Origin of the sequence: Tautonia sociabilis, from assembly GCF_003977685.1 — a bacterium.
Lineage (GTDB): Bacteria > Planctomycetota > Planctomycetia > Isosphaerales > Isosphaeraceae > Tautonia > Tautonia sociabilis.
The window spans coordinates 1-115,343 of record NZ_RYZH01000004.1; the positions used below are offsets into that span (position 1 = coordinate 1).

General features: G+C 71.2%; 82 protein-coding genes, 1 tRNA gene and 1 pseudogene (1 of these 84 running past the window's edge). 40 read left to right on the top strand and 44 right to left on the bottom strand.

The genetic code is table 11. The annotated features are described in order from the left end of the window. Window positions 1–409: 409 nt before the first annotated feature. Complete coding sequence (locus TsocGM_RS03015; RefSeq protein WP_158633346.1) at window positions 410–694, bottom strand: hypothetical protein; 285 nt, start codon at window positions 692–694, stop codon at window positions 410–412. A 420-nt stretch (window positions 695–1,114) separates the two neighbouring features. Between TsocGM_RS03015 and TsocGM_RS03020 the strand changes: the two genes are divergently transcribed. Beyond that, on the top strand, window positions 1,115–1,930 hold the full coding sequence (locus TsocGM_RS03020) for a class I SAM-dependent methyltransferase (RefSeq protein ID WP_126723841.1): 816 nt from the start codon (window positions 1,115–1,117) through the stop codon (window positions 1,928–1,930). A 159-nt stretch (window positions 1,931–2,089) separates the two neighbouring features. Here TsocGM_RS03020 and TsocGM_RS03025 read toward each other — a convergent pair whose 3' ends face one another. The 5 genes from TsocGM_RS03025 to TsocGM_RS26760 form a co-directional block, all read right to left on the bottom strand. Beyond that, complete coding sequence (locus TsocGM_RS03025) at window positions 2,090–4,219, bottom strand: cation:proton antiporter (protein ID WP_158633347.1); 2,130 nt, start codon at window positions 4,217–4,219, stop codon at window positions 2,090–2,092. Between the two features lie 318 nt (window positions 4,220–4,537). After that, complete coding sequence (locus TsocGM_RS03030; protein WP_199756693.1) at window positions 4,538–5,986, bottom strand: DUF1501 domain-containing protein; 1,449 nt, start codon at window positions 5,984–5,986, stop codon at window positions 4,538–4,540. A 61-nt stretch (window positions 5,987–6,047) separates the two neighbouring features. Continuing rightward, window positions 6,048–8,270 (bottom strand): PSD1 and planctomycete cytochrome C domain-containing protein, encoded by a 2,223-nt coding sequence (locus tag TsocGM_RS03035; RefSeq protein WP_126723843.1) that lies wholly within the window; start codon window positions 8,268–8,270, stop codon window positions 6,048–6,050. 223 nt (window positions 8,271–8,493) lie between these two features. Then, entirely contained in the window at window positions 8,494–9,522 is a 1,029-nt protein-coding gene (locus TsocGM_RS03040) for a PP2C family protein-serine/threonine phosphatase (protein WP_233578216.1), read from the bottom strand. Then, on the bottom strand, window positions 9,519–9,782 hold the full coding sequence (locus tag TsocGM_RS26760) for a hypothetical protein (RefSeq protein ID WP_233578217.1): 264 nt from the start codon (window positions 9,780–9,782) through the stop codon (window positions 9,519–9,521). The genes TsocGM_RS03040 and TsocGM_RS26760 overlap by 4 nt, the downstream gene beginning before the upstream one ends. Window positions 9,783–9,917: 135 nt before the next feature. Between TsocGM_RS26760 and TsocGM_RS03045 the strand changes: the two genes are divergently transcribed. The 5 genes from TsocGM_RS03045 to TsocGM_RS03065 all read left to right on the top strand — a co-directional run bounded on the left by TsocGM_RS03045 (window position 9,918) and on the right by TsocGM_RS03065 (window position 19,337). Continuing rightward, window positions 9,918–12,893, top strand: coding sequence for an FG-GAP-like repeat-containing protein (locus TsocGM_RS03045; RefSeq protein ID WP_126723844.1), 2,976 nt, complete (start codon window positions 9,918–9,920; stop codon window positions 12,891–12,893). A gap of 503 nt (window positions 12,894–13,396) precedes the next feature. Further along, on the top strand, window positions 13,397–13,591 hold the full coding sequence (locus tag TsocGM_RS03050; protein WP_126723845.1) for a hypothetical protein: 195 nt from the start codon (window positions 13,397–13,399) through the stop codon (window positions 13,589–13,591). 98 nt (window positions 13,592–13,689) lie between these two features. Then, window positions 13,690–14,805 (top strand): DUF1559 domain-containing protein, encoded by a 1,116-nt coding sequence (locus TsocGM_RS03055; RefSeq protein WP_126723846.1) that lies wholly within the window; start codon window positions 13,690–13,692, stop codon window positions 14,803–14,805. Window positions 14,806–14,913: 108 nt separating this feature from the next. After that, complete coding sequence (locus TsocGM_RS03060; protein ID WP_126723847.1) at window positions 14,914–17,856, top strand: FG-GAP-like repeat-containing protein; 2,943 nt, start codon at window positions 14,914–14,916, stop codon at window positions 17,854–17,856. A 251-nt stretch (window positions 17,857–18,107) separates the two neighbouring features. Then, window positions 18,108–19,337: a heparan-alpha-glucosaminide N-acetyltransferase domain-containing protein gene (locus TsocGM_RS03065; RefSeq protein WP_126723848.1), complete on the top strand. Its 1,230-nt coding sequence runs from the start codon at window positions 18,108–18,110 to the stop codon at window positions 19,335–19,337. Between the two features lie 108 nt (window positions 19,338–19,445). Here TsocGM_RS03065 and TsocGM_RS03070 read toward each other — a convergent pair whose 3' ends face one another. The 5 genes from TsocGM_RS03070 to TsocGM_RS03090 all read right to left on the bottom strand — a co-directional run bounded on the left by TsocGM_RS03070 (window position 19,446) and on the right by TsocGM_RS03090 (window position 25,624). After that, a complete protein-coding gene (locus TsocGM_RS03070) occupies window positions 19,446–21,401 on the bottom strand; it encodes a solute symporter family protein (protein ID WP_126723849.1) in 1,956 nt (651 codons plus the stop codon). Further along, the gene (locus tag TsocGM_RS03075) at window positions 21,398–21,694 is read right to left on the bottom strand and encodes a DUF485 domain-containing protein (RefSeq protein ID WP_126723850.1); all 297 of its coding nucleotides are present in this window, start codon (window positions 21,692–21,694) and stop codon (window positions 21,398–21,400) included. The genes TsocGM_RS03070 and TsocGM_RS03075 overlap by 4 nt, the downstream gene beginning before the upstream one ends. A gap of 199 nt (window positions 21,695–21,893) precedes the next feature. After that, entirely contained in the window at window positions 21,894–23,444 is a 1,551-nt protein-coding gene (locus TsocGM_RS03080; protein WP_233578218.1) for a hypothetical protein, read from the bottom strand. Window positions 23,445–23,525: 81 nt separating this feature from the next. Next, a complete protein-coding gene (locus tag TsocGM_RS03085; protein ID WP_126723851.1) occupies window positions 23,526–24,554 on the bottom strand; it encodes a glycosyltransferase family 2 protein in 1,029 nt (342 codons plus the stop codon). Next, complete coding sequence (locus tag TsocGM_RS03090; RefSeq protein WP_158633348.1) at window positions 24,551–25,624, bottom strand: lysylphosphatidylglycerol synthase domain-containing protein; 1,074 nt, start codon at window positions 25,622–25,624, stop codon at window positions 24,551–24,553. The genes TsocGM_RS03085 and TsocGM_RS03090 overlap by 4 nt, the downstream gene beginning before the upstream one ends. A 547-nt stretch (window positions 25,625–26,171) precedes the next feature. On the opposite strand from TsocGM_RS03090, the gene csrA reads away from it, so the two are divergent. From csrA to rpsU, 3 genes are all read left to right on the top strand, one after another. Further along, on the top strand, window positions 26,172–26,381 hold the full coding sequence (gene csrA, locus TsocGM_RS03095; protein WP_126723853.1) for a carbon storage regulator CsrA: 210 nt from the start codon (window positions 26,172–26,174) through the stop codon (window positions 26,379–26,381). Window positions 26,382–26,669: 288 nt separating this feature from the next. Further along, window positions 26,670–27,890 carry an aldo/keto reductase gene (locus TsocGM_RS03100; RefSeq protein ID WP_126723854.1) on the top strand — a complete coding sequence of 407 codons (1,221 nt, stop codon included), beginning with the start codon at window positions 26,670–26,672 and terminating at the stop codon, window positions 27,888–27,890. A 327-nt stretch (window positions 27,891–28,217) separates the two neighbouring features. Then, on the top strand, window positions 28,218–28,406 hold the full coding sequence (gene rpsU, locus TsocGM_RS03105; RefSeq protein ID WP_126723855.1) for a 30S ribosomal protein S21: 189 nt from the start codon (window positions 28,218–28,220) through the stop codon (window positions 28,404–28,406). A 325-nt stretch (window positions 28,407–28,731) separates the two neighbouring features. On the opposite strand, the gene purB is transcribed toward rpsU, so the two are convergent. Further along, window positions 28,732–30,159, bottom strand: a complete 1,428-nt coding sequence (gene purB, locus TsocGM_RS03110) for an adenylosuccinate lyase (protein ID WP_233578225.1) — start codon at window positions 30,157–30,159, stop codon at window positions 28,732–28,734. Between the two features lie 394 nt (window positions 30,160–30,553). Here purB and TsocGM_RS03115 point away from each other — a divergent pair, with 394 nt between their 5' ends. Genes TsocGM_RS03115 through TsocGM_RS03125 form a run of 3 tightly spaced genes read left to right on the top strand, consistent with a single transcriptional unit; the run spans window position 30,554 to window position 33,233 of the window. After that, complete coding sequence (locus TsocGM_RS03115; RefSeq protein ID WP_158633349.1) at window positions 30,554–31,078, top strand: DUF1573 domain-containing protein; 525 nt, start codon at window positions 30,554–30,556, stop codon at window positions 31,076–31,078. Further along, the gene (locus TsocGM_RS03120) at window positions 31,075–32,157 is read left to right on the top strand and encodes a hypothetical protein (protein WP_126723858.1); all 1,083 of its coding nucleotides are present in this window, start codon (window positions 31,075–31,077) and stop codon (window positions 32,155–32,157) included. Before TsocGM_RS03115 ends, TsocGM_RS03120 begins: the two co-directional genes overlap by 4 nt. A gap of 50 nt (window positions 32,158–32,207) precedes the next feature. Next, window positions 32,208–33,233 (top strand): DUF1559 domain-containing protein, encoded by a 1,026-nt coding sequence (locus TsocGM_RS03125; RefSeq protein WP_158633362.1) that lies wholly within the window; start codon window positions 32,208–32,210, stop codon window positions 33,231–33,233. Between the two features lie 14 nt (window positions 33,234–33,247). Here the strand turns inward: TsocGM_RS03125 and TsocGM_RS03130 are convergent, their stop codons facing one another. Then, the gene (locus TsocGM_RS03130) at window positions 33,248–34,483 is read right to left on the bottom strand and encodes a Glu/Leu/Phe/Val family dehydrogenase (RefSeq protein ID WP_126723860.1); all 1,236 of its coding nucleotides are present in this window, start codon (window positions 34,481–34,483) and stop codon (window positions 33,248–33,250) included. A gap of 523 nt (window positions 34,484–35,006) precedes the next feature. Between TsocGM_RS03130 and TsocGM_RS03135 the strand changes: the two genes are divergently transcribed. The 3 genes from TsocGM_RS03135 (at window position 35,007) to TsocGM_RS03145 (ending at window position 40,460) form a co-directional block, all read left to right on the top strand. Next, on the top strand, window positions 35,007–35,579 hold the full coding sequence (locus TsocGM_RS03135; RefSeq protein WP_158633350.1) for a MarR family winged helix-turn-helix transcriptional regulator: 573 nt from the start codon (window positions 35,007–35,009) through the stop codon (window positions 35,577–35,579). Then, entirely contained in the window at window positions 35,576–36,913 is a 1,338-nt protein-coding gene (locus tag TsocGM_RS03140) for an efflux RND transporter periplasmic adaptor subunit (protein WP_126723862.1), read from the top strand. The genes TsocGM_RS03135 and TsocGM_RS03140 overlap by 4 nt, the downstream gene beginning before the upstream one ends. A 76-nt stretch (window positions 36,914–36,989) precedes the next feature. Next, window positions 36,990–40,460, top strand: coding sequence for an efflux RND transporter permease subunit (locus tag TsocGM_RS03145; protein WP_126723863.1), 3,471 nt, complete (start codon window positions 36,990–36,992; stop codon window positions 40,458–40,460). Between the two features lie 87 nt (window positions 40,461–40,547). On the opposite strand, the gene TsocGM_RS03150 is transcribed toward TsocGM_RS03145, so the two are convergent. The 5 genes from TsocGM_RS03150 to TsocGM_RS03170 all read right to left on the bottom strand — a co-directional run bounded on the left by TsocGM_RS03150 (window position 40,548) and on the right by TsocGM_RS03170 (window position 47,798). Then, window positions 40,548–41,360, bottom strand: coding sequence for a rhomboid family intramembrane serine protease (locus tag TsocGM_RS03150; RefSeq protein ID WP_126723864.1), 813 nt, complete (start codon window positions 41,358–41,360; stop codon window positions 40,548–40,550). Window positions 41,361–41,559: 199 nt separating this feature from the next. Next, on the bottom strand, window positions 41,560–42,942 hold the full coding sequence (locus TsocGM_RS03155; protein ID WP_126723865.1) for a DUF1501 domain-containing protein: 1,383 nt from the start codon (window positions 42,940–42,942) through the stop codon (window positions 41,560–41,562). Window positions 42,943–43,233: 291 nt separating this feature from the next. Then, a complete protein-coding gene (locus TsocGM_RS03160) occupies window positions 43,234–46,242 on the bottom strand; it encodes an FG-GAP-like repeat-containing protein (RefSeq protein ID WP_126723866.1) in 3,009 nt (1,002 codons plus the stop codon). 94 nt (window positions 46,243–46,336) lie between these two features. Then, a complete protein-coding gene (locus TsocGM_RS03165) occupies window positions 46,337–47,428 on the bottom strand; it encodes a DUF1559 domain-containing protein (protein WP_126723867.1) in 1,092 nt (363 codons plus the stop codon). Between the two features lie 172 nt (window positions 47,429–47,600). Next, on the bottom strand, window positions 47,601–47,798 hold the full coding sequence (locus TsocGM_RS03170) for a hypothetical protein (RefSeq protein WP_126723868.1): 198 nt from the start codon (window positions 47,796–47,798) through the stop codon (window positions 47,601–47,603). Window positions 47,799–48,450: 652 nt separating this feature from the next. Here TsocGM_RS03170 and TsocGM_RS03175 point away from each other — a divergent pair. From TsocGM_RS03175 to TsocGM_RS03190, 4 genes are all read left to right on the top strand, one after another. After that, on the top strand, window positions 48,451–49,182 hold the full coding sequence (locus TsocGM_RS03175; RefSeq protein ID WP_126723869.1) for a hypothetical protein: 732 nt from the start codon (window positions 48,451–48,453) through the stop codon (window positions 49,180–49,182). 155 nt (window positions 49,183–49,337) lie between these two features. Further along, window positions 49,338–50,051, top strand: a complete 714-nt coding sequence (locus TsocGM_RS03180; RefSeq protein ID WP_126723870.1) for a C39 family peptidase — start codon at window positions 49,338–49,340, stop codon at window positions 50,049–50,051. Window positions 50,052–50,086: 35 nt separating this feature from the next. Then, the gene (locus TsocGM_RS03185) at window positions 50,087–51,571 is read left to right on the top strand and encodes a RimK family protein (protein ID WP_126723871.1); all 1,485 of its coding nucleotides are present in this window, start codon (window positions 50,087–50,089) and stop codon (window positions 51,569–51,571) included. Next, entirely contained in the window at window positions 51,568–52,806 is a 1,239-nt protein-coding gene (locus tag TsocGM_RS03190; protein ID WP_126723872.1) for a carboxylate-amine ligase, read from the top strand. The genes TsocGM_RS03185 and TsocGM_RS03190 overlap by 4 nt, the downstream gene beginning before the upstream one ends. Before the next feature lie 27 nt (window positions 52,807–52,833). Here TsocGM_RS03190 and TsocGM_RS03195 read toward each other — a convergent pair whose 3' ends face one another. Together TsocGM_RS03195 and dusB are read right to left on the bottom strand one after the other, a co-directional pair. Beyond that, window positions 52,834–53,997, bottom strand: coding sequence for an exo-alpha-sialidase (locus tag TsocGM_RS03195; RefSeq protein WP_158633351.1), 1,164 nt, complete (start codon window positions 53,995–53,997; stop codon window positions 52,834–52,836). A gap of 145 nt (window positions 53,998–54,142) precedes the next feature. Beyond that, complete coding sequence (dusB, locus tag TsocGM_RS03200; RefSeq protein WP_233578227.1) at window positions 54,143–55,282, bottom strand: tRNA dihydrouridine synthase DusB; 1,140 nt, start codon at window positions 55,280–55,282, stop codon at window positions 54,143–54,145. Between the two features lie 233 nt (window positions 55,283–55,515). Between dusB and TsocGM_RS03205 the strand changes: the two genes are divergently transcribed. Beyond that, window positions 55,516–56,718, top strand: coding sequence for a class I SAM-dependent methyltransferase (locus TsocGM_RS03205; RefSeq protein ID WP_233578229.1), 1,203 nt, complete (start codon window positions 55,516–55,518; stop codon window positions 56,716–56,718). Window positions 56,719–56,908: 190 nt separating this feature from the next. Beyond that, a complete protein-coding gene (locus TsocGM_RS03210) occupies window positions 56,909–57,814 on the top strand; it encodes a DUF6263 family protein (RefSeq protein ID WP_126723875.1) in 906 nt (301 codons plus the stop codon). A 98-nt stretch (window positions 57,815–57,912) separates the two neighbouring features. On the opposite strand, the gene TsocGM_RS03215 is transcribed toward TsocGM_RS03210, so the two are convergent. From TsocGM_RS03215 to TsocGM_RS03225, 3 genes are read right to left on the bottom strand one after another with little or no spacing between them, the layout of a single operon-like run. Then, window positions 57,913–59,829, bottom strand: a complete 1,917-nt coding sequence (locus TsocGM_RS03215) for a DNA gyrase/topoisomerase IV subunit B (RefSeq protein ID WP_126723876.1) — start codon at window positions 59,827–59,829, stop codon at window positions 57,913–57,915. Window positions 59,830–59,874: 45 nt separating this feature from the next. Beyond that, entirely contained in the window at window positions 59,875–60,153 is a 279-nt protein-coding gene (locus TsocGM_RS03220; protein WP_126723877.1) for a hypothetical protein, read from the bottom strand. 25 nt (window positions 60,154–60,178) lie between these two features. Continuing rightward, the gene (locus tag TsocGM_RS03225) at window positions 60,179–62,653 is read right to left on the bottom strand and encodes a DNA gyrase/topoisomerase IV subunit A (RefSeq protein ID WP_126723878.1); all 2,475 of its coding nucleotides are present in this window, start codon (window positions 62,651–62,653) and stop codon (window positions 60,179–60,181) included. Between the two features lie 682 nt (window positions 62,654–63,335). On the opposite strand from TsocGM_RS03225, the gene TsocGM_RS03230 reads away from it, so the two are divergent. The 4 genes from TsocGM_RS03230 to TsocGM_RS03245 all read left to right on the top strand — a co-directional run bounded on the left by TsocGM_RS03230 (window position 63,336) and on the right by TsocGM_RS03245 (window position 67,930). Continuing rightward, complete coding sequence (locus TsocGM_RS03230; RefSeq protein WP_126723879.1) at window positions 63,336–63,776, top strand: ribosome-binding factor A; 441 nt, start codon at window positions 63,336–63,338, stop codon at window positions 63,774–63,776. 368 nt (window positions 63,777–64,144) lie between these two features. Next, window positions 64,145–64,843: a hypothetical protein gene (locus TsocGM_RS03235; protein WP_126723880.1), complete on the top strand. Its 699-nt coding sequence runs from the start codon at window positions 64,145–64,147 to the stop codon at window positions 64,841–64,843. A gap of 745 nt (window positions 64,844–65,588) precedes the next feature. Further along, entirely contained in the window at window positions 65,589–66,248 is a 660-nt protein-coding gene (locus TsocGM_RS03240; protein WP_126723881.1) for a hypothetical protein, read from the top strand. 221 nt (window positions 66,249–66,469) lie between these two features. Further along, on the top strand, window positions 66,470–67,930 hold the full coding sequence (locus TsocGM_RS03245) for a sulfatase family protein (RefSeq protein WP_199756694.1): 1,461 nt from the start codon (window positions 66,470–66,472) through the stop codon (window positions 67,928–67,930). A gap of 238 nt (window positions 67,931–68,168) precedes the next feature. Here the strand turns inward: TsocGM_RS03245 and TsocGM_RS03250 are convergent. The 3 genes from TsocGM_RS03250 to TsocGM_RS03260 form a co-directional block, all read right to left on the bottom strand. Beyond that, window positions 68,169–68,242, bottom strand: a tRNA-Ile gene (locus TsocGM_RS03250). 541 nt (window positions 68,243–68,783) lie between these two features. Beyond that, window positions 68,784–69,905, bottom strand: a complete 1,122-nt coding sequence (locus TsocGM_RS03255; protein ID WP_126723882.1) for an MlaD family protein — start codon at window positions 69,903–69,905, stop codon at window positions 68,784–68,786. A 284-nt stretch (window positions 69,906–70,189) separates the two neighbouring features. After that, window positions 70,190–71,557 carry a Gfo/Idh/MocA family protein gene (locus TsocGM_RS03260; RefSeq protein WP_126723883.1) on the bottom strand — a complete coding sequence of 456 codons (1,368 nt, stop codon included), beginning with the start codon at window positions 71,555–71,557 and terminating at the stop codon, window positions 70,190–70,192. 409 nt (window positions 71,558–71,966) lie between these two features. Here TsocGM_RS03260 and TsocGM_RS27505 point away from each other — a divergent pair, with 409 nt between their 5' ends. The 3 genes from TsocGM_RS27505 to TsocGM_RS03275 all read left to right on the top strand — a co-directional run bounded on the left by TsocGM_RS27505 (window position 71,967) and on the right by TsocGM_RS03275 (window position 77,205). After that, a complete protein-coding gene (locus TsocGM_RS27505; RefSeq protein ID WP_126723884.1) occupies window positions 71,967–73,883 on the top strand; it encodes an RNA polymerase sigma factor in 1,917 nt (638 codons plus the stop codon). A 460-nt stretch (window positions 73,884–74,343) separates the two neighbouring features. Next, window positions 74,344–75,615 (top strand): PQQ-dependent sugar dehydrogenase, encoded by a 1,272-nt coding sequence (locus tag TsocGM_RS03270; protein WP_126723885.1) that lies wholly within the window; start codon window positions 74,344–74,346, stop codon window positions 75,613–75,615. Between the two features lie 213 nt (window positions 75,616–75,828). Beyond that, window positions 75,829–77,205: a S41 family peptidase gene (locus TsocGM_RS03275; RefSeq protein WP_126723886.1), complete on the top strand. Its 1,377-nt coding sequence runs from the start codon at window positions 75,829–75,831 to the stop codon at window positions 77,203–77,205. Window positions 77,206–77,312: 107 nt separating this feature from the next. Here the strand turns inward: TsocGM_RS03275 and TsocGM_RS03280 are convergent, their stop codons facing one another. Then, window positions 77,313–80,486, bottom strand: coding sequence for a cellulose binding domain-containing protein (locus tag TsocGM_RS03280; protein ID WP_158633352.1), 3,174 nt, complete (start codon window positions 80,484–80,486; stop codon window positions 77,313–77,315). A gap of 941 nt (window positions 80,487–81,427) precedes the next feature. On the opposite strand from TsocGM_RS03280, the pseudogene TsocGM_RS26775 reads away from it, so the two are divergent. After that, window positions 81,428–81,967 (top strand): annotated as a pseudogene (locus TsocGM_RS26775) (DUF433 domain-containing protein); the annotation flags it as partial. Window positions 81,968–82,108: 141 nt separating this feature from the next. Here the strand turns inward: TsocGM_RS26775 and TsocGM_RS03290 are convergent. Both TsocGM_RS03290 and TsocGM_RS03295 read right to left on the bottom strand, forming a co-directional pair. After that, window positions 82,109–83,284 carry a pyridoxal phosphate-dependent aminotransferase gene (locus tag TsocGM_RS03290; protein WP_126723889.1) on the bottom strand — a complete coding sequence of 392 codons (1,176 nt, stop codon included), beginning with the start codon at window positions 83,282–83,284 and terminating at the stop codon, window positions 82,109–82,111. A gap of 231 nt (window positions 83,285–83,515) precedes the next feature. Next, the gene (locus TsocGM_RS03295; protein WP_126723890.1) at window positions 83,516–84,316 is read right to left on the bottom strand and encodes a hypothetical protein; all 801 of its coding nucleotides are present in this window, start codon (window positions 84,314–84,316) and stop codon (window positions 83,516–83,518) included. Window positions 84,317–84,972: 656 nt separating this feature from the next. Between TsocGM_RS03295 and TsocGM_RS03300 the strand changes: the two genes are divergently transcribed. The 4 genes from TsocGM_RS03300 to TsocGM_RS03315 all read left to right on the top strand — a co-directional run bounded on the left by TsocGM_RS03300 (window position 84,973) and on the right by TsocGM_RS03315 (window position 88,916). Next, window positions 84,973–85,902, top strand: coding sequence for a phosphatase domain-containing protein (locus TsocGM_RS03300; RefSeq protein WP_126723891.1), 930 nt, complete (start codon window positions 84,973–84,975; stop codon window positions 85,900–85,902). A gap of 95 nt (window positions 85,903–85,997) precedes the next feature. Further along, a complete protein-coding gene (queG, locus tag TsocGM_RS03305) occupies window positions 85,998–87,080 on the top strand; it encodes a tRNA epoxyqueuosine(34) reductase QueG (RefSeq protein ID WP_126723892.1) in 1,083 nt (360 codons plus the stop codon). 185 nt (window positions 87,081–87,265) lie between these two features. Continuing rightward, window positions 87,266–87,556 carry a YbeD family protein gene (locus tag TsocGM_RS03310; RefSeq protein WP_126723893.1) on the top strand — a complete coding sequence of 97 codons (291 nt, stop codon included), beginning with the start codon at window positions 87,266–87,268 and terminating at the stop codon, window positions 87,554–87,556. Window positions 87,557–87,761: 205 nt separating this feature from the next. After that, window positions 87,762–88,916, top strand: coding sequence for an arsenate reductase/protein-tyrosine-phosphatase family protein (locus TsocGM_RS03315; protein ID WP_126723894.1), 1,155 nt, complete (start codon window positions 87,762–87,764; stop codon window positions 88,914–88,916). Between the two features lie 18 nt (window positions 88,917–88,934). Here TsocGM_RS03315 and miaA read toward each other — a convergent pair whose 3' ends face one another. After that, a complete protein-coding gene (gene miaA, locus TsocGM_RS03320) occupies window positions 88,935–89,963 on the bottom strand; it encodes a tRNA (adenosine(37)-N6)-dimethylallyltransferase MiaA (protein WP_233578231.1) in 1,029 nt (342 codons plus the stop codon). A gap of 193 nt (window positions 89,964–90,156) precedes the next feature. Here miaA and TsocGM_RS03325 point away from each other — a divergent pair, with 193 nt between their 5' ends. From TsocGM_RS03325 to TsocGM_RS03340, 4 genes are all read left to right on the top strand, one after another. Further along, window positions 90,157–91,617 carry a PQQ-dependent sugar dehydrogenase gene (locus TsocGM_RS03325; RefSeq protein ID WP_126723895.1) on the top strand — a complete coding sequence of 487 codons (1,461 nt, stop codon included), beginning with the start codon at window positions 90,157–90,159 and terminating at the stop codon, window positions 91,615–91,617. After that, window positions 91,617–92,531 carry a c-type cytochrome gene (locus tag TsocGM_RS03330; protein ID WP_126723896.1) on the top strand — a complete coding sequence of 305 codons (915 nt, stop codon included), beginning with the start codon at window positions 91,617–91,619 and terminating at the stop codon, window positions 92,529–92,531. The genes TsocGM_RS03325 and TsocGM_RS03330 overlap by 1 nt, the downstream gene beginning before the upstream one ends. Before the next feature lie 507 nt (window positions 92,532–93,038). Then, window positions 93,039–94,997 (top strand): 2-oxoacid:acceptor oxidoreductase subunit alpha, encoded by a 1,959-nt coding sequence (locus TsocGM_RS03335; RefSeq protein ID WP_126723897.1) that lies wholly within the window; start codon window positions 93,039–93,041, stop codon window positions 94,995–94,997. 141 nt (window positions 94,998–95,138) lie between these two features. Then, complete coding sequence (locus tag TsocGM_RS03340; RefSeq protein ID WP_126723898.1) at window positions 95,139–96,194, top strand: 2-oxoacid:ferredoxin oxidoreductase subunit beta; 1,056 nt, start codon at window positions 95,139–95,141, stop codon at window positions 96,192–96,194. Window positions 96,195–96,568: 374 nt separating this feature from the next. On the opposite strand, the gene arsS is transcribed toward TsocGM_RS03340, so the two are convergent. The 4 genes from arsS to TsocGM_RS03360 all read right to left on the bottom strand — a co-directional run bounded on the left by arsS (window position 96,569) and on the right by TsocGM_RS03360 (window position 101,787). After that, complete coding sequence (gene arsS / locus TsocGM_RS03345) at window positions 96,569–97,609, bottom strand: arsenosugar biosynthesis radical SAM (seleno)protein ArsS (RefSeq protein ID WP_126723899.1); 1,041 nt, start codon at window positions 97,607–97,609, stop codon at window positions 96,569–96,571. Between the two features lie 128 nt (window positions 97,610–97,737). Continuing rightward, window positions 97,738–98,070 carry an arsenosugar biosynthesis-associated peroxidase-like protein gene (locus tag TsocGM_RS03350; RefSeq protein WP_126723900.1) on the bottom strand — a complete coding sequence of 111 codons (333 nt, stop codon included), beginning with the start codon at window positions 98,068–98,070 and terminating at the stop codon, window positions 97,738–97,740. A gap of 35 nt (window positions 98,071–98,105) precedes the next feature. Further along, the gene (locus TsocGM_RS25735; RefSeq protein WP_158633354.1) at window positions 98,106–100,361 is read right to left on the bottom strand and encodes a spermidine synthase; all 2,256 of its coding nucleotides are present in this window, start codon (window positions 100,359–100,361) and stop codon (window positions 98,106–98,108) included. A gap of 43 nt (window positions 100,362–100,404) precedes the next feature. Continuing rightward, entirely contained in the window at window positions 100,405–101,787 is a 1,383-nt protein-coding gene (locus TsocGM_RS03360) for a hemolysin family protein (RefSeq protein ID WP_126723901.1), read from the bottom strand. Window positions 101,788–102,243: 456 nt separating this feature from the next. Between TsocGM_RS03360 and TsocGM_RS03365 the strand changes: the two genes are divergently transcribed. After that, window positions 102,244–102,939, top strand: coding sequence for a DUF1559 domain-containing protein (locus TsocGM_RS03365; RefSeq protein WP_158633355.1), 696 nt, complete (start codon window positions 102,244–102,246; stop codon window positions 102,937–102,939). 36 nt (window positions 102,940–102,975) lie between these two features. On the opposite strand, the gene TsocGM_RS03370 is transcribed toward TsocGM_RS03365, so the two are convergent. From TsocGM_RS03370 to TsocGM_RS03415, 10 genes are all read right to left on the bottom strand, one after another. Beyond that, window positions 102,976–103,785 (bottom strand): sugar isomerase domain-containing protein, encoded by an 810-nt coding sequence (locus TsocGM_RS03370; RefSeq protein ID WP_126723903.1) that lies wholly within the window; start codon window positions 103,783–103,785, stop codon window positions 102,976–102,978. 4 nt (window positions 103,786–103,789) lie between these two features. Then, entirely contained in the window at window positions 103,790–104,620 is an 831-nt protein-coding gene (locus tag TsocGM_RS03375) for an SDR family NAD(P)-dependent oxidoreductase (protein WP_233578233.1), read from the bottom strand. A gap of 138 nt (window positions 104,621–104,758) precedes the next feature. Continuing rightward, window positions 104,759–106,174, bottom strand: coding sequence for a diadenylate cyclase (locus tag TsocGM_RS03380; protein ID WP_126723905.1), 1,416 nt, complete (start codon window positions 106,172–106,174; stop codon window positions 104,759–104,761). A 358-nt stretch (window positions 106,175–106,532) separates the two neighbouring features. Beyond that, a complete protein-coding gene (locus tag TsocGM_RS03385; RefSeq protein WP_126723906.1) occupies window positions 106,533–107,315 on the bottom strand; it encodes a response regulator in 783 nt (260 codons plus the stop codon). A gap of 91 nt (window positions 107,316–107,406) precedes the next feature. Beyond that, window positions 107,407–108,624 (bottom strand): hybrid sensor histidine kinase/response regulator, encoded by a 1,218-nt coding sequence (locus TsocGM_RS03390; protein ID WP_126723907.1) that lies wholly within the window; start codon window positions 108,622–108,624, stop codon window positions 107,407–107,409. A gap of 86 nt (window positions 108,625–108,710) precedes the next feature. Beyond that, entirely contained in the window at window positions 108,711–109,250 is a 540-nt protein-coding gene (locus TsocGM_RS03395) for a response regulator (RefSeq protein WP_126723908.1), read from the bottom strand. Window positions 109,251–109,352: 102 nt separating this feature from the next. After that, window positions 109,353–110,189 carry a prolipoprotein diacylglyceryl transferase gene (lgt, locus tag TsocGM_RS03400; RefSeq protein WP_126723909.1) on the bottom strand — a complete coding sequence of 279 codons (837 nt, stop codon included), beginning with the start codon at window positions 110,187–110,189 and terminating at the stop codon, window positions 109,353–109,355. A 229-nt stretch (window positions 110,190–110,418) separates the two neighbouring features. After that, window positions 110,419–110,811: an aspartate 1-decarboxylase gene (panD, locus tag TsocGM_RS03405; RefSeq protein ID WP_126723910.1), complete on the bottom strand. Its 393-nt coding sequence runs from the start codon at window positions 110,809–110,811 to the stop codon at window positions 110,419–110,421. Window positions 110,812–110,832: 21 nt separating this feature from the next. Then, window positions 110,833–111,699 (bottom strand): pantoate--beta-alanine ligase, encoded by an 867-nt coding sequence (panC, locus tag TsocGM_RS03410; protein ID WP_126723911.1) that lies wholly within the window; start codon window positions 111,697–111,699, stop codon window positions 110,833–110,835. A gap of 93 nt (window positions 111,700–111,792) precedes the next feature. Continuing rightward, window positions 111,793–112,143, bottom strand: coding sequence for a (2Fe-2S) ferredoxin domain-containing protein (locus tag TsocGM_RS03415; RefSeq protein WP_126723912.1), 351 nt, complete (start codon window positions 112,141–112,143; stop codon window positions 111,793–111,795). Window positions 112,144–112,337: 194 nt separating this feature from the next. Here TsocGM_RS03415 and TsocGM_RS27510 point away from each other — a divergent pair, with 194 nt between their 5' ends. Both TsocGM_RS27510 and TsocGM_RS03425 read left to right on the top strand, forming a co-directional pair. Beyond that, complete coding sequence (locus TsocGM_RS27510) at window positions 112,338–114,710, top strand: PAS domain S-box protein (RefSeq protein WP_126723913.1); 2,373 nt, start codon at window positions 112,338–112,340, stop codon at window positions 114,708–114,710. Between the two features lie 373 nt (window positions 114,711–115,083). Continuing rightward, window positions 115,084–115,343, top strand: partial view of a PEP-CTERM sorting domain-containing protein gene (locus TsocGM_RS03425; RefSeq protein WP_126723914.1) — the 5' end (the start) only. 649 nt of this gene lie beyond the right edge of the window; only the first 260 of its 909 coding nucleotides appear in the window; the start codon lies at window positions 115,084–115,086; the stop codon falls past the right edge of the window.

The following is a 115,343-nucleotide window of genomic DNA, read 5'->3' on the forward strand; positions in this document are numbered from 1 at the left end:
GGCGTGGTCTGGGACGGGCAGGCCGACCGACGCCGACGGCGAGGGGGAGGTGCCGGGGCCCCGAGCCCACCGAACCTGCACCGGCAGCTTGACAGTCCCCCTCTCATAGATGGGTTCGCTCCGCGCGAAGACGCGCCGTCGTTCGGGGCCGGACCGGCGTGGGATGTTGTGTGTGTGGGTGCGTGATTCAATTCTTCCGGGGCGGTGAGCAACTCGGGGCCGGGCGGGCTGCTGTCGAGATCATCGGGAGACGAGGACTCGGCAGTCATTGGGAACGGGGGGCGGCGGTCGCCTTTTCTCCGCATCGTCCGTCGCCGGGGGAGGCGAGGACCCAAAACCAACGGGCCGGGCTCCGGGGGGAGCTCGGCCCGAGGGGAGTGATCGGATTGGTGGGGGTGGGGCGATCGGATTAGTGGTCGGTCTCTTGCTCGATGACGTCGCCGGCCTCGGCGGCGACCTGGCCGGCCTGCTCGATGGTCTCGCCCTGCTCCTCTCGGATCTCGCCGGCCTCGTCGGCGGTGATCACGCCGTCTTCCTGGGCCTCGATGGCGGTCTGAGCGGTTTCGTCGCGCTCTTCCTGGAGCTCTTCCTGGGCGTTTTCTAGCTGCTGCTGCTCGGAGCAGCCGGCGGCGAACAGGGCGAGGCCGAAGAGGGCGGCGAGGGTGGTGAGCCACTTCATGGGATGCGTCTCCATTGAGTTCGGTGACTCGGATCGGGGAATCCGATGCTCCTCCGGATCGGGCGTGCAGGACGACCGACTCGGCGGGGCGAAAGCCCCAGGCAATTGAAGCAAGTCGCGTGCCAGGCGGCATCACCAGGGGGGCGGTACCGGTTCGGTGTTCGGACGTCGGGGCGAGGGGGGTGGTGCCATTGCGCTGGCCTCGAGGAGGACGGTTGAAACAGGGATGGAACGGCACGTTGTTCGAGCACAAGAGATGAGAGAACCGGGAATGAGGCGGTCGCGAGCGATCGGAGAACGGGGAGTGTTCGGGCCCTCGAGCTCGGAGAACAGCGGTTGTCCTTGACGGAATGGTCGGGGGGTGAACATGATCGGGCGACGGGCCCGCCGGCTGGGCGGGAGGGAGGCCGGGGCGGGGGCGGTCGGGAGGTGGTCATGGACGACGCCGGGGTGTTCGAGCGGCCGAGGGTGGTGGAGGAGGTGGCTGACTGCCACTTCTACCACGTGATGGACCTGCCCGGGATCGGCACCGTGGGGGGGGAGTGGGACCTCCGAGGCCGGGAATCGGCGTACCTGGGCGGCGAGCCGCTGGCGGGGCGCCGGGTGCTGGAGCTGGGCACGGCCAGCGGAGCGCTCTGCCGGTACATGGACGGCCAGGGGGCCGAGGTCGTCGGCTTCGACTTGGGCCCCGAGCAGCGCTGGGACATCGTGCCCTTCGCCCGGTTCGACCTGGAGGCGATGGCCGAGGGGAGCCGGGAGCACATCCGACGCCTGAACAACGCCTGGTGGCTGGTCCACCGCCGCTGCGGGCTGCGGGCGAAGCTGGTGCTGGGCAGCGTCCACCGCATCCCCGACGCCATCGGGCCGGTGGACGTGAGCACCGCCTGCGCCATCCTGCTGCACCTGCGCGACCCGTTCGGCGCCCTGGCCAACGCCGCGAGGCTGACCCGAGAGACGATGATCGTCACCGAGGTCCACCCCGAGCAGCCCGAGGGCTCGGGCCTGGGGACGACCGTGCCGGCCTCGGCCAGGTCGCCGCACCCGGGGGCGATCTACCTGATGCCCAACCCGGCCTGCGACGACACCGCCGGCGCCTTCGCCTGGTGGAGCCTGCCCCCCGAGGCGATCGGCCAGTTTCTCGGCGTGCTCGGGTTCGAGGACCAGACGCTCACCGATCACCTCCAGCTCTTCCAGGGCAAGCCGACCCGGCTGTACACGATCGTCGCCCGGCGGACGGTGCCCATGCGGTGATCGCTCCCGACCCGATTGGCTCCCGAGCCGAGACGGCTCGGGGCGATCGGGAAGCCGCAAGGAGCGTCAACCTTCCGGGAGGAGGATGGTCCCCTCTCCGGGGGGCGTCACGACCTCAAGCCTCCCCAGCCCCCATCAGGAGCGGAGGTCCCATCGGGATCAGTTGCCGGCCTCTTGGCCCCTGGCGCCCTCGTTCGAGGCCGCCTCGCGGCGCCAGGAGGGGGGGGCGAGGCCGATGATGGCGCGGGGAGTCCGGGCGTCGGCCAAAGAGGCGGCGGTGACGGGGACGACGTCGCCGTCATCCTCGACGAGCAGCAGGGGGACGGCCTCGGGGCCGTACCTGGCTCGGAAGGCGGCCAAGGGGTCGTGGGGGGGGACGTCCTCGGTGTCGGGGTCGCCCTCCCGATCGGCGGCGCGCTGCTGGTCGGCCTCCGCTTCGGTGCCCGAGGAGGGGGGGGTGGGCGAGGCGATTGAGGAGGCCTTGGCATCGGCAACCGAAGCGGCGACGGGTTGAGCGCTGGGATCGGCCTGGGCGTCGGTGTCGGAGTCCGGGGCGAGGCAGAGGCGTTCGACGGTGGCGCCGGCGTAGAGCAGGGATTCGAGGTGCTTGTAGGTCATGCCGGGGCCGAAGAGGACTCGGCCGTGAAGTTCGAGGGCGACGGAGCGGCCGGCCTCGGGGGAGCCGGCGGCGTCGAGCTGGGTGGAGAGGGAGGAGGAGACGTCGGGCTCGGGGCCGGTGTCCGGGTTGCTGGGGGAGCGGGCGGAGCCGTGGGGCTCGGGGGTGAGCTGGTAGACGCGGTCCCGGCCGAAGAGGCCGGCGAAGTGGAGGGCGGCGAGGCTGTTGACCTCCTCATTCGGGGTCAGGGCGAGCAGGCGGCCGATGCGGCCGGGGTCGATCCGCTCGTGGAGGAACGGGGAGAGGATGCTGCCGTGCAGGGTGGGGATGCCGTCGTGGTCGGCTGAGTCGAGGCGGTCGGTGCGGGTGTCGACCAGCAGGACGGGGATCTGCTCCTCCCGGAGGGCCCGGGCGATGGCCAGTCCGATCGGGTTGGCCCCGGCGATCAGGTAGCCGAGCCGGCCGCCGGTCAGCCCGAGGCGGCGGGCGACCGGGCCGGAGGCCAGGCCGTAGACGATCACCGTGCCGATGATGGCCGTGAAGGCGGCCGGCACGAGCAGGTCGGCCCCGGCCATCTCCTCCTCTCGGAGCCGCAGCGCGAAGACCGAGGCGACGGCGGCGGCGACGATCCCTCGGGGGGCCATGCTCATCAGGAACAGCCGCTCGGGCCAGCCCAGGCCCGAGCCGATCGTCGAGGCCAGCACGGCCATCGGGCGCGCCAGCAGGATCAATGCCAGGGTGAACAGCACGCTGCCCGGCCCGGCCGCGGCGATCTGCTCGGGAGACAGCCGGGCGGCCAGAACCACGAACAGGACGGAGACGAGCAGGACCGTCAGGCTCTCCTTGAACTCGGCGATGTGCCGAATCGACACCGAGCGCTGGTTGGCCAGGATCAGCCCCATGACGGTGACGGTGAGCAGCCCCGACTCCTCCCGGAGCAGGTTCGACGCGACGAAGGAGGCGACCACGACCATCAGGGCGACGGGATTGTGCAAGTAATCAGGCACCCAGAACCGGCCGAGGACCCAGATCAGCCCCCTCGCCCCGGCCAGGCCGATCGCCGAGCCGATGACGGCGGTGGACAGCGCCCCCCAGGCCAGGACCGAGAGCCCCACCCCCGGGCCCCCCGCCGAACTGATCACCTCGAAAACGAGCACGGCGAGCACGGCGCCGATCGGGTCGATGACGATCCCTTCCCACATCAGGATCGGCCCGATGCCTCCCGAAGGCCGAACGTGGCGCAGCAGCGGGCCGATCACGGTCGGACCGGTGACCACGAGCATGGCGCCCAGCAGGATGGCGAGCGGCCAGGAGAGGCCGAGCAGCAGCCGAGCCGAAACCGCTCCGATGGCCCAGGTGAGGGCGGCGCCGATGGTGACCAGCGAGCCAATGACCCGGCCCGAGGCGCGGAGGTCGGCCAGGCGGAGGCTGAGGCCCCCCTCGAAGAGGATGACGGCGACCGACAGCGAGATGACCGGGCCGAGCGTCTCGCCGAGCAAGGCGTTGGGGTCGATCAGCCGGCCGATCCCGAGCCGCTCGGCCCCTGGGCCGGCGTCCAGGCCGGCCAGCAGGAGGAGCAGGATCGCCGGCAGGTTCAGCCGCCAGGCGAGCCACTGGGCTCCGATGCCCAGCACGATCACCGCCCCGAGCTGCACCAGGGCCTCGTTGTGCATCCGCGCCTCCGCGATCATCGCCTGCGTGCCGGTCGGCTGGTCCGCCCCGGGCGGCCGTCGTCGGGGAGCCAGGGGGCGGGGACGACTCGCGATCGGTGTGCCAGCCCGGCGCGAGGAGGAGGATCTTACTCGGGCCCGAGGGAGAACGGAAGGCGAGGGGGGCTCGCGAGGGGACGCGAGGGAAGGATAGACCGACGGGGGGCCTCGCCCGGCCGAGACGAACCGGGAGCAACGACCGGGAGGAACCGGCCCCAGTCCCCCTCCTCGGCGAGTCGGCCCGGGGGGGGGAGCGGGGGCCCAGCCTCCCCGGCCTTCTTCTCAGGCGATGATGTCTCGGACGACCGTGCCGTGCACGTCGGTTAGGCGGAAGTCTCGGCCGGAGTAGCGGTAGGTGAGGCGTTCGTGGTCGATGCCGAGGAGGTGGAGGATGGTGGCGTGGAGGTCGTGGACGTGGACTCGGCCGTCGACGGCGATCATGCCGAAGTCGTCGGTGGCGCCGTGGGTGTAGCCTCCCTTGACGCCGCCGCCGGCGAGGACCATGGAGAAGCCGGTGGCGTGGTGGTCTCGGCCGGGGTCCCCCTTCTTGGCGGGCTCGGAGTACGGGGTGCGGCCGAACTCGCCTCCCCAGATGACCAGGGTGTCTTCGAGGAGGCCGCGGGCCTTCAGGTCGCCGAGCAGGGCGGCGGTGGCGCGGTCGGCGTCGGCGCAGAGGCGGCGGTGGCCGGCGTCGTTGGCCGAGTGGGTGTCCCAGGGCTGCTTTTTGCGGCCGTCGACGTAGTAGACCTGGACGATGCGGACGTCGCGCTCGACCAGGCGGCGGGCGAGCAGGCAGCTCTGGCCGAAGGTGGTGCGGCCGTAGGCGTCGCGGAGGGAATCGGGCTCGTGCTTCAGGTCGAAGGCCTCGCCGGCCTCGGTCTGCATCTGGAAGGCCAGTTCGAGGGAGGAGATCTGGGCGTCGAGCGCGGCCTCGTGGGGGCGGTCGGAGCGGTGCAGGTCGTTGATCCGCTGGATGAGGTCAAGCTGCCGGCGCTGCTGGGAGCGGTCGAGCCGGGGGTGCTTGAGGTGGGCGATCATGGCGTGCACGTCGAGGTCGCTGGTGTTGACCGACATGCCTTGATGTTCACCCGGCAGGAAGGCGCTCGACCAGAGCTGAGGCCCGACCACCGGCAGGCCGGGGCAGAGGACGACGAAGGGGGGCAGGTTGGCGTTCTCGGAGCCGAGGCCGTAGGAGAGCCAGGAGCCGAGGCTGGGGCGGATCGGCTGCTGGTTGCCGGAGTGCATCATCAGCAATCCGGGCTCGTGGTTGGGCGTGTCGGTGTGCATGCCGCGGAGGACGCAGAGGTCGTCCGCGAAGTGGGAGAGGTGGGGGAACAGCTCGCTCATGACCAGGCCGCTCTCGCCGTGGGGGCGGAAGCGGAAGGGGGAGGGCATGAAGGTGCCCCCCTTCTTGGAGCGGAGCGTCTTGAACTCGGTTTCCGAAGGCTCCTGGCCGGCGTACTTGGCCAGGGCGGGCTTGGGGTCGAAGGTGTCGACGTGCGAAGGCGCGCCGTTCATGAACAGGAAGATGACGCGCTTCGCCTTCGCCGGGTGGTGCAGGCCGTCGAGCCCGCTCACTCGGCCGAGGGGGGCGGCCGAGGCGGCGGGGGAGAGCAGGCCGGCGGCCTCGCAGGCGCCGGCCAGGCCGAGCATGCCGAAGCCGGCGCCGGCGCGGCGGAGCATCTGGCGGCGGCTGATCGGCGACGGGGCGTCGGGGCGGTCGGGGCTCATGGCGGGGCTCCTCGGTTCGACTCGACGGCGGGGAGGAGGGGGGGGCAATCAGAACAAGTGATTAGTCGATCATCAAGAATTCGTTCGAGGCGATGAGTGCCTGGGCGTAGGCGGCCCAGCGGGACGGGTCGGGGGAGGGGCCGAGGTAGTCGAGGGCGATCGCCTCCTCGGTGGCCGCGGGGGGGCGGGCGAAGAGGAGGCGGTAGGCCAGCGCGATGCGGGCGGCCGGGTCGTCGCCGGCCTCTTGGGAAAGGCGCTCGGCGAGCCGCTCGGCGTGTCGGGTGACGAAGGGGCTGTTCAGGACGAAGAGCTTCTGGAGCGGCGTGGTGGTGCGGGATCGGCCGTCGCTGTGGGCGTTGGGGTCGGGGAAGTCGAACCGGGCGAGCATGGGGTGCAGCTCCAGGCGGCTGACCTCGCTGTAGACGGTGCGGCGGCCGGCGTCGGGGTCGCTGGGGTTGATGGAGGGGCCGCCGACGGCCGGCTCCAGCGCGCCGGAGGCGGTGAGGATGGCGTCCCGCCACGACTCGACCGGCAGGCGCTTGCGGTTCATGCGGCCGAGCAGGAGGTTCTCGGGATCGGCGGCGCGGTGGGCGTCGGTGATGTCGCAGGACTGGCGGTAGGTGTTCGAGGTGACCAGCTCTCGGACGAGCCACTTGAGGGACCAGCCCCCCTCGGAGACGAATCGGGAGGCCAGGTCGTCGAGCAGCTCGGGGTGGGTCGGCGGGGCGCCCAGCGCGCCGAAGTTGCTGGGAGTGGCGACGATCCCCCGGCCGAAGAGCTGGGCCCAGACTCGGTTGATGAAGACTCGGGCCGTGAGCGGGTTGGAGGGGTCAACAATCGCCTCGGCCAGCTCGAGCCGGCCGCTGGAGGAGGAGCCTCCCAGGGGGGCGGGGGCGTCGGCCTCTTCGGAGAGGACCGAGAGGAAGTGCCGGGGGACGAGGGGGCCCTTCTGCTCGACGTTGCCTCGGATGAGGACGTTCAGGTCCCGGGGCTCGTCGTCCTTGATGATGTGCAGGGCGTCCTCGGGCTTCTTGGCCTCGCCGTCCTCGCTGGTTTCCGCCTCGTCGGAGAGCGGCAGGTTGTACATGACGGTGGAGGCGAAGACGCCGGCGAGGGCGTAGTAGTCGGCGGTGGGGATGGGGTCGTACTTGTGGTCGTGGCAGCGGGCGCAGGCGACGGTCAGGCCGAGCAGTCCCCGGGAGACGACGTCGACGCGGTCCTCCCACTCGTCGGCCATCACCTCGGGAGCGCCGCGGCGATAGTACTTCGGTCCCAGCCCGATGAAGCCGAGGGCGGCCAGACCCTGCTCGTCGTCGGGGTCGATCAGGTCGGCGGCGAGCTGCTTGCGGACGAAGGCGTCGTAGGGGAGGTCGTCGTTGAGGGCGGCGATCACCCAGTCGCGATACGTGTAGGCGTTGGGATAGCAGAGCGAGGTGTCGTTGCCGACGATGTGGGCCTGGTCCTCGGCGAACCGCATCAGGTCGAGCCAGGGGCGGGCCCAGCGCTCGCCGAAGTGGGGGGAGGCCAGCAGGCGGTCGACGTACCGCTCGACCGCCTCGGGGTCGTCGTCGATGACGAACGCGTCGACCTCGGCCGGGTCGGGGGGCAGGCCGGTCAGGTCGAAGGCGAGCCGGCGGGCCAGGGAGCGGCGGTCGGCCTCGGGGTTGGGGGAGAGCCCGGCCTCGTCGAGCCGGGAGAGGATGAAGGCGTCGATCGGAGAGCGGACCCAGGAGGGGTCGGAAACCTCGGGAGGCTCCTGGCGGGAGGGGGTGGTGTAGGCCCAGGAGGAGCGGGCGGCCTGCCCGTCGATGCCCGGATCGGGGAGGGGGGAGGCGTCGGCGGAGGGCTCGGCGGGCTCATCCCCGCGAGGGTCGGGAGCGCCGAGGGCGACCCAGCGCTCGAAGGCGGCGATCGTCTCGGGGGGGAGCTTGCCGTTGGGGGGCATCTGGACGAAGGAGTCGTAGCGGATCGCCTCGATGAGCAGGCTCAGCTCCGGGTCGCCGGGCTCGATGGCCGGCCCGCCGTCTCCCCCTTCGAGCAGGGCGGCTCGCGTGTCAAGCGCCAGGCCCCCCTTGGCCTCCCCCTGCTCGGCCGAGTGGCACGAGTAGCAGCGGTCGATCAGCACGGGGCGGATCTTCGACTCGAACAGGGCGATCCCCTCGGCGGAGGCGTCGTCCTCGGCGGCGGTCGCGGTCGCGGTCGCGGTCGAGGCCATCGCCAGCGCGGCGGTCAGGGCCAGCGCCCACCGGGACGGTCGGCGGGCCTCGGTGGGGTCGATCCTCATCGGGCGGGCCTCCCCTCGGTCGTCGGTCGTCGTGCGTCGGTCGTCGAACGGACTGGCCTGCCGGGCCGGTCGGGGAGGCTCGGCGGGCCGACGATGACCGTTCGAGTTTATCGGATGTTCAACAGCGCGTCGAGAGGCGCACCCGGGGCGATCGGGGCGCCTGCCGGGACCGGGGCGCGTGCGCCGGACCCCCGGAGCGAGGGGGGGATCGGGACGGGGGGGATCAGTTCACCTTGGCGACGAGCAGGGTGCGGTCGTCCTCGGCGGGGTGGCCGGCGGTGAAGCGGTCCAGAGCGCGGAGGACGGCCGCGATCAGCTCGTCGGCGTCCTGGCGGCAGGTGGAGAGGGAGCGGTCCAGACGCTCCAGGCCGAACGGGCGGCCGTCGGGGTCGGTGGCGTCGGTGATGCCGTCGGTGTAGAGGACAAGCTGGTCGCCGGGCACCAGCGTGAGTTCCCCTTGCTCGTAGGAGATGCCGGGGAAGACCCCCAGCGGCAGGCCGCCAACGGCCTCCAGGCCGCCCACCGTGCCGTCGGCGCAGCGCTTCAGCCGGGGGGGGTTGTGACCGGCGTTGGCGTAGATCAGGGTGCGACGGCTCGGGTCGAAGATGGCGTAAAAGGCGGTGACGAACGAGCCGCCGTCGGCGGTGTAGAGCGCCGCCAGGCGGTCGTTGACGTGCTCCAGCAGCTTCGCGGGAGGCTCGGGATCGCCGGGGTGGCCGTGGGCGATGGCATGGGTGATGGCCATCATCACGGCGGCGGGGGTGCCGTGGCCGCTGACGTCGGCGATGAGCAGGCCCCACTTGCCGTTGGGAAGCTCGAAGAAGTCATAATAATCGCCGCCGGCCCACTGGGAGGTCTGGTAGTGGGCGGCGACGCTGAGACGGGGGATGGCGGGGAGGATCTTGGGCAGAAGCGAGCGCTGGATCTCGGCGACGCGGCGCAGCTCGCGGTCGACGACGGTGTAGGCGCGTTCCAGTTCCTGGCGGAGCACGAGGTTGGCGGTGGCTCGGCCGAAGAGGTTGCTCATCCAGACGCGCTCGGGCAGCGTCTCGACGTCGAAGGCGTCGGGCTCGGCGTTCAGGGCGACGACGAGGTTCAGCGCCTGGCCTTGGTCGTAGTTGGGCAGGGCCATGAGCGACCGCATCCCCTCCAGGTAGGGGGCGGCCGGGTCGTCGGGGTCGACGCGGAGGTCGTTGAGAATCCTCGGCTCGTCGGCGTAGATGAGGTCGGCCAGCAGCCCGCCCTCGATCACGGGGAGGCGTTGGGGCTGCGTCCAGGGGTTGATCGGCTGGAGAACCGGGTGATGCGGACTCGGGGGAACTCCAGTCCTCGACGGCTGAGCGAGAGGCGGCGGTCGGTGTGCAGCAGGTTGCCGAGCCACTGGCCGTAGGAGCGGACCATCGCCTCCGGGTCGCTCTGCAGGCTCATCTCGCGCATCATGGAGACGACCACCTCGAGTCGACGGGGCCAGTCTCCGGCGTTGGTGTCGAACAGGGCTTGGGTGCGCAGCATGAGCGGGCCAGGCCTCCCGAGGATCGAGCCCCGGCCGGAACCGTAGCCGGGCGGCTCGCCGCTATTGTAGGGGGGCGGCGGTCCAGGTCGAGGGGCCGGGGCCGACCGGGAGCCAGCGGGACGGAGCACGAGATCATGCGAGGACAGCGGTGGCGTTTGGGGATCGCGGTCGTCGCGGCGGTCGCGATCCCCCTCGGGGCGGGGATCGCCCTGGTGGCGGTCGGCCCGGCCCGGCTGGTCGACCGGATCGGGGCGGGGCGTCCCGCGTCTTCGTCTGCCGGCGGGCCGTCCTGGGAGCAGATCGTCGCCGCCACCCGGGCCGGGCAGTGGCCCCGGGTCGAGCGGATGTTGCGCGAGTGGCTCGACCGCCGGGAGGACGACGGCCGGGCCCGGCTGATGCTCGCCCAGTTGCTGGCCTCCAGCGCCCGGGAGGCCGAGGCGGCCCGGGTGCTGGCCGCCGTGCCCGAGGACGACCCGGCTTACGTCGAGGCGCGCTCGCAGCTCGGCGAACTGGCCCTTCGCCTGGGAGACGCCCCCCGAGCGGAGGTCGCCTTCCGCCAGGCCGCCGCCGCCGACCCGAAGGCCGTCACCCCCCGGGGCCGCCTGATCTACCTGCTCAGCCTCCAGCTCCGCACCGGAGAGGCCCTCGACCTGCTCCGGCAGATCCACGAGGCCACCGGGGACCCCCGGGTCCTGGTTGATCTGGTGCTGGAGGAGGCCAAGGCCGAGGTTGACGTCCGGGGCATCCCCCCCGAGATCGACCGGTTCCTGGCCAGATCTCCCTCCGATCCGTTCCTTCGCCGCGCCGCCGGCCTGGCCAGGCACTGGCGGGGAGAGCCGTCGGAGGCCTTGCCGCACCTGGAGGCCGCCGCCGCCGCCCTGGCCGACGACCCCCTGGGCCGCCTCGCGCTGGCCGAGTGCCGCGCCCTGCTCGGTCTGCCGGTCGAGATCCCCGAGATCCTCGGCCCCGTCCCCGACGCCCCGGCCGACGCCTCCCGGTGGTGGACCGCCCGGGGCCAGCTCGAGCGGGACGCCGGACGGCTCAACGACGCGATCGCCAGCTACCGACGAGCCGTGGGGCTCAACCCTGAGTCTGCCGAGGCCCGCCACCGCCTCTCCCAGGCCCTCAGGGCCGCCGGCCAGGAGGCCGAGGCCGCCGAGCAGGCCGAGCAGGCCGATCGGCTCCGGACCCGGTGGGTCAACCTCCGCCGGACCTTCACCGACCTCAGGAGTTCCGGCTACGTCGCCGACGCCTCCCTGTTCGCCCGGCTGGGGGACCAGTGCCGGGACGCCTCCCTGATCGCCGAGGCCCGCTCCTGGTACGAGCACGCCCTGGCCCTCGACCCCGGCCTCGCCGCCGCCCGATCGGGGATGGCCTCGCTGGACGGTCGAGACGACCCGTTCCCCGTCGCCCGATCCCGCCCCCGCCTCGTGTCCTCGACCCCAACGGCAACGGCAACGGCAACGGCAACGGCCAGCCCCCCGGACGCCGCCGGGGAGCCGATCGGGGCCGTCCGCTTCGAGGACGTCGCCTCCTCCTCCGGCCTCTGCTTCTCCTACGACCACGGCCCGGCAGACGCCCTTTACCTCGCCGACACGATGGGAGGAGGCGTCGGCCTGATCGACTTCGACGGCGACGGCTTGCTGGACGTCTACTTCGTCAACGGCTGCCCGATGCCCTCCGATCGGGCCGCCCCCCCCCGCCCGAACCGGCTCTTCCGCAACCTCGGCTCCTGGCGGTTCGAGGACGTGACCGAGGCCGCTGGCGTCGCCGGCCTGGGCTACGGCATGGGTTGCGCCGTCGGCGATTACGACGGCGACGGCGACGACGACCTGTTCGTCACCGGCCTGAACCGGACCATCCTGTACCGGAACGAGGGGGACGGCCGCTTCACCGACGTGACCGAGGCCGCCGGCGTTTTTTCCGACCGCTGGACCACCGCCGCCGGCTTCGGCGACCTGGACGGGGACGGGGATCTTGACCTGTTCGTCGTCTCCTACGTCGAGGACGACTCGAACGAGCCCCGGCCCTGCCGGGATCACGCCGGCCAGCCGATCCACTGCTCCCCCGCCCAGTACCCCGCGCAGCAGGATCTCCTTTTCCGGAACGAGGGGGACGGCACCTTCACCGACGTCTCGGCCGAGGCCGGGATCGAGGCGCCTCAGGGCCGGGGGCTCGGCCTGGCGATCGCGGATCTTGACGAAGACGGCCGGCTCGATCTGTACGTCGCCAACGACGCCAGCCCCGACTTCTTCTTCCGGAACCTCGGCGGCCTCCGGTTCCGGGAGGAGGGGGCGGTCGCCGGCCTGGCGCTCGACGGCTCGGGCCACGCGACCGCGAGCATGGGGGTCGTGGCCGACGACCTCGACGGCGACGGCCGGATCGACCTGTTCCACACCAACTTCCTGAACGAGGCGAACACGCTGCACCGGAACCTCGGCGGCGGGCAGTTCGCCGACGCGACCCTCTCGGCCGGGCTGGCCGGCCCGAGCCTGGCGGTCACCGGCTTCGGCGCCTCGGCGATCGACGCCGACACCGACGGGGTGCTCGACCTGTTCGTGGCCAACGGCCACGTCGACGACCAGCCGTGGGTCAACAGCCCGATGGCCCAACGCCCGCAGTTCTTCCTTGGCCGAGGGGGGGGCCGGTTCGCCCTGCTGGACGCCGAGACCTTCCCTTATCTGGCCGAGCCCGTCGTCGGCCGAGGCGTGGCCAGCGGGGATCTGGACAACGACGGCCGGGTCGATCTGGTGGTCGTTCACCGGGGGGCCCCGGCCGCGGTGTTGCGAAATGTCACCGAGGGGGGGCGCCGGTTCGGGGTCCGGCTGGTCGGCACCGACTCCGGTCCCCTGCCCGTGGGGGCCCGGGTGACGGTCGAGGCCGGCGGCCGCCGCCAGGCCCGGTGGATGACCGCCGGCACCAGCTACCTCGCCTCCGGCGACCCCCGGCTCTGGTTCGGGCTGGGAGCGGCCGAGGCGGTCGACCGACTGACCATTGGCTGGCCCTCCGGCCTGGAGCAAGCATTCGACTCGCTGCCGGCGGATCACCTGGTCGTCCTGGTCGAAGGCCAGTCTCCCCAATGCACTCGGCTGCTCGATCCGACCCGTTGAGCCCTCACCCGAGGGCTCCGGCCCCCCCCGAGCCGCTGGCCCAATCCCCCGAAGTCCGAGAACTTTCATCGAGCGGTGACTTGAACCGGGCAGACGTCCATGATATCTAGAGGGCGGATCATCGGAATGGCGATGTTGAACTGATTGGTCGATCCCGCGGGATGCGATCAGCAACGTGCCAATCTCTGCGGTGGGAGTCCGAGGCCTGCACCTCGCCTCGTTGCCGCGACGATGATCCAGCCAGCCTCTCGATCTCGGTCGTCTTCTCTCGAACTCTGGCCATTCGAGCCGGAGCCGTCGTTCGGAACAACAGGTTCGAGTTCGATTGGATCGAGATGCCCTCGTCGGGGATGATGCTCGGTCGGGTGGCCGATCGGCTGGCGATGTCCCGCCAGCAGATTCGGGGTCCCGATGAGACCCCCGGTCGAACGTTCCGTTTCCGGCACGCGAAGCGGCGGCCGGCACCTTCACGTTGTCCCTGGAGCTTCGGAGCCTGTTTGCCCATGCATGGCCTCCGTTCGCAGATTGCCAAGACCCTGCTCGCCTTTCCGACCGTCTTGGTCGCCCTGCCCGGATGTGGGGGAGGCGCCGGGGAGCCCGGCTTCAACCAGGAGTTCGAGCCCCCGGCGGCTGCTCCTCCCGCGGTGGAGAATCCGGCCGACACGGGGGAGGACCTGAGCCCCCGAGAACGGCGCTGACCGATCGGGTTTTGCCGCCTTCATCCCAGTCCATGCCTGTCATTAGGGGCCGTCGGTCGGATGGGCCTCTTCCTCTTGAACCCGGAGAATAACAACCGATGACCCGAGCATGCCCCGTTGCCGCCCGTCGCGGCTTCACCCTCATCGAGTTGCTGGTGGTGATCGCCATCATCGGCGTCCTGATCGCCCTGCTCTTGCCCGCCGTGCAGAGCGCTCGAGAGGCCGCCCGTCGCGCTCAGTGCACCAATAACCTGAAGCAGCTGGCGCTGGCCTTGCAGAATTATCACGACGTCAACGGCAGCTTCCCCATGGGAGACGCCTACCAGCGCCGAGGCAACAATCCCGGCGGCTGGGTGCGCCAGAACTTCGGGCCGTGGGTGGCCATGACCCAGTTCTACGAACAGGGGAATATTTTCAACTCGCTGAATACGGACGTGATGATCTATTACGCCCAGAATAGCACCACCAACGGCTTCGCCGTGAGCATCCTGTGGTGCCCCAGCGATAGCGAGGTGATCAACCAGCGCTATCCGGGCAATCCCGGAGATGGCTGGGACGATAGCCCGATCCCGATGACCTACAGCAGCTACGCGGGCAACTCGGGCGTGCTCTACTATCACGCGGCCCGGGGCGAGGTGCCGCAGTCGTTGGTGGGGCAGAATCAGGGGGTCTTCATGCATGTCGGTCGGCCCCCGTCGATGACCGGCGGCTCGGGGGCGTGCACGACCTGCGCCAGCGGCAAGGTTGTGTCGATTTCCAGCATCCGGGACGGCACGAGCAACACCATCATCGCCGGCGACAAGGCGTACGGCCGCGTGGCCGCCGAGCTGGGGGATCCCTACGGACCGAATTGGTGGACCTCGGGCCTGATTGGCGACACGACCTACTCGGCGCTGTTCCCCCCGAACTTCTTCAAGTCGGTCGCTGCCGGAGCGGCGCTGCCCTGCTACTTCCCCGAGCAATGCGGCGACTCGCGCAACTTCATCCAGACGGCCAACAGCTTCCATCCCGGCGGCTGCAACTTCGCCTTCTGTGACGGCTCGGTCCGGTTCATCAAGAACACCGTCAATTCCTGGAACCCCTTCTTGGTGCAGTACAACGGCCGAGGCGTGGCCTACAGCGGCGTTGGTGGCAATCCGCTGCCGGTCTACGGCGTCTACCAGGCGCTGCACACGATCAAGGGCGGCGAGGTCATCAGCGCCGACCAGTATTGATCGCGTGACCCCGAGCCCGTGATTCCCCGTCCGGCCGGAGGTCCCCATCCCGGGGGCCCCCGGCCGGCGTCCGTCTCGCGAGCGGGACGACCGGACCGAGGACCGATCATGCGACCGCGAGGGAGCCGCTTCGCCGCCGCCGCCGCCGTCGCCGCCGTGCTGGCCGTGGGACTGGGAGTCGCCTCCTGGTTGGTGTGGTCGGCGCGGGAGGCCTGGTTCGAGGGCGGGCTCGAGGAGGCTCGGGCCGCGATGCTCGACGGCCGGCACGCCACGGCGCGGCGGAGGCTGGTGGCATTGGTGGAGCGGCGGCCCCGGCACCCCGAGGCCTTGTACCTGCTGGGCCTCTCGGAACAGGCGATGGGGCATCCCGAGGCGGCCGAGGAGGCCTGGGGACGCATCCCCGAGGCGGCCCCCGAGCGCGGTCTGGCCCTGCTGCACTGGGCCGACATCGAGCAATACCGGGGCCGGCTCGCCGACGCCGAGGACCGCCTCCGGGCCGCGCTGGAGATCCCCGGAGCCCACCGGCCGATGGCCCGGTGGGCCCTGGTGCGATTGATCCGGCCCCAGGGGAGGTTCGATGAGGCCGGCCGGATCTTCCGGGAGGGCCTCGTCGAGCATCCCGAGCCGGTCGAGGCGCTGCGGGTCCTCTACCAGCTTGAGACCGACGCCTTCCCCATCGACCTCGTCCGCCGGGACTACGAGCTGGCCCACCGGCTGGCCCCCGAGGACGACCGGGTCTGGCTCGGCCTGGCCCACCTGGCGGCCCGATCGGGACACTTCGACGAGGCGGAGAAGTGGCTCGACCGCTGCCGCTCGAGGCGGCCCGACGACCCGGTCGTCTGGCGGGCGAGGCTCGACTGGGCGCTGGCCGCCCACCGCCCCGAGGCCGCCGCCGAGGCGATCGCCCACCTGCCCGCCCGGGCCGGGCCGGAGGGGGAGGCGGAGGAATTGACGCTGCGGGCCTGGTTCGCCCGGCTCGAGGGGGACCGCCCGGCCGAGCGCCGGGCGCTGGAGGCGGTGGACCGGCTCGACCCGAGCCGGCCGGAGGTGATCGATCGCCTGGCCGCCCTGGCCGCCGAGGAGGGCCGGGCCGAGGCCGCCGCCGGCTACCGGGCCGTCCGAGAGCGGCTGGAGCGGGACCGGGAGCGGTACGTCGCCCTGCTGCGGGCCGAGGACCCGGCCTCCCGCTTCCGGGAACTCTCCCAGGCCGCCGCCGCCCTGGGCCGACGCTTCGACGCCGCCGCCTGGCTGGCCCTGGCGGACGGGAGCGTCGCGGAGGAGGAACTGCCCGAGCGGCCGGCCCCCAGCGGCCAGACGCTGGCCGATCGGCTCGCCGGGGTGGTCGCTCGGGCCTCGGCCCCGGCGGCCTCCTCGTCGGGGGAACCCTCGCTGATCATCCCGAGGTTCGAGGACGCCGCCGAGGCGGCCGGGCTGGACTTCGTCCACGACCGAGGCCACCAGGCCGACCGCCTCGTCCTGCCCGAGACGGGGGCCGGCGGCGTGGCCTTGCTGGACTTCGACGGCGACGGTTTCCTGGATCTCTACGCCGTCCAGGCCGGCTCCTTCCCTCCTCCTCCCGACTCGGGCAACGGCGATCGGCTCTACCGGAACCGGGGGGACGGAACCTTCGAGGACGTGTCGGAGTCGTCGGGGATCGCCTCGTTCCCGGGAGGGTACGGACACGGGGTCGCCGTCGGCGACATCGACAACGACGGGCATCCCGACCTGCTCGTCACCCGATGGCGCTCGTATGCCCTCTACCGGAACCTCGGCGACGGCACCTTCGCCGACGCCACCGAGGCGAGCGGACTGGCAGGCGACCGCGACTGGCCGACCTCGGCGGCGTTCGCCGACCTGGACAACGACGGCGACCTCGACCTGTACGTCTGCCACTACCTGAGCTGGGACGAGTTCGGCGACCGCTCCTGCGTCTCCCCCGACGACCCGACGGTCTACTCCTGCAATCCCCGGGACTTCCCGGCGGAGCCGGACCGGGTCTATCGCAACGACGGCGGCCGGTTCGTCGACGTGACCGAATCGGCCGGGATCGTCGACCGAGACGGCCGAGGTCTCGGCGTGGTGGCCGCCGACGTGAACGAGGACGGGTTGATCGACCTGTTCGTCGCCAACGACATGACGGCCGACTACCTGTTCCTGAACCGAGGCGGGTTCCAGTTCGAGGAGCTGGGCGCGGCCTCCGGCGTGTCGGCCAACGCCCACGGCAACTACCAGGCGGGCATGGGCACCGCCTGCGGCGACCTGGACGGCGACGGCCGGCTCGACCTGCTGGTGACCAACTACTACGACGAGTCGACCACGTTCTTCCGCAACCTCGGCGGCGGGATCTTCGCCGACCAGTCGGCGGCGATCAACCTGGAGGCCCCGAGCCGGCACCTGCTCGGCTTCGGCCTGGTGCTGCTGGACGCCAACCTCGACGGCCGGCTCGACGTGCTGACCGCCAACGGCCACGTGCACGACGGTCGGCCGCGTTACCCGTATCGGATGCCGGCGCAGTTGCTCCTGGGAGGGCCGGGGGGCCGGCTGGTCGACCCCGGCTCGGAGGCGGGCTCGCCGTTCGAGACGAGGCACCTGGGCCGGGGACTGGCCAGCGGCGACCTGGACAACGACGGCCGGCCGGATGCCGTGCTCCAGGCCCAGGACGAGCCCCTTGTCTTCCTGCACAACCGCACCGAGGGGGCCGGCCGGTTCCTGATGCTCCGGCTGGAGGGGACGGAGTCGAACCGGGACGGCGTGGGAGCGGTCGTCACCGTCCGGGCCGGGGGAAGGGCGTGGGTGGCCGCCCGGGTCGGCGGCGGCAGCTTCCAGTCGGCCAGCGACCCCCGGCTGCACTTCGGCCTGGGGGCCGTCGAGCGGGTGGACGCGATCGAGGTGCGCTGGCCTTCCGGTCGGGTGGACCGCTTCGGCCCCGAGCCGGCCGACGCCGCGTTGCTGATCCGGGAAGGGGCCGCGGCTCCCCGGCCGCTGGCGGGCGCTGCGAGGCCCTCGGGGCCCGAGGCGGCCGCGGGGGAGAGGGGGGAGGATGGCGGCTGATCGATGGCCGAGGCCGGCGGGCGGATCGGCGGCGTCGAGGGCGTTGCGGCCGGAGAGCCGCCGGCGCCTCCACTCACGCGACGGACCCCGTCCGCTCCTGCGTCTCGGTCGCCGATCGCCCTTCATCCCCCAGGCGATCTTATCCTGAAGCAATCGAATTCAAGTTGTTGTTCTCATGTGATCCGACGTCGGTCCCGAAAGGCGGCCGACAGGTTCCATTCCCCGAGAGACCCCGACGGAGAGACCCCGCGATGAGTTCGATGGCAGGGACCGGCCGGATTGCCTCGATGGACCAGTTCCGGGGCTACACGGTCGCCGGGATGTTCGTGGTCAACTTCCTCGGCGGGATCGCCGCGGTGCACTCGGTGCTGAAGCACAACGACACGTACTTCAGCTATGCCGATTCGATCATGCCGAGCTTCCTGTTCGCCTGTGGGTTCTCGTACCGGCTGAGCCTGCTGAGGAGGATCGAGCAAATGGGCTCGGCCGCGGCGTACCGGCGGGTGGCGTGGCGGAGTCTGGGGCTGATCCTCGTCTCGCTGGTCGTCTTCGGCGTGGGAGGGGGGTTCGACTCGTGGTCGGAGATGACCCCCCGGGGGGTGCTGCGGTTCTTGGCCGAGCTGCTGAAGGCCGACCTGTGGGAAGTGCTGGCGATCATCGGGGTTTGCCAGGTCCTGATCATGCCGGTGGTGGCGCGGTCGGCCGGGGTGAGGTTCGGGACGATGGTGGGGCTGTCGGCCGCTCACCTGGGGCTTTCGTATCTGTTCAACTATGACTTCGTTCAGGGCCAGCCGAACTGGATGGACGAGGTCTGGGGCACGACCGGCCGTCGGGCGTGGGACGGCGGGTTCTTCGGGCTGCTGCACTGGTCGGTGCCGATGCTGGCCGGCACGCTCGCCTTCGACGTGATGACGGCCGCCGGCCGCTCCCGGGGCGGCGGCGCCGCCCGCCTGGTGGCCTGGGGGGCGCTGGCGATGGTGCTGGCGTATGGCCTGTCTTGCCTGAGCACCCTGTACGGCCCGGAAGACCGCCGGACGGACGAGCGGGGAAACCCGGTCGACATCGCGACCTCGCCGGTCGTGCCGCCGCTGGGACGCCTCTCGGGGAGGGAGCCGGCCGAATTGCTGGCGACGCCGCCGCTGGTCGAGCCGGAGGTGATCGCCCGCAATTACTGGATGATGGACAAGCGGGTCGTCACCGCTCCGTTCATCTGGTTCGCCACCGGATTCGCGATGGCGCTGTACGGGCTGTTCGTCGTCGCCTGCGACCTGATCGGCCTGTCGGTCGGACTGTTCCGCCTGCTGGGCATGAACCCGCTGGCGGCGTACGTCATCCACCACGCGGTCGAGCAGACGGTCCGCTCGGTCGTGCCCAGGGACGCTCCGCTCTGGTGGGCGCTGACCGGCCTGCTGCTGTTCTTCGCGATCACGGTGCTGTTCGTCCGGTTCCTGGACCGGCAGAAGATCTACCTGAGGCTGTGACGGCGGGCCAGGGCCGGGGCTGGGCTCGGGGAGGGTCGTCCCCAGGCCGTCCGGCCCCGGCCATTGGCGATCGACCGTCCGGGCCGGGCCGGGTCGGGTCGGGTCGGATCAGCCGGCGTTCGCGTTCGGTTGCTGGTCGGCCTTCGGCTGCGTGAGCAGCGAGACGACGACGAGGACGAGGAACCCGAGGGGGATCGTCACCAGGCCGGGCTGGCTGAAGGGGATGACGGAGTCCTCGGCGGGGAGGCGGTAAACATCCTTGTAGGCCTGGGCGCTGAGGAGGATCCAGCCGAGCGAGGTGAGCATGCCGACGACGATGGCGGCGGCGATGCCCCGCTTGGTCGTCTTCGGCCAGAACAGGAGCATCACCAGCGAGGGCAGGTTGGCCGAGGCGGCGACGTTGAACGCCCAGCCGACCAGGAAGCTGACATTCAGCTTCTCGAAGGCGATCCCCAAACCCATCGCCGCGATGCCGACCAGCACGGCGGCGATCTTGGCGGCGCGGACCTTGGCGGCGTCGGTCATCCGCAGCAGCAGGACGTTCTCCATCAGGTCGTGCGCCACGGCGCCGCTGGCAGCGAGGATCAGGCCGCTGACCGTGCCCAGCACGGTGGTGAAGGCGACGGCCGAGATGATGGCGAAGGGCAGCTCGCCGAAGCTTCGGGCCAGCAGCGGGGCGGCCATGTTGGAGTTGGTCGGGTCCAGCACCCCTCCGGTCATCGCGCCGAGGCCGAGATAGAGCGTCAGCACGTAGAAGGCGCCGATCGAGGCGATGCCGACCACGGTGCTCCGCCGGGCGGCCTTCTGGTCCTCGACGGTGTAATAACGGATCAGGATATGGGGAAGCGAGGCGGTGCCGCAGAAGAGGGCGAGCATCAGCGAGAGGAAGTCGAGCTTGTCGACGAGGCGATCGCCCCGGATCCCCGAGAAGGTGGGGCTGCCGCCGGGAACGAGGAGCTGGCCGCCGGAGGTCGGGACGGGGTAATAGACGGTGGTTCGCGTGCCGTCGTCCTCCGAGATCACCCGGTTCTTCCAGACGACCACCGTGCTGTCTTGCAGGGTGGTCAAAAACGAGATCGGCCCGAGCGGGCCGGTGCGGTCGACTCCTCCGGGCAGCGACGCGATCGAGCCGACGGCGAGCAGGTCCCCCTGGCCCTCGCCGGTGCCCTGGGGGATGCCGTTGGCGAGCGTGGTGCCGTCCGGCAGGACGGTGAGCGTCTGGGCCTTCGCGACCAGGCCGGCCTGGGAGTCGGCCTGATCGGCCGGGTCGTCGAGACGATACCAGGTGGATCGGACTCCGGTCTGGCGATCCTCGACGCGGAGGAACCGCTCCCCTTCCCAGGGGCCGTCCTCGGGAAGGATCCGGAGGCCGGGGTCGGCCCGGAGGTCGTCCTCTCGGGCGGTCTCGAACGGCTGGACCGGGATCTCGGGCCGGGAGGGCTCGGTCGAGAGGCCGCGGCGGAGGATCCCGAGGGTCAGCGCCGCGCAGAAGAGGACGAGCAACGCCCCCTTGATGAACTGCACATACGTCGTGGACACCATGCCCGCCGTGACGACGATCAGCACCACCACCGCGCCGACGGCTAGCACCCCCTGCGCGTGAGACAGCCCCAGCAGGGGACGCACCAGTGTGCCGGCGCCGACCATCTGGGGGATCAGGTAGAAGACGCTGACGACCAGGGTGCTCAGCGCCGCGGCCAGGGTGATTCCCCGGGATCGGTATCGGGCGTTCAGGGCGTCGGCGAAGGTGAAGCGGCCGAGGCGCTTCAGCGGCTCGGCGATGACGAACAGGGCGACGATCCAGCCGGCGAGGTAGCCGATGGAGTAGAGAAAGCCGTCGTATCCAGAGAAGGCGATCATTCCGCAGATGCCCAGGAACGACGCGGCCGAGAGGTAGTCTCCCGCGAAGGCGACCCCGTTGACGAACCAGTGGATCTGCCCGTGCGCCGCGAAGTAGCCGCCGGACGACTTCGCCCGGCGGCCGAGCAAGACGCTCAGGCCCAGCACGACCGCCACGAAGGCGGCGAAGATGACCACGGCGACGGCCGACGGCTCGTAGATCATTGCGAGCCCCCCCCCTCGGCCCGGCGACGGTCGGCGATCCGCTTGCAGATCCCCACGTACACCAGCGCCAGCACCACCGCCGCCGCGATCAGCCCCAGCCCGGTCGCCAGCGCCAGGTTCAGCCCTCCGATCGGCCGGGAGGCCATCAGCCCGGGGGCGAAGGCGTTCACCAGCACGAACGCGCCGTACAGGGCCAGGTAGACCGCGAACAGCCGGAGCCCGACCTTCGCGTAGGCCGAGGTCAGCTCGGGGTGCTCGTCGTCAATCGGGGGGTGGTCGTCGATCGGGGGCACGGCGCACCGGGGAGCACGAGGAGAGGGGGAGGGTCGGCCGTCGACCCTCGGATCGGCGTAGGGTCGCCGAACCGGCAGGCGATGGCAAGGACCCGGTGCGGCAGCCTTGCGGGAGGCCGGCCGCCTTCCCTGGCCGTCGTCCTCCCTCCCGCCTCCCGCCTCCGGTGTCCGGTGTCCGGTGTCCGGTGTCGGTCCTCGGCTAGCGTTTCACGTCGAGCACGTCGAGGTGCTCCATCGCGTCGACGATCCAGGGATGGCTCCACGGCTGGTGCAGGCCGTAGCCGGTGTTGAAGACAGCGAAGCCGAAGGCGGCGAGCATCAGCCAGCGGGCCAGGGGGCGATGCTGGCCGGCTTCCAGCCCGAGGGGCAGCAGGATCAGCCAGAAGGGAAAGAGCCAGAAGAGCCAGCGGGCCCCCTGGGTCGAGCCTCCGTAGTTGTGGGTCTGCCAGGTGTAGAAGGCGATGATGCCGACGGTGAGCACCAGCGTCAGCCAGGAGAAGGGGCGCAGGCGGCGATCGAGCCCGACCATGCTCCGCAGCATCGCCCAGAAGGAGAAGAGGACGACGGGAGTCAGCGAGAGGATCCCGTGGTGGCCGACCGTCAGGTGCAGCAGGTACTGCCACCAGGGCTCGGGGTTCAGGTCGTACCAGTCCATGCCCAGCGGGCTGAGCCAGTAGCTGCCCGGGTAGCGATACGGGGAGTCGGGCCCCTCTTCCGAGAAGGCGGCGTAGACGGGGGCCCACTCGCCGATGGCCAGGTAGGTGGTGAGGAAATGCGCGGCGATCGGCACCAGGGCCGCCGGCACGAAGACCGTCAGCGTCTTCCCCGGCGCCTTGACCAGCAGCAGCAGGAACAGCAAGACGCCGAAGGCGGCCGACGGAAGCTCGTTGCAGGCGCAGAAGGCGCCGAAGGCCCCGGCGGCGGCGAAATCGCCCCAGTGGCGTCGGCCGTCGTCCCAGATCCGGAGGAAGGCATACAGGGCGAAGAACGCGCTCCAGGCGGCGATGGTGTGGTTGTTCAGTGTGGTGGTGAAGATGATCAGGTTCGTCCCCAGGCCGGCGACGGCCAGGGAGAGGAACCAGGCCCAGTCGTTGCCGGCATAGCGGTCGAGCAGCCGGGCGTAGAGCACCAGGGCGACCAGCAGCGGCAGGACGTTCAACAGCACGACCACCGGGTTGAAGTAGAGCACCTGCACCGGCCACTCGGCCGGCTCCTCGGGAGTGACGTCGATGACGCGGTAGCCGCGCTGCTCGTCGACTTCGAGGATCTTGCCCGGGTCGTCGGGGGGGGCGTCGTCGAGGCTCTGGACCTCCTTGCGGAGCGATCGCTCCTGCTCGACCTTGGCGTCGAGCGGCACGCCGGTGATCGTCCGGATCGGGTAGAGCAGGCCGGCGATGAGGGTGGGCAGCAGGGGGGGCTTGCTGGAGTAGAAGTGCTTGCCGGGCGCTTCCCCCTCAGCAGGGAAGGGGTCGTCGAGCAGGACCTTGTCCTGGGTGCCGAGCTGCCAGGGGCACTCGTCGATGGCGTAGGTGCCGCGCTCCAGCAGCGACCAGACGGTGCACCAGCGCGAGATGTCGTTGGCGCTAATCATCGCCTTCTGCTTGAGCGTCGCCCCCAGGGCCAGCGCCACCGAGGCCACGATGAGGATCTGCCCAACGGCCCGGCGGGAGGGGCTTCTCGGGGGGAGGGAGCCCCGGCCAGGGGATTCGGGCTCCATGACGATCGTCTCGGGGATCTCGGAGTACGCCATCGGGCCGGTGTCCTCTCGGGTCGGATCGGGTGGGGGCGATCGCTCGGCGGGCAGGGGAGGGCAAGCGGGCCCGGAGGGGCCTCAGTCCCCCTCGACCGCCGACGCCGGGGCCGGGCGGCTCGAAGGGTCGTCTCGGCCGTCGATCGTGTCGGACCGGGGGCCGAGCCGCTCGGCGATGGAGTAGGTGTCCTCGGCCCGGAGGTTGTACGAGGTGATCATCTCGGCCAGGACCCCCAGGCTGAGCAACTGCGTGCCCACGACGAGCAGGGCGGTCGAGTAGATCAGCAGCGGCCGGGTGCCGATCGGGTGGTCGACCCCCCGGACCCAGTGGTCGACGACCCAGAGGGCGGCCAGGTAGGCCATCCCCGCTCCTCCGATCAGCAGCAAGACCAGGCCGACGCCGCCGAGCACGTGCTGCGGCCGCTGGCCGAACCGGGTGAGGAAGCGAACGGTCAGCAGGTCGAGGAACCCCTTGAGAAACCGGGAGAACCCGTACTTCGACCGGCCAAACTTGCGGGAGCGGTGCCGCACCTCGATCTCCCCGACCCGGAAGCCCCGGGCGTGGGCCAGCACGGGGACGAAGCGGTGCAGCTCTCCGTAGACGAAGACCTCGCGGAGCACCTCGGCGCGGTAGCACTTGAAGCCGCAGTTGTGGTCGTGCAGGTGGGTGCCGGTCAGGACGCTGACCATCCGGTTGAAGACCCGGCTGGGCAGGACCTTGTGCCGGGGGTCGTGCCGGGTGCGCTTCCAGCCGCTGACGACGTCGAGGCCGTCCCCCTCCTCGAGCTTGTCGAGGAAGCGGGGGACCTCGGCGGGGTCGTCCTGGAGGTCGGCGTCGAGGGTGAAGACGACCGCGCCGGTCGCGTTCGAGAAGCCGGCGGTCAGGGCGGCGGCCTTGCCAAAGTTCCGCCGGAATCGGATCGCCCGCACGCGGGGGTCGCCCGCGGCCAGGTCCCGGAGCACCGACCACGAGCCGTCCCGGCTGCCGTCGTCGACGAAGATGAACTCGGCGTCGCCCAGGCGGTGCGACTCGACGACCCGGGCCAGCTCGCCGAGCAGGGCGGCCAGGCTGTCGCGCTCGTTGTAGACCGGGATGACGAAGCTGATCATGTCAACGGTTCATCGGGCCGGGACGGGGAAGGGGACGGTGAGCAGGCCGACGCCGCCGCCGGCACCGGCTCGACGAGGGGACGGCCCGAGGGCCGGCAAGGGCGGGGGCGGAGCAGGGCCAGCACTCCCGAGGCGAGCAGCTCGGCCACCACCCAGACCAGCCGGAGCACCAGCGCGGCCACGATCGCCGGCTCGGCCCCGATCGTCGGCCCCAGCGCGGCGGTGAGCACCGCCTCCCGGATGACCAGCCCGCCGGGGAAGATCGCCACGAGGAAGCCGGCCACGGTCGCCAGCGCCACCGCCGCCACCGCCGGCGGCCAGCCCGAGGGGGGCATCCCGCCGGGGTCGATGGCCCGGATCGTCGCCACCAGGCTCATCCCCATCAGGGTCCAGCCCAGCAGCGACCAGCCCATCCCCTCGGCCAGCAACCGCGCCGAGAACCTCGGCAACGCCGACCGCCCGACTCCAGGGAAGGGGACACTGGCGGCCATCGCCAGCTTCGGGAAGATCCGGGCCTCGGCCAGCACCAGCAACGGGACGCCAAGACCCAGCGACAGCCACGCCAGCGGCGCCTCGATCGACCTCCCCCCGCCGACCGGAACCGTGATCGGAGGCCCCGGCCAGCTCAGGAAGACGATCCCGGCGATCAGGCCGCCGGAGGCCATCATCACCAGCGTCTCGTACAACGTGGCGAAGGCCGCCGTCGCCGCCCGGGCGCCGTAAGGGAGCACCAGGCCGACCCGAAGCACCACCACCATCGCCTTGCCCGGCACATACTTCCCCAGATGCCCGATCAGGTACGCCCGCAGCGCCGGCCCGAGCGGGACCGGGGCGTCGCTCCGGGCCAGGATCCGGGTGAAGAAGACCCCGAAGCAAGAGAGCCCCACAAGATAGAGTGCCGCCGAGGCCGACAGCCACCAGCCGCTGGGCCGGAGCGTCTCGCCATAGGCACGCAGGTCGTCCCAGGCCCGGACCAGGGCCCGGGCGACCATCCAGACGATCAGGGCGCCGAGGATGACCTTCGCCGCCCGGACGACCGGCCTCTTCCAGCGCGTCCACCGCTTCGCCACGACGAACCCCCGGCCTGCTGGGCTGACTGCGAACCGATCCCCGGATCGGGACCGCCATTGTGCCCGATCCGCCCGCCCGGCGGAATATCGCCCCGCAGGCCTCCCCTCGGTTCCCAAACCGCCCGGCCCGGGAAGCGCCGTGACCTTCCGCTCCGGAAATCGCCCCCTCGTCCCGCCCCGATCCGCCTTGACTCCCTCCGGATGTCGGGCGGTGCGAACCTCGCTTCTCATCCCGCGACGCCGCCATGGCAGTTTTGAGAATCGGTGGGAACAATTGGGAACCGCAGGGGAGCCCTTCTGTACAAAATTCACCCTCCGGACACGCTCCGGGAGAAACCGGAAAAAAGATTAAAGTTGCCGGAGGGACGGGGTTAGGGAATGGGGTGTGTGTCCCCGTGTCGGCTGTGGCATGCCCGCTGCGTTAGAGTATTTCAGACGCCGAGGCGATGGCCGAGCAACGGAACCGGCCGCCCGGCGAACCAGGGATTGACGCCTCGGGGCATCGCGACCGACGGCCCACCACCAACGAGATTCAGGGAGGGTTCCCATGCTGGTCCTGAGCCGCAAGCTGAACGAGAAGATTGTCATCGACGGTGGGATCGTGGTCACGGTGGTCAAGATCGACCGCAATCAGGTCCGCCTGGGGATCGAGGCCCCCGGGGACGTGTCGGTTTACCGCGAGGAGCTGCTCAGCGGCCAGCGGTCGTACCGAGAGATCGACGTCCCCATCGGTGCCTCCGCCGCGACCGACGCCTGAGCCGGCCCGACGAGACGACGACGATCGCCCCCTCCCTCCTGCTGAACCGGCCGGCTGGCCGGCTGCCGGCGCCGTCGGGGGCGGCCCGAGGCGCGGGGGAGCGGATCGAGCGATCGGCGGGATCGCGATCCGCCCCGGAATTGGCTCGACTCCCAGCCCCCGGGGACGTAGGTTGATCCGACGGAGACGACGCAATCAGATCGGGCCCGATCCGCCCGAACCCGCCGCCCCCCCAGGAGGCCCCCCGCCATGTCGGCACCCGAATGATCGCGAAGCGGCCGCAACGGCCTGGAGCTCAACCTCGATCGCCGCTCGTTCCTCCAGGCCGGCGCCGCCGCCGCGATCGCCGCCTCCGCCACCGGATCAGCCGTCGCCGCTGCGCCGTCGCCCCAGGCCGCCGACGCCCTGCCGAAGCGCACGCTGGGCAAGACCGGCGTCGAGCTGACGATCCTCGATGCGGGCACCTGGCGCGCCCCCGGCCTCGATCGCCTGCTTCGCCTGCTCTACGCGCAGGGCGTCCGCGTGATCGACACCGCCAAGTCCTACGGCTCGGAGCCCGCCATCGGCCGATGGCTCCAGCAGATGCCCGAGGTGCGCAAGGAAATCTTCCTCGTCACCAAGGACCACCCCCGAGAACCCCGCGACCTGCTCCGCTCCGTCGACGAACGCCTGGCCGACCTGAAGACCGACTACCTCGACCTGTACTTCATCCACGGCCTGGGCGGCAACGAGGTCGACTGGCCCAAGAGCAAGGAATTCAAGGAAACGGCCGAGGCCCTGAAGAAGTCGGGCAAGGTGAAGTTCGTCGGCTTCTCCACCCACGACGCCACAAGAGCCCAGCAGATCAGGAACGCCGCCGAGGGCGGCTTCGTCGACGCCATCATGCTCCAGTTCACCCCCTGGCTGGAGAAGGACGACCCCCTCAATCGCGCCCTCGACGCCTGCTATGAAAAAGGGATCGGCCTGATCTCCATGAAGCAGGTCGCCGGCACCTTCGGCGGCTACGTCGAGGGCGAAGACCCGCTGGCCGAGGCGAAGCGGCGCGTGCCAATGCTCGCCGAGAAGGGGTTCAGCCCCTATCAGGGCTTGCTCCAGGCGATCTGGTCCGACGAGCGGATCACCACTACCTGCGTCTCCATGCGCAACACCGACCAGATCCGAGAGAACGTCGCCGCCGCCCTCGACTTCGGCAAGACCGGCCCCCTGACCCTCTCCCAGATCCACCAGCTCCGCGACTCCTGCCGAAGCCTCGGCATGACCCTCTGCGCCGACTGCGACGGCCGCTGCGGCCGGGCCGCCGGCACCGCCGCGCCGCTGGGCGACCTGACCCGATACCTCACCTACCACGAGCACCACGGCTACAAGGCGGAGGCCCGCCGCCTCTACGCCGAGCTCACCGACGCCCAGCGCGACTGGCGCGGCGCCGACCTCGACGCCGCCCGCCGCGCCTGCCCCAACGGCCTGAACTTCACCAAATTGCTCCCGAAGGTCGACGAGCTGCTTGCCTGAGCCACCTCCCTTCGCTAAAATCTCGGCATTGCCCGACCCGCAATGTTGGCCGGGCCGTCGCCGCGTCCTTCCGGAGACGCGGCCCGGCCCGGCCGTTTTTTTTTTCGAGGCCGCGGAGATCGCTCGCCAGGAACGCTTCGACGCTTCGGAGCCCTTGGCACCTCCCCGAGCCGCGTGGTACACTCCTGGTTTGCCGGCGCTGCCGAGGGCTCCGGCGTCGTCCCCGCCTTCCGGGCGAGCGGGGCCGGCCGAGATCCGCGACGCTGTTGATCCGGACCAATCGCCCGATCCCGAGCATCGAGCATTCGCGATGAGGAGGCCTCGACCGTGGTGAAGTTACGGGTCCGTGCCGGCGAATCGATCCAGGACGCGGTGCGCCGCTTCCGGAAGCTTTGCGAGCGGAGTGGTCTGCGCAAGGAGATGCGCCGCAAGGCGTACTACGAGAAGCCCAGCGAGCGCCGCCGCCGCGAGCAGCTCAAGCGCCTGCGCAAGGCCCGTCAGGCCTCCCGGGTCTGAGCCTCGGACACCACCGAGCGTCGAAGAGGCGGGCGATCGGCGGTGGAGCCCGGTGGACGGGCGTTTTTCTTGATCACGGCCGACCGCCCGGCGGGAGGCCGGGGTTCGGGTGCCTCGGGGTCCGGCCGCGGATCCCGAGCGGTCGTTGGCCCGGCCCCGGGTGGACGACGACCCGAGGGGCGAGCTGCCTCACCGACGGTCCCAGCCGCCGCGGTCGGCTTCCGGTCGGATCCAGGTCATCGGTGGGCGGCCGGGTCCGCCGAGCCTTCTCGGGGGGTCGACCCGGCCGTTCTGGGCCCCTGGTTTGTCATCCAGGGGGGCCCGATCAGACGTGCACCTCCTGCCGCTGCCCTCTCAGGTTCGGGTAGCGGCGGCGGACGGGCTCGACCTCGGTGTCGAGGAAGGCGTCGACCTGCTGCGGGCAGCGGCCGATGAAGCGGCGGGGGTCGAGCGTGGCGTCGAGGTCGACGGCGGCGAAGGCCGGGTCGGCCTGGAGGCGGTCGATCAGGTCGTTGCGGTCGGCGCCTTGCTTGACGGCGTCGGCGGCGGCGAGGGAATGCACCCGGATCCGTTCGTGAAGGTCCTGGCGGTCGCCGCCGGCCCGGACGCCGGCCATGAGGATGGCCTCGGTGGCCATGAACGGCAGCTCCCGCTCGACATGAGCCGCCACCACCGCCGGGCGGACGACCAGGCCGGGCACGACGTTCAAATAGAGCGTCAGCAGGGCGTCGGCGGCGAGGAACGACTGCGGGAGCGTCATCCGGCGGACGGCGCTGTCGTCCAGCGTGCGTTCGAGCCACTGGGTGGCGGCGGTCTGGCTCGCGGCGGCGTGCTGGGCCATCAGGAAGCGGGCGATCGAGCACAGGCGCTCGGCCCGCATGGGGTTGCGCTTGTAGGCCATCGCCGACGAGCCGATCTGGTCGGCCTCGAACGGCTCCTCCAGCTCGCGTTCGTGGGCCAGCAGGCGCAGGTCGCTGCCGAAGCGGTGGGCGCTCTCGGCCAGGCCCACTAGCGCGGAGAGGACCAGGGAATCGACCTTGCGCGGGTAGGTCTGGCCGGTGACGGGGAAGACCCGATCGAACCCGAAGGCGGCGGCCACGCGGCGGTCCAGTTCCTCGACCTTGGCGTGATCGCCGTCGAAGAGGTCGAGGAAGCTGGCCTGGGTGCCGGTCGTCCCCTTGACGCCGAGGAAGCGGAGCTCGGCGATCCGCCGCTCGATCTCGTCGAGGTCCAGCAGCAGGTCCTGGCACCAGAGGGTCGCCCGCTTGCCGATGGTGACCAGCTGCGCCGGTTGGAAGTGGGTGTAGCCCAGGCAGGGCTCTCCCTTCCAGCGCTCGGCGAAGACGGCGAGGGCATCGATGGCGCCGACGAGCTGGTCCCGGACCCGGCCGAGGGCCTCTCGCAGCAAGATCAGGTCGGTGTTGTCGGTGACGTAGCAGCTCGTGGCGCCCAGGTGGATGATGGCCCGAGCCTCGGGGGCGGCGTCGCCGAAGGTGTGGACGTGGGCCATCACGTCGTGCCGGAGCTTCTTCTCATAGGCCCGAGCGGCCTCGAAGTCGATGGCGTCGACCTTCGCCTCCATCGCGGCGATCTGGGCGTCGGAGATCTCCAGCCCCAGCTCCTTCTCCGCCCTGGCCAGCGCGACCCAGAGCCGCCTCCAGGTGGAGAACTTGCGGTTCGAGGACCAAAGTTCGGCCATCGCCCGGGAGGCGTATCGGGAGATGAGGGGGTTTTCGTACGTGTCGTGATTCATCATGGGGCGATCCGGTCGGCGATCGGCTCGATGGATTCGAATCCTGGAAGCCTCGGGGCTCCCGATTTGGATGTCGGGGGACGAGCGATGATAGCGTCCGAGGGCCCTCGCCCGCGAGCCCGCGCGCCTCGGCGGATTTTGCTTGACGGACATTTTGTCAAGTCGCTATGTTGCGAATCGACGGTGGAATGTGACGGGGGTTGGCTGATGGCAACCTCACCCCGAGATGCTGGCGCGTTCGACTTGGAGCGAACATGGAACGGCGTCATCGATTGCTCTGTGTGTCGATCGTTGTGGTCGTATCCGGGTGCGCGGATCCGAATTTCGGGGGGGGGGGGGAGAGACGCCTGGCGGATCCCATGACGCTGGGCCATTGTTCTCCGATGTCAACCGTGTGGTCGAGCACACGTTCGTTGTGAAGAACACCACCGGCGCGCCGGTCAAGGTGCGACGGTTACGGACGACCTGCACGTGCACGACAGCGACTCTGAGTGATTACGAACTCGCCCCGGGCGAGCATACGGAACTTCGCTTGGTGGCCGACGTCCCACGTGTTAACCGGGACAACCTCATCGGCTGCACCGTGGAAACCGACAGCGCCGCGCACCCGCTTTGGGAATCCGTGTTGCGGTTCCGGTCGTATGGGCGGATTGGCGTCGAGCGGACGACCTTGAACCTCGGCACGATCGAGGCCCGGGCAACCCCCGGTGACGGCGCCGAGGGTGTCGCTTGGGCGGAGGCGTTTGCCCCCGGCGATGAGGCCCCGCCTCGTCTCCGGCTCGCGCCCCTCAACGGGCCGGTCCGGGCCCGCCTCGAAGGCCCGATCGAACAGAATCGAATCGAGGCCGGGGCGGTGCAACGGGTCCGCGATCGGCGTCACGTCACCCAAGAGCCCGATGATCGGAGCGTCCACTTATGAACGCCTTCCTGCTCGCGGTGGTGGCAATCGCGGCCCAACACGGAGAGACGGACACGCACAGGGAGTTCCTCGAAGCGATCAGGATCGCTTATGAGAGCAACCTGGCGAAGATGCCGTTCGCGACCATCGAGATGATTCACGTTGACGGCTCTGCCGAGACCCTGGAGGACGCGCGGGCCGGGAGGATCGATGACCCGATCGAGGCGAAATGCACCTATCGATTCCACGGCGATGACCGCCTCTATCTCAGGACGTTCGACCTTGCGGACATGGACCGGACCTCGGTCGAACTCCCCGCGAACCGGACCGCGATCCGGGTCAGCTCCTCCCGAGCCTTGACGGATGGCGAGCGGACGATTGTCGAGTATACGAGCGGCAGCACGTCGAGCGGGGTGGGAATGCACAATGGCGTCGGCCCGTTTCGCGAGGCGTCCGACATCCCGCTCGACTTGGGCCTGCCCGAGGAATTGCGCGGGGGTCTCGGCCTGTCGCTCCGCCGAGTGCTCGACGACGACGGGACCAAGTACTGGATCAACGAGGTCGTCGAGGACGACGGTCAGGGGATCGCCCGGATCGAGATCGGCTTCCCGGAGGGGACGGTGACCTACTGGGTCGACCTCGAGCGGGGCTGCATTCCGATCCGATCCCTGAGCGACGCGAAGGGTTCCCGGGTCGAGGACTCGTTTGAAGACATCCGGCTGGTTGATGGCGTTGCCTACTACCCGTTCGTCTCGACCACTCACTTCTCGGGCAAGGTTCAACAGAACCGAGTGACGGCGATGGACCTGACGACTCCACCCCCGCCCGACTCGTTTCAGCTCGAATTTCCTCGGGAGCGTTCGATCATCAACGGCGATACGGACGTCACGTATCCCGCTCGGAAGGTCTGGCGGCTGGCGTCTCTGCCCTCGGCCGACTCGCCGGCCGTCACCCGATTTCCCTCCGCTTCCTCGGCGGCGCCGCCACCCCAAGCCGGGGAACGCGAACCGGGGCCGTCGTCGAAGGTGCTGCTGGCGGCCGCGGCGGCTGTTCTGCTCGCCGTGGCGACGGGTCTGGCCTGGCTCCGGCGTCGGGGATGAGCCGGGGCGTGACGACTCGTTCGCGACTCGAGGCGAAGAGGGCGGGGATCATGCGAGGACGACGCGGCGTGACGCTGATCGAACTGCTGGTTGTCATGGCGGTCATCGGCATCCTGATCGGCCTGTTGCTGCCGGCGGTGCAATCGGCCCGGGAGGCGGCCAGGAGGGCCCAGTGCGCGAACAACCTCAAGCAGATCGGCCTGGCGTTGCACGCCTACGAGGCCGCGAGCGGCCGGTTCCCGGCGACGCATCACGACGAAGTTCCCGAGGGGCAACACCGTCCCGGGTTCATCCACCAGTTCAGCCCGCTGGCCATGATCTTGCCCCACCTGGACCAGGTGGCCCTGTACGACTTGGTGAATCTCTCGCTGGCGCCGGCCTTCCCGCTCGGGTTGTCGGCGAACGCGACGGCGATGCTGACCTCGGTGGGGACGTTCCTCTGCCCCTCGGACGGTGAATCCCCGGTCCAGGGGTACGGCCGGAACAGCTATCGAATGAACCAGGGGCACCAGGCCGCGCCCCGGATCGAGCCGGCGGATGGATCGACCCCAAGGCCGCTCACCCCGCCCTTCATGGCCTTCGTTGCCCGGAGCGCGGCCGGGTTCCGTGACGGCCTGTCGCACACCGTGGGGGCCTCCGAGCGGCTCCAGGGGGATTGGACGCGCGGCCCGTTCCGGCGCGGCGGGGACTATCCCCTGGGTCGGGACCTGAACACCGTGTCCTATCCCTCGATCGACGCGGTGGCCGCCGCCTGCGAGGCGCTGGACCGTGGTCGGGTGCCGGTCGAGTCGCGAGGCGGCGAGAGCTGGCTGATCTCCGGCTTCCACTTCACCACGTTCAACGTCTGCTCGGGGCCCAACGGCGGCCGGGATTGCTCGTTCCGGGAAGATACGACCCAATTCACCCAGCGGGCTCTGCTCCAATTCGGCTGCTTCAGTGCCTCCAGCGCCCACCCGGGCGGTGTGCACGCGATGCTGATGGACGGTCGCGTCCGGTTCGTCACGGATTCGATCGCGCTGGAGACCTGGCGGTCGCTGGCGACGATCGACGGGGGCGAGGTCGTGGACCTGGAGTGACGGACCCAACCGGTTCAGATTCCCGCCAGCACCTTGGCGCGGCCGACGCGCTGGAGGCCCAGGACGAAGGCGGCCGTGCGCAGGGGGATGCCCTGGCGGCGGGCGAGGTCGAACACGGCGGCGGTGCTCTCGACGTGGCGGCGGTCCTGCTCGGCGCGGACCTGCTCGATGGTCCAGCGGAAGTGCTGGAGGTTCTGGACCCACTCGAAGTAGCTGACGACCACGCCGCCGGCGTTGGCGAGGATGTCGGGGATGACCGGGATCTCCCGGCGCTGGAAGACCTCGTCGGCCTCGGGCCAGGTGGGGCTGTTGGCGGCCTCGACGATCGCTCGGGCGCGGACCTCCTCGGCCAGGCTGGCGTCGAAGACGCCGCCGAGGGCCGCGGGGATGAGCAGGTCGCACTCGGTCGTCAGCAGGCGTTCGTTCGTGCCGGCCTCGCCGTCGGGGAAGCCGACGACCTTGCGGTGGGCGGCGGCGTGCCGCTGCAGGGCCGGGATGTCCAGCCCCTCGGGGTTGAAGACGGCGCCGTAGGCGTCGGAGACGGCGATGACCTTCGCCCCCAGGTCGTGCAGCTCCCTGGCGGTGAAGCTGCCGACGTTGCCGAAGCCCTGCACGGCGACGGTCACGCCCGCGACCGGCCGGTCATACGCCAGCCGAAGGAACTCCCGGACGACGATGGCGACGCCGTGGCCGGTGGCGCTCTCCCGGCCGAGCGAGCCGTGCAGCTCGACCGGCTTGCCCGTGACCACGGCCGGGTGGTGGCCGTGGAACTTGGAGTACTCGTTCATGATCCAGGCCATCACCTGGGCGTCGGTGCCGACGTCCGGGGCCGGGATGTCCTTGTCGGGGCCGATGAAGTCGTGGATCTGCTGGACGAAGCGTCGGGTGATGCGCTCGACCTCGGCCCGGGACAGCGCGTTGGGGTCGCAGTTGACGCCCCCCTTGCCGCCGCCGAAGGGGAGGTCGACGATGGCGGTCTTCCAGGTCATCAGGCTGGCCAGCGACCTCGCCTCGTCCTCGTCGACGCTGGGGTGGTAGCGCAGGCCTCCCTTGAAGGGCCCCCGGGCGTTGTCGTGCTGGACGCGGTAGCCGATGAAGTTGCCGATCTGGCCGGAGTCCATCTCGATGGCGACCTCGACGCGAAGCTCGCGCTCGGGCGTCTCCAGCAGCACGCGCATGTTGTCCGACAGGCCGAGGATCGCCGCCGCCTGCCGGAAGTAGTGGTTCGTGGCCTCGAAGAAGGCGAGCATCGGCGGGGGGACCCGATCGGGAAGGGGGATGGACGGCCTCGCCGCTCGATCGTACCGACGGGCCCGGGGGCCTGACAAGAAACGCCGCGTCCGGGGCACGCTCGCCGGGCGCATCCGGGCATCGGCACAGTGGTTGCGGCGATCCCGGCGGCGAGGCGGCCAAGCCCCTCGGCGTCCGGAAGAGGAGCTTCCCCCGGCGGTCGCGATCCGGACCGAAGCGACGCGACGCGACGCGACGCCGATCGCCCGGGAGTCGTCGAGGAACCGAGGCCTGCCTCCGAACCCCCGGGCGCCGACCCTCGCCGGGCTCCCTCCGGATCGAGCCGATCGGCTCTCCCCCGGCCCGGTTGCTCCTGGACTGGGCTCGGGGGGCGTGTATAACAGAAGTTGACGAGATCGTTAGCCCGCTAACCTTCCCGCCGACGCTCATACCAAGGAGAGAGGCCCCGGTCGCCCGGTCCATCCCGGCCCGGCGACCCCGATTCCGCCTCGTCCCGCGGGGCGACCAATCAGGGGGGCGCGCGTGCTCCATTACGATTTCGAACAGAGCTTGATCTATCGGGTCTGCTCGGCGTCTCAGGCGCTGGAGAAGGCGCTGAACGACGAGCTGGCGCCGCTGGGGATCACGCACCGGCAGTGGCAGGTGCTCGGCTGGCTGGCGCTGGAGGGGAGGCTGTCGCAGTCGGAGCTGGCCGACCGGATGCGGATCGAGCCGCCGACGCTGGCCGGCATCGTCGACCGCATGGAGCGGGACGGCTGGCTGGAGCGGTCCCCCTGCCCGGGGGACCGGCGGCGGAAGCTGCTCTCGCCGACCGAGCGGGTGGCGCCGGTCTGGGAGGCGATCGCCTCGGCGGCCCGCCGCGTCCGGGCCCGAGCCTCCCAGGGGTTCAGCGAGGCGGAGCTGCTCCTCCTGTTCGCCGCGCTGGAACGGATCCGGAAGAACATCACCTCGCCCGCTCCCGCTTCCTCGTCCGCGTCCGCGTCCGCGTCCGCTCCCTCGCCGTCCTCCTGCCCGTCCTCATCGTCCGCATCGTCCGCATCGTCACCCACACCCCCGACGCCCTCGCCCGCTCTTGCCGAGGATCGACGCCGATGAACAGCCGAGGAGTGAGCCGATCCCGATCCCGATTCCGACCTCGCCTGGCGATCGCCGCGGGGGCGGTGCTGGCCTCGATGGCCGCCGGGGCCCCGGCGGGGGCGCAGTCGGGGGGGCCGACGCCCGTGGCGTCGTCGACGGTCGTGCGGCGGAGCGTGGCCGAGGGGAGGAGCTTCGTCGGCTCGGTGATGCCGGTGCGGCAGAGCACCGTTGGCAGCACGGTCGAGGAGCGGGTGGCGGCGTTCCTGGTGGAGGAGGGGCAGCGCGTCGAGCAGGGGCAGCCGCTGGTCCAGCTGCGGACCAAGACGCTGGAGATCGAGCTGGCCGGCGCGAAGGCCGAGCTGGAGGCGCTCCGCCAGGAGCTGGCCGAGCTGGAGAACGGCACCCGCCCCGAGGAGATCAAACGGGGAGAGGCCGAGCTCGCCCGAGCCGCCGCCCTGCGCGACTACGCCCAGGCCGCCCGTCGCCGGTTCGAGGACCTGACCCGGAGGAGCCAGGCCAGCCCTCAGGAGCTGGACGAGGCGATCTCCAACGCCGAGGCCGCCGCGCAGGCGTACAACGCCGCCAGGGCGGCGCTCGACCTGCTCATCGCCGGCCCCCGGGCCGAGCAGGTGGCCCGGGCCCGGGCCAAGGTGTCGGCCCAGGAGGAGGTGGTCCGCCGGCTGGAGGACCGCCTGGCCGAGCACACGATCGTCGCCCCGTTCACCGGCTACGTGGCCGCCGAGCACACCGAGGTTGGCCAGTGGCTCGGCCAGGGGGACCCGGTGGTCGAGCTGGTCGAGCTCGACGAGGTCGACGTGGCCATCAACGTCATCGAGGATGATATCCGGTATATCCACGCCGGCACCCCGGCCCGGGTCGAGGTCGGCGCCCTTCCCGAGGAGGCGTTCACCGGGGCGGTGGCGATCATCGTCCCGAAGGCCGACCTGCGCTCGAGGACCTTCCCGGTGAAGGTCCGCCTGCCGAACGACGCCTCGGAGGGAGACCCGCTGCTGAAGGCCGGCATGCTCGCCCGGGTGACGCTGCCGGTCGGGCCGGAGCACGACTCGCTGCTGGTCCTCAAGGACGCCCTGGTGCTCGGCGGCGCCGAGCCGATCGTCTGGGTGATCGACGGCGCCAGCGGCGACCCGGCGGCGGGCACCGTCCGGCCGGTCCCCGTGACGCTGGGAGTGGCCGAGGGGGCCCTGATCGAGGTCATCGGCCCGCTCGAGGCCGGCGCCCAGATCGTTGTTCAGGGGAACGAGCGGCTCAAGCCGGGGCAGGAGGTCCAGGTGATCCGCACGGTCGACCCCGGCGCCGACACCGTCGCCTCCTCCCGGACGATCGCCCGATAGCCAGGCCACGCGAACGCCCGCCATCCCCCTCGAAGTCCCTTCCCCCGACGACCGCCCCACGGCCGAGGCCTCCCCGATGCACCCGAGCGACGATTCCGAGCCCCGGGGCGGCGACCTGATCGCCGCCTGCGTGTCGAACAAGGTGAAGGTCGCCGTCGGCGTCCTGCTGGTGGCGCTCTTTGGCTCCATCGCGCTGCTGACGATGCCCACGCAGCTGACCCCCGAGGTCCAGGTCCCGACGATCACCGTCGAGACCCGATGGCCGGGGGCCAGCCCTCAGGAGGTGGAGCGGCAGATCGTCCTGGAGCAGGAGGAACAGCTCAAGAGCGTCGAGGGGGTCGTCGAGATGACCTCCGAGGCGACCGACTCCCGAGCCCGGATCACCCTGGAGTTCAGCGTCGGTACCGACCTGGCCGAGTCCCTGCTGAAGGTCAGCACCCGGCTGCAACAGGTGCCCGAGTATCCCGAGGACGCCGACGAGCCGGTCATCAGCACCTCCAGCCTGTCCGACCGGCCGATCGCCCGCTACATCATCGGCCAGGTGCCGGCCGGCGACGACGAGATCCGGGCCTTCATCGCCGAGCACCCCGACCTGGAGGACGTGCTCGGCCCCGCCCTGCGAACCGAGCACATCAGCCTCCGGCTGTTCCGGCTCCGGAGGGCCGCCCAGGATCACCCCGAGGTGGCCGCCCTGCTGCCCGAGCCGTTCGACGTCTCCACGCTGCGGAAATTCAGCGAGGACGTGGTCGAGCCCCGGCTGGAGCGCGTGCCCGGCGTGGCCGACGCCGAAACCCTCGGCGGCCGCGAGGTCGAGATGCAGGTGATCGTCGACCCCGAGCGGCTCGCCGCCCGGCAACTGACGATCGCCGACGTGCGCGACGCCCTGCGGAACCAGAACGTCGACACCTCCGGCGGCGACTTCTGGGAGGGGAAACGCCGCTATGTCGTCCGCACCCTCGGGCAGTTCCGCAGCCCCGAGCAGGTCGGCGCCGTCATCATCGCCCGCCGAGACGACGCCCCGGTCTACGTCCGAGACGTGGCCGAGGTCCAGATCGGCTACCGAAAGCCCGACAGCGTCGTCCGCCGCTACGGCGAGTCGGTCATCTCGCTGGCCGTCCAGCGCGAGACGGGGGCCAACGTGCTGGAGGTCCTCCGGGGGCTGGACGAGGCGATGGCCGAGCTGAACGCCGGGGTGCTCAAGCCCATGGGCGTGCAGCTGATGGAGACCTACGACGAGACGGACTACATCTACTCGGCCATCGACCTGGTGCAGAACAACATCATCATCGGCGGCCTGCTGACGGTCGCCGTGCTGCTGGTCTTCCTCCGCAGCGGCCGGTCGACGCTGGTCATCGGGCTGGCGATCCCGACGAGCATCGTGGGCACGTTCCTGATCCTCAGCCTGCTGGGCAGATCGCTGAACGTCATCAGCCTGGCGGGCCTGGCCTTCGCCGTCGGCATGCTGGTGGACAACGCGGTCGTCGTGCTGGAGAACATCTACCAGCACCGAGAGCGCGGCGACCGCGTCATGAAGGCCGCCGTTCGGGGGACGAAGGAGGTCTGGGGGGCGGTCCTCTCCTCGACGCTGACCACCCTGGCGGTCTTCCTGCCGGTGCTGTTCATCGAGGAGGAGGCCGGGCAGCTGTTCCGGGATATCGCCCTGGCGATCAGTGCCGCGGTCGGGCTGTCGCTGGTCGTCTCGATCACGGTGATCCCCACCGCCGCGGCGGCGATCCTCCGGGATCGGAAGAAGGCCCCGGCGGTGGTGGTCGGGTCGAACGGCGCGACGCCCCACCTCGGGTCGGGGCGCAACGGCTCCCCCGCGACGGCGGCGGTCGGGCAGGGGGGGCGGTCGTGGCGGTCGCTGCTCTCGCCGCTGGACGCCCTCGGGCGCCGGTTCGTCGCGCTGGCGGTGGCGATCAACCGCTGGCTGCTGGGCGGCCTGACGCGCCGGCTGGTCACGGCGGCCGTGCTCGTCGTGGGCGCCATCGGGGTCAGCTCCTTGCTGCTGCCGAAGGTGGAGTACCTGCCCTCGGGCAACCGGAACCTGGTCTTCGGCATCGTGCAGCCGCCGCCGGGCTACAACCTCGACCAGTTGATGGCGATGGGAGAGGAGATCCAGCAGGCGCTGGCTCCCTCCTGGGACGTCGATCCGGGCTCGGCCGAGGCGCGTAACGGCGAGTACCCGATGATCAGCGACTTCTTCTTCGTCGCCCGGGGCCGCCAGATCTTCATGGGCCTGCGCAGCTCCGACCCGCTGCGGGCGGCCGACCTGATCCCCCTGGTCCGCGGCGTGGGCAAGAAGATCCCCGGCTCGATCGTCGTGGCCAAGCAGTCGAGCCTCTTCGAGTCGGGGATCACCGCGGGCCGAACCGTCGAGATCGAGATCATCGGCCCCGACCTGGAGAAGCTCGTCGACCTCGGCGGCCGGGTGCTGGGGCAGGTCAACCAGCTCATCCCCGACGTCCAGGCCCGGCCCGTGCCCAGCCTGGACCTGTCCAGCCCCGAGGTGCACGTCATCCCCAAGTGGGAGCAGGCGGCCGACCTGGGGGTGAACGCGGCCGACCTGGGCTACATCGTCGACGCCCTGGTCGACGGCGCCTACGCCAGCGACTACTACCGCGGCGGCGAGAAGATCGACCTGACCCTCATCGGCCGCCAGCGGTTCGCCACCCGGACGCAGGACCTGCAATCCCTGGCCATCGCCACCCCCTCCGGCCAGCTCGTGCCGCTGGCGGCGGTGGCCGACGTCCAGCTCCGGAGCGGCCCCGAGCAGATCGACCACCGCGAGCGCCAGCGGGCCATCACCATCGAGGTCACCCCTCCTCCCGAGGTCCCGCTGGAGGCGGCCATGGACCTGATCCGATCCGAGATCGTCCTCCCGCTGGAGGAGGGGGGAGAGCTGGACGGGACGACCCGCATCAACCTCTCCGGCACCGCCGACAAGCTGCGGCAGACCTGGAACGCCCTGCGGTGGAACGTCCTGCTGGCGCTGATCATCACCTACCTGCTGATGGCCGCGCTGTTCGAGTCGTGGCTCTACCCGCTGGTGATCATCCTCAGCGTGCCGCTGGGGGCCGTCGGCGGGCTGGCCGGGCTGAAGCTGCTCAACCTGTTCGTGCTCCAGCCGCTGGACGTGCTGACGATGCTCGGCTTCGTCATCCTGATTGGCACGGTGGTGAACAACCCGATCCTGATCGTCCACCAGGCGCTGATCCACATCCGGGAGGAGGGCATGCCCACCGACCGGGCGATCGTCGAGGCCGTCCGCAGCCGCATCCGGCCCATCTTCATGACGACCACGACCACGGTGCTCGGTCTGCTGCCGCTGGTCCTCTTCCCCGGGGCCGGCAGCGAGCTGTACCGAGGGCTGGGCAGCGTGGTGCTCGGCGGCCTGATCGCCTCGACCGTCTTCACCATCATCCTCGTCCCCACCCTCTTCAGCCTGGCGCTGCAGGCCCGAGACGGGCTGGCCCGCCTGCTCGGCCGATCGGTCGAGGCCGAGGCCGGATTGATCGAGGAGCCGCAGCCGATCGTCGCCGCCTGACCAGGGGAGGATCGGCCGGTGATCCGTGCCGTCGCGTCGGTTCGTTCCGATCCGCTCGGAACCGATCCGGTGGGATCCGATCCGAGATCAGCGCAATCCCCTGCCGGGGCGATGGGGAGCAGACGCCCAGCCGACCGTCAGCGGGTTTTCCCCCGAGTCCTCGGCCCGTCGCCGGTAGTTCAGCCCGATGAAGATTCCGGCCGCCGCCCCTCCAATGTGGGCGGCATAGGCCACTCCTCCCCCCGCTCCGGCCGAGGAGAGTTGGCCCATCCCCAAGACCAGTTGCATCACGATCCACAGCCCGATGACCAACGCCGCCGGCAGACTGACAATCGTCCGAATGAGCAAGACCCAGACCCGGTTGTGCGGAAACCAGACCAGGTACATGCCCATCACCCCGGCGATCGCTCCGGAGGCTCCCAGGCTCGGCACCAGCGACGACGGCGCCACGGCGATGTGAGCCAGGCTTGCCATCAGGCCGCAGAGCAGATAGACCGCCAGGTATCGGCCGTGGCCCAGGGCCTCCTCCACGTTGTCGCCGAAGATCCAGAGATACAGCATGTTGCCGGCCAAATGCAGCAGGCCGCCATGCAGGAACATCGCGGTCAAGAGCGTCATCCAGATGGGGAACGGCACCGGGCCCTGCGGGATCTGTTCCTTCCGCTCAACGATCCAGGGCCGTCCCAGCAGGTCGGTGGTGACGCCCTGGACGACCAACTCCACCGGCTCGTCCAGATCCACCCCTCGGGTGATCTCGAACGGAGTGGCCGCGAAGGCGACGGTGAACGTCTCCGGCTGGCTGGCCTGGATGAGAAAGACGAGAATGTTGGTCGCGATCAGGCCGTAATTGACCCAGGGAACGATCCGGGTCGGGTGCTCGTCGCCCAGGGGCATGACCATCGGGGGGGCTTCCGTCGGACTCGGCGGGCTCGGCGGACGTGCGAGCCGGTCAAGGGCCGTACCCTCACCCCGGCTCCCACTCCGGAACCGATTGTACCCCGCACGCCTGGCTCCGCCAGCCGGCTCCAACCGCAGGCGAGGGATCCCGGACGCCCAGCGGCCCTCCCCAAGCCAGGCTCGGGGAGGATCGCGCCGCGGTTCAAAACAGCTCGGTGATCGGCTCCGGATCGTCGAGCACAGAGATCGGCCGGTTGAGCTGGTCGAAGAGCTGAAGGTGCGGGTCGATGCCGAGGACGCGGTAGACGGTGGCGTGCAGGTTCGAGGGAGTCACCGGGCGGTCGTGGGGGAACATGCCGAGGCGGTCGGTGGAGCCGACGACCCGGCCGCCCTGGACGCCGCCGCCGCCCATCAGGCAGAACATGGCGTGGCCCCAGTGGTCTCGGCCGGGGGTGCCCATGCTCAGGGGGGGGCCGCCGTTGCCGCCGTCGTTCATCTTGGGGGTGCGGCTGAACTCTCCGGTGAGCATCACCAGGGTGGAGTCGAGCAGGCCGCGCTGGTGCAGGTCCTCGAAGAGGGCGGAGACGCCGGAGTCGACGATCGGCAGGAGGGTCTCCATCCCCTTCTGGAGATCCCAGTGGTGGTCCCAGCCGCCGAGGTGGACGGTGACAAACGTCACGCCCGACTCGACCAGGCGGCGGGCCAGCAGCATGCTCTGGCTCCAGGGGTGGCGGCCGTAGCGGTCTCGGGTGCGGGGGTCTTCCTGGTTGATGTCGAAGGCCCGGCGGGCGTCGGGGCCGGTGACGAAGTCGAAGGCCTGCTCGGAGAAGCGGTCGACCTCCCGGGCGGCGGAGATGGCGTCCCGGGCCCGGCAGGCGGCGTCGAGGCGATCGCGGAGCGACCGGCGGTCCTCCAGGCGGTCGATGCTCAGCCCAGGCAGGAGGTTGAGGTCCTGCACGGTGTAATTCTCGGCGTTGGGGTCGCCGCCGGGCTGGTACGGGTCGTACTGCATGCCCAGCAGGTTGCCGCCGAAGTACCCGGGGTTCAGGCCGACGCTGCTGGCCACCGGCACCGAGGCATAGGCCGGCACCCCCGGCTTGCGGGGCCCCAGCTCCCGGGCGGCGATCGACCCCAGCGACGGGAACTTCGGCGTCGTGTTCGCGCCGGAGACGCCCAGCCCCTTGGCCGTCAGGATGTGGTGGGCGCCGGTGAAGTGGTCGCCGGAGTCGTGGTGCAGCGAGCGGACCATCGAGAACTTGTCCGTGTGCCGGGCCTGCTTCGGGAACAGCTCCCCGATGTCGAAGCCGGGCACGACGGTCGGGATCGGCTTCCAGATGCCTCGGTACTGCTCGGGGGCCTCGGGCTTCAGGTCGTAGAGGTCCATGTGGCTCGGGCCGCCGTCGAGCCAGATGAGGATGACCGAGGCCGGCCGGCCGCCAAGGCCCGAGGCCGCCGACGTCTCCCGGGCCGCCAGCAGCCGGGGCAGCCCGACGCTCGCCAGGCCGGCGACCCCCAGTTGCAGGAAGCTCCGGCGCGAGCGCCGGTCGCAGTACGAGCCCGCCGCCCCGAGGTCGATGCGCATCATTGGGAGTCGACTCCTTCCCCGGGCCGCCGCCGGGGATCGTCCCCCTTCGGCCCGGCCCGCGACGACCGATTCACCGTCCCCTGCCGCCGCCCCCGGCCGGGGGCCGGGCCTCCTCCGGCCCGGGAGACGACTCGCACCGCTCGGGCGGATCGGCCTCCGGTTGGCGCCATTTTCGCCCTGCCCGGCGCGGATATTCAACACGGTTTCCACAAATTTTGGAAGTCGGACCTGGCGGAGCGGCCTCCGGCGGGTGGGGAGGCGGGAGGGACTCCGGTCGGGATCGACTCGGCCCTACTCGGGAGGGGGGCCCGGGGGGCGGGGCCCTCCTTCCAGCGGCCGGGCTGTCGGGGAGCCCTCGACGAGGCGGTAGGAGGCGTTTGGGGAGAGGTTCTCGAACCGGTCGACCTGGCCGCTCGGCCAGCGGACCTCGACGGCGACGGCGGTCAGGTCCGCTCCGGCGCCAAGGCCGACGAGCAGGCGGCCGTCGTTGGCGGAGAGGAAGCTGCCGCCGCCGACCCGGCAGAGGGTTTGCGTCCTCCCGTCGGCGGTGACGACGACGACGGCTCCCACGCCGTCTCGGTTGGATCGGGTCCCTTCGAGCCGGAGGGTGAGGAAGCGGCCGGTCCCGGCATCGGACGGGTTCCCCCCGGGGCCGAGGTTGCGGAGGAAGGCGAGCGGGCCGGCCTGGGCGAGGATGAGGATGTCGGGGAGGCCGTCGTTGTTCAGGTCGCCGGTGGCGAGGCCGCGCGCCACGCGGTCGACGGACCAGCCGTCGCCGGCGCGGTCGGTCACCTCGACGAACCGGCCGTTCCCCCGGCCGAGGAAAAGCTGCGCGGGCATCGCGTAGGGGGTTCCGGGGCGGAAGTCGTTGACGTGGCCGTTGGCCTGGGCGAGATCGAGGAGGCCGTCGAGGTTGGCGTCGAGCAAGGCGACGCCGAAGCCGAGCACGAACCGAGTCGGGGCGGCCAGGCCGGCGTCGAGCGAGGCGTAGGAGAACTGGCCGCCGCCGACGTTGCGGTAGAGCGAGGTGGACTCGCCGTAGAAGTTCGTCACCAGCAGCTCGGGCCGGGCGTCGCCGTCCAGGTCGCCGCAGCAGACGCCCATGCCGGCCTGGTAGCCGCCGGCGGCGTTCGAGGCGACGCCGGCCAGCTCTCCCGACTCCTCGAAGCGGAAGCTTCCCCGGTTGAGGAACAGCAGGTCGGCGGTCATATCGTTGGCGACGAAGAGATCGATCCGACCATCGGCGTTCACGTCGGCGGCGACCACGCCCAGGCCTCGGCCGTCTCGGTCGACGATGCCGGCCGATTCGGTCACGTCGACGAACACGCCGCCGTCGTTGCGGAAGACGCGGTCGGGCTCGGCCTCGAAGCGGCGGGGGACGCAGTACATGAAGCGCCCCGGGCGGTCGGGGTCGGGGCAGGGCGGGTCGCGGTCGGGATCCCAGCGGAGGTACTGGCAGACATAGAGATCCAGGTCGCCGTCGTTGTCCAGGTCGGCGAACGCCGCCGAGGTCGGCCAGCCGCGGTCTCCCCCCAGGCCGGCGGCCTCGGTCCGGTCCTCGAAGGTGCCGTCTCCTCGGTTGCGGTACAGGGCGTACGACCGCCATCGGGTGACGAACAGGTCGGGATGCCCGTCATTGTCGATGTCTCCCACGGCGACGCCGTGGCCGAAGCCCCGGGGGAAGGAGGCGATGCCGGAGGACTCGGAGGCGTCCTCGAAGGTGCCGTCTCCTCGGTTGCGGAAGAGGCGGTCGCCGCCGCCGGGGCCGGGGGAGCCTCCCGGGAACCGGCCTCCCTGGACGCAATACACGTCCAGCCAGCCGTCGCCGTCGAAGTCGAGCAGGGCGAGGCCGCCCCCCATCGTCTCGGGCAGGCGGCGGGAGGGAGACTGGTCGTTGTCGTAAACGAAGTGGAGGCCGGCGGCCTCGGCGTCGTCCCGGAAGATGGGGACGGGGCCCGTCGTCCCGGCCGGCTCGGGAGAGGACGCGCTGGGAATGGCCTCGGGGATCAGCTCGGCGAGCGATCGGCCCGGGTCGGCGGCGGGGGGAGCCGGGGAGTCGTCCAGGCGGTCGAGCGCCTGCCGGGCCTCGGGGTCCCCCCGGTCGTCCAGGGCCAGGAGGGTCCACCAGCCGATCGCCTCGAAGCGGCGGCCGAGCGCCTCGGCGAGCCGGGCCAGCGCTCGGGCCGGCGGCCGACCGCCCGCGGCAACCTCCCCCATCAGCCGGGTATAGTCATCCGTGAGGCGGTCGATCTCTGCCTTGCGGGCCCGGCAGCGGTCTCGGAGCCCGGCCAGGCCGGCCTGGGCGGCGAGGTCGCCGAGGCGGGCCCAGGAGGCGGCGTCTCCGGGCCGGAGGGCGACCAGCCGCTCCAGGGCGGCACGCTCGGCGTCGGCGTCTCCCCGCAGCGCGGCAAGCCGAGCCCGGATCGAGCAGACGCCGGCCGGGTCGAGCCGGTCGGCGGGGATCCGGGCCAGGGCCTCGGCGGCCGAGCCGGGGCGATCGGCGGCCAGGGCCCATTCGAGCCGGGCCCGGGCCACGTCCGGATCGTCGGGCCGGCGGGCCTCGCAGCGGTCGAGCCAGCGGTCGGCCTCGTCGAGCCTCCCGGCGCGTCGGGAGAGGTCGGCCAGGCCGAGCCAAACGCGGTCGTCGTCGGGGGCCTCGCGGTGGGATCGGTCGATCGCCTCGGAGACGGCGTCGATCGGCAGCGCCTGGGTCTCGGCCAGCCAGTGCGACCGCAGCAGCCCGGCCGCCGCTGCCGGGCCGTCTCGGAGGGCCGTCGGCCATTGCCGGCGGAACGACTCGGGGAGCGCATCGGAGCGTCCCGAGAACAGCAACAGTTGTTGGACGAGCCGGATCGCCTCCTCGCCGATCGCGTCTCGGCGGTCGACCAGGAGGGCCAGGCTCTGCTCGGCGGCCGAGAGCCGTCCGTGCTCCAGGGCCAGGCGGGCGCGCTCCAGGGCCGCCCGAGGGGAGAGCCCGGAGTCCTCCGGCACCCGGGCCCAGGCGTCGAGCGCGGCGTCGACGCGGCCGAGGCCCGCCTCGCTCGCCCCGAGGGCGAAGGCGATGTCGGCGCGGTCGGGGAAGCGGGCCGAGAGCCGGGAGAGCCGGCCCCGGGCCTCCTCGAACCGCCGGGCGGACAGCTCGGCCTCGGCCCGGTCCAGCTCGGCCTCGACCCGGAGCGCGGCGGCCGCCCAGGACAGCCCGAGCCCGGCCGCCGCGAGGACCGGGACCAGCCAGGCGGCCCGACGCGCGATCGCCTTCGCCTTCTCCTTCGCCTTCGGCGGGACTGGGGGGAGGCTCAACGGTCGCGCTCGCGATCGGGGGACAGGACCGGACGCCCCCTCCCGGCGCGTCGGCTCGGCAGGGGGCGTCCGGAAGGAGCGGTCGGAACGGGCGTCAGTACTGATCGGCGCTGACCACCTCGCCGTGCGACCGGGTGCCCAGGGCCCACCAGGTGGGCATGGCGATGGTGCTCTTGATGAACTTCACGCTGCCGTCGCCGAACAGGACGTTGGCCCCGCCCGGGTGGGCGCTGGTGGCGTTGACAATGTTGGAGTGGTCGGAGGAGTAGACCGTGCCGCAGCCCTGGCAGCCGAAGCGGCAGTGGCCCCACTGATACTGGGTGGAGTTGGGCGGGACGATCGTGTTGAACAGGGACATGTTGTCGGCGCCCCAGGCCCAGTACCAGCCGCGGTTGGTGGCCAGGCCGCTGCCCACGCCAGCGATCTTCCACTGGGCGGTGCAGGCCTGGAGGTTGTTCATCGTCGTGGGGATGTCCTGGTTGGCGTCATAGTGGCCGACCAGGCCGTCCCGGTTGACGCCGGTGACATACGGCTCGACGGTCGTGTTGCCGCTGCCGACCAATCCCTCGCTGAAGGCCACGGTGTTCGACGAGCCGTCCCGGACGTTCTGGAGGCCGTAGGAGGTTGCATAATAGAACATGCCGGTGCTGCGGCCGCCGGGGCGGAAGCAGTCGTCCTGGTTGAGGTTGCCCGACGAGTTGGTCGTCGTGCCGATGCTGGCGTAATAGTTGTTGATGAACGACTGGCCGGCGTTGCCGTCCGACGGGCAGAGGAAGACGGAGAGCTTCGAGTAGACGACCGTGGTGTTGTAGGGGGCCGACGGCCAGGAGATCGGGTCGAAGTTGAAGTTGATGGCGCTATAGAGGGGCTGGCCCTCGATGTAGCCCAGCAGCATGGCGTGCGGGCTCCAGCCCATCCAGTTGATGCAGGTCCGGCCGCCATCGCCCAGATTCACCGGGTTATTGCTGGCGGCGGCACCGGGCGGGAAGACGTTGTTGGCACTGTGGTAATTGTGCATGCCCAGGCCGATCTGCTTCAGGTTATTCGTGCACTGGGCCCGCCGCGCCGCCTCTCGGGCGCTCTGCACCGCCGGCAGCAGCAGGGCGATGAGCACGCCGATGATCGCGATGACCACGAGCAGCTCGATCAGGGTGAAACCGCGGACATTCCTGGACGATATGTGCATGAGAACACCTCCTCGGGGGACAGGGCGTCCCGGATCCCCCCGGCCGGCGTGGCGGGGGGATCCGGCGAGTTAAAGAGGCGACATCGACGGCCTCCCGGTGCCGACGGCGAGTGAATCGCATCCGGGGTGGCGCGCCGAGAGCCTCCCGGCGCGACCGGTCATCCCGGCCCGGTCAGCCGCCCTTCTGCATCTGCTGTCGGTAGTAATCCATGGATTCCTTCGCCTTCGCGGCCGGGTTCTCCGGATTCTCTTCCGGCACGACCGAGTCTCCCTTGTTCCCGCCGCAGCCGACGCTCGGCGACACCGCCACGCAGGCGAGGGCCAGGGCCAGGGCCCGGGCGGCCCGAACGCCCGCCAGGGTCATTCGCATCGCTCTCTCCAGGTTCTTCGAGAAGGGGAGACGAGTTCTTCGATGGAGGAAGAGGCAGGAACGCTGCCGTACGCACGCGACGACCCCACGATCCGGCGAGCCGTCCCGGCCTCCGGCCGATCTTCCCGCACCGTTCCTCGGCAACGGGAGCGCTCCCAGGCTCCGTTGTTGGGAGCCCTGAACTTTGAGGACGATCCTGCGAGGTCGAACGACCCCGGCAACCCCCGAGAACTCGGGTCGAGGACCGACCCGCGCCTAAGTTATCCGGCGACTCTCGTGCTGGATCAATACCCATGTCAGGAATTGTCTCGGATTTTTCGGAGGGGGCCCGCCAGGACCGAGCGGATGACACCGGCTCGTGATCGCCTCGGCCTGGAATTTGCCGCAATGTCCGTGCCGGGGCGGCCGGCTCGGGGAGCGGAGACGACGCCTTCCGCTCGGGATGCGGACGCATCGCTCTCGCTTCTTCCGACCGGGGGGGATACCCGATTGCATCGGCGAGTCGGTTGCCGATAATAACGCCCAGCGAGGCATGGGGGGCCGTCGGCGCCAGGGGGGGGTCGGCCGGTCCCTCGGAGCGGGGACGAACGCGATGAACCCACCCGAATCGGCCGGCGGGCCGGCCCCGGGATCGATCGACCCACCCTCACCCTTGGCAGCCGAAACCGGCGCGGGCGCCCGGCCGGTTCGGCGACCGCCCTGGGTCGCGGCGCTGGCGGCGGGAGTGGTCGCCGCCGGCCTGAGCTGGGGCGCCGGCGAGGTGGCCAACGGCCTGTTCGCCCCCCAGCTCCTCGTCGACCCGATGAAAGGGCCGACCGCCGGCGCCGCCAGCAACGAGGACATCCGCCGCGGCCGAGTGCTCGACGCGACGCTGACCTACGGCGTGCAGGGGGCGGTGCTCGGCCTGCTCCTCGGCCTGGCCGGGGCGTCGGTCGGCGGTACGGGCCGCTCCGGGGCGATCGGAGGAGCGGCCGGCCTGGCGGCCGGCGGCCTGCTGGGGGCCGGGGGCGCGTCCATCCTGTTCTCGATCTACCTGGAGAACGTCGATCCGAACGCCAACGACCTGCTCTTCCCGCTGGCGATCCATGCCGGGGTCTGGTCCCTGGTCGGCCTGGCCGGCGGCCTGGCCCTGGGCCTGGGGGCCGGAGGGGGCCGGAGCCGGATCGCCCGGGTGGCGGTCGGCGGGCTGGTCGGCGGGGCGATCGGGGCGGCCGTCTACGAGGTCGGCGGCGCGATCCTCTTCCCGATCGCCAAGACCAGCCAGCCCATCGCCGAGGAGGCAATGGCCCGGCTGCTGGCCCACTCGGTGACGAGCGTGCTCGCCGCGCTGGTCGCCGCCATGTCCCTGGCCGAACCGAAGCCTCGCCGAGGGGCCTCCGGCTGACCCGGGGCCGAGGCCGTCCGCCGCCGGGTGGCGCTGCCTTCCCCTCCTCCTCCCCGTAGAATGGAACGATGGCCGGCCCGATGCCCGACACCCGACGCCCGACACCACGCCGGGATCGGGAATTGGCCGGCGCCGACGGGGGGGGGGCGCCCGAAGTGGAAACGCGCCTGAAGTTCGAGATCCAGCCGCAGCCCGACGACGTGACCTGCGGGCCGACCTGCCTGGATGCCGTCTACAGCTACTACGGCGACGAGATCCCGCTGGAGCAAGTGGTCCGAGAGATCCCGCAGCTCGAGGGGGGCGGCACGCTCGCCGTCCTGCTGGGCAGTCACGCCCTGCGCCGGGGCTACGAGGCGACCCTCTACACATATGACCTCCGCCTGTTCGACCCCACCTGGTTCACCCCCGAGGCTCCCCCCCTGGCTGAGAAGCTGACGGCGCAGGCCGCCGCCAAGGAGAACCCGAAGCTCCGAGTGGCGACGGTCGCCTATCTCGACTTCCTCCGCCTTGGCGGCCGGATCCGGATGCGCGACCTCAACGGCGCGCTGATCCGCCACTACCTCCGCCGAGGGGTGCCGATCCTGACCGGCCTGTCGGCGACGTACCTCTACCGGATGCCCCGGGAATACGGACCGAAGTCCGACCACGACGACATCCGGGGCGAGCCGGCCGGGCATTTCGTCGTGCTCTGCGGGTATGACCAGCAGACCAGGGACGTGCTGGTGGCCGACCCGCTCTGGCCCAATCCGCTGGCGCCCGACCACTACTATGTGCAGGGCATGGATCGCGTGCTCTCAGCCATCATGCTCGGCATCGTCACCTACGACGCCAACCTGCTGATCGTCCGGCCCCGGGGCTCCCCGCGCTGACCGGCCGCACCAGCCCGATCCGAAGGGATTGCCTCGTGCCGACGCTCATCGTCACCGACGACGCCAAGGACTGGCCCTCCGAGCTGCCCGAGGCCGAGGTCGTCGACGCCTGGTCCTACCTCACCGCCCCCCGGTTCGCCGCGCTGCGGGGGGCGAGGCTGTACAACCTCTGCAAGTCGTACCGCTACCAGAGCGCCGGCTACTACGTGTCGCTGCTGGCCGAGGCGAGAGGCCACCGCCCCTTGCCCTCGATCACCACGATCCAGGACATGCGCTCCCCCGCCATGATCCGGCTGATGGGGGACGAGCTGGAGGAGCGGATCCGGAAGGACCTGCACCCGCTCCAGTCGGGCGCCTTCACCCTGAGCGTCTACTTCGGCCGCAACATGGCCAAGCGCTACGATACGCTCAGCCGATACCTCTTCGATTCGTTCCGGGCGCCGATGCTGCGGGCCCAGTTCAAGCGGCTCGACGGCAAGTGGCAGCTTCGCGGCGTGGCCGCCATCGGCGCCAGCGAGGTGCCCGAGGCGCACTGGCCGTTCGTGGCCGAGGCCGCCCGAGAGTTCTTCGCCGGCCGCCGGGGGGCCGTCCGGCGCCGGGCCGCCTCGCGATACGACGTGGCCATCCTCCGCAACCCGGCCGAGGCCGAGCCTCCCTCCGACGACAAGGCCCTGCAGAAGTTCGCCAAGGCCGCCGAGGCCGTCGGCCTGGCCGTCGAGGTCATCGGACCGGACGACTACGGCCGCATCGCCGAGTTCGACGCCCTCTTCATCCGGGAGACGACCGCCCCCAACCACCACACCTACCGCTTCTCTCGCCGAGCCGCCGGCGAGGGTCTGGTGGTCATCGACGACCCGGAGTCGATCGTCCGCTGCTCGAACAAGGTCTACCTCGCCGAGCTGCTCTCCCACCACCACATCCCCGCGCCGAAGACCCTGGTGGCCCACGAGGAGAACGTCGACCAGGTGCTCGAGCGGATCGGCCTGCCCTGCGTGCTGAAGCAGCCCGACAGCTCCTTCTCCCGAGGCGTTCTCAAGGTGGAGACGGCCGACGAACTGCGCGACGAGCTGGCCCGCTTCTGGAAGGAGTCGGATCTCGTCGTCGCCCAGGAGTACCTGCCGACCACCTTCGACTGGCGGATCGGCATCCTCGACGGCCAGCCCCTGTTCGCCTGCAAGTACTTCATGGCGAGGAAGCACTGGCAGATCATCAAGCGAGACGCCGAGGGGAGGTCCTCCTACGGCAAGTTCGAGACGCTCCCGGTGGAGCTGGCCCCGCGCAAGGCCGTCCGCATCGCCACCAGGGCCGCCGAGCTGATCGGAGACGGCCTCTACGGCGTCGACGTCAAGCAGTCGGGCGACCAGTTCTACGTCATCGAGGTCAACGACAACCCCAACATCGAGTCGGGGGTCGAAGACGCCATCCTCCGGGACGAGCTGTACCGTCGGCTGGCCGACGTCTTCCTCCGCCGCATCGAGCGGCGCAAGGCGGGCTACGGCGGGGGGACCAATCGCCCATGAGCCTGCACCTCTTCGAGGCGTTCGGGGTCGAGCTGGAATACATGATCGTCGACCGCCAGACGCTCGCCGTCCGGCCGATCGCCGACCTGCTGCTCTCGGCCGTCTCCCCCTCGGGAGGCCCCGAGCCGGAGGTGGCGCTGGGGCCGATCTCCTGGTCGAACGAGCTGGCGGCCCATGTCGTCGAGCTGAAGACGACCGAACCCTCCCCCTGCCTCTCCGGCCTGGCCGACCGCTTCCAGGAGCACGTTCGCCGGATCGACGCCCTCCTCGAACCGATGGGGGCCCGGCTGCTGCCCTCGGCGATGCACCCGCTGATGGACCCGGCCGCCGAGGCCCGGCTCTGGCCCCACGGCTTCGGGCCGGTCTACCAGGCGTTCGACCGCATCTTCGACTGCCGGGGGCACGGCTGGTCGAACCTCCAGAGCATGCACCTGAACCTCCCCTTCTCCGGCGACGAGGAGTTCGCCCTCCTGCACGCGGCGATCCGACTGGTATTGCCGATCCTCCCCGCCCTGGCCGCCAGCTCCCCGATCGTCGAGGGCCGCCCCACCGGCCTGATGGACAACCGCCTGGAGTTCTACCGCCACAACTGCCGCCGCGTTCCCCAGGTCACCGGACGAGTGATCCCCGAGCCCGCCTTCTCCCAGGCCGAGTACGACCGGCGGATCCTCGAGCCGATGTACGACGCCATCGCCCCGCTCGACCCCGAGGGGATCCTCCGCTTCGAGTGGCTCAACGCCCGGGGCGCCATCGCCCGGTTCGACCGCTCGACGATCGAGATCCGGCTGCTCGACGTGCAGGAGTGCCCCCGGGCCGACCTGGCGATCGCCACCCTGGTCGCCGCCGCCGTCCGGGCGCTGGCCGAAGAACGCTGGTCCTCAACCGTCGCGCAGCGATCCATCCCCGTCGACGTCCTGGAGCCGATCCTGCTGGGCTGCGTCGCCGAGGCCGACCGCGCGTTGGTCGCCGATCGGGACTACCTCCGCTGCTTCGCCCTGGCGGACGCCGGCCCGATGACCGCGATCGACCTCTGGCGAGGCCTGTTCGCCGCGCTCCGGGACGACCTCGGCCCGCCCGAGGACCGTCAGCCGCTGGCGCTGATCCTGGACCGGGGGCCGCTCGCCCGTCGCGTTGTCGAGCGCCTCGGCGCCGACGCGACGCCGACGCCCGAGGCGATCCGATCGGTCTATGGCGAGCTCTGCGACTGCCTGGTCGAGGACCGGCCCTTCTCCTGACACGGCCCGGCCCCGCCCTCCCGGGGCTCAGGGCGTGCCCGGATTCCAGATCGTGGCCGCGAGGTAGCGGTCAGGGCCGGAGCGGTCATGGTAGTAGTAGACCGAGAGCACGGTCCCGTCCGGCCGGACGACCGACCGGACGTAGCCGATGTCCGTGCCGCCGCCGTCGTCCCGCAGGGTGATCGCCTCGCTCCAGGTTCGGCCTCCGTCTCCGCTGAGCCGGGCGACGATGCCGAACGGCTCCCGTCGGAGGCCATAGACCAGCGCCAGCCTCCCATCGGGCAGCCGGACCAGGCTGGGAGGGTTTCCGGTGCCGCCGTCGGGCTCGGGGGTGGAGAGGAACTCCCACGAACGGCCGTTGTCGTGCGAGGCGTAGGAGTCGATCCAGGCCCGCTCCGAGTCTCGGAGTCGGATCGTCGTCACCAGGTCGGTCGGCCCGGTGCGGACGGTCGAGGGCATGATCGCGTAGCCGTCCTCCGGCTCGGGGCCGATGTACGAGAGGAACTCCCAGCTCAGGCCGCCGTCGCTCGTTCGAGCGGCGAAGGGGCGGCCCTCCCGGCCGTCGGACTTCGAGGCGGTCAGCATCGCGAGGCAGTCCCGGGGGCCCTCCACGAGGTAGTCGGTCCGGGCCATCACCCCCGGCTGGCCGAGCATCGGCAGGCGGAACGGGCCTCGCCACGACCGGCCCCGGTCGTAGGAGTAGGAGAACCAGGAGGCGCCCCCGTCCTTGTCCTCCATGCGGAGCGTCAGGGCGAGGTCGGGGTGGGTGAAGTCGATCGGCTCGTCCAGGGGGATGGGCCGGTGCTCCGGAGCGTCGGGGGGCCGGGTGCCGTGCCTCATGCCGGCGGCGCCGGCCAGGGCGGCGAGAGGTTCTGGCTCCTCGACGGCCCAGGTCAGGCCGCCGTCGAGGCTGCGGGCGAGCAGGTGCTCCTCCGGCCGCTCTCGGTCGATGTGGTGATACGAGCCGAGGTCCTTGTACGTCCCCCGGCTGAAGCCGACGAGGATCTCGTCGCCCCAGGCCCACATGCCGTGGTTGGCCGGCCAGCCGGCGAACCGTCCCGGCTCCCGGTAGACAACCACATGCCGTTCGACCCTCGGCCCGTCGTCCCCTTCGCCGGCCAACGCGACGCCCGTCCCCAGCCCGACCGCCAGGAGCGCGAGGCCCCCGGCCCATCGACCGCCTTTGCTCACCGTCACCATCGTTCCAGCCTTTCAGTCGGGATGTCCTTGACGACTCTTCGGCCCGGCCTTGCCGACGGCTCGGGCCGGCCGTCCCCACGTTGCCCGCCCCGGGGCTCTCGGTCAACAGGAGGGGGGGCCGGGCTCGATTCGAGGCTCACCACCTGTCGATCGGCCCCTTCGGCGTCGGAACGCGAGGCTCGAACTGGGAGGGCAGGGGGGCGCTGGGGCCGGCGGCCCGGATCTGGGCGACGACCTCGTCGAAGCGGGATCGGCTGGGGAGGTTGACCAGGCGGAGGTACAGCTCCTTGGGCGGCCGGATGGCGTAGCTGTACCACTTCAGCACCTTGCGGAACTGGAGGCAGGCCAGGTGCTCTCCCCGGGTCTCGACAAGGCGGTGGAAGTGGCGTTCCATCACGCCGAGGCGGTCCTCGAACGAGGGCTCGGGCCCGGCGGTACCGTGCTCGGCCCAGTGCTGGAGCTGTCGGAAGAGAAAGGGGTTGGACAGCGCCCCCCGGCCGATGGAGATGGCGGCGCAGCCGGTTTCTCGGAACATGGCCTCGGCGTCGGCGACGGTGCGGATGTCGCCGTTGCCGACGACGGGCATGCGCTCGACCGCCGCGACCACTCGGGCGATCCCCGAGCGGTCGACCGCGCCGCTGAACCCCTGGGCCCGGGTGCGGCCGTGGACGATGACGGCCGCCACGCCGATCGACTCGAACAGCCGGGCCAACTCGGGGGCGGTCGGGTGCTGCTGGTCCCAGCCGAGGCGCATCTTGACCGTGACGGGCACGGGGGAGTGCTCGACGACGGCCTCCACCAGACGCCTCGCCCCCTCGCCGTCGCACATCAGGGCCGAGCCGCCGCCGGCCTTGACGACCTTCCGGACGGGGCATCCCATGTTGATGTCGATGATCGAGGGACCGAGGTCGGCGACGATCTTGGTCGCCTCGATCATCTCCCAGGCCGTGGCCCCGTAGATCTGAATCGACGCCGGCTGGTCCTCGGGGGAGGTCGCGGCCAGCTCGAACGACTTGGGCCGCCGCTCGATCAGGGAGCGGGCGTTGACCAGATCCGTCGTCGCCAGGCCGAGCCCGCCCAGCTCCCGGACGGTCAGGCGGTATGCCAGGGCCGTGTAACCGGCCAGCGGCGAGAGGAAGAAGCGCGTGGGCACCGTGACCGAGCCGATCCTCAGCGGCTCCTTCGCCCTCGGCGGCGGGGGAGGCAGCGGGGGAACGGGGCGGCATCGAGGCGAGGGGGCCGAGGTCGAGGTCGAGGTCGGAGCGATCGCGGACACGTCGCGGGGCCTCCTGGGCGTCGGCGTCGCGGTGGCTTCGGGGGCGATTCGTTATTCTAGGGGGATCGGACGCGATTTGTCTCCGCCAGTACGGGAGCGGGGGGCCGGATCGCGATCGCTCGGCCCGCGACGATGCGGGGGAGGAAGACCGAGGGGGGCCAGCCGACCCTCCGCCGATCTCCCCCGAGCCGCCGGCCGACCGAGCGCCGACCCCCACCCTGAGGATGCCCCTGATGACCCCCGCCGACGCCGAGTTCTCCCTGCTCTCCACCGAAGATGGCCGCGCCCTGCTCGCCGAGGTCGAGGCCGCCCCCCGGCCCGGCCCGGCCGAGCTGGCCCGGTGGCGGAACGGGGCGCCGGCCGAGGTCGTCTCGGCGGCGGTCCACCTGGCCGAGGCTCGCCGGCGGGGCCGGGCGAAGTTCGAGCGCGCCGACCGGATGTGGCTCGACCCGACGGGCCTGGAGCAGGCGACCGCCGAGGCCGTCTCCCGGCACAAGGCGACCCGGTTCCGGGGCTCCTCGACGGTGGTGGACCTGTGCTGCGGCATTGGCGGCGACGCGATCGCCCTGGCAAGGGAGGCCGGCCGCGTGATCGCCGTCGACCGCGACGAGGGCATGGCCCGCCGGACACGGTGGAACGCGGGGGTTTACGAGGTGGGAGATCGGGTGTCGGTTGTCGTGGCCGACGCCGAGCGGTTCGAGCTCCCCGAGGGGGCCCTCGTTCACGTCGACCCCGACCGCCGCGTCGAGGGGGCCCGGCGCGCCGCCCAGAGGCTCGCCGACTATCACCCCGGCCCCGAGTTCCTCCTCGGCCTGGCCCACCGCTCCCCCGGCGGGGCGATCAAGCTCGGCCCGGCAAGCGACTTCGACGCGCATTTCTCCGGCGATCGGTTCGAGGTCGAGCTGGTCAGCCTGGGAGGAGAGGCCAAGGAGGCGACCGTCTGGTTCGGCGGCCTCGTCTCCTGCCGACGCCGGGCCACCCGGCTGCCCGAGGAAGCCACCTGGACCGACCGCGACGGCCCCCCCGGCGCCTACGCCTCCTCCCGGCCGCTGGACCGCTGGGCGTTCGACCCGGATCCGGCCCTGCTGCGCTCCGGACTGGTCGACTCCTTCGCCGAGGCGCACGGCCTGGGACGGATCACCGAGGCCGCCGACTTCCTCACCGGCCCGAGCCGAGTCGACTCGCCGTTTCTCGCCGCCTTCGAGGTGATCGAGGAGCTGCCGGTCGACGTGAAGGCGCTCCGCCGGGCGGCGCTCGATCGGGGGATCGGCACGATGGAGATCAAGGTGCGGGGCATGGAGATCCGCCCCGAGACGCTTCGGACGCAGTTGAGGTTGAAGGGCAGGGGGGCGGCCAGCCTGCTGCTGGTCGGCGGCGGCCGGTCGGGGCCGGCCCGGGCGGTGCTCGCGCGCCGGGCCTCCCGGGTCGGGGCCTGAGCGGCCGATCGGCCGTTCCCGGGGTCGGGCGGGGTTGGCTTGCCAGCGGGGGGCAGGGCCGGTCAAACTGATCACGCCCTCGGCCGGGATCGATCGGCGCCGCCCGGCCCGACGGCCGGGAGGGCCCAACTCGACTCGACTCGACTCGACTCGACTCGGATCGAGCCCGGTCCCCGCACGGAGCACCCCGATGTCTCGCCGATTCGCCCCGATCCCCCTCCCCCTCGCCCTCGCCCTCCTGCTGGCCGGTCCCGCCTCCGGGCAGGAGCTGCTCCGCTGGAAGTTCACCGAGGGGGACTCGCACCGCTTCGAGCTCTCCCAGGAGCAGGTCATCAGCGCGACGGTCGCCGAGCAGGACGTTTCGACCTCCACGCAGCAATCCATCGCGATGACCTGGGACGTGCTCTCGGTCGAGGAGGACGGCTCGGCCCGGCTCTCCCAGACGATCGACCGGGTGAAGGTGCTCCAGAAGACCCCCTTCGTGGAGATCTCCTACGACTCGGCGGCGGAGGCGGGGGAGGAGGCCCCCTCGGGCCCCTCGGCGATGCTCAAACAGGTGGTTGACGCCCTGATCGGCTTCCGGGTCGTGCTGGTGATGACCCCCCGGGGAGAGGTCCGAGACGTGGAGCTGCCCGAGGAGACGCTCGAGCGGCTCAGGTCCGCCGGCCCGGCCGCCGCGGCGCTCCAGAACCTCTCCACCCCCGAGGGGATCGACCGCATGATCTCCCAGGCGACGCTCGTGCTTCCCGAGCGTCCCGTCGAGGCCGGCGCCTCCTGGTCTCGCACCGCCGAGCTGCCCACCCCCCAGGGGGAACTGACCCTGACCAGCACCTTCTCCTACGAGGGCCTCCAGGACAACCTGGCCACCATCGGCCTGACCCTGACCGTAGACGCCATCCGACCCAACGCCGACGCCCCCTTCCGGCTCGAGGTCGGCGACCAGGCGGGCTCCGGCTCCTACTCCTTCGACCCCGCCCTCGGCGTCCTCCGCTCCTCCCGGGTCTCGCAGTCGCTCACCTTCCTCATCACCGTGATGGACCAGCAGTACTCCTCGGAAGCGGAATCGACGACCACGCTCACCCTGATCGACCCGTGACGCCGGGTCGACCGTCTGGAAGCGAGGGCGCACCAAGAGCGGCCCGAACCGCGGCCGTTCGGAGCGGCCCGAACCGCGGCCGTTCGGTGGGCATGCAATCAGATGTCGATATCTCTGGCCGAGTACGCTTCTTCCATGATGAACTTGAACCGAGCCTCCGGCTCCTTGCCCATCAGGTCGGAGACGGTGTGGTCCGTGTAGGGGCGGTCCTCGTCGGGCACGCAGACGCGGAGCAACCGGCGGCGGGAGGGGTCGAGCGTGGTTTCAAAGAGGAGCTTGGCGGGCATCTCGCCGAGCCCCTTGAAGCGGGTGATGGTGTACTTGGCGTTCTTGGGCAGCTTCGCCAGAATCGCGTCGCGCTGGCGGTCGTCGGCGGCCCAGTAGTTCTCCTTGCCGTGGGAGACCTTGTACAGCGGCGGGCAGGCGAGGTAGACCCGGCCGGCGTCGAGCAGGCCGGGGAGGTGGCGGTAGAAGAAGGTGAGCAGCAGGGTGGCGATGTGGTGGCCGTCGCTGTCGGCGTCGGTGAGCAGGATGATCTTGCCGTAGCGGAGGCGGGCGGGGTCGTAGTGCTCGTCCAGGCCGCAGCCGAGGGCGGAAACCAGGTCGGTCAGCTCCTTGTTCTCCAGGAGCTTCCCCTTGGTGGCCTGCTCGGCGTTGAGGACCTTGCCGCGCAGGGGGAGGATGGCCTGGATGTGGCGGTCGCGTCCTTGCTTGGCGGAGCCTCCCGCCGAGTCGCCCTCGACGATGAACAGCTCGGAGCGCTCGGGGTCGGTGCTGTCGCAGTCGTGGAGCTTGCCGGGGAGGTTCAGGCGGTTGCTGATGGCCGTCTTGCGGCGGACCTGGCTGGCGGCGGCCCGGCTGGCCTCCCGGGCCTTCGCGGCCTGGATCACACGGTGGACGACGGCATCCGCCACGCTCTTGTTCTTGAGCAGGAAGTCCTCGAGCCGGGGCCGGACCATCGAATCGACCAGGGCGCGGACCTCGGGGTTGTTCAGCCTTCCCTTGGTCTGCCCCTGGAACTGCGGCTCTCGGACGCAGACCGAGAGCACCGCGGTGAGCCCCTCCCGAATGTCCTCGGCCTTGATCTCGGGCCCTTTCTTCGCCAGCTCGTGGTCCTTGATGAACTTCTGCACGGCGGCTCGGACCGCCTCGCGCAGGCCGCTCTCGTGCGTGCCGCCGTCCCGGGTGGGGATGGTGTTGACGAAGGAGCGGATGTCCTCGTCGGTGGCCTCGGTCCAGGCCAGGGCGACCTCCAGGCGCAGGTCCTCCTCCTCCCGCTCCAGCACGAAGGGGGAGGGGGCCACTCGGGTATCCTGCCGAGCCGCGTTCACGGCCTCCAGGAAGTCGCTGACCCCGCCGTCGTGGCGGAACTCGACGGTGGTGCCGGCGCGCTGGTCGACGAACTGGATCGACAGTCCCTTGTTCAGGTATGTCTTGACTTCCAGGCGCTCGGCGATGAGGTTCGCGTCGTAGGTCGAGTCGACGAAGATCTCCGGGTCGGGCGTGAAGGTGACGGTCGTGCCCGAGCCCCGGGCCGGTTCGCCGCGCTCGACCCCGCCCAGCGGCTTGCCGCGCCGGTAGCGCTGGGTCCAGTGGTAGCCGTCGCGGCGGACCTGCACCTCCAGCGTCTCGCTCAGCGCGTTGACGACGCTGGCGCCCACCCCGTGCAGGCCGCCGGCCACCTTGTAGGCGTCGTTGTCGAACTTGCCGCCGGCGTGCAGGGTGGTGAAGATCACCTCCAGCGCGCTCTTGCCCGTCTTGGCGTGCACGTCGGTCGGGATGCCTCGGCCGTTGTCGGAAACCGAGCAGGTCTTGCCGTCCTTCGACAGGGTGACGACGATCCTCGAGGCGTGGCCGTTCATCACCTCGTCGATCGCGTTGTCGACGATCTCCCAGAGCAGGTGGTGCAGCCCCGCCTTGTCCACGCCGCCGATGTACATGCCGGGGCGGCGGCGGACGGCCTCGAGCCCTTCGAGGACGGTGATCGAATCGGCGGTATAGGTTCCGGTGGCCATGCGTCTTTCCATCCTCGTCGGGTCGCGTCTGGTCCCGGCGGCTGGTCAGCGATCCGTCTTGTGTTCGAGTGTTCGGGCCTCGTCGGCGCGTCGTTCCTGAATCGTCGGCTCGCCGAGGAAGCGGCGGGGGTTGCCGCACATCCAGCAGGAGCAGGAGGCGAGATGGTCGTGGGCCTTGCGGGCGAAGGTGTCTCGCTCCCGGTCGGACATCCCCAGGAACCTCAGGGCGCGGCGGGCCCGCTCGATCATCCGGCTGCGGTGGTGGCGGCGGGCGGCCCGGCCCCGGTTGGCGGGGGGCAGGCCGCTTCGGCTCGGATCGCCCACGGGGGGACCTCCCTCGATTTCCGAGTTATTGCTCCACCTGGTCGACCGGCGGGACCGGCGTCGCCTCGGGCGGGAGGACCTCGGCGATCGAGCCGCGCTGCATGATCGCGTAGCCCTTGCCGCCCCGGCCGGTGACGGGGTACTTCGAGGCCCGCAGCGACTGGATCGCCCCCCGGCTGGTGCGGAGCTCCAGCCCGTCTGCCCGGGCGCCGGCGAGGGTGAAGCCGAGCACTCGGTCCTTGGCGTCGAGCCGAACGGCGGTCACTCCCTTGGCGATGCCGGACACCACGTTCACCTCGTCGACCGGGAAGACCAGCACGCGGGCCGATCGGGTGACGAGGCAGACGTTCTCCGAGCCGTCGGAGGGCTCGACGCCGATCACCGCGTCGTCGGGGAAGGCGGGATCGAGCCGGACGATGCCGCGCCCCTTCCGGGTGGAGACCGGCGCGACGTAGCCGAGCGAGAAGCGGAGCGTCTTGCCCCCGGCCGTCAGCGCCACGCCGAAGGGCGGGGGGGCCGACTTGCCGTCGCCGTTGCGGTCGCGGTGGCCGTCGCCGTTGCTGCCGTTGCGGTCGGGTTGCAAGTCGGCGTCGAGGTAGCCCTGGTGGGCCTTGCCGTTGCGGGGGGCCGGCGGCTTCGGGGTCGGCAGGCAGCGGGGGTCGTGGCAGACGACGCCGACGATCGCCTCCTGGTCCTCGAAGGCGAACTGGCGGTGGATCGGCTCGCCGTGGCCGGTGGTCATGCCGATGTCGTTGACCCGGATCGTGTAGGCGATCCCCCTGGTTGTGAAGAAGGTGATCGTCTGCCGGGCTCGGCAGCGGAAGACCCAGCCGACCCGGTCCTCGTCCCGGACTCGGATGCTGGCCACGTCGGTGAACGACTTCTGGCGCTTGACCCAGCCGTCCCGGGTGACGATGACCCAGGCGTCCTCGTCGACGATGTAGTCTTCCTCGCGGAACTCGACCGCCTCGACCGGCCCCTCGACCGCCGTGCGGCGGGCGTCGCCGTATTTCTTGGCGATCGCCTTGATCTCGTCCCGGATCAACGACCAGCGGGCCCCCTCGTCGGCGAGCAACCCCTCCAGCTCGGCGGCCCGGGCGCGCCGGTCCTTCAATTCGCCGAGGATGTCCTGGATCTCGAGCTTGCCCAGGCGATAGAGCTTCGTCTCCAGCACCGCGTCGGCCTGGGCCTCGGAGAGCCCGAAGCGGCTCATCAGCTTCGGGGCGGCGTCGGCCTTGCCGTCGCTGGCCCGGATGATCCGGATCGCCTCGTCGAGGTTGTCGAAGACGATCGCGAAGCCTTCGAGGATGTGGATCCGCTTCCGGACCGCGTCCAGCTCGTGCTGGAGCCGCCGGGTGACGACGTCCATGCGGAAGTCCAAAAAGTGGACGAGCATGGACTTCAGGTCCAGCCGGGCCGGTACGGCCACCTCGGCCCCGGCGGCCGGCTGGAGGCAGGTCATGTTGACGTTGAAGTTGTTTTGCAGCGGCGTGTTCTTGAACAGGTAGGCCAGGGCCGCGTCCGCGTTGGCGCCGGGCTTCAGCTCGAGCACAATCCGGATGTCGTCGGTGCTCAGGTCCTTGACGTTCGTCAGCTGCGGAACCTGCCCCTTGCCGATCAGGTCGCCGATCCGGAGCACCAGCGCATCCTTCTCGACGGCGTAGGGGATCGACGTGATGATGATCCGGTTCGGGTGCTCCGGGTCCCGCTCGTAGGTCCCCCGGAGCTTGATCGTGCCCTGGCCGGTGGCGTAAATCTGTCGAAGCTCGTCGGCGCTGTTGAGGATGACGCCGCCGCCGGGGAAGTCCGGGCCCTGGATGGACTTCAGCAGCTTCTCGACCGGCAGGTCCCGGTCCCGGTCCAGCAGGGCGATCAGCGCCGCGCAGACCTCCTTCAAATTGTGCGGCGGGATGTTCGTCGCCATGCCGACGGCGATGCCCGAGGTGCCGTTGATCAGCAGGTTCGGCACCTGGGCGGGCAACACGATCGGCTCGTCGGCGGTCGAGGCGTAGTTCGGGCGGAAGTCGACCGTGCCCTCGCGCAGCTCGGTCAGCAACTCCTGGGCGATCGGAGTCAGGCGGCACTCGGTGTACCGCATGGCCGCCGGCGGGTCGCCATCGACGGAGCCGAAGTTGCCGTAGCCCTCGATCAGCGGGTAGCGGAGGCTGAACGGCTGCGCCATCCGCACCAGGGCGTCGTAGATCGACTGGTCGCCGTGCGGGTGATACGTCTTCATCGCCTCGCCGACGACGGCGGCGCTTTTGATATAGCGGCCGTCGGCCGTCACGCGCAGGTCGGCCCACATGGCGTACAAGATCCGGCGCTGCACCGGCTTCAGCCCGTCACGAACGTCCGGCAGGGCCCGAGACGTGATCACGCTCAAGGCGTAATTCAGATACCGCTCTCGCGTCGCCTCGGCCAGCGGGACGACCTCGATCACCTCGTTGCGCCCGGCCCCCTCGCCGCGGCCATCGCCATGGTTCTGCCGTCTTCGGGCCATGCTCTCGCCTCGTGCTCGGACGATCGGGCCCGCCCGGCCCGCCGGTCCCTCCCTCCGGTCCCGTACTGTACGATAATTCGATCGTCCGGCCAGTGCAAGTGAATTGAGTGTACAAAGATATCGGTTTCGCGGTCCAGTCGTCCCCCGGGGGCCGCCACCGGCCCTGCCGTCGAGGAATCGGAGCGGTCCGGCGACCGACCGGGATCGCGGGCCGGCTGGCCCTGGGGTGATGGCTCCGGACGGCTCGGCGATCGGCGGCGGGCGCCTCCCGGATGGTCCGTCGGCGCCGGGATCGGCGGTCGGCCGAGGCCGACGTCCGGCAGGAGATTCGAGCCCGGCTGCCGGGAGGAGACGACGGCCGAGCCGCCGGGGGGCGGCTTGATCGGACGACCTGGCGAGCTATGATGGGCGGGGAGGGGAGTCCCCCCGAACCCGATCCGCCCGGCACGTCTCCGGATCCTCGGACTCCTTCGAAACGGAACAGGAGGCCCGCGATGCGACGCGACCGACCCCGATCGGCGACGCGGGCCCGACGGCCCCGCCTCCCCCATCGGCCCGGCACCGGGTCGGACTGAACGGAACCGACCTCCTCCCCAGCCGTCCCGTCTCATCGCGGCCCCATCGACCGACCGGCGACCCTCGGGCCGAGACGCCCGCCGGTCCTCGCGAGAGGAAAGCTCCCATGTCCTCGCGCAAGAAGCTCCCCCGAGGCGCGGTCGACCCCCGGCGCGTCTTCGCCCCCGGCCCCGGCCCCGGCCCCGGCCCCGGCCGATCCGGGCCGAAGAACGGTCGCAAGACGATGCAGCTTTGCTCTCAGGTCCAGCGGACCGTCGAGCAGGTGATCCTCGGCGACCTCGACGACGACGTGCTGCGCAACCTCTGCGTTCTCTCCGTCGAGCCGGCGCCGGACGACTCCCGGCTGCTGGTCACGGTCGGGCCGTTCGCCCCGAACGTGCCGGTCGACCCGCTGAAGGTGATGGAGCACCTCGGCGCCGCCTCGGGGCACATCCGCTCGGAGGTCGCCGCCGCGATCACCCGGCGCAAGACGCCCACCTTGATCTACCAGGTCGCCCCTCCCGGCCCCCCGCCGGGATCGCCGCCGAGCCCGGTGTCCCAGGCCTAAGTGGCGGGTGCCCTTCGGCCGAAACCAGGAGGAGGAGCCATCGCCATCGCCATCGCCATCGGTACGCCGAGGATCCCTCGCGATCGCTCGACGCCGGCGCCGACTCGAAATCGGCGTCGACGTGTCGAAGTCGACGTCGGCCCGGGAACCAGCCCTCCCTCGGCGATCGAGCAAGGGGACCGGCCCATGCGGACGAACCGATTCCGGGCGGCTCGCCCACTCGGCCCCCGTGATGGGGTCGAGCCGGATCGGTCGACATTGCGACGCCGGGGGCCTAGGATGGAGAAGGATCGAGAACGCCCGATCCGACACGTCCGCTCCGCCCCTCGACACAATCAGGTCCGATTCCCGGACCGGAGGGTCGACCGATGCGACGGTTGCTCGTCCTGCCGCTCTGGGCTGTGATCGCGGCCCCGGTCCATGCCCAAAGTTTCGCGCCGGCCCAGTCCCGGGCCGCCGAGCCCCCTCCCCCTCGCCTCCGGGTGCTGGCCGGGGACACCCAGCCGGGAGCGGCGATCGGAGGAAATCGGCCGGTGCTGAGCAACGGGATGCCGGTCCCTGTTCCTCTGGGCCTGGCCGGGCCCGGCCAGCCCAACGGCGTGCTGTTCGCCCGGGTTCCCACCTCCGGCGCCACCGTCTCGGTGTCCCCCTCGGCCATCGCCAACGGCACCCGACTGTACACCTACACCAACGCCAACGGCGGGCTGGAGTCGGTCCTCTACGACCCCGGCACCGGGGCGACGGTCGTCTACGACCAGTCGGTCAGTTTCAGCCTCCAGGGGAGTCCCGGCTCGATCGGGCCCGGAGGGACCCCGAGGACCGGCGACGACTCGGCCGCCGGCTTCATCAACAACCCGAGCTTCAGCCTCCAGCCCGGCCAGGCGGTCCCCACCTCGGGCATCCCGCTGCTGAACCAGGCGATGCCCTCCTACGACTTCCGCGGCAACCTCGGCCTCGGAACCCCCGCGACCTCCGGCCCGGCGACCCCCTCCCCCTTCGCCGGTACCCCGATGCAATCCGTCAGCTCCCCCTCCCCCGGGCCGAGCTTCAGCATCACTCCCCCGTGATCCCGGTCGAGGAGTCTCGGCCCGCTCCGGAGGCCGGCGGCTCCCGGCTGGTGTGCTCGAACGTCGGATCGTTGGCTCGGGGAAGAGGCGAGTCTCCCCCAGTCCCGCCAGCCGCTCAACGCGGGAGTCGACCCCACTCCCGCATCTCGTCCGTTCCCCTGGAGGCCAGTCCCTCGGCGCCCCGTCCCGAATCGGACCGGCCCCGGACCCCTCCAGTCGCCGTCGCCGATGCCATCGCGGTCAAATCGCCGAGCTCGCTCCCACCCGGTCGGCCGCCGCCGATCAGGGCCGATCGCGAGGATCGCCCCCGAGGCCGCGTCCCTCTCCCCCCCAAGGGGGGGAGGGCGGGCGATCGGACTCCTCCCGGCCCCCGGTCGCATCGGGGACGTTCCCGTTCCCGTCGTCGGGCCCGGAGTCCTGGTTCGGCCCGCCGACCGGCATGATCGAGGCCGAGCGGACGTAGAACTCCCAGGCGGTCCAGGCTGCTGTAGCCCGCATTTTTCCCTGACGTGACCAGTTTACGGAGTCGGCATTGGTCCCGGAGTCCGGCCAGATTCTCCGAGCGGACGACCAGGAGGAATCCGGGCGATTCGGCCGATTCTTCGGAAATTTTGCAAAATCGCTGGATTGCCCAAATTGGAGGCGTTATATACTGGAGCAGACCTCGGCTGCGAGCCGCGGCAGCGCGGTATTCGGTCGGAGGTAGTCGACTACGAGTCCCGAGAATCCGAGGAGCTCGCAAGAGATGTCCATCCGTCACTTCGTCCGCGGCGTGGCCGCTGCCGCGGTCCTGGGCTGGTTCGGCTCGGCGGCCGACGCCCAGTCCAAGCAGATGCCGACCCCGCAGGCGCCGGCCAAGGCGGCTCCGGCCCCGCAGGCTCCCGCCAAGGCCGCTCCGGCTCCGGCTCCGGCCCCGCAGGCGCCGGCCAAGGCGGCTCCGGCTCCGCAGGCGCCGGCCAAGGCCGCTCCGGCCCCGGCTCCGCAGGCGCCGGCCAAGGCGGCTCCGGCTCCGGCCCCGCAGGCGCCGGCCAAGGCGGCTCCGGCTTCGGCCCCGGCTCCGGCTCCGCAGGCGCCGGCCAAGGCCGCTCCGGCCCCGGCTCCGGCCCCGCAGGCTCCCGCCAAGGCCGCTCCGGCCCCGGCTCCGCAGGCGCCGGCCAAGGCCGCTCCGGCCCCGGCTCCGCAGGCGCCGGCCAAGGCCGCTCCGGCCCCGGCTCCGGCTCCGCAGGCTCCCGCCAAGGCCGCTCCGGCCCCGGCTCCGGCTCCGCAGGCTCCCGCCAAGGCCGCTCCGGCCCCGGCCCCGCAGGCTCCCGCCAAGGCCGCTCCGGCTCCGGAGGCTCCCGCCAAGGCGGCTCCGGCCCCGGCTCCGGCTCCTCAGGCGCCGGCCAAGGCCACCGGCCAGGCCTGATCGGCTTCGGCTCGTCGGTCGGATTGGACCTCCCGGTTCGGTCGGAGGCGACCGGATCGATGCCGCTCTCGCGCCCAGGCCCCGGGAATCGACCCGGGGTCTGGGCGTTTGGCGTGGGGGAGTCGGGATTTGACGGCCGGCGCCGGTCATCCGATCATGGCGGCTGGTCGCGACCCGATCCCGGGAGGGCTCCGGTCGGGGCGGCCGGGGAGTCGGATCGCATGGGAACGATGGTCCTCCTGCTCTCGGCCCTGCCGGCGATCGGAGGCGTCGGCGATCCTCCGCTTCCGCGGTCTCCGGATCGGCCCCACGTGCTGCTGATCCTGCTCGACGACCTCGGCTACGGCGACCTCGGCTGCTTCAACCCCGACGCCCGGACCCGGACGCCTCACATCGACCGCCTGGCCGCCGAGGGGATCCGCTTCACCGACGCCCACGCGCCGGGATCGGTCTGCGTCCCCTCGCGCTACGGCCTGCTGACCGGCCGCTATCCCTGGCGCGCCGAGCTGTCCTGGACCGAGCGCGCCGTCATCGAGCCGGGGAGGAAGACGATCGCCTCGATCCTCCAAGAGGCCGGCTACGCCACCTCCCTGGTCGGCAAGTGGCACCAGGGCTTCGACGGCGGCATCGACTTCGCGTCCGACGCTCCCCTGTCCGGCGGCCCGGTCGACCGCGGCTTCGACGCCTTCTTCGGGATGCACGCCTCGCTCGACATCCCCCCGTACTTCTTCATCCGGGGGAACCGAGCCGTCGCCGCCCCCTCCGGGACGATCGCCGACCACGTCAGCCCCGAGCCCTGGACCCGCATCCAGGGGGCCTTCTGGCGAGGAGGGCCGATCTCTCCCGACTTCCGGATGGCCGAGGTCCTCCCCCGATTCGCCGACGAGGCCGTCTCCGAGCTGACTCGACGGGCCGAGAGCGCCGCCGACCGGCCGTTCTTCCTCGAACTCGCCCTGACCGCCCCCCACACCCCCTGGCTGCCGAGCCCTCGGTTCGAGACGGACGGCCCGACCGGGCTCTACGGCGCCTTCGTCGCGAACGTCGACGCCGAGGTCGGCCGGGTGCTCGACGCCCTCGACCGCCTCGGCCTGCGCGACTCGACGCTGGTCGTCCTCGCCAGCGACAACGGCCCGGTCTGGTACCCCAAGGACGTCGATCGCACCGAGCACCGCGCCGCCGGCCCCTTCCGGGGCATGAAGGGGGATGCCTGGGAAGGGGGCCACCGCATACCTCTAATCGTCCGATGGCCCGGCATCGCCCCCGCCGGCACCTCCTGCGACGCCCTCTGCTGCTTCACCGACCTGATGGCCACCCTCGCCGCCCTGGTCCGCCTCGACCTCCCCGACGACGCCGGCGAGGACAGCGTCAACCTCCTGCCCCTCTGGCGAGGCGAGGTCCCCGAGCGGCCGATCCGGGAGTCGCTCGTCGTCCAGTCCTCCAGCGGGGTGCTCGCCGTCCGCCAGGGGGACTGGGTCCTCATCCCCTCCCTCGGCAGCGGCGGCTTCTCCGATCCCCGCCGCGTTCCCCCCGAGCCCGGCGGCCCCACCGGCCAGCTCTACGACCTCTCCACCGACCCCGGCCAGCAGCACAACCGCTTCCTCGACCGCCCCGACGTCGTCGCCCGGCTCTCCTCCCTCCTCGACCGCCTCCGCCAGGACGGCCGGAGCCGCCCCCGAGAGTGACCGGCGCCGGATTGTGCTGATGGCGCACCAAACCTCCGGCGCGGCCGGGTTTGGGTCGACCCCGGTTGGTGGGCCGGCGGGATGGATCGGAGGGGATTCCCGGTGATCGTCTCGGCTTGGGTGCGCGTCGCCGAGGAGCTTTGGTGGGAGCACACCCACCGTCGGGCTGCCTTCGGACCGCGATGCCGATGACCGGCGGGCACACGCAAGACGTGTTCGGCGTGTGACTTGAGGCGAATGGGCGCACCAGGATTCGAACCTGGGACCTCACCCTTATCAGGGGTGCGCTCTGACCAACTGAGCTATGCGCCCGAGGAGTGCGGGTACGAGGGCGATTGTACCCGAGCCGGACGGGGAGTCAACCGTCCGGCGACCTGAGTCGTGCCCTCGGGGGATTCGGTGAGGCCCCGGTCGAGGGGACGACGCGCCTGGGGAGTGCGTCGCCTGGGGCCGGCCTTCGCCCTGCTGCCGGGGGCATCGTTGCCGGATTCCCGAGTCGATCGCCGGAGGTGTTTGGGATCGTCGCGCGGGGCTTCTCGGCTGAGGGCCGCGTCCGGGGCGTCGGGGGCTCTTCGCCCCGCCCCGCCCCGGGCCGTGGTTCCCGACCCCGGCCGCGCCGACGGTTCGCGGTTCGGTGTCGCTGAACGTGCATCGCCCGGAGGCGGGCCGACCGGGGCCGGCCCTCGGCCGTCGTCCAGGAGATCCGGCCGGGGGGAGAGGACGAGGGACGCTCCCCGGCCTCCCCGATCGTCCCTCGTCGGCTTTTCGAGACCTGCGGGCGCTCCCGGCGTCCCGCTCGGGGGAGGGCCGGGAGAGCCGCCGGGCAGGGGAGGAGGGAAGCAGGAGCGGGGGGTCAGCGGCCGTTGAGGACGCCGGTGGTGATGAGGCCGGGATCCCGGTTGATGCGGTCGGCGAAGGAGCCGAAGGTGCGGAGGACGGCGCGGGCGTCGTTGACCGTGGCGTCGGCGGATCGGAGGACGAGCATCAGGTCGTCGTAGAGCTGGGGGTCGGAGATCAGGCGCTGGAGGGTGCCCCGGGTGTTCAGGCGGCCCTTGCCGTCGTGGAGGTGAGCGGTGAGGACGCCGACGTCGTAGGCGATCCGGTTGGTGCGCAGGAGGATCTGGCCGAGGTTGGTGCGGGGGGTGTCGGTGGGGCCGAGCTTCAGCTCGGCGGCCACGGGCTGCAGGTCGGCGAGCACGGCGTCGAGGCGTTGGGAGGCGGAGGAGACGGTCGCCAGCGTCCGCTTGAACTGGTCCTGCGTCTCGGCGTCGAAGGCGGCGTCGAACTTCTCGGCGACGCTGCGGATGGTGGCCACGGTGGGCTTGATCTCCGACTCGTTCTCGCGGAGCACCCGGCCGAGGTCGCTGGCCACCGCCTCGACGCTCTCGCCGGTGCGGCCCCAGGTTTCGAGGAACTCCTCGAGCTTGTCGGCCTTGCCCACGACCTCGGAGAGGTTGGTGGCGGCGGCCTCGATGGCGACCATCGTGCTGTCGGCACGCTCGACGATCTTCGAGGCGTCGGTCAGCAGCAGGAACGGGTCGGTGGCGACCACGCCCTCGACCCATCGGCCGGGGCGGGCCGACTCCTCGGGGGAGTCATACGCGGTGATCGGCCCGGTCTCGGTTCCGCTTCCGGGCAGCAGGTCGATGGCCACGTCGCCGATCAGGGCCCGGCCGAGCCGGGGGACGGTGCCGGCTCGGATCGAGTATGCCGGGTCGAGCGACAGGGTGACCAGCACCCCTTCGGGCTGGTCGGCCTCGGTGAAGGTGAAGCTGAAGACCTCGCCGACCCGGACGCCGCTCTTGCGCACGGGGATGCCGCGGTCGACCCCGGGGGCCTCGGGGAAGAAGACGGTGACGTACCGCCGCTCCTGGATCAGGGCCGGGGCCTCGAACCAGACGATCAGCATCGTCAGCACCATCCCCGAGGCGATCACGAACATGCCGATCCGGAACTGCATCACGCGGTCGTTCATCTCGGGCCCCTCGTCTGGCGTCGTCTCTTCCGTGGTGTCGGTCGGCGCGGGGTCGGTCGGCCCGGCCCGGCCGGATCGATCGCTCGGTCGGTCGGCCGGACCGCCTTCTCATTATGACAGGAACCGGGGGCATCCGGCGCCGGGGACCAGGCCAGGGAACCCGCCCCCAACACCCGGATCGAGCAACGGGTTCCTGAGGGCCGCGATCGCTGCGACCCGATGCGAGACGGACCTCCGCGGGGCCAGGCGTGCGGATCGCGGTTGGGGGGCGGTGGGCCTGGGCCTCAGAGCGACCAGCCCGATCGGAAGGCAGGGGAGATCAGGCGGGCGGCCTCGGGGACGCCGGAAACGGTCATGGTCTCGGCGTCGTAGTCGATCGGGCGGCCGAGGCGGACGGCGACGTTGCCCAGCAGCATCGCCTCGGTGAGCACGGCGGCGTAGTCGAAGTTCGACAGCGGCGCGGGGCCTCCCTCGATGGCGCGGACCCATTCGCGCTTGTTGTTCAGATCGCGCTCGTCCTCGCCGCCGAGCCGCTCCAGCGTCCGCTCAGGGGGCTCGGGCAGGGCGGCGGAGGAGCCGTTCGCCCAGAGTACCTGCTCCATGCCGTAGTCGCTGGGGGAGTAGAGGACAAAGTCCTCTCCCACCAGCAGCGAGCCGCTGTCGACCGCCGCTCGGCCCTGGAAGAGCGCCGGGTCGGGCAGGTTGCGCTGACCGTCCTTCGCGCCTTCATACCAGGTCATTTTGACGGGGGGCAGGTCGCCCCGGGCGGGGAACTCGTAGGTGATGGTGGCCCAGGCGGGGTAGGTCTCGGGGTTGATCGGGCCGGACTGGGCGGAGACTCGGGTCGGGTAGCCGAGCTGCAGGCCCATGAAGGGGAGGTTGGCGGTGTGGCAGGCCATGTCGCCGAGCGAGCCGGTGCCGAAGTCCCACCAGCCCCGCCAGTCGTGCGGGTGGTAGACCGGGTGATACGGCCGCATGGGGGCGGGGCCGACGAACAGGTCCCAGTGGACGTGCTCGGGGACCGGGGGCGTCTCGGTCGGCCGGGAGACGATGTCGGGGGCCTGCTTCCAGTACTTGAACGGGCGGTTGGTCCAGACGTGGACCTCCGTGATCGGCCCGAGCCGGCCGGACCGGATCAGCTCGACCCCGGTGCGGAAGCCGTCGGAGGCGGTCCCCTGGTTCCCCATCTGGGTGGCGACGCCGTGGGCCCGGGCGGCCTCCATCATGGCTCGGGCCTCGGCCGGGGAGTGGGCCAGCGGCTTCTGGCAGTAGACGTGCTTGCCGAGCTTCATCGCGGCGACGGAGGCCACGGCGTGCGTGTGGTCCGGCGTGCTGACGACCACGGCGTCGAGGCGGTCTCCCAGGGTGTCGAGCAGCTCCCGGTAGTCGTGGAAGGTCTTCGCGTTGGGGTACCGCGACGCCGTCTCCTTCAGCCGGATGTCATCGATGTCGCACAGCGCGACGACCTCCCCGCACAGGCCGGCGTGGTCGGTGTCGCTCCTCCCCTTGCCGCCGACCCCGATGCAGGCGATGGCCACCCGCTGGTTCGGCGAGCGCCCCCCGGCGCGCTCTGCCCGACTGAGGATCAAAAACCCGGCCGACGCGGCGGCGGTCGATCGCAGGAACTGGCGGCGGTGCAGGCGGTGCGACATCGCGGGAGCCTCGCTCGGGAACGGAGGGAGAGAACGGCCCGATCGGCCGGCCGACTCCGGGCCGATCGGCCCGCTTCGGGATGGCCTTGCACGATACGACGCGACGACCCCCGCGCCAATCGCCGGCCGATCCGAGTCGGGGGCGATCGGCCGGCCGGCCATCGTCCGGTCGCGGGGGAGGGCTGGTTGTGCCCCCCTCCGATCGGCCCTCCGGAGCGGGACGGCCGCCGGGAGAACTCGGGGCGGCCTGGGCGATCCGGGAAAGATTCCGGCCGTTCGGGCGAACTCGGGATAGAATCGGCTCCCGGGTGCAGTATCCGGGTGGGAGCGACGGGGGCGGGCGGCCCGATCCGGATCGATCGGGCGGCCTGTCCCTCCCCGAACGCGACCGCGATCGAGGGGAAGCGCGATGGTCCGACGGCCCGAGGCGGCGACCCTGCGGGAGTTCCGCCGCCTGTTCCAGGGCGGCAGCCTTGCCGGCTTGAGCGAGGCGGAGCTGCTCCATCGGTTCGCCGAGGAGGGGGACGAGGCCGCCTTCGAGGCGATCGTCCGGCGCCTGGGACCCATGGTCCTGGGCGTCTGCCGGCGGATGCTCGGCGACCGCCACGCGGCCGACGACGCCTTCCAGGCCACCTTCCTTGTCCTCGCCCGCCGCGCCGGCGAGATCCGAGACGGCCGACGCCTGGGCCCCTGGCTCTTCGGCGTCGCCCACCGGGTCGCCCGCCGGGCTCGGTCGCGGGAGCTGCGGAGGAGGGCCCGGGAATGGTCGGAGGTCGACGACCTGCCGGGATCTCCCGAAGGGGCCGGCCCCGAGCGGTCGGAGGTCCTCGCGGCGCTGGACGACGAGATCGCCCGGCTGCCCGAAGCCCAGCGGCGGCCGATCGTGCTCTGCTACCTCTCGGGCCTGACGATCGACCAGGCGGCCGACCGCCTGGGCATCCCCGTCGGCACGGCGCGCAGCCGGTTGGCCCGGGGCCGGGACCGCCTGCGGTCCCAGCTGGCCCGCCGAGGGTTCGAGGGCCGATCGGCCCTGATGGGCCCGATGCTGGCCGCCTGGACCGGGCGCCCGAGCCCGTCCCTCCCGCTCGTGAAGCAGGCCGTGGCCCTGGCCGCCGGCGCGTCCGCCCCCGGATCGGCGGCGGCCGTCGGGCTGACCTCGGCCCCCGCATTCCTCCTCGCCCAGGGAGCCTTGCGAACCATGACGCTCTGGAAGCTCTCGACCCTCGCCGCTGGCATCGTCCCGGTGGTCGCCTTCGGCGGCTCGATCGGACTGGCCGGCGTCTCCGTGCCCAGCCTCGGCCCCGGCTCCGGCCTGCCGGCCCCCATCGCCGCCGTCGCCGCCCTCGACGACGACGACAACGACAACGACGCTGACGACGAGGACGATCACGACCAGGACCCCGCCGAGACCCGAATCGGCGAGCCTCGTCGGGCGATCCGAGTCGAGCTCCGGGGAACCCCGGACACCCCCGGGCCCCGGGCCGAGGTCGCCCGGATCGACCGCGTCGACGGCCGGGACCTCGTCGAGGTCACCCTCCGGGCCGAGGGCCCCGACCAGACGGACGCCCTCAAGCAGATCATCGCGAAGCTGGAGGCCGAGCTCGCCCGCATGAAGGAGCGGCTGGCCGAGGTCGAGGGCCGCCCCCACGACGAGGACGATGACGACGACGACGATGACGACGCCGAGCAGGCCGACCGCCACCGGGAGCGAGTCGAGGAGCTGGCCGAGCTCGCCCGCCGCCGCGCCGAGGAGATCGCCGAGATCGCCCGGGCCCACGCCGAGGAGGCCGCCCGGCAGGCCAGTCGAGAGGCCGAGCGGGCCCGCCGCCAGGTCGAGATCGCCATTCGCCAGGCCGAGGCCCATCGCGGCGAGGTCGAGGCCCGCGTCGAGGAGGCCCGCCGCCAGGCCGAGGGAGTGGCCGCCCGAGCCGCCGAGGCCGTCTCCCAGGCCCTGGAGGCCGCCGGGGACGTCGAGGTCAACGTCGAGATCCAGGCCGACGATCTCGACGATGAGGAGGGGAACATCGTCATCCTCCGCCGCTCCGAGGCTGCGGCCCCGGCCGACGGCGAGGGTCGGCGCCGGATCGTCATCCGCCGCCAGTCGGGGGACGCCCACCCCGCCCCGCCGGCCCCCCCCGAGGCCCCCTCGGCCCCGGTCGTCGCCCCGGTGCCCCCCGTCCCTCCGGTCCCTCCGGTCGTCGAGGTCCGAGCGATCGGCGGCGACCTGGAGCGTCGCCTCGGCCGGCTTGAGGAGCGGCTCGAGCGGCTCGAACGGATGGAGGAGAAGATCGACCGGCTCATCGAGGCGCTGGAAGACCGCCGCTGAGCCCGGCGACGGAAGGCCGGAGTCGTGTTCCCCTTCCATCCGCCGCGGAGGCCGGACTTGAGGCGTCCCCCGCCTCCCGTCGAGCCGGCCGTCGTTCCCTCTTGCACCCCGGTGGAACACCCCCGGCAGGCCATCGGGCCGGGGGGCCTTCGCCTCGAGCGTCGGCCCCCCGGCCCTCGGCCATTGGGAGGGAGCCGCCCGACCGGCCGGCCGGTCCGAGGAGGCCGGAGGCCGGGCGCCGGCCCGACGGCCCTCCCGATGAGGCCGGTCGGTCGTTCCCCTCGGATCCGGGCCGATGAGATGATTTGACGGCCGGGAGCCTCCCGACTCTACTAGAGAGGGGATGGACGCCCGAGGGCGGCGGGAGGGGCCGGGCGCGATCCGTCCGCGCGGCTCGCCGTCCCAGATCGGATCCCACACCGCCCGCCGACCGCATCGGAATCCCCCGGAGAGCGCAGTGATGAGGTTCTCGACGATCGCCCCGGCCCGGCTCGGCCTGCTTGCCGGCCTGGCCCTGGCCTTCGCCTGCTCCCGATCCGCGCCGGCCGCCGCGCCGTCGCCGCAGGGCGAGGCGCTGCCGAAACTGGTCACCGAGGTCGCCTTCCCCAACCTGAAGTTCGACCGGCCGGTCGTCCTTGCCTACCCGAAGGATGGCAGCAACCTGCTGTTCGTCGTCGAGCAGCACACCGCCCGGATCTTCTCCTTCCCGAACCAGGAGCACACCGACGACCTGGCCCTGTTCCTGGAGCTTCCCCGGGAGATCGGCCGGGACAACGAGGAGGGCCTGCTCGGGCTGGCCTTCCACCCGAACTTCGCCGAGAACGGCCAGTTCTTCGTCTACTACTCGGCCCGAAACCCGAGGCGGTCGGTCGTCTCCCGGTTCACCGTCTCCGAAGGGGACCCGACCAAGGCGGATCCCAACAGCGAGGTCGTCATCTGGGAGTCGGCCCCCGACCCCTACGGCAACCACAACGGCGGGCACATCGACTTCGGCCCCGATGGCTTCCTCTACATCACCCTGGGAGACAGCGGCGCCGCCGACGACCCGCTCCGCACCGGCCAGGACCCGACCGACTGGTTCGGCTCGATCCTCCGCATCGACGTCGATCACCCCGAGGGCGGCAAGCCCTACGGCATCCCCGCCGACAACCCGGCGAAGCGCGATCCGAAGTTCTCCCACTGGGCCCCCGAGGTCTTCGCCATCGGCCTGCGCAACGTCTGGAAGTTCAGCTTCGACCGCGAGAGCGGCGACCTCTGGGCCGGAGACGTTGGCCAGAACAAGTGGGAGGAGGTCGTCAAGGTCGTCAACGCGGGCAACTACGGCTGGAACGTCTACGAAGGGTTTCACCCGTTCCAGCTCCGGGGCAACCGCGTCGAGCGTTCCTCTCCCCCGCTCCCCCCGATCGTCGAGTACCCCCACCCCGAGGTGCCCGCCTCCCAGCGCCGGGGTCGCGACGACGTGGGCAAGAGCATCACCGGCGGCTACGTCTACCGCGGCGACCGCCTGCCCGAGCTTCGGGGCTACTACGTCTACGGCGACTTCGAGACCGGCCGCATCTGGGGAGTGAAGGTCGACGACCAGGACCAGGTGATCGCCACCGGAGAGCTGATCGACCTCTCCTCCCCCCGGCAGCCGAAGCTGAACATCTCCGCCTTCGGCGAGGACCCCGAGGGGAACCTCTACATCCTCGCCTTCGACGGCCGGATCCACCGCTTCCGCCCGGCCCCCTGAGCACGGAGCGATCGAGCCCGGCTCCGGGAATCCGGCGCCGGGCTCGATCCCTTCCCGGCCTCCCCCGGCCGATCCCCCCGTCCCCGGGCCGAGCCGCCAAGACTCCGGCCTTCGGGGCGAAGGACTCGGGACGATGAACCGCCGCCCGCCGGCGACCGGCGCCCCATGCCCTCCCGGGGCGCCCCGAACGCTTCCTGGAGAGGATCACGCCCCATGACCCGGCAGCCCCGCACCCTCCGTCTGCTGGCCGCGATCGGCCTGGCGTCGGCGGCTCCGACGCTGGCGACCGCCCAGGAGCCAACTGTCGAGGCCGAGGTCGGCCCCCCCGAGGCGGCCGCGACCTCCCCGAAGACGGCGCCGAGGCTCACCACGGAGCAGGCCCGGCTCAACCTCGAATCATTCGACATCGTCTGGGAGACGATCCGGGACAAGCACTTCGACCCGGACCTCAACGGCGTCGACTGGCCCTCCGTCCGAGAGGAGCTGCGTCCGAAGGTCGCCGAGGCCGAGACGATGGCCGAGGCCCGAGAGGCGATGCGGGAGATGATCGCCCGGCTGGACCAGTCGCACTTCGGCATCATCGCTGGGTCGGTCTACGAGGCGATCGACGGCGACGACGACCTGCAGCGCGGCGACGGCTCCGCCGGACTGCACGTCCGGGTGATCGACGGCGAGGCCCTGGTCGTGTTCGTCGAGCCCGGCTCTCCGGCCGAGCAGGCGGGGGTCGAGCCCGGCTGGGTGGTCGAGCAGGTGGAGGGGAAGCCGATCTCCCCGGTGCTGGAGCAGGTGGCCGAGGCCTTCGCCGAGAAGACCCAGTTCGACCTGGTCGCCGCTCGGGCCGTCGAGCGCCGGCTCGGCGGGCCGGTCGGCTCGGCGCGCACCGTCACCTTCCGAGACGGCGAGGACCACCCCGTCGAGCTCTCCCTGAGGCTGGCTCGCCCCCGAGGCACGATGATCCGGTTCGGCAACCTGCCGCCGATGCCGCTCGACTTCGAGTCCCGGATCGTCGACGGCGACATCCCGTATCTCCACTGGTCCTGCTTCTTCGACCCGGCGGGCCTGATCCCGAAGATTGGAGAGGTGATCACCTCCCACCTCGACGCTCCCGGCCTGATCCTCGACCTGCGCGGCAACCCCGGCGGCATCGGCGCGATGGCGATGGGCATCTGCGGCTTCCTCTTCGACGAGGCCGGGCAGACCCTCGGCACGATGTCGACCCGAGAGACGGACCTGAGGTTCGTCGTCTTCCCCCGCCCGCAGACCTTCACCGGACCGGTGGCCGTGCTCGTGGACGGCTGCTCCGCTTCCACCTCCGAGATCTTCGCCGGCGGCCTCCAGGATCTCGGCCGGGCCCGAGTGTTCGGCTCCCGCACGGCTGGCGCCGCCTTGCCGTCGGTGGTCACCCGGCTGCCCAACGGCGACGGCTTCCAGTACGCCTTCGCCAACTACATCTCCGCCGACGGCCAGGCCCTCGAGGGCTCCGGCGTCGTCCCCGACCACGACGTCCCTCCCTCCCGAGACGCCCTCCTCCGTGGTGAGGACCCCCCCCTCGACGCCGCCATCCGCTGGATCCGCTCCCAGGTCCGTTGATCCCCCCTCGGGGGGGTGCGATCGTCCCCACCCGAGGGGAGCGCCGCCCAAGCGACGGTCCCAGCCTCACCAGGATGCGAGGGAGCCGAGCTTCGAGCGATCCGGCCTCACGCGGAAGCGAGCACGAAGTCGGTTGGCGTGATGGTCGGGCTGGTGCGGGAGCCGACGAAGCCGAACGAGACTTCGCCGCCGGAGGCGATGTCGGAGTTCCAGGATCTCGAGCGGATCCGGTAGCGATTGCCGACGTGCTCGACGATCTCGGCGTTCCAGATCGAGGTGATCCGGCCCTCGAACGTGAACGACAGCTCCCAGCCCTGGATCGGCGAGGCGGAGGTGTTGCGGATCGCGATCGAGCCGGTGAACCCCGACCCCCAGTCGTCGTCGACCTGGAACACGATGCCAACAGGGGAGGCCGGCGCGTCGTCGTCCCGAATCGTCACCGAGGTCTCCGCGTCGGCGAGCGAGCCGCCCTGGGGATTGGTCCAGAGGACCCGGAAGCGTTCGTCGGCCTCGACATCGAGGTCGTCGAGCAGCGGGATCGCGATCGAGCCGCTTCGCGCTCCGGCGGGGATCGACAGCGTCCCGCCCGAGGCCCGGTAGTCCTGCCCGGCGGTCGCGGTGCCATCGGCCGTCTGGTAGTCGACCGAGATCACTCGATCCGACGGCCGGGAGAGCGAGACGGTGAGCATGGCCTCGCCCGACGTCTCGTCGACGACCACGTCTCCGACCCGGATCGAGGGGGGAAGCGCCTCGTTCCCACCGGAACCGAGCGGGACGGGAGCCTCGAAGTACTCCTGGACCTTCGAGATCCACCAAGAGCCGTCGGTCGGCGGCGCGCCGACGCCGTCGGTGCTCGCCCCGACGCCCGCACCGAAGAGGATCGCGTCGACCCCGGCCGCCGCCGCGTCGCCGACATGAGAACCCCAGGTGATCGTGTCTCCCGAGACGGAGACGTCCGAAAGACCGGTCCCGTTCATCGAGAAGTACTCCTGCCGGGCGCCGGTCGTCCGGAACGTGTCTCCGAGGAAGAAGGTGCCGGCCGAGTCCTCGTAGCGGGTGACCGTGTTGGAGAGGTCGGGGAATCGGCCGCTCGGGTCGTAGGGGTTGGTCGCCAGGCTGGAATTGATGTGGCCGACGGGGATCTGCCAGAGCGTCACCGGCAGCCCGGTCTCGTCGTGGAGCGTGCGGGTGAAGAGCAGGTAGTTCTGCCAGTGGTCGGCGTTCCAGAACCAGGTGGAGCCGGCCGGGTCCTGGGCGGCGCCCGGCTGGTAGCCGACGGCGTCGAGCCCGTACTTGTCGATCGAGACGAAATCGGCCCCGTGGCTCAGCACGCCCGCGTCGATGTAGTACCGGGCGATCTCGGCGGCCTCGGCGGCGATGGCCGAGCGGCCGGCCTCCAGGCCGAGGGTGTCGGTCAGGCGGATCAGCCCGGTGCTCGGGATCGAGGTGGTGATCCCCGGCGACGCCCACAGGTTGAACTGCCAGCCGAACCGGACGTTGGGGGCGTGCTTCGCGATCGTCGCGTTGATCGCCCCGACCAGACCGGCCACCGAGTTGTCGAAGCTCGGGTCGACGCCCGCCTCCAGGGCCCCGGCGTCATAGGCCGCGTCGACCCGGGCCATCACCTCGCTCGCCGGCCGACGGCCAATCTGCATCAGGTAGCCGAGAAAGTCCGGCTCCAGCACGAAACCAACCGTCTCGTCGGGGGCCATCTCCCGGATCACGTCAAGAGCGTAGGCGAGATCCGCGAAATATCCCTTCATGTAGTTGTAATCTTGAATATGATTCAGGTTCGTGGCGTAGCTCTCGACCGAGTCGGGGATGTTATACCAGACGAAGTACGGCGTCATGCCCAGCTTCAGGCTCTCGCGGAGGAAGCTCTGGAGCCGATTGCCGTTCTGCCAGGAGCGCCAGCCGTTCTCGGGGCCGCCGTTGAGGTAGATGTAACGGACGTCCATCCGCTTGTTCGTTTCCGGCTCGTCGAAGTCGCGCCAGAAGCCGAGGTCGGCGGCGGAATCCTCGCTGACCGATCCCATCGCCACATACGGGGGCATGCCCGGCAAGGCCCCCTCCGCGTCTCGGACGCGGACGCCCAGGAACCGCTCCTCGCCGGTCCCGGCGTCCTCGATCCGGACCGAGGCCCGGCCCGCCCCCAGGCCCTCCAGGACCAGGGTCGATCCGCTGACCGAAGGGGAGACCACGTCCGGGTTGTTCGTCCCGACGCGGTAGCTCGACCCCGAAACGCCGAGCGACCGCAGGTCGAAGGAGGTGGTCCCCGGGGAGATCGTCACCTGGGCCGCCTGCTCCCGGCCGTCGACGCCGGGCAGGGTGATCCGGCTCGCTCCCCCGACCACATGGACCTGCTCGGCTCCCGCCGTCGATCCGGCGGCGTTGCTCACGACGACCTGATAGGTGTTGGCCGCGTAGAAGCGGCCGGTCAGCTCGACGCTCGCCGACTGCGAGGCCGGAGAACGGTCGACGAGGTCGGCGGCGTGGACCACCTTGCCGTTCTCCAGCAGCTCCCACCGCGAGGCATTCGTGCCCGACCAGATCGTGAAGCCGACCGTGAACCTCCCATCGCTGGGGTCGGCGTCCTGGATGAACAGGCTGGGAACCGCCGGGGCGGAATCGACCGGAGCGGGCCCGTCGTCATTACGGATGGTCCCCTTGGCGCTCCCAACGGCGATTCGGGCCCCGGTCGCGTCGAAGAGGGTCACGGTGAACGTCTCGTCGGGCTCGGCGACGGTGTCGGCCACGACCGGCACGGTGATCATGGCGGTCGTCTCGCCGGGGGCGAAGGTCAGGGTGCCGACCGTCCGCTCGTAGTCGAAGCCGACCGTCGCGGTCCCATCGACCGTCGCATAGCCGACCGTCACCGGCACCTCCGCCGCTTTGCTCAGCTCCACGGCGAAGGCGATTGCGGAGGGACCCACGTTCCCCTCCGAGGCCGAGGCATCCCTGATCCGAAGCGCAGGCGCTCCCGGCGACCCGTCCAGCGGAACCCCGTTCAGCGAGAAGCCCGAGGGCTCGCGGCCGCCCGCCCCCCCCACGAAGCCGAAGCTCACCGTCCCCCCCGCCGCCAGGTCCCGGTTCCAGCTCGCCCCCTCGACCTCGAAGCGCCCCGCCGCGTCCGAAACGATCGTCGCGTCCCAGATCGAACCGATCCTCGTGTCCAGCTCGAAGCCGAGCCGCCAATCCTCGACCGCCCGCTCCGAATGATTCGTCACCGTGACGCTGGCCGTGAACCCGCTTCCCCAGTCCGAGTCGATCGCGAACGCCACCGAGATCCCGTCTCCGCTGAGGAGCCGACGCCCCTCCATCACCTCGCACGACGGCCGGCACCGAACCCGATTCCGGCGACGACGAACATCTTGTTGTGGAAACATGGAAATAACCCGACGTTTCAGTACAGTGTGTCTCCGATCCGGGCCGCGATGCCGCGACCCTCGGCAACACCGGGGGAGGAAGAACGTCCTCAGAAGGGTAGTGCATGCATTATTGCAGACGGCGGCCGGGTGCCAATCCGCCGGGCCCTGTCGTTGCCAAGAATCACCATCGGGCGGCGGCCGCATCGGGGGGGAGGTCGCCGCGATTGGGACCGGGCAGGGGGGCGGTCGCGTCCCCCTTTTGCCGAGGCGGCCGACCCTCGCCGACGATGCCCGTGGGACTCCTTCCGACGCGATCCCGACCGGATCGGGCCGTCGCTCGTTGGATTTTGTGTCCGGCCCGGCCCGATCGGCCGACAGTCTCACTAACCGGCGGGCGCGCTTCGAGCGATTCGAGGCCGACTCGCCGCCTCGCGGAGCGTCGCCTCGCGGCTGGTCGCCGGTCGAGGGCGAGAGGACCCAAGGCCGACCGGACGCGGCAGACCCGGGCCGAGGAGCGGATGGCCCGGACGACGGAGCTCCTGGCCCTCCTCACCGAGCCTCGACTCATGAGCCGCACCCGCACCCGAGCGCTCCCCCGGACGACCGACGGTCCCTCCGCTCCCTCGAATCCCGGTCCCGGGCCGGCGCCCGACGCGATCGTCCCGCCGGCGCTGGCGAACCACCCGGCGCCGGCCTCGGCGCCGACGCCGACGCCGACGCCGACGGACCCGGCCGCCGCCGGCCTGCTGCCGAAGCCCGGCCTCCTGGCCCTGCTCGACGACAACGACGAGCCGTTCGACGCCCTGGCCAGGGCCATCCTCTCCCGGATTCCCCCGGCAGACGCCGCCGGGAGGATGCTGGCCGAGCTGGTCGTGCTGGCCGCGGCCCGATGCCGGCGAGCCGCCCGGCTCGAGCCTCAGGGAGACAATCTCCCCGGCACCGACTGGTGCCGCTACCAGTCCCTGGCCGATCGTTCCCTGCGCGCCGCCCTGGCCGACCTCCGCCGACACCTCGAGCGGACCGCTCCCCCTCCCGACGACGGCCCCAGCGGCCCGAGCCCCGCTCCCCCCTCCCGCAAGCGGCCCTCCCCCAGCTCGAAGGCCGAGAACGCCGCGGTCTTCACCTCCTCTTGCTCCGCCTCCGTTCCGCCCCCCGACGCCCCCGCTCCGCCTTCGGCCGACGCCGAGCCGGCCCCCGAGCCGACGCCGGCCGAGCTGGCCGAGGCCGCCCGGGACTGGCGGTCCCGGATCGCTTTGGTGCGGAGCGTCAGCGAGGAGTGGCCGATCCTGCTCCGCCTCCGCCTCGAGGTCGAGGACGTGGCCGCCTGGCTCGCCGACGGCACTCCCGAGGACGAGCTGATGCACTGGTATCCCGGCCTGACCCTCCTCGACATCGCCGCCTGCCGCGCCTGCGACTCCGAGGGGCTCTGCGGTCCCTTCGATCCCGCCGACGGCTCCTATCCCCCCGGCCTCCCCGTGCTCGACGACCTCCCCGGCGGTCCCTCGCCCTGCCCCCCCCCGGCCGCGACTCCCCCGTCAGGCCAGCGCCCGGAGCGCTCGAAGCCGGCCGATCGCCTCGTTCAGCGTCTCGTCCCGCTTGCAGAAGCAAAAGCGGACGAACCGACGGCCGAGTTCCTTGTCCCGAAAGAAGCTCGAGCCGGGGACGGTAGCCACGCCCAGCTCCCGGACGAGGTGCCTGGCGAACGCCTCGTCGTCGGGGAGGCCGCCCACGAAGGCGGAGAAATCGGCCATGACGTAGTAGGCCCCCTGGGGAGGGTCGAAGTCGAAGCCGATCTCCAGCAAGGCTGAGCAGAAGCGATCCCTCCTGGCCTGGTAGGAGGCGGAGAGCCCGGAGAAGTACGACCTCGGCAGCCGGTACGCCGTCGCGCCGGCCTCTTGCAGCGGCGCCGCGGCTCCAATCGAGACGAAGTCGTGCATCTGCCGGAACGCCCAGCTCATCCTCGGAGGAGCCAGGATCGTTCCCACCCGCCAGCCGGTCACGCCGAAGGTCTTCGACATGCCGGATACCGTCACCGACCGCTCCCTCATCCCATCAAGTGCGGCGATGCAGACGTGTTCGCGTCCATCATAAACAAGGTGTTCGTAGATTTCGTCCGTGATCGCGACCACGTCCCACTTCCGGCACAGCGCCGCGACGTGCTCCAGCTCGTCCCGGGAGAAGACGGTGCCTGTGGGGTTGTTCGGGTTGCAGAGGACGATGGCCTTGGTTCGGTCGTTGAAGGCGGCGGCCAGCTCGTCGGGGTCGAAGGTCCAGTGCGGGGGTCGGATGGGGACGAAGCGGGGCTCGGCGCCGGCGATGACGCAATCGGGCCAGTAGTTCTCGTAGTAGGGCTGCGTCAGGATCACCTCGTCGCCCGGGTTGATCAGCGACAGCAGCGCGACGATCATCGCCTCGGTGCTGCCGCAGGTGACGGTGATCTCTTGCTCCGGGTCAACCTCCAGCCCCAGGTGCCAGGAGGCGTGCTCGGCGATCGCCTCGCGGAGGTTCTTCGACCCCCAGGTGATGGCGTACTGGTTGATGTCGTCTCGGATGGCCTTGCAGGCGGCGTCCTTGATTTCCTCGGGGGCCGGGAAGTCGGGCATCCCCTGGGCGAGATTGACGGCGCCGTACTTCCGGGCCTCGATCGACATGCCTCGGATCACGCTCTCGGTGAACCGCTCGGCCTTGCGCGACAGCAAAGGGTGTTGCATCGTCCGTCCGCCGTCCTCGCATCCGGTCCTTCCCCGGCCCGACCGTCCGGGGACGGGCATTGTCGCCGAAGGCGGCCCGCCCCCGCAACGCCCGCTGCCGTCATCGGCCCGGCGCGGAGAAGCGGGCGCCGCGGTCCGGTTCGGCGGGATCGAGCCGACGGTCTCGGGCCGATGGCGATCAAGGTCGAGCCGGCTCCTGAAGCAAGACGCTTCTCCACAAGAGTCGCTTCCTCAGGAGAGCATCCGCCACAGTTCGCCGAGCCGCCGAAGATGGCGGAGGTGGTCCTCGGCCGTGGTTCCCTTGAAGCCGAAAACCGTCAGCCGGCCGACCCGACACCGTCGGCACAGCCTCCACCCGGCTCCCCAGTCCTCATCAACGGCCTCAAACGTGCCGCCGACGTGGCGGACGAGGTCGTCGGCCGTCTCGGCGGTGCTGCCGTAGCCGTCGGGGACGAGGGCGCAGTGGCTGACGAGCATCGCCTTGGAACCAGCGGCGGCCTCGGCGGCGAAGCGGCGGAAGCCGGCCATCAACGCCGGGTCGAGCCGGCGGTCAGCGGGATCCCCCTCGTAGCCGCAATAGAGCGAATCGGCCAGGACGAGGGCGTCGATCCGGTCGAACGCCGCCGGCTGCTTGAGCAACTCTCGGACACCGCCGAACCCGGCCGAGAAGGAACTGACGATCAGCCGGCCCGCCTCCGGGTCGAGCCCCGGCCGGTGCTCCTCCAGAGCGGCTCGGGCCTCGGCGAGCAGCGTCTCGAAGCGGCTCGGATCCGAGAACGGCCGCGCGTAGGCCGCCGACAGGCCCGGCTCGTTCACCACCACCACGGCCGCCGACCAGCCGCTCTCGGCGATCGCCCGCTCCACCGCCGAGGCCGCCCCGTGCAGGTGGACGACCAGGTCGATCGGCCCCTCGGCGGCCTCGGGCAGCAAGAGCGTCCCCCCGCCGTCGAGCGGGACTCGGGCCGCGCTGCCGGGCTCCTGCTTTGCCCCGACGGGGCCCAGCAGCGCGACGATCAACATCACGGCATTCATGACGTCCTCCGTCCCCGTCGGCTCTCCGAAGCTCGCCCGGCCTTCCGAGCCGCTGGAGCCAGGAGTCGGCCGAGAACCGGGATTCTGACCGATCGTCCCGCCCCGGGCAACGCCGAGAATCGGCCGGATTCCAGGAAAGTTGGAACGATCGGCCCCGCTCATCGCGAGAGAGCCGAAAGGGAGCCCAACGTTCCGCCCCTCCTCGGTTCGGCCGGCGGCCCGACCCATTGCCCGCTCCGGGAGCGGTTGGCGACCGGGCCTCCGCGCCAGGCCAGGCTCCGCTGCCCGGCGATCGTCGCCGCCGCTCGGGTCGATGGCCGACCTCGCCGGCCGCGCCGTGCTCCAAAACGGCCTCGACCCCCAGGACGAATTTCAGGCCATATCATCAAAAATTTTACTAATATCAATTACTTTGAAGATATACAGTTTTACGATGGTTGCTCGTGAACAGGCCGTGCGCCCCATCGGACGCCCGATCTCATCGCGGCCGATCGACGAGCGAGGCCCCCGACCCTGCGGCCGGGGACGACTCGGCGGGACGGTGAGGGGGCGACCGTCTCCGAATCCGTTCGGTTGACAACCGGCCCGCCGGTGGGCGATCCTCGGATCCGGCGACACCTCATGGCACCAGGACGGGACGATTCGGGTTTCCGCTCATGCGTTGCTTCCCTTCGATCGCACTCCCCCTGGCTCTCGCGCTCCTGGCCGGCCCGACCGAGGACGAGCCGAGCGCGGTCCAGGACCCGCGGCCGATCTCGGCTCCCGGGATCGAGAACCTGTTCCGACTGGGGCCGAACCTGCTCAGCGGAGGCCAGCCGGAGGGGGACGAGGCGTTCCGGGCACTGGCGGACCTGGGAGTGCGGACGATCATCACCGTGGACGGCGCGGCGCCGGATACCGAAGCGGCGCGCCGGTACGGGATGCGCTATGTTCACCTGCCGATTGGTTACGACGGCGTGCCCCGGGAGCAGGCGGTGGCGCTGGTCAAGGCGGTCCGATCGCTGCCGGGGCCGTTCTACGTGCACTGCCACCACGGCAAGCATCGGGGGCCGTCGGCGGCGGCGGTGTGCGCCATCGCTACGCAGGGGTGGGACAAGGACCAGGCCCGGAGGTGGCTGGAGGAGGCCGGCACCTCGCCCGACTACGCCGGGCTGTTCGCCAGCGTGGCCGCCTTCGAGCCGCCGACCGTCGCCGAGCTGGCCGCCGTGCCCGAGTCGGCCCTGCCGGAGCGGGCCGAGGTGCCGGACCTGGTGGCGGCGATGGTGGACGTCGACCAGCGCTGGGAGCGGCTCAAGGCGGTGTCGGCCGCCGGGTTCCGGACCCCTCCCGACCACCCGGACCTCGACCCGCCGCACGAGGCCCTCATGCTGGCCGAGCACTATCGCGAGCTGGCCCGGCTCGACGAGGCGAAGGACCGGGGAGCGGCCTTCCTCCGCCTGCTCGCTCGGGCCGAGCGGGATGCCCTCGCCCTCCGCGACGCGCTCCGGGACCCCGCCGCGCTCGCCACCGCCCCCGCCGCCTTCGACCGCGCCGGTCGGGACTGCAAGGCGTGCCACTCGAGGTTCCGCGACCAATCGCCGAACTGACATCTTTTCAACTTTTCTTTTTTCTCTTTGCTTTCTCTATGTTTGCGTTCCGCTCACCGCGACCCCGCCTGACCTGAGGCCCCATCCGAACTCCGATGTCCCCCATTGATCGCTCCCGGACGGTCCGCCGCCTGGCCGTTGCGCTTGGCTTCGATCTGGTCGGCATTGCGCCGGCCGTCTCTCCCCCGGGGTATGATCATTTTCTGGACTGGCTCGCCGAGGGTTTCGCCGCCGGCATGGGGTACCTGCACCGGCACGCCGAGGCGCGTCGGCACCCGGAGCACGTTCTGCCCGGGGTGCGGTCGGTGGTGATGGTCGGCCTCTCCTACAAGCCCGCCGAAGCCGACCCGCCGGAGTCTCCCCGGTCGGGGAAGGTCGCCCGGTACGCCCGGGGGAGGGACTATCACCAGGTGCTCTGGAAGCGGCTGGGGACGTTGGCCGACCGGGTTGGCGACGCGTTTCCGGGGAGCCACTGCCGGGCGGTGGCCGACTCGGCTCCGCTGCTGGAGCGGGATTTCGCCAGGCTTGCGGGGCTGGGGTGGATCGGCAAGAACACGATGCTGATTCATAAGCAAATCGGCAGTTACACGGTTCTCGGCGCGTTGCTGACGGACCTGGACCTGGAGCCCGACCTCCCGTTCGGGGCCGACCACTGCGGCACCTGCACCCGGTGCCTCGACGCCTGCCCGACCGACGCCTTCGCCGGGCCGTACCGGCTGGACGCCGGGCGTTGCATCAGCTACGCGACGATCGAGCACCGGGGGGACCTGCCGGACGACCTGGCCGACTCCTTGCACGGCTGGCTCTTCGGCTGCGACATCTGCCAGGAAGTCTGCCCCTGGAACCGCAAGGCTCCCCCCGGCCGCGACCCCGAGCTGGCGGCCGACCCGGCTCGGGCGGCCCCCGACCTGATCGACCTGCTGGAGGCCGACGACGAGGCGATCGCCAGGCTGATCCGGGGATCGGCCATGACCCGGGCCAAGCGGTCGGGCATGCTGCGGAACGCGGCGGCCCTGCTCGCGGAGCGGGGGCTCTCCGAGGCGTTGCCGGCGCTGGCCGATCGGCTGGAGGATGAGGATCCGGTGGTCCGCGCGGCCTGCGCCCGGGCGATGGCGAGGATCGGGAACGGGAAGCGAGCGCAAAGTCTCGGAGACGAGGAGGGGAAGGCAAAACAATAGGTTATTTGGATCTGGTGATTTGCAAGGGGCGGCCGGGCCCGGCGGTCCCGGGCGGGGCGAGCCGGCGAACTGGTGAGCCGGTGAGGGGGCGTCTCGCCTGTGTCGGCGGCGGTGGTCCGGTGTAGAATGAGAGGGGGATCGCCGGGGACCCCTCCCCTCTCATCGGAACTGATCAAGGTTGCGCCATGGATTCCAGGAACATCCCGTCCGTCGAGCTGCTCGAGTCCGTCCACCCGTTTCCGGGGTCGTATCAGATCCGGGCCATTGGCTCGGCCGAGGGGGATTTCGAGGGCCGGGTCGTCGCCGCGGTGCGGGAGGAGCTGGCCGGCCCGGGGGAGGTGGACCACTCGGCCCGGTACACGAAGGGGGGCCGGCACGTCTCGGTGACGCTGGACATCACGGTGCAGTCGGCCGAGCAGGTGCGGTCCATCTACGCCCGGATCCACGAGGTCAGCGGGCTGTTCCTGCTGTTCTGACGGCGGCGGGGGCCTTGCGGGCGGCCCGGCCCTCGGGTCGATGGGAAGACGTCTGTCGACATGACGGAAATCGCATGGTTGGGGACCCGAGATTGACCGAGCTTGGCGTCCGGCCGTAAGCTCGGAAGGCGAGAGGACGCGCCCTCGTCCCGGCCGAGGGCGGCCGGACGGCGCCGGGCGCCGCACGACGGGATCTCGCCGAACGATGAGCGACCCGAACGCGACGCCCGAGCAGGTCGACCTGTCGACGGCCGACGACCCGAGGGACGTGGTCCACCGCGCCGTGGCCTGCCTGGCCGGCGGGGGGGTGGTGGGGCTGCCGACGGGGGCCGGCTACGCCCTGGCGGCCTCGGCCCTGGTGCCGGAGGCGGCGGCCCGGGTGGCGTCGGCCTTGCGGGCGTCGCTGACGCCGGCCGACCCGACGGGGGCGTCGGGCCCTTGGATCTGCCTGCGGTCGGCCGGCGCCCTGCCCGACTGGGCGACGGCCGCGTCGTCGGGGGCGAGGAGGCTGGCGTCCCGGGTGTGGCCGGGGCCGCTGGTGCTCTTGATGTCGGAGGGGGTGGAGGCCGGCCTGGCGGGCCGGCTGCCGGAGGAGGTGCGGTCGGCCGTGAGAGGACGATCGGGGGCGATCGGCCTGTGCTGCCCCGACCACCCGTTCGTGGAGCACCTGACCCGGCTGGTCAGCGGGCCGATCGTGCTAGCCGAGCCGACGGCGCCGGACGGCTCGCCGCTGGACTCGGCTCGCCGCCTGATGGGGCCCGGGGCCCCGGCCCTGCTCGTCGACGACGGCCCGCCCTACGATCCGAAGGGGCCGACGGTCGCCACCTTCGACGGCGACTCCCCCCGGGTCGTCCGTCCGGGCTCGTACGACGAGCGGACGCTCCGGAGGCTGTGCGGGACGATCATCCTGTTCGTCTGCACGGGGAACACCTGCCGAAGCCCGATGGCCGAGGCGCTGTTCAAGGCGATGCTGGCCGATCGGCTCGGCTGCGGGCCGGGAGAGCTGGAGGCCAGGGGATGGCTGGTGCTCTCGGCCGGGCTCTCGGCGATGCCGGGGGCGCCGGCGGCGGAGCACGCGGTGGAGGTGGTGGCGGCACTGGGAGGCTCGCTCTCGTCGCACTCCAGCCGGCGGCTGACGCCGGAGATCGTGCGGGCCGCCGACCGGATCGTGGTGATGACCCGAGGGCACCTCGACGCCCTGCTGCACCACGCTCCCGAGGCGGCCGGCCGAGCCCGGCTGCTCGACCCGGAGGGATTCGACATCGACGACCCGGTCGGCTCCGACCTGACCACCTACCGGGAGACGGCCGAGGCGATCCGGAGGCACCTGGAGCACCTGCTCGACGAGCTGGTGCCCTGATCGGGTCGGGGGGCGGCCCTAGGGGCCGGGCGGTCGGGAGCGGATGGCGGCGATGAGGGGCAGGAGGCGATCGGCGGTGGCCTCGGGGGGCTCGTCGCCAGAGAGGGGGACGGGAGCGACCTCGGAGAGGCCCCGGAACCAGGTGGCCTGACGCTTGGCGAGCTGCCGGGTCCGGGCCTGGACGAGGGCGATGGCCTGGGCCTCGGTGGGGATGCGGCCGGCGAGGAGGTCGAGGGCCTCTCGGTAGCCGGCGGCCTGGGAGGGGACGGGGTGGAGCGGCCGGGGAGCGTCGGCGAGGCGTCGGGCCTCGTCGATCAGTCCCGAGTTGAACATGGATTCGACCCGGGCGTCGATGCGGCGGCGAAGCTCGTCCCTGGGGCGGTCGAGGGCGAGCACGGGAACGTGGGGAGGGGCGGGGCGGTCGTGCTCTCGCTGCCAATCGCTCAGGGGACGGCCGGAGCAGGCGAGGACTTCCAGGGCTCGGATGATCCGGCGGCGGTCGTTCGGGTGGAGTCGGGAGGCGGTGGCGGGGTCGGCGGCGGCGAGGCGGGCGTGCAGGGCGGCATCGCCGAGGCGGTTGGCCTCGTCTTCCAGCTCGAGGCGGAGGGAGGGGTCGGCGGAGGGGCCCGGGAAGAGGCCTCGGAGGAGGGCCTTCAGGTACATCGGCGTGCCGCCGACGAACAGGGGGATGCGGCCTCGCTCCTCGATGGCGGCGACCGCGGCGGCGGCCATCGCGCGGTACCAGGCCACGCTGGCGGATTCCCAGGGGTCGAGCACGTCGATCAGGTGGTGGGGCACGCCCCGGCGCTCGGACTCGGAGGGCTTGGCGGTGCCGATATCCATGCCTCGGTAGAGGGTCATCGAGTCGAGCGCGACGACCTCGGCCCCGAGGCGGATGGCCAGCGCCACGCCGACGGCGGTCTTGCCCGAGGCGGTCGGCCCGGTCAGGTACAGGGAGCGGTGGAAGGGGAGGGAGGTCTCGGGCACGGTGTTCGGCGGCCTTGGGCCCGCTCCCGGGCCGCCCTCGGCGTTTCCGCCGGTCAACACGAGGGTGGACTCGGGGCGCCGGCGGGGGCCGGGGGATGCTCGTTCGCTTGACTCGACATTCGACGGAGTGCTAGCCTACCCTGGGCCGCCCGTCGGCGCCGAGCCTTCGGGAGGCGAGGTGTGCCCCCCGTCCCGTTCCTCACCGCCAGCCCCTCCCGAGCGATTCGCCCCCCCTCCGGCCAGGAGCCCCCTGATGCTCGCGAGCCTCCAAAGCGGCGACACGTCTTCATATGCAAACTATTTGCTTGCTTTCTCGATCGGGTTCGCGTTTCTCTGCATCGCGTCGGCGTTCCTGCTGGGGAAGCGGGAGCGGTGGTGGACGATCGCCGGGGCGTTGGTGGTGCTGGTGTTGGGAGTGGTGATCGCGTCGGTTGCCGGCCCGGGGCGGAACAGCGTGGTCAATCTGTTGGCGGTGAAGCGGTTCGAGACGGTGGCGGGGGGCCTCAGCGGGCTGCTGGCGGCGCTGGCGGTGCTCGGCGGGGCGGGAGGGACGCTCGGCCGGGCGCTGGGGTATCTGCTCTGCCTGGGGGTGATCGGCTTCTGCACGCTGAACATGGCCAAGGACGCGGTTTCGGCCTCGGTCAAGGCGCTGCTGGGCCGGGGATCGCCGGGCCGGGGAGCGGCCGAGTCGCCAGGGAAGGGGCCGAGCGTGGAGCTGTTCGCGGAGCTGGACCTGACGCCGATCTGCATGGCCCGGGATGCCGAAGGCCGGCTGTACGTGGGAGGAGTGTCGGGGGATATCAACTGGATGGGGATCGTCTCCCGGCTGGACCGGAAGGACCCCGAGGGCCCGGTGGTCGAGACGAGAGTGGCCCGGGACCTGGTCCGGCCGCACGGGATGGCCTTCCACGACGGCGATCTGTTCATCGCCCGCACCGGAGAGGCGACCCGGGCCGTCCAGGGGAGGATGTCCTACGAGGCGACCGGCGCCGTGACCCGGCTGACGGACGTGGACGGCGACGGGCGCTACGACCTGTACATCGACGTGCTTGACGGGCTGCCGGGGGCCTTCGGGGTGCACCAGACCTCGGCCCTGGTCTTCGATCAGCAGGGGTGGATGTACGTCTCGGTGGGGGCCGCCGAGGACCACTCTCCGGTGATCGAGGAGTACGAGGGGACGATCCTGCGCTGTCGGCCAGACGGCACGGAGCTGGAGGTCTTCGCCCGAGGCGCCCGGAACCCGTATGCGATGGCCCTGGGACCCGGCGGCGAGCTGTTCTGCACGGACAACGACGCCGACGAGCGGAACCGCGGAGACGTGGTCTTCCACGTCCGGCAGGGAGACCATCTGGGGTTCCCCTACACCCAGGTGGTGGGAGGGCCGGAGATCGACGGCGTGGTCGAACCGCTGTACATGCCCGGCGACGGCGCGGTGCTGGAAGGCCTGGTCTTCGCCGAGCCCGGAAGCCTTCCCGAAGGGTACGACAATTGTTTCTATGTGGCTGAGCTGTTCGGAGATTCGGTGAAGCGGCTCCGGGTGCGGCCTTCGGATGAGGAGGGACGGTACGAGCTGGAGCGGGTGGAGGACGTCTTCTCGGTGAAGTTCCCGCTCGACCTGGTGATCGCCCCCGAGGAGCAGGCGATGTATGTGCTGGCCGGCTACGACGAGAAGAAGGTCTACCGGGTCACCTTCGGCGAGGGGGGGGCGGAGTGATGCGGGGGGCGCTGGTCTCGATCTTGGCGGCGGTGGTGCTGGTCGCCGGCATTGCCGTGGGGGGATCGTCGGTGTTCTTCCCGCCGACGAAGACTCGGATCGACGTGGCGCACGGTCAAGAGATCTTCAATCGCTACTGTGCCAGTTGCCACAGCGTCAAGGAGCAAGGGGGCTCTCGTCGGGCGCCGTCGCTGCACCGGATCGGCGAGGTGGCTGGCTCGAGGGTGCCGGGGCAGAGCGCCGAGGAGTACCTGCTGACCTCGATCCTGAAGCCCGACGCCTACCGAGCCGAGGGGGTCGAGGGCGTGATGCCGCCGAACGTGGCCGATGCGCTCTCGAAGGCGGATCTGATCAACCTGGTGAGCTACCTCTCGACCCTCGGCGGTCGGCTGCGGCCGGCGGCGGTGCTGGCCCTGCCGTTCGAGAGGGATCGGGGCTCGTCGGCCGCGACGAGACGGCTGGAGCTGGCGTCGATCGAGCGGGGCCGCGCCCTGTTTCTGGGCAAGGGGAACTGCTCCTCCTGCCACAGCCTGAGGACCGATATCGCCGGGCACAATCTGATGGCCCCGACGCTGGAAAAGGCCGGGCTGTACTCCCGGGCCGACCTGGAGGCGGCGCTGCGGGAGCCGAGCGCGCACATCGTCGAGGGGTACGAGACGTGGATGGCCTCGGCCGGCGGGGTGCTCGTGCAGGGCCGGAAGCTGCCGGCGCCCGAGGGCAAGGTCCGGCTGCTGGCGGCCGACGACCGGGGCGGGCCCGAGCTGCTGGAATTCGACCAGGACGAGCTGGAGCCGCTGGGCGATGACGGTGAGGTGCTCGTCCGCGTGCCGACCTCTCGGATGCCGCCGGTCGGCCAGGTGCTTGACCGGGAGGAGGTCGGTGCGGTCCTCGACTTCCTGCTGACCCTGCGCTGATCCAAAAGGGGCCCGGGCCCCGGAGCGACCTCCGGAGCGGCTGGGACCGCCGGTTCGGCGGCGCTGCCTGGTCTTGGGAGCCCCGGTTTGTCTTCCCAGCGGGTCGGGGCCGACGAGGGCTCGGGATCCGCGGCCGGACCCCGAGGCCCCCGAACCCCGGCCTCCCGCCGAGGCCGACGCTTCGGCTCCGGCTACGAGCGGTTCGATCCGGGCGTTGGGGGCGTGCCGAGCCAGTCGGAATGGGTCCCGACCGGGAGCGGGACTCGACCTCGGGCTTCCCTCCTCGGATCGGCGGGAGCCGGACCCCGGCGACCGGGCACAGAACGTTCTTGCGGGACCCCCCGGGTTGTGGTCGACTGGGGTCAGGGTCGGGCGTGAGCGGCCGTCCCGCTCGCTCTCAGAAGCGACACGTCGTGTCATGGGGAGGTCGGCCCGAGCCGGAGGCGGGCGTCCCCTGGTGGATCTGTGGCCGTCGATCGCGCCCGACGACCGATCGAGGCAGCTCCCATGGCTTCCGTCACGACCGCCCCGCCGGCCCCCTCCGCACGCCGGGAGGGATCGACCGCGTCCCGATCCGTCAACGATCTGGCCATCCGGGTCGGGACGGTGAATGGATCGGGCAGCCAGTCGTCGAACCTGGTGCTGCTGCGGGCGCTCAATCACATGGGCATCCCGTGCAGCGGTAAGAATATCTTCCCCTCGAACATCGAGGGCCTGCCGACCTGGTTCCACCTGAGGGCCAGCGCCCGGGGATATGTGGCCCATCGGCAGGATGTGTCCATCCTGGTCTGCATGAACGAGCAGACCGCCGCGGACGACATCCGGCGGGTGGCGCCGGGGGCCGTGGTGATCTACCGGGACGACTTCAAGGAGGACGTGAGCGGCCTGCGCGACGACGTGCGGATGATCGCCGTGCCGTTCCAGAAACTGGTCGAGGAGGCGTACCCGAACGACGGGACGAAGAGCTACCGGGAGACGCTGCGCAAGGTGATCAACATGGTTTACGTGGGCGTGGTGGCCTACGTGACCGGGATCGAGCTGGAGGCGGTGGAACACGGCATCCGGCGGGAGTTCCCCGGAAGGAAGGCGAAGGCGGGAGAAGTGAACATCCGGGCGGCCCAGGCCGGGTTCGGGTGGGCCGCCGAGCACCTGGGGAGCGAGCCGTTCGCCTGCCGGGTGGAGCGGATGGACGCGACCTTGGGCCAGATCCTCGTCGACGGCAACCGGGCGTCGGCCCTGGGGGCGGTCTTCGGCGGGGCGAGCGTGATGACCTGGTACCCGATCACCCCCTCGAGCAGCCTGGCCGAGGCGGCCGAGGAATACTTCAAGCGCACCCGGGAGAACGGCGATGGGAGGAAGACCTTCGCGGTGGTCCAGGCGGAGGACGAGCTGGCCGCGATCGGCATGGCGGTGGGGGCCGGCTGGGCGGGGGCGAGGGCGATCACGGCGACCTCGGGGCCGGGCATCTCGCTGATGACCGAGTTCGTGGGCCTGGCCTACTTCGCCGAGATCCCGGTGACGATCATCGACGTGCAGCGCATGGGCCCCAGCACCGGCCTGCCCACCCGAACCAGCCAAGGGGACATCCTCAAGCTCCACCTGCTCGGCCACGGCGATTGCCGACACCCGGTCCTGATCCCAGGATCGGTGAAGGAGTGCTTCGAGCTGACCGGCGAGGCGATCGACCTGGCCCAGCGCTTCCAGACCCCGGTCTTCGTGGCGACCGACCTCGACCTGGGGATGAACCTCTGGCTCTCCGAGCCGTTCCCGTACCCCACCCGCCCCCTGCAGCGAGGCAAGGTGCTCGACGCGGTCGACCTCCAGCGCCGGGGAGGCTTCGGCCGGTACCGCGACGTGGACGGCGACGGCGTCTGCTACCGTACCCTGCCCGGAACCGAACACCCGGCCGCCGCCTACTTCACCCGGGGGACCGGGCACAACGAGAGCTCCGGCTACAGCGAACGCCCCGAAGACTGGCGGCGGAACCTCGACCGCCTGACCAGGAAGCTGGAGACGGCCCGGGCCGAACTCCCCCGGCCGGTGATCGCGATCGAGCCGGGGGCGAAGGTCGGGCTGATCGCGTATGGCTCGACCGACCCGGCGGCCATCGAGGCGAGGGACCTGCTGCGAGCGGCGGGAGTGCCGGTGTCGTACTGCCGGATCCGGGCCCTGCCGGCCGCCGACTCGGTGGCCGAGTTCGTCTCGAAGTGCGATCGCGTCTACGTCATCGAGCAGAATCGGGACGGACAGCTCTGTATGCTGCTGCGGGCGACGCTCGAGGGCAGCCTCGACGACCGGCTGTTCTCCATCACCCACTACAACGGCATCCCGATCGCCGCGGGGGACATCGTGGGCCCGGTGCTGGACTGGGAGCGGAACTTCCAGGAGCACCACATCCCCTCGGCGCAGCCGTCTCCCCCCGATCCCCGCGGGAACGGGGAGGGGCCGGTCGTCTCGACGGAGTGACGGGGATCGCGTCGCGTCACGTCGCGTCACGTCGCGTCGCTTCTCTTCATTTCTCTTCTTTTCTTTTCTCTTCTCTTCTCTTCTCTTCTCTTCGCGTCTCGCTTCGCACCAGATCAGCCGGATCAGACCGGAGGACGAGCCATGTCTCGGGCCGAGGCGACCGTGCCGGTGCACGCCGGCGACCGCACGTTCGAGCTGCCGCTCTTGGCCTTTCAGGGGTCGCCATCGACCCTGTGCAAGGGGTGCGGGCACAACAGCATCACCAGCGCTTTGATCGATGCGTGCAAGTCTCTGGGGATCAATCCCTATTCCACGGTGAAGCTGAGCGGCATCGGCTGCTCAAGCAAGACACCGGCGTACTTTTTGAACTACAGCCACGGGTTCAACGCGCTGCACGGCCGGATGCCGTCGGTGGCGACCGGGGCGGCGCTGGCCAACGCGAGGCTGACGGTCGTCGGCATCAGCGGAGACGGCGACACGGCGAACATCGGCCTCGGCCAGTTCAAGCACGCTTGCCGGCGGAACCTGCCGATGGTCTACCTGGTGGAGGACAACGGCTGCTACGGCCTGACCAAGGGGCAGTTCTCGGCCACCGCCGACCTGGGGGCCCCCCTGCGCCGAGCGTCCGGCGAGCGGAACACCACGGCGCCGCTGGATCTGTGCCTGGAGGCGATCGCCGCCGGGGCCTCGTTCGTGGCCCGGTCGTTCGCGGGGGACCGGAAACAGCTCGGAACCCTGCTCCGGGCGGCGCTGGCGCACCGGGGGATGGCGTTCCTGGACATTATCAGCCCATGCGTGACCTTCAATGACTTTCCCGAAAGCCACAAGGGCTGGGACTGGGCCAAGGCGCACGAGGAACCGCTCCAGGAGTTGGGCTTCGTCCCGCACTTCGAGCCGATCGAGGTGGAACAGGTTGAAGGGGAGGCGACCCGAGTGCGGATGCACGACGGCTCCTGGATCACCCTCCGCGCCCTGAGCCATGCCGAGCACGACGTGACCGACCGGGCCTCGGCCCTCCGGCTGTTGCTGGAGAGCCGAGAGGCGGACGAGTTCGTCACCGGGCTGCTCTACCTCGACTCGGATCGGCCCGACTTCGTGACGGAGCAGGACCTGGTCGACCGCCCGCTCGCCCTGCTGGACGACGAGTCGCTGCGACCGAGCCGGGAGGCGTTCGAGGCGATCCTGGCGGAGCTGTGATTGCAACGGTCTCGATCCGCCGGGGCGGTCGGGGTCGGAGTCGGGTCGCCCCCCGAGTCGGACGCCTTCCGGAACGGGGAGCGCCCCGCCCCTCGCCTCCCCGGCCCGAGATCCGCCGAGGTTGATCGGTTGGTTCGACCCGCCGACACCCTGCGGCGGGGAGGCTGAGGTCCTCCGCAACCGTCGGTTCGGCGGCGCTCCCCTCCGGTGGGTGCCCTGGGGTGGCTTCCACCCGGGGCGGGCCCGTCGAGGACTCGGGGTCCGCAGCCGGAACCCGAGGCTCCCGAACGCCGGCCACCCTGCCGGACGATCGCGGCGGGTCGACTCATCGAGAACCAGACACGCCACCCTGCCGGAGAGGGGGAGGAGGGGGGTCAGCGGACGACCTGGCCGCCGCAGCCGGAGCCGGCGCCGGCGGTGCAGCCGTAGCAGTGGAGGCCGGTGGTGATGGGGCGTCGGGAGAGGGAGGCCGGGTCGAAGTCGGCGATGTGGGAGGGGACGCCGGGGGCGGTGGGGAGCTCGAGCTGCTGGTTGAAGTCGCAGTCGTAGAGGAGGCCGTCCCAGCCGACGGAGAGGGTGGTGCGGCACATGACGGCCTCCGCGGCGGCGGGGTTGAACGAGGAGACGAGGCGGTTCATGTACGGTTCGTACTGGCCGGAGCGGAGGAGGAACTCAAGGAAGCGGTTGATGGGCATGTTGGTGATGACGTAGAGGCGATTGAAGACCAGATCATATCGAGCCTTGAGCTCTCGGCGGAAGTCGGCCTCGATGCTGGCTTGCCTCGGGGGAGGGAAGGCGCCGACGGGGTTGTAGACGAGGTGGAGCTCCAGCCCGGAGCCCTCCTTGCCGTAGCCCAGGTCGTTCAGGAGGCGGAGGGCGGCGAGGGAGTCGTCGAAGACGCCGTCGCCGCGCTGGGCGTCGGTGTTGCGGGGGAGGAAGGAGGGAAGGGAGGCGACGACCTCGACGCGGTGCTCGGCGAGGAAGGCGGGGAGGTCTCGGAAGCGGGGGACCCGCAGGATCGTCAGGTTGCAGCGGTCGATCACGTGGCGGCCGAGGGCGCGGACGCGCTCGACGAGCCATCGGAAGTGGGGGTTGAGCTCGGGGGCGCCGCCGGTGAGGTCGACCCGGGGGATCTCGGTCGCTTCGAGGGCGCGGAGGCACTGCTCCATCGTCTCCCGGGTCATGACCTCGGTGCGGTCGGGGCCGGCGTCGACGTGGCAGTGCTTGCACGTCTGGTTGCACAGCTTGCCGAGGTTCAACTGCAAGACGTCGATGCCGGTGGCGGTCAGGGGGGAGAGGCCGTGGGAGGAGAGCGACTGCTCGAAGGGGGGGAAGCGGCCGGAGGGGAGCAGGACGCGGAGCTGCTGGTCGAGGGTGGCCAGGGGGTGGCCCTGAGCGCGGAGGGAGCGGGGCATGGGAGGGGCTCGATAAGGAGAAGGGATGAGACGGGTCGCGGAGAGGAGCGGATCGGAGGGGAGCGCACGCTCCCGATGCCCCTGCTCGGCTCCGATCGGGCTTTGGGCCGGATTCCGGGCGAGGGGGATCACATCGAGATCGAGTCGTGCACGTCCTTCATTTGCACGCCGTGGACGAGGGTGATGCCGGCTCGGAGGGCGGCGGCGACCTGGATGGCCTCGGTCATCTGGGCGAGGTCGGCGCCGAGTTCGAGGCAGCTCCGGGTGGAGGAGTCGATGCAGTAGGGGCACTGCTCGGAGTGGGCGACGGCCAGCGCGATGAGGGCCTTCTCCCGGGAGGAGAGGGCGCCGTCCTGAAACACGGCGCCGTACCACTGGTTGAACTTCTCCCAGAGGGCGGGGGCGCCCTGGCCGACCTCGGGGAATCGGGGGAGGTCCTCGGGCTTGTAGTAGGAGGACATCGGAGGCTCCGGGTTCGGGGCGTCGATCGCAGGGGTCAGCTCGGGGAGGGGGCCGCCCGGCCGGGGAGCAGGCGGGGGGCGAGCGACAGCAGGTAGAAGGCGACGGCCACCCAGATCAGGTTCGTGAAGCCGAGGGCGAGCGAGAGGTTCTCGCTCAGGCCGCCCACGACCACGCCGGCGATGTTCGCGCCGAGGGCGAGATCCGGGCGCTCTCGGTCGCGGAAGGCCATTGCGAAGATGATGCCGGCGAACAGCACCGGCAGGAAGACGACAGTGCAGGAGACGATCACTCGGGTCGCCCCGGGCAGGGCGAGATAGGTTTCCAGGGGGATCAGCACGTTCAGCAGCAGCGCGGCGATCAGGCCCGCGTAGTAGGGCAGCTGGCGGGTCGGCCGGACGAGCAGGACGAACTGGTTGGCGGCGAGGATCATCAGCAGGATGGCGCCGAAGACGATCGAGTTCACGGCCCAGGTCGAGCCGAAGAGCAGGGCCATGTGGACCACTCCCTTGGTTTCCAGCAGCATGAAGCCGGCGCCGAGGAAGAACATCTGGCCGTCGGGTCGGAGGCGTTTGGCGGGGGCGAAGCTCAGCAGCAGGCTGATCGAGAGGAAGGCGACGATGGCCATGCCGCGGAGGTTCAGGGCGGGGATGGCGCGGTCCCGCAGGTAGAGGAAGGGCCAGGAGTCGGTGGGAAGGTGGCGGATTCCCTCGGTGACGACCTCGGTGGGTCGGAGGGCGTCGGGGGGGGCGTCGGCCCGGAGGGAGAAGGAGGCGGTCCAGGAGTCGGTTTCGGGGTCGTGGACCGGGACGAGCACCTGGCCGTCGGCGAACCGGGAGCGGGCGGTGTCGATCACCGGGCTCGGGCCGTTGCCGGCCATGAGGAAGGTGATGTGGTTGCCCTGCGACTCCTCGGGGACGATCCGATCCTTCGGCGGCAGGGAGAGGACGACCGGGGGGGCGCCGAAGGCGTCGTCGATCATGCGGTCGATCCGGCCGACGACCCAGCCCTGGCGGTAGTAGTTGTAGGCGGCGAAGACGCCTCCGGGCTTCAGGCGGGCCCGGATGTCCCGGACGGCCCCCTCGGTGAAGAGGAAGCTCTCCAGGCGGAGGGAGGAGTAGCCGGAGTGCAGGACGAGGGAATCAACGAGGGCGTAAATGATCAGATCGTATTGCTTCTCGGTGGTGCGGAGGAAGCCGCGGCCGTCGGTCAGGTGGACGGTGACGCGGGGGTCGTCGTAGGGGCGGTTGGGGTGATTCAGGCGGCCGAGGCGCTGGAGGGCGGGGTCGATTTCGACGGCGTCGACGTGGTTCGCCCCGGCGAGCAGGGCGGCGGCGACGTCGTTGCCCGAGCCGGCGCCGATGACCAGGACGTCCTCGAACGGCGGCTCTCCGGCGGCGGAGCGCATCAGGTGGGGGAGGAAATACGCCTTGCCGGTCTTCTCCACGTCGACCATCTGCTGGTGGCCGATGTTGTTCGTCTCGATCAACCGGGCCTTGGGCTGATATTCGACCTTGTAGTACGGGGACCAGAGCGTCCGGGAGGAGGACAGCGGCGGCGCGAAGGCGGAGAGGGCGGCGACGTAGACCAGGCCCACCAGGCAGGCGATCTGGACGGCCGATCGGCGGCGGATCAGGGTGGCGAACAGGCCGGCGGCGACGGCGAACCAGAGCAGCGGGGTCGTCTCGTGCCAGGAGGCGAGGCCGAAGGCGGCGATCCCGGCGACCGAGCCGGCGACGTCGGCGGAGTAGGCGCGGATGCGGTCGGGGATGGCGTTAAACCGGCGGCCCATCACCTGGCCGACGCCCACGAAGGCCGAGGCGATGAGCACGAAGAAGAACCCGGCCATCGCCTCGATCGGCACGGTCCAGGCGAACGGGTCGCGCACGAGGTACTCGGTGCCGAAGTACACCTGCTGCGGCGACCCCCGGCCGCCGACCTCGACGAGGATGGCGCCGCCGCTCCGTTGGGCGTCAAGCAGCACGAGGGCGGCCGCCGCGCCGACGAGCAGCATCGGCAAGGTGAGCCGGGAATAATCCCTCGGGCTCGAGGCGGCCAGCAGGCCGACCGAGAGGCCGAGGAAGCAGGCCATGAGCACGAGGTTGGTGAAGAAGGTGAGGAAGGCGACCGTGGCGCCGAACCATCGGATGCAGGCCAGCTCCAGGAAGAGGGCGACGAAGCTGATCAGGAACAGCTCGACGGAGGCCCTGGTCGACTCGGGGGGCGGGCAGGCCCGGCCGGCCGAGGGGGAGGGGGTCGGCGACGGCGATGGGGTCGGCGGCTGGGGTTCCATGCGGTGCGTCGCGCGGGGGCCTCGGGGACGGGGAAGCGATCGATCAGGAGGGGCCCAGAGGGCGGTCGGCCTCGGGCGAGGAGGAGGAGGGGGGGGCCCCGTGCTTGGCGGGGGCGGGGGACGTGGGCTCGACCCGGACGCGTCGGATCCGGTTGGGATCGGCCTGAAGGACGACCAGGCGGTGGCGGCCGACGGTGACCTGGTCCCCCGGTTCGGCCAGGCGGCCGAGCCGCTCGACGATCAGGCCGGCGGTCGTGTCGGAGTCGATCCCCTCGGGCACCTGCACGCCGGTTTCCTCGGCGAGCACGTCGACCGGGCAGCTCGCGTCGACCTCGAAGGCGCCGTCCCCCTGGGGGATGACCTGGGGGGGCTCGCGGTCGAACTCGTCTTGAATCGGCCCGACGAGTTCCTCCAGCACGTTCTCGAGCGTGACCATACCCACGACGTCACCATATTCGTCGAGCAGCATGGCCAGGTGGATCCGGTTGCGCTGGAATTCCCGCAGCAGGGCGTCCAGCCGGATCGACTCGGGAACGAAGGGGACCGACCGGGCGATCTGGCGGAGGTCGGGCCGGCCGTCGTCGGAGCCGGAGGAGCGGAAGAGATCCTTGACGTGGAGCATGCCGATCACGCTGGTCAGGTCGTCCTCGCAGAGCGGGAAGCGGGTGTGGCCGGCGCGCCGGGCGATGCGGAGGTTCTCGTCCACCGGGCGGGAGAGGCTGAGGTAGACGATATCGGGCCGGGGAACCATGACCCGCCGGGCGGTCTTCTCCTCCAGCTCCAGGACGTTCTCGATCATCGTCCGCTCGGATCGCGAGAGATGGCCGCCCTGAACGCTCTCGGCGAGGATGTGCCGCAGCTCCTCCTCGGTGTGGGCCACGGCGGCGTGGTCCAGGGCGCCGAGGCCGACGAGCCGGAGGATCAGGTCGCTGAAGGCGTTGAGCAGCCAGATGACCGGGAAGAACAGGTAGTAGAAGGCCATCATCGGCGGCGCCGTGACCAAGGCCACGGGCTTGGCGGCGCGGATGGCCAGGCTCTTGGGCACGAGCTCGCCGAGCGAGATGTGCAGGAAGGTGACGAACAGGAAGGCGAAGGCCGGGATGACGGGGACCATCCGGCCGTTGATTTGCAGGGCCGTCTCCGGCAGGCCGAAGGCGTGCAGGGCGGCCTCGATGCCGGGCTCGACCGAGCGCTCGATGACGAAGCCCAGGCCGAGGCTGGCCAGGGTGATGCCGAACTGGGAGGCGGAGAGGTAGGCGTCGAGGTGGTCGAGCAGCTTGCCGGTGATCTTGGCCGCCCAGTTGCCCCGGCCGGCCAGCTCGTCGATCTGGCTGGTGCGGACCTTGACCAGGGCGAACTCGGCGGCGACGAAGAAGGCGTTGGCCAGCAGCAGGCCGGCGACGACGAGGAATTCGGCGATGCCCATCGGGGCCCGTGGGTCTCGATTCGGTTCGGTCCGGGAGCCGGGCCGGGTCCGGTCTCCGCGCGGCGGGGGCCCGATTGCGTCCCCGCCGCCGACCGGGCCGCCCGGGGCCCGCCGTCGCCCCGATCTTACCCGAACCGCCCGCCCTCCGCACGGCCGTTCCGCCGGGGGCCGGGGCGTTGGCTCCGTTCGGTTCGTTCGTTGACGAGTCAGGGGAGGGGGCGTAGGCTCGGGGGGCGATGGGGGCGGAAACGGGCGAGAACCGAGGACAAAGGCCGTCGGCGGAACGACTGAGGTCGGGCCGCTTCCCGTCTCAGGGCCGATCGAGCTGGGGTGGACTCGACCCCAGGCACCCTGTCGAGGAACGCCGGCCCCCATCGGCCGAGGACCCTTCCGGGATCGTCCCGCTGGCCTCGGATGCGGGCTCGTCCCTGCCGATCGAGAAAAAGACGCATCGTGATGTGCCTCGGCCTTGACTCAATCCGGATCCGGACGGCCCCGGCGGCGATCGCCGTCGGGATGGCGGCGGTGCAGTCGGCCCGAGAGGCGGCCAGGAGGGCCGAGTGCTCGAACAACCTGAAGCGGATCGGCCTGGCGATGCTCGAGCATCACGACCGCCACGGCCGGTTCCCGGCGGCGGTCTTGGGGGCCGGGGGCGAGCCCGTGCTGAGCTGGCGGGTGGCCGTGCTGCCCTTGCTGGGGTTGGATGACCTCTCCAACCGCTTCCACCGGGACGAGCCCTGGGACAGCCCGCACAACGCGGCGCTGATCGCCGAGATGCCGGACGTCTACCGCTGCCCGAGCGACTCGGGGGCCGAGCCCGGCCAGACCGGCTACCGGATCGCCGAGGGGCCCGGGGCCTCGTTCCCGGGACCGGAGGGGATCCGGATGGTCGAGATCCGGGATGGGACCTCGAACACGATCGCCGTGTTCGAGTCGGACGAGCACGCCCCCTGGACCCGGCCCGGCGGCTTGCCCTTCCCGGTCGAGCCGGACGACCCGCCGCTGCCGCTTGGCTCCCTCCACCGGGGAGGCGTGCACGTGCGGTTCTGCGACGGGGCGGTCCGGTTCCTCTCGGAGTCGATCAAACCGGCCGTGCTCCGGGCGCTGTTCACTCCGAAGGGGGGGGAAGTCGTCAAGGCCGGGGAATTCTGAGCGGGCCGGTCGGGACGGGTCGGCGGAGGGTGTCGCTCAGCGGTAGAGCACGCCGACCCGTCTCCGGTAGTCGTCGTAGGTTTCCTCGAAGAGGGCCCGGGCGCGGTCGGCGCCGAGGTGGCAGGAGGCGGTGAGCACCTTGGGGGGGCGGCCGGCCTCGGTGAGCAGGCGGGCGACCTCGGCCTTCAGGAGGTTGATGATCGCGCAGCCGCTGACCGAGGAGATGGGCGCGACGGGTGTTTCCAGGCCGTCGATCCAGACGGCGGAGTCGCCGGCCGGGGCGTGCTGATCGAGGACGAGGTCGGCGACGTCGAGCAGCTTCTTGCCCGATTCGTGCCGGGAGGTCGACGCCGCGCTGTGCGCCACCGAGGTCAGGGCGACGACCGACATGCCCAGGCGCCGGGCCTCGATCGCCACGTCGATGGTCACGGCGTTGCAGCCGCTGGTGGAGATGGCGAGCAGGCAGTCCCTCGGGTCGGTGACGAAGTTCCGCCAGAGAACCGGGCCGAACCCCTGGACGTTCTCCAGGAACATCGCCTGGCGCTGGCCGTTGGCGCCGACGACGGGGTTGTGGAAGGTCATCGACAGCTCGACGATCGGGTGGAAGCCCGGGAACGAACCGTAGCGGGGGAACATCTCCTCGACGGCCATCCGGGAGTGTCCGGTGCCGAAGACGTGGACGAGGCGGTCGGCGAGGATCGCGTCGGCGAACCGCCGGGAGGCGGCCCGGATAGCGTCGAGCTGCGTGGCCTCGATCGCGTCGAGTGCCGACCGGGAGGCGGCGAGGTACTGGGCGAGGGGGTCTTGGTCGCGGTCGCGGTTTCGGTCGCGGAAGGGTTCGCTCATCGGTTCAATCGTGATGGCTCGGGTGTTGGCCCTCGGAGACGCACCAGCCGCCGTCGACCGGCAGGATGACGCCGGTGACGAAGCGGGAGGAGGGCTCGGCGAGGAAGAGGATGGCCTCGGCCACGTCGTCGGGGGTGCCGGGGGAGGAGGAGAGGGGCTGCTTGGTGGCGAGATAGGCGAGGATGTCGGGGTCGGTGCAGGCCCGGGCGGACATGGGCGTCTGGATCAGGGCCGGGGCCACGGCGTTGAACCGGATGCGGTCGGGGGCGTATCGGGCGGCGGCCTGCTGGGTCATGGCGAGCACGGCGGCCTTGCTCGCGGCGTAGGCATAGGTGCCGAAGTAGGTCGGCGACCAGGACCAGCCGGAGACGGAGCCCAGGTTGACGACCGCGCCCCGGATCCCCCGGTCGTCGGGCTCCTGGGCGAGCATCCGACGCACCGCGGCGCGGTTGGTGAGGAAGACGCCCCGGGCGTTGACGCTCAGAACGGCGTCCCAGCCCTCGGCCGAGCACTCGTGGAGCGGGCCGTCGCCGAACCGCCGGCCGCTGATGCCGGCCACGTGGACAAGGATGTCGAGCCGGCCGCCGAGCCGGGAGGCGGCGCGATCGAACAGGGAGGCGACCGCGTCCTCGTCGCTCGCGTCGGCGGCCTCGGCCCAGCTTGGGCCGATCGGGGCCAGGAGGGCGAGGGCGGCGTCGGCCTCCTGGCTCGATCGGCCGGAGACGACGACTCGGGCCCCCTCGGCGAGGAACCGGGAGGCCGTGGCCAGGCCGATGCCGCCGGTGCCGCCGACGATCAGGCAGGAGCGGCCGTCGAGTCGTCCGGGTCGGGTCACGGCGGGAGTCTCCGAGGGGAGGGCCATTCCCGTCGTAACGGACGGGCCGTCCGCGTTCAAGCCCGGCGGGTCGGAGTCGAGGGGGGGGGGAGAGTCGTCCCGAGGGGGAGCGGCGGCCCCTCGACGCGACGATCGGGCTCAGAGCTCCCAGACCCGTCGGCCGCCGAGGTACATGGAGAGGACGCCGTCCTGGCTGACCTTCAGGACGGGGCCGTGGTAGCTGGCGGCCAGCGCGGCGACGGTGCGGGCCCCCTCGGAGGCCCGGGCGGCGAGGATCGCCTCGGGGGTGATGCGGAGGATGGCGCCGAAGGCCAGGAGGTTGCCTCGGCGGTCGACCACGACGGCGCCGTCGACGCCGGCCAGGGCCTCCAGGACGGAGGCGTCGAGGTCGGCGATCCTCCGGCTGAAGATCAGGTGGTGCAGGGCGCGCTTGGCCATGCGGGGGGGGAGGTGGTCGGTTTCGCTGGGGACGTCGGGATCCGGGGCGAGGTGGTCCTCGATGCGATCGCCGGGGGCGACGAGCTGGGGGAGGGACTCCTCGGGGTCCCGGAGCAGGACGATCAGGGCGCCGACGCGGTCCTCGGAGAGGTTCATCGCCGCCTGGAAGAGCCGGGAGGCGAGGCCGGGGGGGGCGGCGTCGCCGACGGCCCGGCACCAGGCGTCGAACTTGCTGGGGACGTCCATCAGGCGCCATCGGGCGTTGCTGAAGGCGAAGGAGAGGGTGCCGCCGGCGAAGACCTTGATTTCCTGAGAGGGGGTGAGCACCAGGCCGACGTGGTCGCCGGTGCGGGTGGCCCGGGCGTGGTGCTCGTAGCGCCGGGGGCAGGGGGCGGACAGGGGGGCGTGCCCCTGGACGCGCTCGGTCCAGCGGCCGATGTCGACGGCCCAGGCCAGGTCGCCGCGATGGTCGACGACGAAGACGGTGCGGAGGCCGTCGCAGAGGCGGTGGATGATCTTGATCGAGGTGAGGCGGACGTTGTAGCGGGGGGCGTCGGGCGGGTTGGTGCGGTCGGGGAAGGCGGGGTCGTGCTCGGTGCCCAGCAGCAGGGCGCCGGAGGAGACGCGGCGGTCCTCGTAGGTGGAGAGGGCGGCCATCCGCATGGCCTCCATCGCCACCGGGAGGCGCATGGGGGAGGGGGGGTCGAGGAACTCGGTGACGATGACGTCTTCGAGGGCGTAGTCGAACAGCTCGGTGCGGTCGATGGCATCGGCGCCGATGAGGGTGCGGAAGCGGAGGTCTAGGACGCGGGCGATGGTTTCGACGAGCTTGCGCTCGGAGGCCAGCAGCGGGACCGGGCTGACGGGCTGGAAGCTGTAGCGGGAGCCGAACCAGTCGATGATCAGGTCGATGCCGTCCGGGTCCCCCTGGATGGTGTAATTGGGGCGGTCGATCCGGCCTTCGAAGTGGATCGGGCTGCGATCCCCCTCGAGGTGGAGCCGGGCGTCGGGGAAGAAGTGGTCGAGTTGCTGGCGGAGCAGGGAGTGGTACAAACCGACCAGCCGGGAATTGGAGCGGAACGGGCGGTCATGGCCCGGGGCCATCGGCTCTCGCATCGACGGGCGTCCCCCTGCGCTCGGTCGGTTCGACTCGGCTCGCCTCGATCCGGTCGGCCCGGCCGCGGTCCCGATCGGTTGGGTCGGGCGTCGCATTATACCGGGGAGGGAGCGTCTCGTCGGGGCCGATCGTCGGGGTCGGGGCAAGGATCTCGATCTCGGGGGCGAATCGGCGGGAGGCGGTCGAGATCGAGCAGGCTCAGCGAACCCGGCCGCCGAGCAACGGCCCTGGAGGTCACCCGAACCCCCCTCGGGAGGGGGCCTCGGGGGGTCTTCCACCCGAGTCGGTGCCGACGATCGGACGGGTTCCGCGGACGGACCCCGAGCACCTGGACCCCGGCCGCCCGCCCGGGAGGGGTTAGTGGGCGTCGTCGGTGTCCGAGTCGTCGGGCAGGGGGGAGGAGTGGTGGCAGATCAGTTCGAGGCGGCCGCCGTCGTGGCGGGGCTCGAAGCGGTCGAGGCCGGAGCAGGGGGGGATGGGGTCCTGGGAGAGCCAGCCGGAGCGGTCCTCGACGGAGACGACGACGCGGCTGCGCTCCAGGCGGTAGGAGACGGTGGCGATGGGGCCGGGCTCGGCCTCGTGCTGTCGTCCCCAGGAGGAGGCGGAGGACCAGAGGTCGCGCAGGGCGGAGGTGATGCCGCAGAGGGCCTCGTCTCCCAGGGGGGTCCAGGCTCGGAGCAGGCTGCGGAGCCGGGAGAGTTCGCGGAGGGGCTCCAGCGGGTCGCGGAGGTCGAAGGCGAAGCGGCCCTCGGCGGGGCGTCGGCCGACGTCCTGGCGCCAGGCGTCGGCGGCGGCCAGGGCGCGGAAGACCTGGTCGGGGGTGTAGGGCTTGGGGACGAAGTCGTTGGCGCCGGCGGCGTAGGAGCGGGCCTCGTTCTCCTCGACCCGGGCGGCGGAGACGACGATGACGGGGATGAGGGTCGTCTCCCTGGCGGCCTTGATGGCCTGACAGACCTCGAAGCCGCTGAGGTCCGGCAGCATGAGGTCCAGCAGCACGACGTCGGGGCGGCCGGAGCCGAGGCGGTCGAGCGCCTCGATCCCGCCGAGGGCCGACTCGGTGTGGTAGCCTCGCATCCGGACCAGCATCGACAGCAGGCTGTTGGCGTCGGGCTCGTCTTCGACGATCAGGGCGGTCGGCATCAAGCGGTCCCCGCGGGGGCGAGACGGAGAGGGCCGGGCTCCTGGTCGGGGGATCGGGCCGCGCCGGCGGGTCGATTCCGTCGCGGATATTTTACCCCGTCGGGGGGCGATCGGACAGCGGGGGGCCGGATCCGGTCGGGGGGCGGCGGGGGAGTGTGACGACCAGGGTGGTCCCTCGGCCGGGGATGCTGTGCGCCGCCACTCGGCCGCCGTGCAGCTCGACGAATTTCTTGACCAGGCTCAGCCCCAGCCCCAGCCCGCGCTTCTGGAACCCGAAGTCGCCGGAGGAATGGTAGGTCGGATCGAACTCGGTGAAGAACGGCTCGAAGAGGCGGGCCAGGGCGCGGGGCTCGATGCCGACGCCGTGATCGATGACCCGGATCACCGCGCCTGCCTCGGGGCCGGGCTCGGCGACCAGCTCGATCAGGCCGCCGTCGGGGGTGAACTTGATGGCGTTGGTCAGCAGGTTCACCAGGGTGTCCCGGACCTTGTCCGGGTCGAGCTCGAAGCGCCCCAGCTCGGGGTCGATCCGGCATTGCAGCCGCTGGGAGCGGGCCAGGACGAAGGGGGAAACCTGGTCGGCCACCTGGGCCAGCAGCGCCGGCAGGTCGACCGGAGCCAGGCGGAGGGAGAGCCGGAAGCCGGAGGCGGACATCAGTTTTAGCGTGTCGGCCACCAGGCGGGCCAGGCGCCGGGCCCCCTCGGAGAGCTTCTCCAGCAGCTCGGCCTCGACCGGGTCGCGGTCGGGGTTCATCAGCCGGATCAGCTCGCTCATGCCGTGGACCAGCGTGATCGGCGTGTTGAACTCGTGGCTGGCGACCTCGAGGAAGGCCCCTTTCAGCTCGTTGAGGTCGCTTAGCTCCCGGTTGGCCTGGGTGAGGCGATCGTTGGCGGCGCGGAGTTCCTCGACCAGGCGGCGGCGGTCGGCGATCAGGTCGTGCTGGGCCACGGCGGCGTCGAGGACCGCCTCGAGTTCCTCGGGGTCCCAGGGCTTCAGGAGGAACCGGAAGATCTCCCCCCGGTTGACGGCGTTGATCACCGCGCCGATCTCGGCGTAGCCGGTGAAGAGGATGCGGATGGCATCTGGGGCGATGGCCCGGGCTCGGGCGAGGAAGGAGTCGCCGGTCATGCCCGGCATGCGCTGGTCGGAGAGGATCACGTCGACGTCGGCTCCCCGCTCCAGGATCGCCAGCGCCTGCTCGCCGCTGGTGGCGGTGAGCACCTCGAAGCGGCGGCGGAGCAGGCCGGAGAGGCTCTCCAGCAGGCTCGGCTCGTCGTCGACGATGAGCAGGGTGTGGCGGCGGTCCATGGGGGGCGTCGGGCGGAGATCGGGGGGAGAGGCCCGCCAGAGGGACCGGGCCGTGGCGTGTCGACTCCAATCGCGTCGGAATCGGATCAGTCGGTCCCGGCTTCCTCGGACGTCGGGGGATCGGCGGCCGAGGCCGGGGAGGAGGCGGGGGGCGTCCCGCCGAGCCGACGCACCTGACCCTCCAGGCAGGTGACCCGAGCGTTCAGGGCCTGCAGCTCCCGCTGGAGTCGAAGGCGCTCGGCCTCGATGGCGACGAGGCGGTCGTACTCGGCGGCGGCGGAGCGGACGGCCTCAAGCAACTCCTCCGGCTGCCAGGGCTTGCGGAGAAACTGGTAGATGTGGCCCTGGTTGATCGCCGCGATGATTGATTCCAGGTCGGCGAAGCCGGTGTAGAGCATCCGGATCGCCTGGGGCATGCGGTCTTGGGCTCGGGTGAGCAGCTCGACGCCCGTGATGCGGGGCATCCGCTGGTCGGTCATGATGATGTGGACCTCCTCCTCGCGGAGCAGCCGCAGCCCTTCCTCGGCGCCGTGGGCCTTCAGGACGCGGAACTCGCGGCGGAGCAGGTCGTGGACCGAGTCGCAGACGTCCGGTTCGTCGTCGACGACCAGCAGGCAGTGCTTCATGTCGGTGGCTCGGGGAATCGGGCCGATCCGGCCGGTCGGTCGGGAGGAGGATGGAGTCCAGCCTACCACAGGCGACGGCCCGAGTCGAACCGCCCCCCCGGCTCAGCCCGACGAGGGGGCCGGGGCGGTGTCGGCGAAGCGTCCCCGGGGCAGGCGGGACAGCCAGGCCCAGCCGAGCAGGCCGATCGCCAGCAGCAGGAGGCTACCGTTCTGCGAGACGGTCATGCCGGCGAAGAACACCCCCTCGTCGTCTCGGAGGCGCTCGATCAGGAACCGGGTGATCGGGTAGGTGACCAACAGCAGGGCCATGACCTCGCCGTCCCGGCGCCGCAGGGGAAAATAGGCCAGCAGCAGGGCCGTGAGGATCAGGCCGTCGATCGCCGAGTAGAGCTGGGTGGGGTGCACCGGCAGCGACCGGGGGGCGTCGGACCCGATCAGGCCGGAGTGGACCTGGTCGCTCCAGGGCAGGGTGCCTCGGGGGAAGGTGACGGCCCAGGGCAGGTCGCAGGTGTCTCCGTAGCAGCAGCCGTTGAGGAAGCAGCCGATCCGTCCCAGCGCCACGCCGACGGCCATGGCCGGTGCCGCGACGTCGAGCATCGGCCGGAACGGGAACCGGCGGACCCTCCAGAACAGGACGAACGCCGCCGCCGCTCCGATCAGGCTGCCGTAGAGGACGATCCCCCCTTCCCAGACCTTGAAGGCGTCCCAGAAGGAGTCGATCGCCTCGCGGTGCTGGAGGACGTAGAACCCCCGGGCGCCGATCAGGCCGCCGACGATCAGCCAGATGGCCAGGTCGAAGACGTCGTTGGGGTCGACCTTCGACCGCCGGGCCAGCCAGGCGGCCAGGTTCATCGCCGCGAGGAAGGCGAGGAAGAGCATCAGGCCGAAGCCGTGGATGCGGATGGCAGTGCCGGGGATCTCGTACAGGACCTGGAGCATGCCGGCGGCCCGAGGGGGGAGAGGGAGGACGTGAGACGGGTGCGAGCGATCGGCTCCGAAGCGGTCGCCGGCCGGGAGCCGGAGGGCGGGACGGGGATCGAGCAGGGGGCCGGGATCGCTTCCCGGCGGTCTTCCCTCCTCGGCCATCGGGCCCGAGCCTTCCGCCGACAGGCCGGCCGGTTTGCCGATCAAACCGAACCGAACCGAACCGAACCGAGCCGGCCGGCATTCAGCGGGCGGCGGCGGCCCGGGGGAGGTACTGATCGTCGAGCCGCTCGATGATCCGGTTCTGGGCGTCGAGGGCGACGACGCGGGGGTGGTGCGCCTCGACCTCGTCGGGTTCCAGCAGGGCGAAGGCCATGACGATCAGCCGGTCTCCCGGGGTGCCGAGGCGGGCCATCGAGCCGTTGAGCTCGACCTGGCGGGCGCCGGGCTCGCCGGGGATGGCGTAGGTCTCGGCTCGGGCGCCGGTGGACATGTTGCTGATGAGGATCGACTCATAGGGCAGGATGCCGACGGCGTCCATCAGCTCGGGGTCGAGCGTCAGGCTGCCATGGTAGTGCAGGGCGCAGCCGGTGACGGCGGCCTGGTGCAGCTTGCCCTTGAGCAGCTTCACGTGCATGGGCGGTGGGACCTTCCGTCGTTAGGTCGGCAGCAGCCGATTGTCGATCAACCGGGCCGGGCCGATGCGGGCGGCCACCAGCGCCACGGCTCCCCGGCCGGGGGAGAGCTCGGCCAGGGGCTCGAGCGACTGGGCGTCGGCGACCTCGGCGTAGTCGAGCCGGGCCAGGGCTTCCGATTCTATCGTCCGGGCCAGATCCTGTCGAACCCGGTCGGCCGAGCGCTCGCCGGCGGCCACCGCCTCGGCGGCCCGGTTCAGGGCTCGGGAGAGGACCGTGGCGGCCCGGCGCTGCTCGGCGGAGAGATAGCGGTTGCGGCTGCTCATGGCCAGGCCGTCGGGCTCTCGGACGGTCTCGACCGGCAGCAGCTCCACGGGGAAATCCAGGTCGTCGACCATCCGGCGGATCACGGCCAGTTGCTGGTAATCCTTCAGGCCGAAGGCGGCCCGATCCGGCTGGACAATATGGAAGAGCTTGGCCACCACGGTCGTCACGCCCCGGAAGTGGGTCGGCCGGGACCTCCCCTCCAGCACCGAGGACAGGCCGGGGACCTCGACGAAGGTGGCGACGGGCCCCCGGGGGTACATCTCGGCGACGGTCGGCTCGAAGATCAGGTCGACGCCGGCCGAGGAGCATCGGGAGTGATCCTCCTCGGGGGTGCGGGGGTACTTCGCGTAGTCCTCGGTCGGGCCGAATTGCGTCGGGTTGACGAAGATCGACGCGACGAGGAAGCCGCATCGGGATCGGCACTCCTCCATCAGCCGGACGTGGCCGTCGTGGAGGGCCCCCATCGTGGGGACGAAACCGATCGACTTCCCCTCGGCTCGGGCCCCGGCGATGAGGCGCCGGCACTCGGCGATCGTCTCGACGACGGGGGGAGAGGGGTTCATGGATCACGGGCTCCGGGAGGCAGGGGAGGGGGGAGCGGCTCGTCGCCGCGCCGCTCCGCTCTCCGGCAGAGGGGGAGAGGGCCCGGGGGACGGTCAGGCCCGGTGCGGGCAGTCGGGGTTGTTCAGACAGTCGTCGGGGATGAGCAGATCCTCGAGGATGCGGCCATGCACGAGAGTCTGCTCGACGATCCGGGGCACGTCCTGCTCGGTGACTCGGCCGTACCAGACGTTCCTCGGGTAGATGACGACGACGGGGCCGTGCTCGCACTGGTCGAGGCAGCCGGCGTGGTTGGCTCGAGCGGAACGGGCGAGGCCGGCGCGCTTGAGGGCCTTCTTGAAGGCGTCCCGCAGGGCGCCGGAGGCCTCGGGGTCGCAGCAGCCTCGGCGGTGGCCGGGGTCTCGGACGTTGCCGCAGATGAAGACGTGGTGCTCGAAGGCGGGCATGGGCGGGGCGGGCCTCGGGCGGGGCGAACCGGGGCGATCGGGCGGCGAGTTCGAATTCGTTGGGGAATCGCCCGACGCGATCCGTATACTTCCCTTAATGGTGGGGCCGGGGAGCCGATCGGGTCAAGGTCGGGCCGCACGCAGTGGCGGGGGGGGGGGGGGGGGGGGGGGGGGAGTGCCTCGGCCCGTATACGATGGCGCTGCTGGAGCGATCGGCGCAGCCGTTTGTGATCGTCGAGCTGTCCGGCACGGTGCTGCACGCCAACCGCGCCTTCTGTGAGCTGCTGGGGTACGAGCCCGGCGGGCTCGACGGCCGGACGATCGTGGAGCTGACCCCCGAGCGCTGGCACTCGACGACGCTGCAGTCCCTGCGCCGGATCGTCGAGCAGCGCCGCCCGCTGCGCTACGAGAAGGAGTACCGCTCCCGGGACGGCCGGGCGGTGCCGGTGGATCTGGTGGCCGATCTGCTGCCCGACGCTCAGGGTCGGCCGCTGGCGCTGTACGCGATCATCACCGATCTGAGCGACCAAAAGCTGGCTGAGCGGGCGCTGCGCGCCTCGGAGGCCCGCTTCCGCGAGCTGTTCGACGAGGCCCCGTTCGGCTACCACGAGATCGACCGCGACGGCCGGATCACGGCGATCAATCGAACGGAGTGCGAGCTGCTGGGCTACGACCGCGAGGAGCTGATCGGCCGGCCGATCGTGGAGCTGGTCGACCGCTCGCAGCGGGCCCAGGCCGAGCGCGCCGTGGCCGAGAAGCTGGCCGGGCTCCGTCCGCTGGGCCCCTTCGAGCGGACCTACCGGCGGCGGGACGGCCGGGCGCTGATCGTCTCGATCCGAGAGCGGGTCCGGCGGGACGACCAGGGCCGATGCGTCGGCCTGCGCAGCACGGTGCAGGACATCACCGAGCAGAAGCTGATGGAGGCGGCCCTGATCGCCTCGCAGCGGAGGGCCCAGGCGCTGTTCGATGGCATCGAGGACGCGGTGTTCGTGCACGACACCGACGGCCGCCTGCTGGAGGCCAACCCCGCCGCCTCCCGACTGCTGGGCTACAGCCGGGACGAACTGCTGCGGATGACCACCGCCGACATCGACGCCGAGGACACCGCCGCCGGCTTCCGCTCCCGGCTCGACCAGCAGCTCCGGGACGGCCACCTTCGCTTCGAGGGGCACCATCGCGCCAAGGACGGCCGGATCATCCCGGTGGAGATCAGCACCTCGACGATCCAGCTCGGCGAGCAAACGGCCGTGCTTGCCGTGATCCGGGATGTCTCCGAACGCAAAGCCCTGGAGGCGACCCGCCGCCGCTTCGCCGAAATGCAAGAGGCCAATGCCAAGGTTCTGGCCGAAACGAACCGAATGCTCCGAGAGAGCGAGGCCCGCTACCGGCTGCTCACCGAGGCCTCCCTCGACGCGGTGGTCGTGGCCGACGCCAACGGTCGGATCACCCTGTTCAACCCGGCCGCCGAGCGCATCTTCGGTGTCTCGACGCGCGAGATCCTCGGCCAGCCCCTCTCGCGGATCCTGATCGACGACGAGGAAGGCCCTGGCGAGCCCGACCTTGGCTTGAGTCCCGACGACGGCCGGCGGTTCTCCCGGCTGGTCGGCCGCACCGTCGAGCTGCGCGGCCGGCGCAAGGGGGGCGAGGTGTTCCCCCTGGAGCTGTCGCTCAACGCCGTGGTCGATGGCAATGGCGATGGCGATGGCGACCGGGTCCAGTTCATCGGCTCGATCCGGGACCTGACCGAGCGGCAGCGGATGCGGGACATGCTCGTCCAGAGCGAGAAGCTGGCCTCGATCGGCCTGCTCAGCGCCGGGGTGGCCCACGAGATCAACAACCCGCTCTCCTATGTGGCGAACAACCTCGCCGTGCTGGAGCGCGACCTGCGCGGCATCTTCGAGCTGATCGGCGCCTACGAGGCCGTCCGCCCCGCCCTGCCGGCCGAGGCCTCCTCGGCGATCGGCCGCATGGAGGAGGAGCTGGACTGGGAATACGTCCGAGGCAACACCGGCCGCCTGCTGGCCCGGACCCGAGAGGGAGTGCAGCGGGTGGCCAGCATCGTCTCCACGCTGCGCGGCATGGCCCGCACGGCCCCGGCGCGGAAGGAGCGGGTGCCGATGGCCGAGCTGGTCGCCTCGGCCCTGGAGATGGCCCAGGGCCAGCTCCGCAAGGCGAGGATCTCGGTGGAGGTCGACGCCCCGGAGCGGCCGGCCGCGGTGCCTTGCGTGGCGAATCAGGTCGCGCAGGTGATCCTCAACCTGGTGATCAACGCGGCGCAGGCGATCGAGTCGCTCGGCCGCCCCGAGGGGGGCCGCATCCTCATCCGCATCCGGGACGAGGCGGACGCCCAGGTCGTCGAGGTGGCCGACGACGGCTGCGGCATCCCCCCCGAGGACCTGCCCCGGCTGTTCGACCCCTTCTTCACCACCAAGCCGGTCGGCGAGGGGACCGGCCTGGGGCTGGCGATCAGCCACAGCATCGTCGCTGGCCACGGCGGCACGATCGAGGTCGACAGCCAGCCCGGCCGGGGTGCCACCTTCCGGATCCGCCTCCCCCTGGTCGGCTGATCGCCGGCGAGCCGGGCGGCGAGATCGGGCCGGTTCACCCCCGACGGCCCGTCTCGTGCCCGGGGCCGATCCCGGGCGCTCGACCACCATCGCGTGGGAGGGGCGTTCGGCTCCCCGTGAGGCCTCCAGGCAACGCGGCCGGGTCCGGTGTGAGGCGTTCGGGCAACGGGGATCGCTCTCGGTCGGGCCCCGAGGCGGTCGTGTCCAAATTTCGGTCGGTCGAATTTAGGCTTAACGAATTCATGGAAGCGAACTTCTTTGGATTTCGCTTGAGCGTCCTCGATTCCCCGGTTCATCATGCCGAGTGGCTTCCCGGGGCGCGTCGAGGATGGGCCTTGGCCTTGCCTTGGGGCATTTCGCCAGGAGGAGAGGGATGCGACAGGCGATCTTGGTCGTCTCGACCCTTGCGGCGCTGGCGATCACTCCGACCGCTCGCGGCGCGTATGTCGTCCTGGGGAACGCGGCCGATCGGAACACGTTCCTCGGACTTCTGAACAATCATTCGAATGGCGGGACCTGGGCGCTCGACGCCATGAACCAGCTGGTCTTCACGCCCAACGCCAACCCAATCAACTTCTTCGCCAGCCGACTGAACACGTTCAATACCACCGCGAATCGAACGGTGGAGGTCGG

What these genes read in the sequence shown, in the direction of transcription:
- TsocGM_RS03015 (WP_158633346.1), bottom strand. Translation starts at nt 694, where the DNA reads ATGGAGACGCATCCCATGAAGTGGCTCACCACCCTCGCCGCCCTCTTC.
- TsocGM_RS03020 (WP_126723841.1), top strand. Translation starts at nt 1,115, where the DNA reads ATGGACGACGCCGGGGTGTTCGAGCGGCCGAGGGTGGTGGAGGAGGTG.
- TsocGM_RS03025 (WP_158633347.1), bottom strand. Translation starts at nt 4,219, where the DNA reads ATGCACAACGAGGCCCTGGTGCAGCTCGGGGCGGTGATCGTGCTGGGC.
- TsocGM_RS03030 (WP_199756693.1), bottom strand. Translation starts at nt 5,986, where the DNA reads ATGAGCCCCGACCGCCCCGACGCCCCGTCGCCGATCAGCCGCCGCCAG.
- TsocGM_RS03035 (WP_126723843.1), bottom strand. Translation starts at nt 8,270, where the DNA reads ATGAGGATCGACCCCACCGAGGCCCGCCGACCGTCCCGGTGGGCGCTG.
- TsocGM_RS26760 (WP_233578217.1), bottom strand. Translation starts at nt 9,782, where the DNA reads ATGCTGCGCACCCAAGCCCTGTTCGACACCAACGCCGGAGACTGGCCC.
- TsocGM_RS03045 (WP_126723844.1), top strand. Translation starts at nt 9,918, where the DNA reads ATGCGAGGACAGCGGTGGCGTTTGGGGATCGCGGTCGTCGCGGCGGTC.
- TsocGM_RS03050 (WP_126723845.1), top strand. Translation starts at nt 13,397, where the DNA reads ATGCATGGCCTCCGTTCGCAGATTGCCAAGACCCTGCTCGCCTTTCCG.
- TsocGM_RS03055 (WP_126723846.1), top strand. Translation starts at nt 13,690, where the DNA reads ATGACCCGAGCATGCCCCGTTGCCGCCCGTCGCGGCTTCACCCTCATC.
- TsocGM_RS03060 (WP_126723847.1), top strand. Translation starts at nt 14,914, where the DNA reads ATGCGACCGCGAGGGAGCCGCTTCGCCGCCGCCGCCGCCGTCGCCGCC.
- TsocGM_RS03065 (WP_126723848.1), top strand. Translation starts at nt 18,108, where the DNA reads ATGAGTTCGATGGCAGGGACCGGCCGGATTGCCTCGATGGACCAGTTC.
- TsocGM_RS03070 (WP_126723849.1), bottom strand. Translation starts at nt 21,401, where the DNA reads ATGATCTACGAGCCGTCGGCCGTCGCCGTGGTCATCTTCGCCGCCTTC.
- TsocGM_RS03080 (WP_233578218.1), bottom strand. Translation starts at nt 23,444, where the DNA reads ATGGCGTACTCCGAGATCCCCGAGACGATCGTCATGGAGCCCGAATCC.
- TsocGM_RS03085 (WP_126723851.1), bottom strand. Translation starts at nt 24,554, where the DNA reads ATGATCAGCTTCGTCATCCCGGTCTACAACGAGCGCGACAGCCTGGCC.
- csrA (WP_126723853.1), top strand. Translation starts at nt 26,172, where the DNA reads ATGCTGGTCCTGAGCCGCAAGCTGAACGAGAAGATTGTCATCGACGGT.
- purB (WP_233578225.1), bottom strand. Translation starts at nt 30,159, where the DNA reads ATGAATCACGACACGTACGAAAACCCCCTCATCTCCCGATACGCCTCC.
- TsocGM_RS03120 (WP_126723858.1), top strand. Translation starts at nt 31,075, where the DNA reads ATGAACGCCTTCCTGCTCGCGGTGGTGGCAATCGCGGCCCAACACGGA.
- TsocGM_RS03125 (WP_158633362.1), top strand. Translation starts at nt 32,208, where the DNA reads ATGCGAGGACGACGCGGCGTGACGCTGATCGAACTGCTGGTTGTCATG.
- TsocGM_RS03130 (WP_126723860.1), bottom strand. Translation starts at nt 34,483, where the DNA reads ATGCTCGCCTTCTTCGAGGCCACGAACCACTACTTCCGGCAGGCGGCG.
- TsocGM_RS03140 (WP_126723862.1), top strand. Translation starts at nt 35,576, where the DNA reads ATGAACAGCCGAGGAGTGAGCCGATCCCGATCCCGATTCCGACCTCGC.
- TsocGM_RS03145 (WP_126723863.1), top strand. Translation starts at nt 36,990, where the DNA reads ATGCACCCGAGCGACGATTCCGAGCCCCGGGGCGGCGACCTGATCGCC.
- TsocGM_RS03150 (WP_126723864.1), bottom strand. Translation starts at nt 41,360, where the DNA reads ATGGTCATGCCCCTGGGCGACGAGCACCCGACCCGGATCGTTCCCTGG.
- TsocGM_RS03155 (WP_126723865.1), bottom strand. Translation starts at nt 42,942, where the DNA reads ATGATGCGCATCGACCTCGGGGCGGCGGGCTCGTACTGCGACCGGCGC.
- TsocGM_RS03165 (WP_126723867.1), bottom strand. Translation starts at nt 47,428, where the DNA reads ATGCACATATCGTCCAGGAATGTCCGCGGTTTCACCCTGATCGAGCTG.
- TsocGM_RS03170 (WP_126723868.1), bottom strand. Translation starts at nt 47,798, where the DNA reads ATGCGAATGACCCTGGCGGGCGTTCGGGCCGCCCGGGCCCTGGCCCTG.
- TsocGM_RS03190 (WP_126723872.1), top strand. Translation starts at nt 51,568, where the DNA reads ATGAGCCTGCACCTCTTCGAGGCGTTCGGGGTCGAGCTGGAATACATG.
- TsocGM_RS03205 (WP_233578229.1), top strand. Translation starts at nt 55,516, where the DNA reads ATGACCCCCGCCGACGCCGAGTTCTCCCTGCTCTCCACCGAAGATGGC.
- TsocGM_RS03210 (WP_126723875.1), top strand. Translation starts at nt 56,909, where the DNA reads ATGTCTCGCCGATTCGCCCCGATCCCCCTCCCCCTCGCCCTCGCCCTC.
- TsocGM_RS03215 (WP_126723876.1), bottom strand. Translation starts at nt 59,829, where the DNA reads ATGGCCACCGGAACCTATACCGCCGATTCGATCACCGTCCTCGAAGGG.
- TsocGM_RS03225 (WP_126723878.1), bottom strand. Translation starts at nt 62,653, where the DNA reads ATGGCCCGAAGACGGCAGAACCATGGCGATGGCCGCGGCGAGGGGGCC.
- TsocGM_RS03230 (WP_126723879.1), top strand. Translation starts at nt 63,336, where the DNA reads ATGTCCTCGCGCAAGAAGCTCCCCCGAGGCGCGGTCGACCCCCGGCGC.
- TsocGM_RS03235 (WP_126723880.1), top strand. Translation starts at nt 64,145, where the DNA reads ATGCGACGGTTGCTCGTCCTGCCGCTCTGGGCTGTGATCGCGGCCCCG.
- TsocGM_RS03240 (WP_126723881.1), top strand. Translation starts at nt 65,589, where the DNA reads ATGTCCATCCGTCACTTCGTCCGCGGCGTGGCCGCTGCCGCGGTCCTG.
- TsocGM_RS03245 (WP_199756694.1), top strand. Translation starts at nt 66,470, where the DNA reads ATGGGAACGATGGTCCTCCTGCTCTCGGCCCTGCCGGCGATCGGAGGC.
- TsocGM_RS03255 (WP_126723882.1), bottom strand. Translation starts at nt 69,905, where the DNA reads ATGAACGACCGCGTGATGCAGTTCCGGATCGGCATGTTCGTGATCGCC.
- TsocGM_RS03260 (WP_126723883.1), bottom strand. Translation starts at nt 71,557, where the DNA reads ATGTCGCACCGCCTGCACCGCCGCCAGTTCCTGCGATCGACCGCCGCC.
- TsocGM_RS27505 (WP_126723884.1), top strand. Translation starts at nt 71,967, where the DNA reads ATGGTCCGACGGCCCGAGGCGGCGACCCTGCGGGAGTTCCGCCGCCTG.
- TsocGM_RS03270 (WP_126723885.1), top strand. Translation starts at nt 74,344, where the DNA reads ATGAGGTTCTCGACGATCGCCCCGGCCCGGCTCGGCCTGCTTGCCGGC.
- TsocGM_RS03275 (WP_126723886.1), top strand. Translation starts at nt 75,829, where the DNA reads ATGACCCGGCAGCCCCGCACCCTCCGTCTGCTGGCCGCGATCGGCCTG.
- TsocGM_RS03290 (WP_126723889.1), bottom strand. Translation starts at nt 83,284, where the DNA reads ATGCAACACCCTTTGCTGTCGCGCAAGGCCGAGCGGTTCACCGAGAGC.
- TsocGM_RS03295 (WP_126723890.1), bottom strand. Translation starts at nt 84,316, where the DNA reads ATGAATGCCGTGATGTTGATCGTCGCGCTGCTGGGCCCCGTCGGGGCA.
- TsocGM_RS03300 (WP_126723891.1), top strand. Translation starts at nt 84,973, where the DNA reads ATGCGTTGCTTCCCTTCGATCGCACTCCCCCTGGCTCTCGCGCTCCTG.
- queG (WP_126723892.1), top strand. Translation starts at nt 85,998, where the DNA reads ATGTCCCCCATTGATCGCTCCCGGACGGTCCGCCGCCTGGCCGTTGCG.
- TsocGM_RS03310 (WP_126723893.1), top strand. Translation starts at nt 87,266, where the DNA reads ATGGATTCCAGGAACATCCCGTCCGTCGAGCTGCTCGAGTCCGTCCAC.
- TsocGM_RS03315 (WP_126723894.1), top strand. Translation starts at nt 87,762, where the DNA reads ATGAGCGACCCGAACGCGACGCCCGAGCAGGTCGACCTGTCGACGGCC.
- TsocGM_RS03325 (WP_126723895.1), top strand. Translation starts at nt 90,157, where the DNA reads ATGCTCGCGAGCCTCCAAAGCGGCGACACGTCTTCATATGCAAACTAT.
- TsocGM_RS03330 (WP_126723896.1), top strand. Translation starts at nt 91,617, where the DNA reads ATGCGGGGGGCGCTGGTCTCGATCTTGGCGGCGGTGGTGCTGGTCGCC.
- TsocGM_RS03335 (WP_126723897.1), top strand. Translation starts at nt 93,039, where the DNA reads ATGGCTTCCGTCACGACCGCCCCGCCGGCCCCCTCCGCACGCCGGGAG.
- TsocGM_RS03340 (WP_126723898.1), top strand. Translation starts at nt 95,139, where the DNA reads ATGTCTCGGGCCGAGGCGACCGTGCCGGTGCACGCCGGCGACCGCACG.
- arsS (WP_126723899.1), bottom strand. Translation starts at nt 97,609, where the DNA reads ATGCCCCGCTCCCTCCGCGCTCAGGGCCACCCCCTGGCCACCCTCGAC.
- TsocGM_RS03350 (WP_126723900.1), bottom strand. Translation starts at nt 98,070, where the DNA reads ATGTCCTCCTACTACAAGCCCGAGGACCTCCCCCGATTCCCCGAGGTC.
- TsocGM_RS25735 (WP_158633354.1), bottom strand. Translation starts at nt 100,361, where the DNA reads ATGGAACCCCAGCCGCCGACCCCATCGCCGTCGCCGACCCCCTCCCCC.
- TsocGM_RS03360 (WP_126723901.1), bottom strand. Translation starts at nt 101,787, where the DNA reads ATGGGCATCGCCGAATTCCTCGTCGTCGCCGGCCTGCTGCTGGCCAAC.
- TsocGM_RS03365 (WP_158633355.1), top strand. Translation starts at nt 102,244, where the DNA reads ATGTGCCTCGGCCTTGACTCAATCCGGATCCGGACGGCCCCGGCGGCG.
- TsocGM_RS03370 (WP_126723903.1), bottom strand. Translation starts at nt 103,785, where the DNA reads ATGAGCGAACCCTTCCGCGACCGAAACCGCGACCGCGACCAAGACCCC.
- TsocGM_RS03380 (WP_126723905.1), bottom strand. Translation starts at nt 106,174, where the DNA reads ATGCGAGAGCCGATGGCCCCGGGCCATGACCGCCCGTTCCGCTCCAAT.
- TsocGM_RS03385 (WP_126723906.1), bottom strand. Translation starts at nt 107,315, where the DNA reads ATGCCGACCGCCCTGATCGTCGAAGACGAGCCCGACGCCAACAGCCTG.
- TsocGM_RS03390 (WP_126723907.1), bottom strand. Translation starts at nt 108,624, where the DNA reads ATGGACCGCCGCCACACCCTGCTCATCGTCGACGACGAGCCGAGCCTG.
- TsocGM_RS03395 (WP_126723908.1), bottom strand. Translation starts at nt 109,250, where the DNA reads ATGAAGCACTGCCTGCTGGTCGTCGACGACGAACCGGACGTCTGCGAC.
- lgt (WP_126723909.1), bottom strand. Translation starts at nt 110,189, where the DNA reads ATGCTCCAGGTCCTGTACGAGATCCCCGGCACTGCCATCCGCATCCAC.
- panD (WP_126723910.1), bottom strand. Translation starts at nt 110,811, where the DNA reads ATGCACGTGAAGCTGCTCAAGGGCAAGCTGCACCAGGCCGCCGTCACC.
- panC (WP_126723911.1), bottom strand. Translation starts at nt 111,699, where the DNA reads ATGAACCCCTCTCCCCCCGTCGTCGAGACGATCGCCGAGTGCCGGCGC.
- TsocGM_RS03415 (WP_126723912.1), bottom strand. Translation starts at nt 112,143, where the DNA reads ATGCCCGCCTTCGAGCACCACGTCTTCATCTGCGGCAACGTCCGAGAC.
- TsocGM_RS27510 (WP_126723913.1), top strand. Translation starts at nt 112,338, where the DNA reads ATGGCGCTGCTGGAGCGATCGGCGCAGCCGTTTGTGATCGTCGAGCTG.